Consider the following 115,343-nt stretch of genomic DNA (forward strand, 5'->3'; position numbering starts at 1 on the left):
AAATAGTTAATAAGCTGCTCAGTGCCCCTCGCGAGAGTCGCCGCAGCCAAAGAAATACGTTAGTATTAATATTAGAAAATTCTATTCAAGGCGCTCCCTTCTGGGAAGAACGGAGCGTAAAACTTTTAAGAGCCTCTTTTCGGTTTCGGCCGAGAAGGGGCTTTTAGTTGCCTATTAGAACCATAGGACGGTTAGCCTCAGCACCGCCACATGGTTAGCCTCGGCACCTTCCGTCGGTATCGAACGTAGGCCTACGTTCGGAGGTGACGTAGTACTATGTGGTGACCCAACGTAGCGTTACGTCTGCATCGAACGTAGTACTACGTCTGGTATCGACGCAAATGTTAAGGTTTGTTTGGATGGCTTCTGAGGCAAAGTAAAAAAATAAGGAACCGGGAGCAGCGTCCCGATTCCTTATGCTTCCTGTTGGAGGCTTCATTTCATTTACCTCGTCTTCTCTGCCCAGATATTACCCGGATACAATTCTAATGCCTTGGCGAAATCAGCTTGTGCAGCCTTTTCATCTTGTTGCAAGAGATGAATCAATCCGGCATAGAAAGCGATGTTGCTCTCGCGGACGTTTTGGTTCGCTTCGCCAAATTTAGCATACGAATCGAGTGCCGTCCGTGTGCGTTCCAAGAAGGTTTCCATATCCTGCAATGCAGCATTGGCCTCTGCGGTCTTGCCCAACTTCTGCAAGGCTTTTACGCGATAGTAAGCCAAATCGGAGAGGCCGCGCGGGTATTTGGCGTCGGCCGCCTTTTGGAAGAACGCTTTCGCTTGTTCCGGTTGGTTCAAACCTTCATAGGCGATGCCTGTCAGGTAATAAGCCTTCACCTCGCTACCGCCCCGGTAGGAAGGAGCCACTTCGAGGTTGGCAGGATATTGGTTCGCCAAGTCGAATTCCTGGATAGCCTCTTTGTACTGTTTCTTGTCCAACAAAGCCAAACCCTTGAGCATGTGCGAATCGACATAAATATCATGAATTTGTCCGCCGCCTTCCCAAAGGTGGAAGTGACGATCTTTCATGATGTCGATGGCCTTATCGTACTTGCCGGTCGCATTGTAGAGCGAGAGGAGACGCATCACCGCATCATCGTGCTTCATGACCGTCTTCAGGTGCGATTCCAACCGTTTCAAGCGGACATCCAATGCCGCGTTGGCCGATTCGTAAATCTTATCCGACTCAGTAAAGAGCAGCGCATCGTCGGGGTTTGCTTGAATGGCCAAGTCGTAATACTTCATTGCCAAGTCCCAGTTGGCTTGTTGCCCATACGCGAAACCTACGTTGCGGAGCGAGATGGAGAAGTCCGGTTTTAGTTCCGTAGACTTCAGCCATTCTGCCAGTGCCTGTTCCTTCTGTCCGATGTAATACAGCAGGTTGCCATAATAATAATGGCCATATGCGCTGTTGGGTTGTTCCTTCAGCACGGTGTCGAAGAGGTTCACATCCTCCAAGCGCAACGGATAGACATGCAGCGGGGAAAGCTTATCGGCCTGAGCCAAACAAGCATCCGCCGTACGCTTGTCGCCCTGTTTCAGTAAAGCATACGCTTTATAATAATAGGTAAGCGGTGCGGAGGCGAAGGGCTCGCCCAATTGGATAGCTTCGTCCAGCAGGGTGAGGGCATCGCCGTAGGCTCCGATGTTCAAGTAGTTGTTGGCCACTTCGAGCATCTCTTGCACAGCTACTAATCCCTCGGTTTGCCCTTTCAAGCGGGTTTGCAAAGCCGAAGCATTGCCTTTCTTCAAGAAGCTCTCTTCAATGCTACTCCAGTAATCCAGCGGGTCAATCTCGCGGATATAGGCAATCACCTCTTGTGCCTCTTCTGTCTTACCCATTTTCCGGAGAATATAGGCTTTGAGGCTCTGTGCCTGGATATCGCGTTGCCCTACATAGAGCGATTGGGTAATCATATCCAAGGCTTTTGCATAATCGTTTTGCAAGAGCGCCAACACGGCCAGGCCATAGAAGGCGGGATGTTTGTAATCAGGCGTCCAAGTAGCTGCCCAATAGTTGTTTTCCGCCTGATGGTAATCACCCGTCAGTTGGTATAAGTATCCTAAATAATAGAGCGCTTCGGCATCCTTCACACGGGTATAATCGTGCGAGAGGCGGGCTTGTGCTTTGAGCAGATGTTCTTCCGCCTTTTCCCATTTGCCTTGGCGCAAGTAATGTTTGCCCACTTCGATATTCACCCGTGCGTCCATCGAATCGCGGCGCAAGGCTTCGTTATAGAAATCCATGTAATCCAAGCGGGCGTTGTTGAACTGGTCTACACGCAGGCCTGCCAGATAGAGCTCTTCGTTGGTCTTGTATTCGTCTACCGGCTTCGTTCCGTCGATGACCTTCGGTAACGGTTTGTTCTCATCCAGTTCTATCGGGCGATAATCTACCAATACATTCCCTTCGGCATCGCTCAAGGATACATATAGGTCTGAGGGCTTTACGCCAGAAGGTACAGAGACCTCTTCCAGGAAGTAACGGTCGGGATCAATCGTGATGTTCTTTTCCATCAATACTTGGTCTCCATGCTTTACCAATACTTTGGCACCTTCGTAGCGGGTTGTGGCGCAGAAACCTACGCGATACTTTCCTCCTTCGGTCGGCTCGAAGTTTACCGCTGCATCCATTGTGGCGTTTTTGCATCCTTTGATACCTTTAATCGGATACCATATCTGGCTGAACTCGCGGATTTCACCCGGATTAATCCAGCTATAGTCCGGCTGGTTATCCGAATAGGCACCTACCATCAGTTCGAGGTAATGTCCGTCCTTGTCGGAGAGAATCTTGTTCCACATGTGTCCGCTCGGGTTGTTCCCCCAGAGGAAGAACTTCTTGCCCGGCACCACATGGCGGTTGGCCACATGCACCGTCCCGGCATCCTTCGCGTAATCGTATCCGGCCAGGAACTCCATCTCGCTTCCCCAAGCGAAGATCGAGCGCGAATCGCCTGTGTAGTTCGCCCAGCGGGAAAGGTCTGCCTCTTGTCCGCTTCCCAGCACTGCTTCGCCCATTGGCCAGCGCGTGAAGTACACCTTGCTATGGTCTGCACCAAACTGTACATCGGGTGGGAATATCACCTGGTAATGCTCATCGCAATGAACCGACACGTTCGCCCAATAGAGCATGGATTGAATCATCGGCGTCGGGTTCGATACCATAATCTTCGCCTCTACCCACGAACGGTTGGGATAGACCGATACGCCGACCGACCATTTCAGGCGATGGCGCAACTCTGTCTCGCCCACCCAAATCGTCTTGCTACCATCGGTGTTCTCTTGCATTTTCCAATTGGTTGGCAAGTAGGTCGTGGCGCGATGATGGTCCGGGATATTCCATTCCACACCGCCCGAAAGCCAGGCACCCAGCATACCAATCAATGCCGGCTTCACACCTGTTTGGGTGTAAAAGAAATGATATCCATTGGTCTTATCGGTAGCGGCGAAGATGCGCCCTCCAATTTCCGGCAAAACCGAGATATCCACATATTCATTCTTTAGATTTAATACATTATAGTCCTTCTCCACCTGCTTTTCCGTTAAAACATCATACAATGGATAGGGATAAATATACCCTTCGGCGCCTTGATAGACGCGCCCGGTGAAGAAAATCGGGTCGATTTCGGGATTCCCGATTTCATAGGTATGAATCTTTTCGGTGGCGGACTTCATTTCTACCTGCTGCCCCCACGCAGGCATGGCCATCGCCACTAAAAGGGGCCAAATGATTTTAGCTTTCATGGTCTATTTTTGTTTAATTGACTAAGTACTTTCATTCTTTTAGGGAAGGTTTCCCTACGAGCTTAGGGAAGGTTTCCCTCAACCCTTAGGGAACATGTCCCTTCGAGTTGAGGGAATCTCTCCCTTGGTAATGCTTCCAAGACACCCTTGGTAATGCTTCCAAGGGTGGAGTAGGAGATTTATCTCGTCAGGTTCGTATTTATTTCTGCATCTGTTGCCGGATATGGCAAGTAAACAGAAGACTCGCCATTCCAAGTCTGGCTTGCATCAATCAATATCGTTTCCTGACGCGTTACGCCCGGAGCCACTTCTACCGGCGTATTGGCTTTACGTTCATTAAATGCCTGTTCCAATAAGTTCAAACGCATTTGGTCGTCGCGGCGTGTGACCATAGCTACCCAGTAACCAGCAACTTCCCAACCGTGTTCCTGTACGGCCAAGTTGATAAAGGCGTCGGCGCTCAGACCGGAAACAGGTTCTTCACCGGCACGTTCACGCACTTGGTTCAAGCATTCGTAGGCTTGTGCATTCGGGGTACCGTCGGCACGGGCTTGCGATTCGGCATACCACAAGAGCACTTCCGAGTAACGAATCATGCGGTGACGGTGCCCGTTGGTCATCAAGGTGATATTCGATGGTTTCGTATAATCGTAGTCCGTATCGCCTTCACCTACGGTAAAGATGCAGAACATCGGGTGTTGTTCTGTGAAACTTTCGTCCCACCAGTCGAGCAAATTCGTCTCGCCGTTACGTCCGTTGTTTTCCAAAATCTGCGGATTGTAAGTCGCGTCTTTACGAGGTCCTTCGGGGAATTCTTTCCAGAACTTGATTTCTCCCCAACCGTCGCCCCAGCCACCGAGCGATTCATACAAGTGGCTCAGTGTCATCTGTGAGTCTTCCACCCAAGCGAAAGAACCAGAGTAATTGATGCCGACTACGGTTTCGTTCGAATAATTATGGCTCGGCGCATAGACATGTTTATATTCCGGTTCCAACATGTATTCATACTGGCCATTGTTTACTCCGTCGATGACCGCTTTCAACTGAGTAGCCGCGTCTGCGTAAAGTTGTGTTTGGTTCAATGGCCAACCCGCCATCGCCATATACACAGCTCCCAAGGTAGCTTGAGCTGCCTGTTTCGTGATATATACATTCACGCCATTTAAGAAACGAGGTTCCGTGGAATAGCTCGTAGGCAATGTATTCACGCAATCTTGCAAATCTTGTACAATCTGCGCGTATACTTCTTCAACTGTTGCCGGAGTACGTTCATAGTCAACTTCATTATCCAATACCAATGGCACCGGACCGAAGCAACGTACCAGACGGAAGTAATTGAATGCACGCCAATATTTTGCCTGTCCAACAGCGATATTGATTTCCTCTTCGGTGGTTGGCGTTCTATTCGCATTCAATACGATATAATTCGAAGCCTTGATAGCTGCATAAGCTACTTGCCAAACCGCTTCCACACCTTTGTTGTTATTAGCAGGGCGGAAACCGTCTACTTCGGCATACGCTTGTTTGTTACTACCCGGGTTGGCTGTAATATCATCTCCCTGCCAAGCGGGAATCGTCGGGTTGGTGTTGGTCTGCGTTTCGCATACTTTGCGGTACAACGCATAGGTCGCCATATCCAATTCATCTTGGGTAGAGAAGAAGGTACCCGGAGTCAGCTGCCCTTTCGGGTCTTCCTGCAAAAAGTCATTGCATGAAGTCGAAAGCAAGGCGGCAGCTAATGCACATATAATATATTTTACTTTCATAATAATGTTCTTTTTTAATGATTAGAAATTCATACGCACACCAATTGTATAAGTACGAGTTAACGGATAAGCACCCAAATCGATACCGTCGTTCACATCGACACTGCCACTGCCTACGAATGAAATACCTGCCGGATCCATGCCTTTATATCCAGAGATCGTAAAGAGGTTCTGGCAACTGAACGTCAAACGCAAGTCTGCAAACTTGGTAATTCGTTTTGGTAGATTATAAGACAAACTGAGGTTGTCCAAACGGAAATAGTTCGCCTTTTCCAAATACTTCGTAGAACCAGGCTGGTAGTTGTTTCCTGTTTGTGTTACCGGGACGTAGGTACCACTTTGTCCTACCGTCGAGAAGTTCTCGTCCAATCCTTCTTTCAACGTAATGAAAGCGAAGTCGCCCGTCATGGCTGTACCAGTGAAACGTACCATATTTAAGCGGTCAGCACCGAAGGAAGCCGTAAAGAAGGCATTCAGTTCCCAATTCTTCCAATGTAACGAGTTGTTCCATCCGAAAGTAAAGTCCGGTGTTGATTTGCCAATGAAATCTCTATCGTTACTGTCTATCAAACCATCTTGATTCTTATCCCAATAGATATCATTACCATTGGCATCCAAGCCTTGCCATACATAACCATAGAAGGCACCGATTGGCTGCCCTACTTCGATGCGGTTCATACCGTCTGTCGTAGTGCCTAATCCGGAAGCAAAGTTCGTACCTGGGATGAATTCCAATCCGCTCAAGTCTTTTACTTCATTTTTCAAGTAAGTACCTGTAAAGGTTGTAGTCCATCCGAAGTCTTTGTTATCAAAGATGGTGGCATCAATCGAGAAGTCGATACCACGGTTGCTTACTTCAGCAGCGTTCACCCAATAAGAACCACCGCCATCATAATTCGGTATCGTGCGTTGCAACAAACCATCTTTCGTACGTTTATCGAAGTAATCCAACGATACGCGCAGGCGATGATCCAACATCGCGAAGTCTACACCGATATCCAACTGGTGCGTCGTTTCCCAACTTAAATCGGGCGTAGCTGCGCTTTGTCCAATCCAATAACCTGTATATTGCGACGTGCCACCAAATGCATACATGGCTTGTGCCATCAGACCTAACGTCCCGTATGGGTCAATGGCTTCACTACCAATCAAACCATAGCTAGCACGAATCTTCAAATCCTGGAATATCTTTTGGTCTTGCATAAATGGTTCATTTCCTAATGACCAAGCTGCTGCGATAGATGGGAAGTATCCCCACTTGTTTTGGTCGAACTTCGAAGAACCATCGGCACGGAACGTACCCGTCAGCATATAACGGTCGGCATAGTTATACATCACGCGGGCTACACCTGATACCAACGCCCATTTCGAATAGGAGTTGCTGGAAGTACGGGTAGAAGCCATGTTTACATTCCACCAACCTACACCCTCGGTCAGTAAGTCTGTACCATTGATGGACATATAACGATATTCGGACTGGGTTGCCTCGTATACTGCCGTAGCCGTCAACGAATGTTCGTTCCATTTACCCATGTAAGTCAAATTGTTGGTAGTCTGGAGCGTCATGCGGTAAGCATCATTGTTTCCCATGCTGCTATGTGCCGTTACCTTTGTTGAAGCAAATGAATAACCTTTGGCATCGTTATAATCCACACCATTGCTGGTTGTAAAGGTCAAGCCGGGTAGGATATCGAATTTCAAATCCACGTGCGCATTAACGATATCTGTGATTGTTTCACCCGTTTGTTCCTTCAAGATACCGACAGGATTATCTTGCGTGATAGCGCTATATGGGTCTTTTACATACGAACCGTCTGCATTCATGATGTCCAAAACAGGCGAATAGTTCACCGCAATGTTCACGATATTTTCCTTGCCAGCTGCGAAATTACCACTCCTCCGCACATTATGAGAAGCACTTACATCAGCGGTTAAATGCAACCATTTGGTCAATTGGGAAGTCAAGTTCAAGCGTCCTTGATAGCGTTTGTTGCTATTTTCAATAACCACACCCTCTTGCCCTGCATAATTGGCTGAGAACAAGTACTGTGTCTTTTCATTACCGCTCGATAAAGAGAGTTTGTAGTCTTGCGTAACGCCTGTCTGGTAGATTTCATCTTGCCAATCTGTACCGGCCGTACCATTTTGGAAGGCTGTCAATTGATCTGAAGAGAATGTATTCGGGCGGTACGTATTATATAGGTTGGCAAATTCGTATGCATTCAATGTCTCATAACGTTTTGCTACCGTACCGATTCCGATTTGCGCGTCAAATGTGATTTGGCGGGTATTGGCTTTACCGGTCTTGGTCGTAATCAATACGACACCATTCGCACCACGTGAACCGTAGATAGCCGTCGAAGAAGCATCCTTCAAGACTTGCATGGATTGGATATCTTCAGGGTTCAATCCCGTCAGTCCGCTCTGGCGTACAATACCATCTACTACATACAACGGGTCGTTACTACGATTGATAGAACCCGAACCACGCACACGAATCTTTACCGTACCACCCGGCACACCACTATTTTGTACTTGCACACCGGATACACGCCCTTGCAAAGCATCCGATACTTGTATAATCGGTTGGTCTTTAAAAGATTTGCTGCTTAACACGGATACAGACCCGGCCAAGTCCGCCTTACGAACCGTACCATAACCTACCACTACCAATTCATCCAAATTCTGGGAATCTTCTTGCAAGGTGATGTTTATCGTTCGTTGTCCGTTCACTTGAACATCTTGCGAAGCATATCCAATATAAGAAAATTGTAAGGTAGCATTCGAAGGAACGGAAAGGGTGAACCGGCCGTCCATGTCGGTCATCGTTCCATTGGTGGTCCCTACCTCTACTACGTTTACACCCATCAACGGTTCTCCATGTGGGTCAACTACTGTACCGCTAATTTCTACCGCCTGTTGTTGTGCCATTGCAATCACACCAGGTACTTCATCGGCCGCCCATGCGGCATTTGCCAAACTTATTCCTGCTATCAGGGGGACTGCATGCAGGAAGCGTTTGAACCAAGGATATCTGTGGCAATATCCTACAGGTAATGCTCTTTTTCTCATACCTCTATATAATTAAAATGTTAGCCATGAAGATTGCTTTGATTAACCAAAGTTTTCTTCTTTTGTTTATCTGTTATCTATTACTGTTACTTATTATCATCTTAAAATGGTTAGCTCGCCTTGCTTTTTCCATTTATATTATTCAATCAATCATTCTGTACCGCAAAGATAGCATTTATAATTTAATAATAGAATGGGGTATTTATGTGTTTTATAACATAAAAATGTAGATAATAAATATTTTAATTAATAGGCTTCCGAATCAATGCTTCGTGTATTTAACTTAATTCCCTATTTAAAGAAGGCTTGTTTGTATCAATTTATCAAAAATAAACCTATGTAATGGGGCAAAATGAAAGTAGCAAAAATCGTGCTAAACCTTTTTAAAGGGTGGATGGTAGGATGGGGTGTTATATGCTAAATTATGTTATTTATTTCGATAAAGCGCATAAAAAAAGCCGGAGGGTGTATTCCGGCTATCGTCGAGAGGGTGGGGAGGGCGTTTATCGGTTGCCCTTGATCAGGTTCATAAACTCTTCGCGCGTTTTGGCTTGCTGGAAGAATCCGGTGAAGTCGGAGGTCGTCGTGAGGGAGTTTTGCTTCTCTACGCCACGCATTTGCATGCACATGTGTTGCGCTTCGATGACCACCATCACGCCCAGCGGATTCAACGTCTCTTGGATGCATTCCTTGATTTGCATCGTGAGCCTTTCCTGTATTTGCAAGCGGCGGGCGAAGATATCTACCACGCGGGGTATCTTGCTCAATCCGGTGATGTATTTGCGGGGGATGTACGCCACGTGCGCTTTGCCGAAGAAGGGGAGCATGTGGTGCTCGCAAAGCGAGAAGAAGTCGATGTCCTTCACGATGACCATCTGCTTGTAATCCTCCTCTTCGAACATCGCCGAACGGAGGACGGCCGCGGGGTCCTCCCGGTAGCCTTTCGTGAGGTATTGCATCGCTTTGGCCACGCGCATGGGGGTTTTCAGCAAGCCTTCGCGCGAGGCGTCTTCGCCTAACAAATCAATGATTGCTTGGTAATGGGTAGCAAGCGCATCCCGGTTCTCTATCAATTGCTCTTCGTGTAACGTCTCCATCATTTAGTTTAAAGGTATTTTTACTTCTTCTTTTACGATATACATCTCTTTGGCATAATCGGGGAAAGCCTCCATGAGCTGGCGCATCAATTGGTATGCCTCTTCGTGCGAGCGGAAATCGCCCACGCGCAGCTTCCAGAAGGGTGCGTTGTAGGTCACGTAGGTAGGTACTTCCGGGAAAAGCTCTTTGATTTCCTTTTCTTTGCGGAAGGCTTCATCTTTGGATTTCCGTTGGTTATTGCCCGAAAATACTTGCGCGCGGAAGCCGGGAATCTTCAAGTACGTCTCTTCGCCCTCTTGCTCCACGTTCGCCCCGTATTTGTGTGCTCCCACCATCGTGCGGATGTCTGCCGATTGGCGGATATGCACCGTGCCCTTGCCTACGTCCGGTTTGGCAAGTTGGTCGAAGATGGTGATGACGTGCACCGTCGTGTCGGCGCTGGTTTGAGCTTCCACACCCAGCGAGGTGAGGCAAACGAGCGCTCCGATAGCCAGGAATCTCTTCATAAATGGTAAATTAAAAAGGGACAATGGACAAAAGGGCAACGAGTTATTTGCCCGGACGTCCATTGTCTGTTTATAGTTGATTATGGGTAAATTGATAGTTATAAATGAATCCATTATCCCTTATAAAAGGGGGAATGGTCCCTTCTCAATGGCCCCTTATTATTTATCGAACGCTTCGATAATCGGCATGAACTTTTCTACCGAGAGAGAGGCGCCTCCAATCAAACCTCCGTCTACATCGGGTTTAGCGAAGAGTTCTTTCGCGTTTCCTCCATTGCAACTTCCACCATAAAGGATGGTGCAATTATCGGCAATTTCCTGTCCGTATTTAGCGGCCAGCGTAGCGCGGATATGCGCATGGATTTCTTCGGCTTGGTCGGCCGTAGCGGTCTTACCCGTACCGATAGCCCATACCGGTTCGTAAGCCAAGATAATCTTGCTGAAGTCTTCGGCCGAGAGGTTGAAGAGCGACCCTTCGATTTGGGCATCTACCACTTCGAAGTGCTTGCCTGCTTCGCGTTCAGCCAATACTTCGCCGATGCAGAAGATAGGCGTAAGTCCGTTTGCGAGGGCTAATTCCACCTTTGTTTTGAGGATTTCGGGCGTTTCGTGGTAATACGCGCGGCGTTCAGAGTGGCCTAAGATGACATATTTCGCACCCGTAGAAGCGACCATAGCGGCCGATACTTCGCCCGTGAAGGCACCCTTTTCCTTGTCTGCGCAATTCTCTGCGGCTACCCCGATTTTGTTCGTGTCGATAGCTGCGGCTACGCTGGCCAGGTGCGTGAAGGGCGTACCGATGATGACATCGCAATTCGTCGTTTTGTTCTTCAACGCTTCGTCCAATCCTTTAGCCAATGCCAATCCTTCGGCCAGGGTGGTGTTCATTTTCCAGTTTCCTGCAACAATGTTCTTTCTCATGATTCTTGTTTATTTAAATGATTATGTATTGTTATCTTGTTCGTATGTTGATTTGTTTTTCCGCCTACGGTTCGTCCGATAGTCGTACGCCCAAACCAGGAGCAAAGGTACGGCAAAAGTCAATAGGTTGGTTATATATCGGGCTTCTTTCTTATCATTCTCTTTTCCTTGCCACACCTCCGCGAAGGTTTGTGGCCATGCTTCTTCGGCGGGCAAATCGTTGTAATGCCATTTGGCTAAGATAGTTCCCCCTTTGAGGAGTACCAACCCGGGGTTGGAGCGGATGAAGGTCTTGAGCATCGTCTCATCTCCGAAGAGGAAGGGATATTCCGCCCCGGTATAATCTATCCAGCGGTCGATAGCTTCGCTTTCCGAGCTGGTCACGCCATAGAAGCGCATCCCTTGCTCTTGGGCGTAATCATAGATGTTGTTGATTTCATCGATGCGCTCCTCGTGGGCGGTTTCGAGCTTGGGGGCGATGAGGAGGAAGACGCCCGCCGTATCGCCCAAGATGGATTCCGTCAGGTCTTCGCCTTCGGGCGTGAGGAGGAGGAAGTCGGTAATAGGGGGGACGTACCCCTGCTTGAGGAGCTTCGTCTCGGTGCGGATAAAGGTCCAGGTTGTATCTTCGGCCGGTACATTATCCAGGGTGAACGTCTGCCTCTTTCCCTCTTTCTCATAGATGAAGCGGTATTCGTATTCATCTTGGGGTGCTCCTTCGGGTATCGTCATTTGCTCCGGGATGTTCACCCCTACTTTATAAGGGCGGAAATCGACTATCGGGAGATGCCAATAATTCCGAAGCGAGAAGCCTACGCAAAACATATAGGCGTATAACGCCACAAACCAATATACCTTGTAGCTATATCCGGCCTGCACCCGCTGGTTGAAGCGGAATGCCACGAAGGCGGCCGCCAGCAAGACGATGTTCTTATAGAAGGTCTCCCAGTTGGTCAATACGAGCGCTTCGCCAAAGCATCCGCAATCGGCCACCGGGTTGTAGAGGGCCAGGTAGAGGGTGAGGGGCGTCATGAAGCACATCATCAGGAGCGTCAGGAAGGAGGCATACCGCCGGTAAACGCCCAGCAGCATACAGGTGCCTAAGGTGAACTCGATGGCCGCCAGGTTGATGGCAAAGGGCATGGCCAGCCATTCTAAATGCGCGAAACCGAACGCGTTGAAGTATTCCTCCATCTTGATAGCTCCTCCTACCGGGTCGATGGCTTTTGCCGTACCCGAGAAGAGGAATACCACGCCCAGCAACACGCGGCATACGCACGCGAGCAGGCTACTCCCCATATTCCAGCTTGATGAGTCCGAACAACGCATAATTCACCATGTCCATATAGTTCGCTCCGATGCCCTCCGATACGAGCGTCTGCCCGTGGTGGTCTTCGATTTGCTTGGTGCGGTAGAGCTTCATCAATATCAAGTCGGTATACGAGCTGATGCGCATCGAGCGCCATGCCTCGTCGTAATCATGGTTTTTGGCATACATGAGCTCTTTCGTCTCGGTCATATACTTATCGTAGAGCGTGACGGCCTCTTCGTTCGTGAGGTCGGTCGTATCGGCGTATCCGAGTGCCAACTGGATAAGCCCGATGATGCCGTAATTCACGATGGCGATAAACTCCGGCCGGATGCCTTCGCCCACGCGGCTCACCCCCTTCGTCTCCAAGCTCCGGATGCGGTTGGCTTTTATAAACAACTGGTCGGTAATGGACGAGGGCCGCATGATGCGCCACGATGGCCCGTAATCCGCCAATTTCTGGATGTATAATTCCCGGCATACGGAAATTAATGCTTCAAATTGTTTTTCTGTTTCTGGCATACCATCTTCGTTTTTCCTCGTGCAAAGATACAAAAAAAGGGGCAATTGTCAATTAATTCCTTATCTTTGCACGGGTAAAATGGTTTTATTTCTAATTTTAAACAGGTAAATATCATGAAAAAGTCGGATATCCTTTTTCTCGTTATCGTGGTGGCGCTTTTTGCTCCTTTTTTCTTTTCTTCTTCGCTTTACGAAGGTTACCAATCGCTCAACGCGGCGCATGGCATGTGGATGAGCTTCCTGAAATTTGCCCTTCTCTCGACGTTGGGCGAACTCTTGGGGTTGCGCATCAGCACGGGCCATTATTACCGGAAGGGGTTCGGCGTCTGGCCGCGGGCGGTCGTCTGGGGGCTTTTCGGCATGGGGATTAACTTGGCGATGATTATCTTCTCGCAGGGCGTACCCGTCGCGCTGGAATACGTCGGGATGCAGGGGGCCACTACCCTCATGGCCGGACCGCTTTCGCCCGCGAAGGTGCTCGTGGCCTTCTTTATCTCCGTCGGGATGAATGGCATCTTTGCCCCTGTTTTCATGACGTTTCATAAAATCACCGATACGCACATCCTCGCATGTGGCGGTTCGCTTCGGGCGTTGCTGACGCCCATCCCGATGGCACGTATCCTGACGCAGCTCAACTGGTCGGCGCAATGGCATTTCGTTTTCCAGAAAACCATCCCCCTCTTCTGGGTGCCGGCGCATACCATCACGTTTCTGTTGCCCAGCGAAGCGCGCGTCCTGTTTGCCGCCCTCTTGGGGGTAGCCCTCGGCGTCTTGTTGGCCGTGGCGGCACGGAGGTGATTCCATCGCATTACGTACAGGCCGTAACGCCCAATGCCGTCCCGATAGACGTGAGAATCGTAATCAACGTCTGGATGATAATCTTCCAAATTTCCTTCTTTTTGTCCATGTGGTTCAATTAAGAATTAAAAATTAAAAATGAAGTTGGGTAGCATGGCGCACAGCATTACACAGATGCGACCGATTTTCGCAGATTTCTTATTTCCGGATGAGTCCATGCCGCGTAGCCTTCATAAAATCGGTGGTCATCTGTCGCATCCGTGTCATCTGTGTGCCCCGTAATTTACACCGTGCCAGTCTCTTCCTCCGTTACCCCGATGCGTTCGAACTTCGTTTCCGAGCGGGCCGTCTGGATGCGCTTCCCGGCGTAGAACTTCACGCGGGGTTTGCGGATGAGGGAGGCGTCGAAATCCTCCTTGTTGATGACGCCGCTCGAACCGATGGTCATGCGGAAGTTGCCCAATTCGCCCATCTCGACGATGCGCCCCGCCTGGAGGTTCTTGGCGATGACCCACGTCATGCGGTCGAGCACCGCCTTCACGTCGGCCGAGGAGCAGGTAGACGACTCGGCGATGTCGTCGCACAGTTCGTCGAACGTCATGTGGTCGGCCGCCGCCGCCCGTGCATACCAGAGCTTCGCATCTTCTGCCGCTCCTTCACTCATATCCTTTCCCTGAATCAAATCATACTTTATTGCCATTGTTTTTACTTTTTTAGGTGAAACATTTATAATTGGAATTCCAAGAATTTACGCCTGTATTTGCGCGCGGATACGGGTGTAACTCTATGTTGCAAAGATACAAAACATTTCCCCTACCTGCCAAAAAACAGGGGTGGCTAAGGAGTGAAATTCTGTTAAATTCTTTGTTCTTTTTCCTTGATGAAAAAAGAACCAAAAAATCAAGGCTTACACTCCAGCGGCTACAAATTCGCGGCGCGGAGCGGAAATCTCGGAAAAACTCGCTTCGCTCAAACAGCCGAGATTTCTTTTCGCTCCGCTTGGAATTTGCTTTACGCCGCTTCCGTTAGGCCAATCCAATTAATAATGGACAATGGATAAGGAGCTGTGTCAAAATGCTATCTGAAAAGCTCCCCTGCCCTTAGGGGAGCTGGCTCGCGTAGCGAGACTGAGGGGTTAAATCTCTCATCATAAGAAACTACCCCTCACCCCTGCGGGGAGCTCCCCTAAGGACAGGGGAGCTTTTCAGTTACTTTCAGATCACATTTTCTTATTTATGACACACCTTCTTGTCAATTGGATTGGTCTTACAATTACAATTCTTACAAATGACAATTAATTTTTAGGAGAAATGGCATCGCGAAAAAGAGAGAGTAGAATTTTATAATATATATATAATATATATAATATATATATTATATATATATTATAACTCTTTTTCTTAGGGGTAGCCGGGGGAAAGCATTATCTCAAAAAAGCTAATTGTCATTTGTAAGGATTGTAAGTGTAAGGAAAGGAAGAACGAGGGTATTGCCTTATAAATAACTGATAATGATAAGATAACGCAAGGGAAGGGCCTGTTTTCGAAAAAAGAACGAAAAAATATGCGTTTTTCGCTTGACAAACGGGTTTCGGTTGCGTACCTTTGTAATCTGACACGAAATTTAAAAGAACATAAAAGCCATGGACGCCCATCTGAAACAATCGTACCTTGAAACCATCAGCCACCTCATAGAGCAAAACGCCAGATTAGGGGCGAAGATAGAAGAACTCGAAAAAGAGAACAACGAGCTCAAGATGAAGTTGCAAATGCGGGTATATATCAACGAGATGCACGGTACGTTGGAAGGCGACGCCTATCAGCACGGGACGGCCATGGGCAGGAACATGTAACCTCAGAAACTCAAAAAAGATATGGAAACGGTACACATCGATACGGTCGTCGGCTCGGTATTCGGGAACGTGACGCAGTATATTACGAAAGAAGAAATCAGCATGAAGCAGGAGGAAATCCACGTGCGCGAAGAGGCGAAGGCGGAGGAAGAAACGGCCGTCCCACCCTATCTGGCGACGGAAGAGGCCAGCCGGCTCCGCGAACGGCTCGAAAGGAAAGGGCTGGTAGACGCGCATTGGCAGCCCGTGGGCCTCACGCTGGCCGAGAAGGGCGTGCTGGTGCAATACATAGCCGGGCAACTGGGCCTCGACGCGCAATGGCAGACCTTCGCCCGCCTGTGGGGCATGAAGCCCGAGACGCTCCGCAAGGCATACGGCAAGGGGATGGAACAAAGGAAAACCCTCACCTTTTTGGATAGGGTGAAGGGGTAGGAATAGATGAATACACATATTTGCAAAAAAGAAGGTGTGTCATAAATAAGAAAATGTGATCTGAAAGTAACTGAAAAGCTCCCCTGCTTTGATAGGGGAGCTCCCCGCAGGGGGTGAGGGGTAGTTTCTTATGATGAGAGATTTAACCCCTCAGTCTCGCTACGCGAGCCAGCTCCCCTAAGGGCAGGGGAGCTTTTCAGATAGCATTTTGACACACCCCTACGAACAGGGAAAATTCTCCATTGTCCATTCTTTCAGATTCTTTCCAAGGCGGTGGTGAGGAACGTCCACAGGCGTTCGACGGAAGCGATGCGCACGCGTTCGTCGGGCGAATGCGGATGTTGCAAATCCGGTCCGATAGATACCATATCCATTTCAGGATAAGCCCCTTGGAAGATGCCGCATTCCAGCCCGGCGTGCATCACCTCTACCTTCGCCTCCTGTCCGAAGAGGTCGAGGTAGGTTTGCTTCATCACCTGAAGTAGCGGGGAGTGCGCGTTGGGTTGCCACCCGTTGTATCCGTTTGCCTCTTCCACCTTCGCACCCGCCAGCGAGAAGATGCTTTCGAGGCTGGAGCAGAGCGCGTCTTTGCGGGTTTCAGACGAGCTACGGATGAGGAGCTTTATCTCAATCCGCTCGTTGGAGCTCTTGACGATGGCCAGGTTCGAAGAGGATTCGACCGTACCGGGGAAATCGTTCAACATCGTGATAGGTCCGTTTTGGCATCCCTCGATGGCGTTAATCAGGTCGTCTTGAATCTCTTCGGGAATCAACGTCTGGGGCAATTCGGCCATTTCGGCGGTAAACGAGATGCCGTCTTCCACGCCCGCATACTCCTGGCGGAACATGTCCTGGTAATCCGATACCAACTCCCAGAGCGCTTCGGCGTTATCGCCCGGAATCGTAACCAAGGCCATCGCCTCGCGCGGGATGGCATTGCGAAGGTTTCCCCCTTCGACGGCCGAAAGACGCGCCCCGTAATCGCACACCGCCTCCTTCAAGAAGCGGAACATCAGCTTGTTGGCATTCGCCCGGCCGAGGTGGATATCCAAACCGGAGTGCCCTCCTTTCAACCCCGTCAGGTTGAGTTTGACGGCCACATCACCTTCCGGTACGTAGGTATCCTCTTTGAATTGGAAAGAGATGTTCATGTCGATGCCGCCCGCACACCCGACGCAGAGCACACCTTCCGTTTCCGAATCCAGGTTCACCAGGACTTCCCCCCGCAAGAACCCCGGTTTCAGCCCGACGGCACCATCCATGCCCTCCTCTTCGTTGATGGTAAAGAGGGCTTCCAGCGGGCCATGTTTCAAGCCTTTATCGGCCAATACCGCCATGGCCAAGGCCACTCCCATGCCATCGTCGGCCCCCAAGGTGGTTTGGCGAGCCTTTACCCATTCCCCGTCTACGTAAGCATCGATGGAATCGGTCAGGAAATTGTGGTTTACCGAAGCGTTCTTCTGCGGGACCATATCCAAGTGAGCTTGCAACGTCACGGGGCGATGCGCCTCCATGCCCAGCGAGGCAGGTTTGCGAATAAGGATATTCCCCGCCCCATCCGTGAGCGTTTCCAATCCCAACTCATTTCCAAAGTTTACCATAAAACGGGTTATTCCCTCCATATGCCCCGTAGGGCGAGGAATTTGGGTTAGCTCATAAAAATAACCCCATACTGCTTTCGGTGAAAGCTTTTTGATTTCTTCAGACATAACTTTATCCTTCTTATTGTTTTATTTGATGGAAATGAACGGACATTGCTTAGGTTCACTTCTCATTTCTTCTATTTACTATGGGCAATGCCGCCACGCCAAACAACCCGCATATAGCGGTCCAAGCCGTTTGTATCGTATGTACGACCAAGGCGAAGGCCGCGGCATCATTCTCGTTCACGCCAAAGCAAACCAAGGTGGATATCACCATGAAATGCCACGGACCGATACCTCCCTGTACGGGTACCGCTACGGCGATGCTACTCATCGTAAAGGCTATCAATCCTACCGATATGCCCAAATCTTGGGTGAACCCGAACGCAAAGAAGGTAATGTAGAAATAGAGGAAATACCCCAGCCAAATCAATACGGTTTGGAGCAGGAATAATCCCTTCTTTTGCATCACCCCGATGCTTCGGATGCCTGTCCAGATATTCCGGAGCATCCCTTTCGCCTTTTGCACCAGCGTAAAGTTACTCAAATATGTAAATACGAACCAAATTCCAAAGATAAAAATGACCAAAAAAGCGTAAATCCATATCGAATTGAACATCGAGCGGAAGCCTGTAATCAACTCGGGGTTCTTATGGAAGAAGTCGAGGAAGAAATCCCAATGGAAAATAACGATGGCGAGGGTGATAAGCCCTACCATGAGGGTATCGCTCACCCGGTCGACGAGCAATGTCCCTAAGAGTTTCGAAAAGGAAATCCCGTCGTATTTCGTCACCATCCCGCATCGCCACACTTCCCCTACGCGGGGCAGTACCAGGTTTACCGCATAATTCCCCAATACCGCATAGACGGCATTACGCATCCGAAACTTTTCGCCCAACGATTCGATGAGCAACCCCCAACGCAATCCGCGCATCACGTTCGCCCCCAGCCCGAATACCAGCGATAAGAGTATAATCCGGTAATCCACACCGTTTTTGATAACGCTCCAAATCTCGGTGATGTCCATATTCCGGTATAAAAACCAGAGCAAAAGGCAGCCCAATGCCAGTGGCAAAACTATTTTTATGCTTGTCCGCAAAACGCTTTTTAAATCCATTCAATAGCAATATTCGTTAAATTGTTGTACTTTTGTGACGGGCAAAGATAAGCATATTATTTTAATATAAACCCATTACACCCAAAAGTGAATGAGATTCGTTAAACCAAAAAAAGCATTAGGGCAGCATTTCTTGAAGGATTTGCATATCGCCCAGCGGATTGCAGACACGCTCGCGGATTATAAGGATATTCCGGTACTGGAAGTAGGGCCGGGGATGGGCGTCCTCACCCAATTCCTCCTCGAGGCGGGGCATGAGGTGAAGGTCGTCGAGCTGGATGCCGAGTCGGTTTCCTATCTGGAGCAACACTTCCCCGATTTGAAAGGGCGGATTATCCCGGCGGATTTCCTGAAGTTGGATTTGACTTCGCTCTTCAAAGGGCAGGAGCGTTTTTGCGTGATTGGCAATTATCCGTATAATATCTCCAGCCAGATATTCTTTAAAGTATTGGACTATAAGGAGCACGTACCCTGCTGTTCGGGCATGATTCAGAAGGAGGTGGCCGAACGGCTGGCGGCTTCGCCCGGAGGCAAAACGTATGGCATCATCAGCGTCTTGCTACAGGCGTGGTATGATATCGAGTATCTTTTCACGGTACCCGCCAACGTGTTCGACCCGCCTCCCAAGGTGAAGAGTGCCGTGATTCGGATGACACGCAACCACCGGACGAATCTCCCCTGCGATGAGGCACTTTTCAAGCAGGTAGTCAAGACGACGTTCAACCAACGCCGCAAGACGTTGCGCAACTCCATCAAACCGATTTTAGGCCAGGCGTATCCCGATTACGATTTACCTATTTATAATAAACGCCCGGAGCAGCTCTCGGTAGAAGATTTTATAGGGTTGACCCAACGAGTTGAGGCGTATTTGAAACCAACTACGGTTATAAACGAACACCATTATAACGAAGAATCTCCCGCGAAATAACGATGATTGAACTGACGAAAGAATATATTGAGAACCTGAGGCATATCATCGAAGCGAAGGATGACGTGCAAGCCAAGAAGCTGCTGGAGGAATTATATCCGGCCGATATCGCGGAATTGTACAAGGATTTGTCGCTTCAAGAGGCGATTTACCTTTACCTCCTGATGGATGGAGATAAGGCGGCCGACGTCCTCATGGAGCTCGACGAAGAGGACCGCCACAAACTTCTTAAGGAACTCCCGAACGAACTTATTGCCAAGCGATTTGTGGATAATATGGATACCGACGATGCCGTCGACCTCATGCGCGAATTGGACGAAGACACGCAGGAGGAAATCCTTTCGCATATCGAAGACGTGGAGCAAGCGGGCGATATCGTTGATTTGTTGAAATACGACGAAGATACCGCCGGCGGTTTGATGGGTACCGAGATGATTGTGGTGAACGAGAATTGGAGTATGCCCAAATGTATCGACGAGATGCGCAAGCAAGCGGAAGACATGGACGAGATTTATTACGTCTATGTGGTAGACGATGACGACCGCCTGCGGGGTGTCCTTCCGCTTAAGAAGTTGATTACGAACCCTTCCGTCTCGAAAATCAAACACGTGATGAAGAAAGACCCCATCGCGGTACATGATAGTGATAGCATCGAGGAGGTGGCCGAAACGATCGAGAAGTACGACCTCGTGGCGCTTCCCGTGGTGGATAGCATCGGACGCTTGGTGGGGCGCATCAGTGTGGATGACGTCATGGATGAAGTCCGCGAACAACACGAGCGTGATTACCAGTTGGCATCCGGTATCTCGCAAGATGTCGAAACCTCGGATAATGTATTCACGCAAACCGCCGCCCGCCTTCCCTGGCTTTTGATTGGGATGATAGGCGGATTGAGCAACTCTGTGATTCTCGGAGGATTCGAGACGGGTATCGCCACCAACCCCAAGATGGCGCTCTTTATCCCGTTGATTGGAGGTACGGGGGGAAACGTGGGTATCCAATCTTCGGCTATCGTGGTGCAGGGTTTGGCCAATAATACGTTGAAAGAGGGTAATATATTCACCCAGATATTGAAGGAGAGCATCGTATCGATTATCAATGCCAGCATCATTAGTTTGGTGGTGTTTGTGTATAACTTCTTCATGTTGGGCGACCGGGTGATTACGACGGCCGTCTCGCTCAGCCTCTTTGCCGTGGTGATGTTTGCCAGCATCTTCGGTACGATTGTACCCTTGTTGCTCGACAAGATGAAAATCGACCCGGCATTAGCTACGGGACCCTTTATTACCATATCGAACGACATCATCGGCATGTTGATTTACATGCTGATACTTTCGGCCATGACCTGAGCGGAGTGTTAAATGCACGTTAATTATATTATGTTGTAGAACATACTTTCTAAGCAAGTTGTACCTTTGTGCCGATTTTACAAAAAGAAATAGTTTTTACCTATAAAAAGGCAGAAAGGTATGTTAAGGCAAGTTTTCTACATCTTATTCTTCTATTTCGTAGGGGAATTTATCAGTAGTTGCATGCATGGATTCATTCCGGGAAGCGTCATTGGGATGATGCTTCTTTTCGTGGCATTAGCGTTTAAGGTGGTAAAACCTGCGCAAGTGGATAAATTATCGCAATTGTTGACGAACAATATGGGGTTGTTTTTCCTCCCGGCGGGCGTAGGATTGATGACTTCGCTGGGAGTCATTTCCCATTATTGGATGGTTATATTGACGGTATGTGTGGTCAGTACGATTTTGGTGATTGCCGTAGTATCATTAACACAACAGAAGTTTGAAAAACATCGGAAACTCCATGAATCAGCTCATTCAATCTGAATTGTTCGACCTGGTGCTGGTAGTGGGTACCTACATAGCTGCTACCTATTTATATAAAAAGACGCACCTGAGTTTGCTTCACCCGTTGCTCACCTCTATTTTCTTTATTATTGTACTTTTAGAGTGGTTGGATATACCGTATGAATCCTTTCAGGAAGGGAGTCATTTGGTACATTTCATGTTGGGACCTTCGGTGGTAGCGTTAGGTTATGTATTATATGCCCAGATGCAATACTTGAAAGGAAATGTGGTATCGATTCTGACCTCCGTGTTTGTAGGGGCAATCGTCGGGATTACGAGTGTAATAGCCATTGGCAAGCTGATGGGTGCCGACCCTTCGTTGATTGCTACGCTTCAACCCAAATCGGTTACGACACCCATAGCTATGGGTATTTCCGAGAAAAATGGAGGTATCCCTTCGCTTACGGCCGTGATTGTGGTAGCCGTAGGTATTTTCGGAAGCATAGTCGGACCAGCTGTATTGCGTGTATTGGGTATCGAAAGCCGGATTGCTAAAGGATTAGCCCTCGGAGCATCTTCGCATGGTGTAGGGACGGCAGCTGCTATCCAACTGGGTGCGGTAGAAGGGGCTATTAGTGGATTGGCTATCGGATTGATGGGTATCATGACGGCTATCCTCGTACCTTGTATCCGCGTGGTTTGCCAATGGTTGCATTGGGTTTAAAGTAATAATCATACGTTTGGAGATGCTCGCTTAGCGGTTTGAGGTCACCTTTTGGGGCGACCTCAAACAAGCAAATAGTTTATTCTATTCCTTCTATTTCATCCAGTTGATGCTCTTCTGCTTCTTCCCAATCGGTATTTAAGTCTAAAATGAATTGGGTATTGGCTTCTCCGGCCGTATAGAGCGTACCTGTATAGCGTGTGATTTTATTTCGGTAGATAGGTGCATCTGTGATATTTCTTTCGCGTACAGGTGGATAGGTGATATCATCTTCTGGCATGGCCTTTAAGGTTATGGTATGGATGAAGGCCGATTTAGCTTCGGCTTCTGGTATAGGTACAAAGGTGTAAATCAGATGCCGGATGCGTTTCCCCTCTTCTTTGTCTTCTGGTATAAAGGTGTAGTTATAAGGTATTTCGATACTGGCCGTAGTTGATGTGCCATCCAATAGGTTAATTGTATTATACAATCCGGAGGTCTCTACGTTGAAATGATGAACCTCGGCCGGTACGCCATCCGTTGGAGAGAACTCAATGCCTGCAATGGCACGGGAAAGGGAAATCGGAAAAGAGGCGTTTGTATCTCCCGCATTGATTTCAATTTCGTCGTTTCCCCAGAAGGTGTCTTTGATTTGGGGGAATGTCATGAGGTTATTTTCCTCGGAAAAGGTGGCCTCCTCGATGGAATGCGCTAAGAAACAGACTTTGTAAGTACCAGGCGTAAGCTCATCTTCCAGCGAAAAAGAGGCAGAACCGTCGGGGGTGAGGGTGATTTCCTGGCGAATGTGGCGAATAAGCTCATCGTCGGTGCTATACAAGGCGTATTCCACCCACGAGAGTGTCGTAGTGGGTTGGGTGGTTTCGCCCGTATCTTCCTCGTTATCTTCCGCTTGAGAGGCGATTGGGTCGGATGGCAAGCCTTCAGGCATGTTGCGCGTTTGGCGGAAAGGTGTTATTTCTTCCCTTAAAGCCACTTTAAATGAAATGGAAACGGTTTGTTCGATAGGTTCCACTTTTTCTGAAATGGATTCAGATTGACAACTTGTCCCTATGAAGAGACTAACGATAAAAAAGGCTGCAAATTTTTTCATAGCCAATAGTTTTAAAAGTTTAAAATTTGATTTTAATGGCGTAAAGGTAGGTATAAAAAGGGGAAATAGCAAACAAAGGGCGAAAAAACATTGAAAAATTTTTCAAGTATACTAAAAGTCGTCCGCGATTCGTTAAAGTAAAAAGAAAAAAGCCGGGAAAGAAAACTTCTTGCGAAGGCATGGAAACTTCCGGAGCTAACGGGAGATTCTCTAAATATCGACGATATTTGGAGAAATCTTCGTATGTTTCCGGATTTTTCATCGGCAAGAAAGGGACTTTTGGCCGGCTATATATAATAATGTATAGGGATGAATAGCATTTACGATGCGCGCGAGCGCTTGAAATATCTTTTTATTGTGGTAGCGGTGCTGATAGCCATCGCCTCGGTTTTCGTGTCCGATTTGTTGATAAAGGATTTAGCCCGCGAGGAAAGACGGAAGATTGAGGTGTGGGCGGAAGCGACGCGCGTCCTCACGAGTGAGGACCCCAGTTTGAACATGAACCTGATTCTTCAAATCATCCAAGGCAATACCGCGATTCCGGTTCTGCTATGTAACGAACAGGATAGCGTGATGAATTATAAGAACATCGAATTGCCGGAGAAGAACCCCGACGAGTTTCTGAAGCGAAAGGTGCAGGAGTTGAAACATAAGAATCCGCCTATTGTGATTGATATAGAGGATGGTACGTATCAATACCTCTATTATGACGAATCGACTATCTTGAAGCAATTGCAAGTCTATCCTTATGCTCAACTATCGGTGATGGCGGTTTTCATAGTGATTGCCTTCTTGGCATTGGCCAGTACGAAGAAGGCGGAGCAAAACAAGGTATGGGTAGGGCTTTCGAAAGAGACCGCCCACCAGCTCGGTACGCCTATCTCTTCGCTTATTGCTTGGTTGGAATATTTGAAATTGAAAGAGATAGACGGTTCTATCCTGACGGAAATGGAGAAAGACGTAAAGCGGTTGGAGACGATAGCCGACCGCTTTTCGAAGATAGGTTCGACGCCCGAACCCGTACCGCTCGATATCCGCGAGTCCGTACGTCAGGCATTGGATTATATGGAGACGCGCATTTCGTCGAAGGTAAAGATTACGGTTGAAGCACCCGACGAACCGATTTGGGTGTTGATGAACAATGCCCTCTTCGCATGGGTCGTTGAAAACTTGTGTAAGAATGCCGTGGATGCTATGGAAGGGCAAGGGTTCATCACCTTTAAGATAGAAAGGAAAGGGAAGAAAGTGCGCATAGATGTTTCGGATACGGGCAAAGGCATTTTGAAGTCGAAGTTCAAGACCGTTTTCAATCCGGGTTATACAACGAAAAAGCGAGGTTGGGGTTTGGGACTTTCGCTTGTGAAGCGCATAGTCGAGTCTTATCATGGTGGAAAAATCTTCGTCAAAAGCTCAGAAATCGGGAAAGGGACCACTTTTCGCATAGAGTTAAGTTGTTTTGAAGCCTGATTTAAGGCAAAAAAGAGGCGAATAGTACTTTATAAGGAAAAATAACTATGTACATGTTGCTTTTCTGTTAAGATTTTTCGTACCTTTGCGCAGTTTTTACACAAATAGGCTTTGGGAAAATTTGAATTATATAGTATTGATTTGAAGAACCTGGCTCCTGGCGTGTATGCGTACGATTATACATTAGGGAATAAGTTCTTTGCAGACATCGATGGAGATCAAGTGCAAAAAGGGAAGGTGCAAGTGCATCTGACGTTGAAACGCACCTCGATGATGTTCGAGCTAGATTTCCATACGGAAGGTGTAGTAATCGTCCCATGCGACCGATGCTTGGACGATATGGAGCAGCCTATAGAAACGGACAACCGATTGGTGGTGAAATTCGGAAAAGAATATGCTGAGGAAAGCGATGAAGTACTCATCATTCCGGAAGAGGAAGGAAAGTTGAACTTGGCGTGGTTTTTGTACGAATTTATTGCATTGGCTATCCCGATGAAGCATGTACATGCACCGGGAAAATGCAACAAAGCAATGTCGGCTAAATTGCGAAAGCATCGAGCCCGGAGTACCGACGAAGAAGAGGATGACTTCTTGGATGGGGGAGAGGATTCGCAAGAGATGGAACGGCCTACAGACCCGAGATGGGATGCTTTGAAAGGCTTAATAGAGAATGATAACAATTAAAATAATAAATTAAAATGGCACATCCTAAAAGAAGACAAGGTAAGACAAGAACAGCCAAGAGAAGAACTCATGACAAGGCTGTAGCTCCCACGATGGCTATCTGCCCGAACTGTGGTGCATGGCATATTTATCACACTGTGTGTGGCGAATGTGGCTATTACAGAGGAAAGTTAGCAATTGTAAAAGAAGCTGCTGTGTAAGTTTTTCAAACTGATTAATTTGACAGACGTAAGAAATAGCCCTAAAAATCCAATTTTTTAGGGCTTTTTTACTTGATAGTTTTAGAAACGATGGAAAAGATTAATGCAGTAATCACAGGTATTGGCGGGTATGTCCCGGAAGATGTCTTGACCAATGAAGACATTTGCAAAATGGTGGATACTACCGATGAATGGATTATGACACGTGTAGGCATTAAAGAACGCCGAATCTTGAAAGGAGAAGGTCGGGGTACTTCGTATATGGGTATCCGGGCTGTGAATCAGTTGTTAGAAAAGACAAAGGTCAATCCGGAAGAGATTGAAGTGGTCATTGTGGCTTCTACCACGGCAGACTATCGCTTCCCGATGACAGCTTCTATCATAGCTTACCAGACAGGTTGTAAGAATGCGTTTACCTTTGATATGCAAGGCGCCTGTGCGGGCTTTTTGTATGCATTGGAAACAGGAGCGAATTATATTCGTACAGGGCGGTATAAGAAGGTTATCGTCGTAGCTGGTGATAAGATGACTTCCATTACCAATTATGAAGACCGTACGACCTGCCCGCTCTTCGGAGATGGTTGCGGTGCGGTACTTTTGGAACCTACTACGGAAGAGTTGGGTGTCATGGATGTCATCTTGCGTGTAGACGGGGCAGGTTTCCCGCATTTGATTATGAAGGCGGGTGGTTCGGCTTATCCTTCCTCGCACGAGACGGTAGATCATCGTGAGCATTTTGTATATCAGGATGGACGTACGGTGTTCAAGTATGCCGTTACTTATATGGCGGATGCCGCAGCTGAGATAGCTGAACGGAATCACCTCACGAAGGATGATATCACGTGGATTGTTCCTCACCAAGCGAATTTGCGTATTATCGATGCGACCGCCAAACGGTTGGGTGTGCCGATGGACAAGGTGATGGTCAATATCCAGAAATATGGAAACACCAGTGCAGGTACGATTCCGCTCTGTCTGTGGGAATGGGAAGATAAGTTGAAGAAAGGAGACAACCTCATTCTGGCGGCTTTCGGTGCTGGTTTTACATGGGGTTCGGTTTACCTGAAATGGGGATATGATGGAAAAAAAGCATAAATCCGGGTTTGTCAATATCGTCGGTAATCCCAATGTAGGCAAGTCTACGTTGATGAATCGGCTCGTAGGTGAACGTATTTCGATTATTACGTCGAAAGCGCAGACTACGCGTCACCGCATCATGGGCATTGTTAATACCGAAGATATGCAAATCGTGTATTCGGATACGCCCGGAGTCCTGCAGCCGAATTATAAGTTGCAGGAGTCTATGCTTAATTTTTCGGAGTCGGCATTAGATGATGCGGATGTGCTTTTGTATGTGACCGATGTCGTAGAGACCATCGACAAGAATGAATCGTTTCTGCAAGAGGTAAAGAAAGAAAATTGTCCGGTGCTGTTGTTAATCAATAAGATTGACCTTACCGACCAGGCTAAGCTGGAGGCACTTGTCCAAGAATGGAAAGAGATTCTCCCATCGGCAGAGATTATTCCGGTTTCGGCACTCACCAATTTCAATATCGATTACGTGAAGCATCGGGTGGAAGAGTTGATGCCCGAATCGCCTCCTTACTTTGAGAAAGACGCACTCACCGATAAGCCGGCTCGTTTCTTTGTCACGGAGATTATCCGCGAGAAGATTCTTCTTTATTATCAGAAGGAAATTCCATACGCGGTTGAAGTCGTGGTAGAACTCTTTAAGGAGGATGCCGAGATGATTCATATTAAATCGGTCATTATCTGCGAACGTGATTCGCAGAAGGGTATTCTGATTGGACATCGGGGGCAAGCATTGAAAAAGGTTGGTGCTATGGCTCGTAAAGATATTGAACGCTTTTTCGAGAAGAAAGTTTTTCTCGAAATGTTTGTGAAGGTAGAAAAGGATTGGCGCAATCGGGATAACATGTTGCGCAAGTTCGGCTACCGTTTGGAGTAAGTTTCGTAAGTTTTAAAGTATATATGGGAAATCTTGTTGCAATAGTGGGTAGGCCCAACGTAGGTAAGTCCACGCTTTTCAACCGTTTGACGCAAACACGCCAAGCGATTGTCAATGAAGAAGCGGGGACTACTCGCGACCGCCAGTATGGCAAGGTAGAGTGGCTGACGAAAGAGTTTTCACTGGTGGATACTGGTGGATGGGTAGTTAATTCGGAAGATATTTTCGAAGAGGAAATTAATAAACAGGTCAAGATTGCGCTCGAGGAGGCAGACGTGGTCTTGTTTGTCGTGGATGTGCAAAACGGCCTTACGGATTTGGATGTGGATGTAGCGAATATCCTGCGCCGTACGGAGAAGCCCGTATTGCTTGTGGCAAACAAAGCCGATAATTTCGAATCACATCTCGATTCGGCCGAGTTTTATGCGTTGGGATTGGGTGACCCGATTTGTATCTCTGCCATCAATGGTTCTTGTACGGGCGATTTGCTTGATAAAATCTTGGAGGTCATGCCTGAAGAGAAACCTATGGAAGTGGACGAGGAGTTGCCTCGTATTGCCATCGTGGGGCGTCCGAATGCAGGGAAATCTTCGTTGGTGAATGCGTTTATTGGCGAGGAGCGTAATATTGTGACGGATATTGCCGGCACGACGCGCGACTCTATCTATACGAAATACAACAAGTTCGGCCTTAACTTCTATCTGGTCGATACGGCCGGTATCCGCAAGAAGGGTAAGGTGAACGAGGATTTGGAGTATTACTCCGTGATTCGTTCTATCCGCGCGATTGAAAATGCGGACGTGTGCGTCCTCATGTTGGATGCAGAACGAGGCATCGAGGGGCAGGATTTGAATATCTTCTCGCTTATCCAGAAGAACCGCAAAGGGTTGGTCGTCTGTGTAAACAAATGGGATTTGATTGCAGACAAAGACCAGAAGGTCATCAATTCATATACGAATGCGATTCGGGAACGCTTGGCACCTTTTACAGACTTCCCCATCTTGTTTATTTCGGCCGTGACCAAACAGCGTATCTTCAAGGTACTTGAGACGGTCAAGCGCGTGTACGACAATCGGCACCGCCGCGTCTCTACGGCGAAACTCAACGAGACGATGCTCCCTATTATTGAGAATTACCCGCCACCTGCATGGAAGGGTAAATACATCAAAATCAAATATATCACCCAATTGCCTGCCGGAAGCATACCTTCGTTCGTATTCTTCTGTAATTTGCCGCAATGGGTGAAAGAGCCGTATAAACGTTTCCTCGAAAATAAGATACGCGAGAACTGGGACTTCTCAGGAACGCCTATCCATATTTTTATTCGAGAGAAATAGCGGAGAATACAAGGGTTTTTCTTTGCCATAATAACTGTTCTTTACGGATTGTTTCCCGATAAAGTGGAAACGATATCCGTAAAGAACAGTTTGTTTTAAGGTGGTTTATGAAACGCTTCCTTCAGACTTGCATCTCCTTCTGCCTCGGTATAGGAAGGATGCACGGTGGAGTAGTCAACAACGTTTCTGTGCTGTATGCGACGCGTGAACCTTCCAGTGGGTATGGGCATAAATTCCTAACCAAGAAAGGAGAATTGTTGTTTGAGACGGCAGTTTTTATTATCTTTGCCCTGCAATAGTGACATAATAAAAACAGTAAAAGCATGTTTACATCTACCATGACATACGAAGAAATCCTGCATGAAGCTAAAGTGGATTTCTATGAATTGGCGCCTCATACGCAAATTGCATTCAACCGTTTCCGGCGGAAATACAGTCCTATGCCAGGATACAACTACAACTTGTTTGGTCCGATTTCAGAGAAAAAAACATTCACGACGCGGCGGCACAACACCTGGACGCTGGAGATGCATATCAATAGTTTCCATAAGGAGAACTTTAATGCGGGGAGCGTGATGTTTGTGGGCGTGCCACGAAACAACAATGTGACGGAATATCTGTTTATTTGGAATCATGGCGTATTTATCCCCGAGTTGTTGTCTACCCATTTTGTCCAACGATATAAAGAGCGTTACCTTGAGCCTAACCATATCAACCTGAACGGGATGCATCCCGCCCTCTATTTCCAGCGCAAGAATACCGATTTGAGGCGTACCTATTTTATTCCGGACCAATGGACGGAAGAAGATATGAAGTACAAGCAAATCTGGATTAGCAACCAAGGGCTGTTTGTCACGGTCAATCACGGCCGCTTACGTGTTTATGTCACTTTCCTTGACCAGCAAAACTTGACCCGCTATAAAGCGCTTGTTTATGAGGAAGAGGCCCAACGAAGGATGTTCGAGAATAATTCGAAGAACTACAAGCATAACGTAATCGAAAGTGCCTGGAACTTATTGCCCATGTTTACGGCTCCTAACTCGCGGGAAATTCATGAACGTTTTGTCAAACGGGTATGTGACCAGGAAGGGGAAGAGCGCGAGAAATTCATACGCGAAGCCATGGATAGATGGGATGAGCTGGAGAAGGCGACAAGGGGGATTTGCGATGCCTTGGCCAAGGCGTGCGATGAAGAGCAATTGAAGAGAATCAAATTTGATGTTCCCGGCATAAAGGAATACGTTGACAAACACTTCAAACCTTTGCTAAAAGACCAATATGGTAAGCCGCATGGAACAGAACCGTATAAGAGGTAATGGTTTGTCTCCCGTTGATAGCTTCGCGGGAGACAAACAAGACATTACCACGCCTCTTGATGTATTCGGCTGTCCCCCTTTTATCCGCGTGTTTACCCGGGAAGGGGGCATGTTGGATTATTCCAAGATTTTCCCTACCTTTGCCTGTCTTTTAAACAGAAAAATAGCAAGAAAATGATAAAAGCATTGCATCAAATGGGGGAATACATGATACTGATGCGGAAGTGTCTGACGTTCCCAGACCGCTGGAGCATGTTCTTCAAGCAGTTAATCAAGGAGATATATAAATTAGGCGTAGATTCGCTCTGGATTGTAGTGATTATATCCATTTTTATCGGTACGGTGATTGCAATACAGATTTCGTTGAATATCAGTTCACCACTTATCCCTAAATTTACGATTGGTTATACAACGCGCGAGATTATCTTGTTGGAATTTTCTTCGTCTATCATGGCATTGATTCTGGCCGGGAAGGTAGGTAGTAATATTGCGTCAGAGATTGGAACGATGCGTGTGACAGAACAGATAGACGCGATGGAAATCATGGGTGTCAATTCGGCTAACTTCCTTATTCTTCCGAAGATGGTGGGATTGATGATATTTATCCCCGTGTTGGTTATCTTCAGTATGTTTACGGGTATTGCAGGAGGTGTAGCTGCCAGTTATTCGTCGGCTACCAATATGACACCGGCGGCGTTCGAGTTTGGTTTGCAATTCTATTTTAACCAGTTTTATGTCTGGTATTCCATTATAAAGTCTGTCGTTTATGCCTTTATTATCTCTTCGATAGCGTCGTATTTCGGATATAATGTAAAGGGAGGCGCATTGGAGGTTGGAAAGGCGAGCACGAATGCGGTCGTGATGAGTAGCATCATGATTTTGATGGCGGATTTGGTATTAACGCAAATCATGTTAACTTGATGTCGTATGATAGAGGTTAAGAATATTACGAAGTCGTTTGAGGGGCGCGCGGTATTAAAGAATATTAGTGCCGTGTTTGAAGATGGGAAGACGAACTTGATTATCGGACGAAGCGGTTCGGGCAAGACGGTCTTGATTAAAGATATTATTGGATTGTTACGCCCAGATAGCGGGCAGATTTTGTATGATGGTCGCGATTTGACGCAGATGAATAAGGCTGAACTGAAGGCGTTGCGCAAGGAGATGGGTATGTTGTTCCAAGGATCGGCTTTGTTTGATAGCATGACGGTGCTCGAAAATGTGATGTTTCCATTGGATATGTTCTCTAATATGTCGTCGAAAGAACGGCAGAAGCGGGCAGAGTTCTGCCTTGACCGTGTGAACTTAGCTGACGCAGGAGATTTATATCCTTCTGAAATAAGCGGTGGTATGATGAAACGCGCCGCGATAGCTCGGGCGATTGCATTAAATCCGAAGTATCTTTTTTGTGATGAACCTAATTCAGGTTTGGACCCGAAAACATCTTTGGTGATAGATGATTTGATTCATGATATTACGGTAGAATTTAAAATGACGACCGTTATCAATACCCATGATATGAACTCCGTGATGAACATTGGCGATAGCATCATCTTCATCAAAGAGGGGGTTAAAGAATGGGAAGGCAATAAAGAGGAGGTCATTACCTCGAAGAACCAAGCTCTCAACGACTTCATCTTCGCTTCGGATCTTTTCCGAAAAGTAAAGGAAGTGGAAGAAGAAGAATTGAAAGAGGGCATTAAGAAGGGATAAAGGAAAAAACATAGTGGGTGGATATGCTAATTGGTATTTCGTATGAGAAGATATAGCGTAATATATTGGGTATTGTTCCTCTTTTCTTTTGGGGTAGCGCAAGCAAGCGAAGCTGTATTTCAATTGCAGAGTCTGTCTTCTAAATTGGAAGCGGAAGTTCGGTTGGAGGGGCAAGTCATAACGATGGATTTATATGCCAAGCGGGAGAAAATGGTGACTGTAAAAAGTTTACAGTTCGAATTGGAAAAGACGAAAATCTTGGGTGATTGGCGCATAGTGCGAATCCAACAAGATAAGGTAAATCAAACTTGGCAACCGGTTTATGGTGAACGTTCATGTGTGGTAGATCGTTATCAGACTTTATCCCTTGCTTTGAAGGCGGAAGGAAATGGTAAACGAATGACCTTTGATGTGCGCCTCTATGACGAAGGACTTGCCTTTCGCTATGGTTTTGACGAGCTGGATTTCTGGAACGATACGTTAACAGGCGAACAAACGCAGTTTTTATTCGAAGATGATAAGGAAACATGGGTGACAAGTTGGGCACAAGGTGGGTACGTCCCGACTACTTTGCAAGCAATGGAAGGAGAGGGTGAGCGTCCTCAAGTGGTTCGTGTGGATGCAGACCATTATGTAGCTATTGGTGAAGCGGCATTGGTGGATTATGCTCGCATGAAGTTAGTAAAGTGTAGTGAAGGAGTCGGAATTCAGTCTGTCTTGTCGGGTAGTGTGTCGTTGGATTTAGCAGATTACCGTTCTCCTTGGCGTTATGTCATGGTGGCGGGGAATCCTGGTGAGTTGGTGCAAAACAATGATTTTATCTTAAACCTGAACGAGCCCAATCAGATTCCAGATACCCATTGGATTAAACCAGGGCAAGTTTTGCGTGAGGTGACGTTGACAACGGCTGGCGCGTTGGCGGCTATCGATTTTGCTGCAGAAAATCATATCGCTTACGTGGAATTTGATGCGGGCTGGTATGGACCGGAAGAAGATATGGCGTCTGATGCGACGCGAGTTTCCGTCGATCCTGCGCGTTCGCAGGGACCGCTCGATTTGCCGCAGGTCATTGCTTACGCGGATGCTAAGCAGGTGGGGATTCTTCTTTATGTTAATAAGAAAGCTTTATATCAACAATTAGACGAGATTCTCCCGCTTTATCAGCGGTGGGGCGTGAAAGGAGTGAAATTCGGTTTTGTGGATGTGGGGGACCAGCATGCTACGGCTTGGTTGCATCAGGCTATTCGGAAAGCGGCGCGTTATCAGCTGATGGTGGATGTACATGATGAATATCGTCCGACGGGTTATTCCCGTACCTATCCGAACTTGATGACGCAAGAGGGTATCCGGGGGGATGAAGAGAGTCCCGATTTGACGCAGACGATATTTACGTTTTATAGCCGCATGATAGCGGGTGCAGGAGATTATACGAATTGCTTTTTTGCTGAACGGGTGACCGAAAAGATGGGTGGACGTGCGGCCCAGCTGGCGAAGCGTGTGGTTATTTACAGTCCATGGCAGTTCGTTTTCTGGTACGATCGTCCGTATAAGGCGCCTACCCGTGCGGGTGGTGCGGGTGCTGCCGAGTCGGTTATCCGGACGGATGCCGTTACGGATTTCTATTGTTCGATACCTACCACTTGGGATGATTCCCGTTTCCTGGCTGGCGAAATGGGGGAATATGCGGTGGTGGCGCGTCGTTCGAAATCGGATTGGTATGTGGGCGTTTTGAATGCATCCGGCGATAAGCGACAGGTTGTTGTCCCATTGGAGGCTTTGGGGATTTCCCCGCATGGCAAAGTGGTGTTGTATTATCAGCCTTCCGCTAAATCGAAGGATAAGGTCGCCATCAAGGAATGGTCGTTGAAAGGGGAAAAGGAATTAAAAATAGAGGTGGAAGCAGACAGTGGTTGCGTGCTGTTGTTTTCTGCCGATAAATGAATGATTCTATAAAAAGAAAGCCGGATGGAAGTCCGGCTTTTTTTTGGTTATTTTTTCACCTGGTATGTCTGATGGATGGCTTTGTCGAATTCAGCCCAATGTTCGTCTGTCATGTTCGAGGGAACGAAAAGGGCAACTCCGGCAGCTCCGGCTTCCATCGAGCCGCGTACGGCTTCTGCAATCTCCGAGGGGATTAAGCCGTGTCCTTCGGGGTCTTTGATGTTCGCCTTGTTCTTCCAGTCGTGGCAAATGAAGAGTCCGCTATAGACAGGCTTCTGTCCGTTGACAGAGTTGACCTCTTCTTTCGTGATTTCGCCTACCCATGAAGCTGGCTCCAGATAGAAGTCGTTGTAGTTCATCGGGAAGAAGGCGTCGATATTCCACTTGTTCCATTCCTGGCGCACCAGTTTCTTGGCATACGAATCCGGTCCGGGGAAGACGGCCGCGCTTACTTTCTTGCCTTTTGCATGTACGGCATCGGCGATTTTACCCACGAGGCTCGTAATCACGTTGTAGCGGAATTGTTTCCATTCTTCGCATGTCGAGGGGTCTTCGATGGATTTGATGTCGATGCCTGTCGCCTCCTTGAAGTCTGCCACGCACTTGTCGCAATAGCAATAGTCGGCTGTCGGGTATTCTTCGTTCATCACCAACCCATATTTATCCCACAGGCCACGCGCCAGGATAACGTCCACGTAGCGGATATAATCCAGATGCACGTAATCCACTTCGGGGATGTCTGCAATCTTGCCATACTCCGTCACCAGGTAGTTGATGACGTCCGGATTGTTCGGGCACATGCACTTGTAGTAAGGCACATACGCCTGTACGTTGTAGGCCGATTCGCCTTTGCGGTTTACGGCATACCACGTCGAGTCGGCGTCGCCCTTCAGCATGGTCGGAATCCAAGCGTGATATTCCAGTCCGTTCTCGTGTGCGATTTTAGCTGCCCGCGCATGTTTCTCTACGTTAAATCCGCCGGCGTTGTAGCACATGCCGTCCAGCCCATGCTCTTTCCACTTCTTGAAATCGGCCTGGATGGATTCCGCCGTCGTATTCGCACCTTCCCCTTGCCAACCGTACACGGGGATTTTCGTCTTCGTCTCGCTTGTACATGCCGACAAGCCTACGATGCAAGCAGCCGCAGCTGCGAATAAAGTTTTTACTTTCATGATGATATAGTTTTTAGTAAATAATGTTCCATTGAATTGTTCCCAGGGGTGGGAATGTTAAAAGAAGCGCATCTTTGGCGATTCCCAGGGGTGGGAACGTTAAAATATGTGCGTCTTTGGTGATTCCCAGGGGTGGGAACGTTAAAAGATGTGTGTCTTTGGCGATTCCCAGGGGTGGGAACGTTAAAAGAAGCGCGTCTTTGACGATTCCCAGGGGTGGGAATGTGGAAAGATGCGTTCCTTCGGCCATTCCCACCCCTCCGGATCCATTCCTTAATACCCGAAGATCTCCTCCTGGCTGAGTTTCTGAATCGGACCATACTGGCCGAGGCCCTTCATGTCCAAATCCTTTTCATCGCCCAGGACGACGTAGACGTACTTGCGGTCTTTCACCCATTTTTCTTGGAACGCCTTCACGTCGGCCAGCGTCAGGCCCGGAATCTGCTCGAAGAGTGCTTTGCGCATGTCTACCTCCAGCCCTAAATCCTGCATTGCAAGGTAAGTCCAGAGGACGTTCTCCTTGATGGTGCGGTCGGTACGCATCCGGGTGAGGAGCGCGTCTTTGGCCAGGTTGAATGCCTGTTCGGATTCGGGCATTTGGTTGATAATCCCGTCGAACGCCCGCATCGCGTCGAGCATCTTGTCGTTTTGCGTGGCGATGAAGGTGCGGTATACATAGGGATATTTCAGTTTCGAAGGCGAGATGAGGTACGCCCCGGCCGTATAGGCCAACGCCCGTGCCTCGCGCATTTCCTGGAAGACGATGGAGTTCATGCCGCCGCTGAAGTACTCGTTGTAGAGGCTGAGAATCGGGTCGATGGTAGCATCAAACTGCTCGCCCCGGTTCGAGACGGCCGAGAAATAAATCTGCTTGGCATCGTATTGGGCGAAGTAGACCTTGTTCTCCTTCGTTTCTTGCATCTGGAAGTCGGGCGCATCGGGGACGGGTTTCAACGTTTCGGGTACCTTGTGGCGTTCGCGGATGATGTTCACGAGCGCATCGGGTTTCTCCGGCCCGTAATACAGAATCTTATGCTCATACGTGTTGATTTGGTGGATACGGTCTACCAACTCCTGCGGGTTCATGGCCTGAAGTTCGGCATTCGTGAGGATATGGGTAGTCGGCGAGTTCGCTCCCCAGATGGCATATTGCACCAATTGGCTGAAGTTGGCGCCCTGGTTGAGTTTCGCGTCTGCCCGAGCTTTGAGGATATCGTTCGCCAGGTTCGCGTAAGCATCGGGATTGACCTGCGCATCCGCCAACAGCTCCTCGAAGAGTGCCATCACCTGCGGCATGTTCTCGCTAAGGCCAGACAGGGTCACATACGTGCGGTCCGAACCCGGATGCACGCCGAAGTTGCACGCCAATTGGTAGAATTCCATGTTGATTTCCTGCAGGCTCTTCTTCGAAGTTCCGAGGTAAGAGAGGTAATCGAACGCGGTACCCATCGCCTTGTCGTTGTTCGTTCCCATCTCGAAGACGTAAATCAGCGTAAAGAGGTCGTTCGTTGTGTTCTCTTTATATAATATAGGTATGCCGGATTGAGCCGTGAGCTTTTGCATGTCCTTGCTGAAGTCGAGGAAGACGGGTTCGATTGGAGCGACTTGCTCGGCCTGTATCTCGCGGAGGAACGCGCTCGAGCTGTCGCGATTCATCACGATAGGCGTGATGGCGGGCTTGTCTATCTTCTTCTCGTTCGGGTCGACGCCTTGGCGTTTGTAGACTACGGCATAGTTATCACCGAAGTATTGGTTGGCAAAGTCCACGATGTCCTGCTTGGTGATTTTGCTCATGTTGTCGATTTGGTTCACGACGTCTTTCCAGTCATCGCCGTCGATGAAAGCGGAGACGAATCGGTCGGCACGGCTGCTGTTCTCCTCCAGCGACTGCATGTAGTAGAGCTTGTAGTTATTGATAGAGGCTTGCAGGAGCTTCTCGTCGAAATCGCCCTTCTTGAGTTTTTCTATCTCCGCCAGGAAGAGGTCCTTCACTTCGTCGAGAGTTTGCCCTTGCTTAGGCGCACCCATCATCAAATAGGTCGAATAATCCGCCAAAGGCATGACGCCGGCGTTGAAGTTCAATACTTTTTGCTGTTGAGCCAAGTCGATGTCCAGCAATCCCGCTTTCCCGTTACTCATGACTTGGCTGAGGAGCGTCAGGAGATTATCCGATTGAATATCGGTCGGGATACGCCATGCCAACGCTACGTTCTCGGCATCCAAACCTAATACCTCCTTTACGACCGGTTCCTTGAGGGGATTCGCTTTCGGCTCGGGGCGTGCGGGCAGGTTTTCGTTCGGCTTCATGGTGCCGAAGTATTTTTGAATGGTGGCGATGGTCTTGTCTGGATCCAAATCGCCAGACATGCAGATGGCGATATTGTTCGGGACGTACCACGTCTTGTAATAATTCTTGATGTTGGTGATGGAAGGATTCTTCAAATCCTCTTGCGTACCGAGGACGGTTTGCGTCCCATACGGATAATCTGGATAAAGCGCGCTCAATACGGCTTCGAGCAGCTTTTCGGAATCTTGCGTCAGATACATGTTCTTCTCTTCATATACCGTCTCCAATTCGGTATGGAATCCACGGATAACAGCGTTTTGGAAGCGGTCTGCTTGAATTTGTGCCCAGCGGTCAATCTCGTTCGATGGAATATCTTCCACATATACCGTCTGGTCGAACCACGTGTAAGCATTCGTGCCGGTAGCCCCGATGGAAGCCATTAGCTTGTCGTATTCGTTTGGAATAGCGAGTTTCGAAGCTTCGTAGGAGACACTATCGATTTGATGGTAAATCGCTTTTCGTTGGGCTTCGTCCGTCGTGGTACGATAGACCTCAAACAAACGTTCAATTTCGTCGAGCATCGGTTTTTCCGTTTCATAATTCGTGGTGCCGAAATGGGTGGTACCCTTAAACATCAAGTGCTCGAAGTAGTGCGCCAAGCCGGTTGTTTCGGCGGGGTCATTCTTTCCCCCCACGCGCACCGCGATATACGTCTGGATGCGGGGCGTCTCTTTGTTTACGGTTAAATACACTTTCAACCCGTTGTCTAAGGTGTAGATGCGGGCTTTCATCGGGTCGTTCGGAACCGATTCATAAGGGATGGAAGAGCCTGTTTGCGAACACGAGGCGAACAGTCCCATGAATAAAGCACATCCCAAGATGCAAATAGTTTTACGCATAACTTTCTTTATTTGATAATTCGTTTGCAAATATCTAAAATAATGCGAACAAATTTAAGCTTTTTGCGGAAAATAATTGGCATCTTGCCGAACGATAAGATGAAAAAAGAGCTTTTTTACCGTTTTCCAATGGTCGGGACGCGGAAAGTCTCCTGGTAGTCCTCGCCTTTTCTGTCTGTTTTTAAGGTAATGGTATATTCCGCCTCGCCCGATTTCAAGGAGGAATTGGCCCACATGTTAATCCGATAGCGAATCTGCTCGCCTGGCTTGACGCGCCGGATGGGTATCGGTTCGGAATGGCGGATGCGTCGAGCGTTCCGGTCTCCTTTTAATTCAGGTTCAATTTGCGGGATAGTGGCATCGCCTTCATTGCAAATGATAAACGTCAGGTGGCATCGTTCGCCCGCGTCTATCGCCCGGTTTCCGTTTTCATCCTCGAGGATAATGTCGCGGATAAACAAAGCCGGTTCGCGTCGTTCGTACACATGGGTTGTCTCTTTGCGGGTATTCCGCGCTGTATTATAGGGGCTTGTAGCAGCAGCTCCGATAGCGCTTCCCGCTACTCCGCCTACGACTGAGCCAATCATCGAGCCACCCCAACCGCCCACGCGGTCGCCTATCAACGAACCCGAAATGCTTCCAATCATTCCTCCTGTTTGCATCCCGAAGAGTTGCTTGTTTTGGGGTGTCATCGTGGCGCATCCCGTGGCCAATACCAAGCAGCTTGTCCATAAAATTGTTTGAAAAAAAGCCTTCATCATCAATATTCATTTTCTATATATAACATATAGAGGGCGAAGAGGGTTCAGGGTTTAATGCTTTTTTAGCCGAAGGCGGTTTGGGGTTATCGTTATAATCGTTTCCGATATTCGTTTCCGATATTCGTTATAATCGTTTGGGATTATCGTTATAATTAGGGAGAATGATAGGCATCCATTGTTTCTTTTATTACACACAAAAGCCTCACTTCCCAGCGAGGCCTTTTGCGTATATCGGAAATAACCAATAAAAACTTTCCAATATGTATCATCTTATATGCTTACATAAATTAGCGATTCGGTTTTGGTCCTGAGATTATACTAATAGTGTTACGTTCATTTTGACGATGCAAAGATATTTCCATCTACGGCTTCCGGCAATACCTATTTATATGTATTCCGAGCCGTTTTACTACCTATATTTGAGTAATAAACCAAGAAAAATGCATATTTAGGGAAGATTCTTCCCTTTTTTCGGCGGGATATTGGGTAGAAATACATATTTTTGTGAATGCAAAACAGGGTATTTACGATAAAATGGCATATAAAGAAAAATTAGCGCATTTGCTTTCCGACATTCAAAGCCTCGAGATGCTGGTCCGGGGAATGCAAGAGGAGGACGATTTGTCTGCTCTTTCGTTCGCAAGGGCGGGTAATTGGGCGTATGCGGTGTTGGAGAAGTTGAAGGCGTTGGAAAACGAACAGATGCAGCAATTGCATATCCGCCTCGTGGAACAACAAGAGGAGTTGAACCATTTGCAGGCATTGACGGAACAGTATCAAAAGAAGGCTGAAGAGCGTCAACAAGTACTTTTGCAAGCTCAAAAGGCATACGAGGAACCCGTCCAAGTGGAAACTCCCGCGCCTCTCCCGGAGGAGGAAGCGCCTCAAATGGAGGAAAAGGCGGAAGAACCCGTACCGCCTGTAGCCGAAAAGCCGAATGTCGTTTTGCAGGATGTATTGGCAAAGCAGACGATGACAGATTTCCGGAAGGCTTTCAGTTTGAACGATCGTTTCCGTTTCCGCCGGGAGTTGTTCGGAGGAGATGAAGCACGGATGAATCAAACGATAGCGGATTTGAATGCGATGACTTCGCTCGATGAGGCTAAACGTTACCTCCAGGAACGGATGGCATGGGATTGGCAAGACGAAGCAACTTCAGACTTTATTAAACTATTGGAGAAAAGATTTATCTAAGGATAAGCAGATAGATGGAAAAGCGTATGGCAAAACTGACGGTGGTACCGACTCCGGTCGGAAACTTAGAGGATATGACCTTTCGGGCTATCCAAGTGTTGAAAGAAGCGGATCTGGTCTTGGCGGAAGATACGCGGACGACCAGCATTCTTTTCAAACATTTTGATATCCAGAATAAGATGCAATCGCACCATAAGTTTAACGAGCATCAGACGGTTGAGCAATTGGCGGCTCGCATTCGGGCAGGCGAACACATCGCGTTGGTATCGGATGCCGGGACGCCGGCTATTTCAGACCCCGGTTTTCTCTTGGTGCGTGAATGCGTTCGTCAGGGGGTTGAGGTCGAATGTTTGCCGGGTGCGACGGCGTTTGTGCCGGCTTTGGTCGTATCCGGTTTGCCCAACGAGAAGTTTTGCTTCGAAGGTTTTCTTCCGCAAAAGAAGGGAAGGCAAACGCGCTTGCAAGAGTTGGCGACCGAGACGCGGACGATGGTCTTTTATGAGTCTCCGTTTCGGTTGGTCAAGACGTTGACGCAATTGGCGGAAATCATGGGAGCGGATCGGCAAGTATCCGTCTCGCGCGAGATATCCAAATTGCATGAAGAGACGGTTCGCGGGACATTGGAAGAGGTAATACAACATTTTACCCAACAAGAACCGAAGGGCGAAATCGTCATCGTATTAGCCGGTATTAAAGAACAAAAGAAAAGTAAGAAAGCAACAGAAGAAGATGTATAACAAACTAAAAGAAAGAAGCATGAAAAAAGTATTAGTTGCATGTATGTGCACGGCCTTGTTGGTTTCATGTGGCCAACAATCTGCAGAACAAAAAAGGTTGCAAGCCGAAAACGATTCGTTGAAGGTGGAAAATGCGAAGGCAACCAGCGAGTTGAATGATATGTTGGCTACGTTGGATGATATAGAAGCTGGTTTTAATTCGATTCGGGAAGCCGAGAATTATTTGAAGGTGCAGCAGCAGGCGGGCGATGAGATGACGCCGGGCCGGCGTGAGCAAATCAAAGAGAATATGAAGCTCGTTTCTGAAACGTTGAAGAAGAATCGCGAGCAGATTGCCGACCTTCAGAAGAAGTTGAACCAGAGCGGGTCAAAAAATGCTACTTTGCAAAAGATGGTGAACCGCCTTTCGAAGGAATTGGATGAAAAGACTGCTCAAATCGTCGCTTTGCAAGAGGATTTAGCCAAGAAGAATGTCCGTATTCAGGAATTGGATGAAGCTGTAGCCGACTTGAACGAGAACGTGGAAAACCTTTCGACAACTAATGCGGCTCAAGCCGAGAAGCTGGATGCGCAGGATAAAGAATTACATACGGCTTATTATTGTTTTGGTACTTCGAAAGAGTTGAAAGCGCAGAATATCTTGAGCAAGAAGGGACTTTTCTCGAAGACTAAAGTATTGCAAGATGGTTTCAACAAGGATTATTTTATCACCATTGATATCCGTGAAGTAACCGAAATCCCGCTCTTTGCATCGAAGGCGAAGTTGCAATCCAACCATCCGCAGGGTTCGTATGAGTTTGTTGAGGATGAGGAAGGCAACCAAACATTGAAAATTACCAATCCGGAATCGTTCTGGAGCTTGAGCAAATATTTGGTAATCGAGGTGGGCTGATGCATTACAAGAGTTTATTCATCGATTTGGATGATACCCTCTGGGATACGTTCCATAATAATAAAGAATGCCTCAAAGAGCTGTATGCCGAACTCCGTTTGGACCGGTATTACGCCTCTTTTGAGGCTTTCTTTTCGCTTTATATGCCTAATAATATTGAGCTTTGGGCTCAGTATCGGCGGGGAGAAATCGATCGGTTGACGCTCATCATCGAGCGTTTCCGTCCTTTCCTTCGTCCGTTGGGGATCGTAGAGCAAAAGGATATTTTAAAGATTAATAATCATTTCTTGGAGCAAACCACGAAGCAGACACGCTTGATTCCGGGTGCTATCGAGTTGCTCGAATACCTGCGGCCCCATTATAAGATGTATATCCTTTCCAATGGGTTTCGCGAAGTCCAATCGCTCAAGATGGAGAACTCCGGGCTGGCGCCTTATTTCGAGCGACTGATTCTTTCGGAAGATGCGAAAATCCAGAAGCCTCATCCCGGTATTTTTGATTATGCCTTGCAGGAAACGGGTGCTGTCCGCGAGGAATCATTGATGATTGGCGATAGCTGGGAGGCTGACATCATCGGTGCGCACGATTCCGGTATCGACCAGATTTGGTATAATCCTAAACAGGAGCCTATACGGGGATTTCGTCCTACTTTCACCGTCGTTACATTAGCAGAAATAACACATATCTTATGAAAACAAAAAATCTATTGGCTTTAGCCATCGGTCTGTTCGGCCTCCTCTCCAGTTGCCAGGAGCAACCGAAGGAATGGAAATTGGTTTGGGAAGAGAATTTCGAAGAGACGGACTCTTTTGACCCGGGTATCTGGAGTAAAATCCCACGCGGGACTGCGGATTGGAACCGTCATATGTCGGATTTTGATTCCTGTTATGCCATGCAAAATGGGCATCTGGTTTTGCGGGGCATTGTCAACTATAGTTTACCGAATGATACCTCTCCGGTCCTCACGGGCGGTGTCTATACAAAGGGTAAGATGCTGTTTTCGAATGGTCGTCTGGAGATTTGTGCCCGTCTGCACGGTGCGCAAGGTGCTTGGCCCGCTTTTTGGCTCTTGCCGGAAGATGCGCCATGGCCTCAGGGCGGCGAGATAGATATTATGGAGCGTCTGAACAATGATTCCATTGCGTATCAAACGGTGCATTCGCATTATACTTACGTGCAGGGATTTAAAGATAATCCGCCGCAGGGAAGTACGGGACCTATCAACCGCGAGGATTACAATATTTATGCGGTGGAACTTTATCCCGACAGTCTCTCGTTCTATATCAACGATGTGCATACCTTCACCTATCCGCGCATCGAGACTGATAAAGAGGGGCAATTCCCTTTCAATCGTCCCTTCTATCTTTTGTTGGATATGCAACTGGGCGGCTCTTGGGTAGGTCGTTATGATACGAAAGATTTGCCTGTCCAGATGGAAATTGATTGGGTGCGCTTCTATCAGAAATGAGCATGGGATGAAAAGGAGAATCCTCTATTTGAGGTGAAGAATCAATCGAATTTTTCGTTCGTTTTTATATTTAACATGTATTAGCCTCAGGTCTTCGGACTTGGGGCTTTTCTTTTGTAGGGAGGTTATTTTTATATATGGAATGATTTGCACCGCCGGTGCAAATACCGCTATGTTAATAAACCTATTTGCACCGTCGGTGCAAACGTCACTATGTTAATGAATCTATTTGCACCGTCGGTGCAAACGTCACTATGTTAATGAATCTATTTGCACCGTCGGTGCAAACGTCGCTATGTTAATAAATCTATTTGCACCGTCGGTGCAAACGTCTCAATGTTAATAGACCTATTTGCACCGTCAGTGCAAGCAGCAAAATTAACATAGTCCTATTTGCACCGCCGGTGCAAGCACTAAAATGTACGTGGTCTTATTTGCACCGCCGGTGCAAGCTTTGTTTTATAAATGGAATGAGTTGCATCGCCGGTGCAAATAAAGCATATATATTAAAAATAGTTATATCTTATATGAAATGCAAGCTGATATTTTGATTATTCCATCCAATACTATATATTTGCAACCGGGACATAAACATATCTGATTATGATTAAGATTGATAATTTAAAGTTAGAAAACCTACGAAATGGAGCCCATTTCGAGTTTCACAGCAGTACGATTCAACGTGCCAAATCGAATAGTACGGTGAATACGCAATTTGAAAAATTTTTGACGCCTTATAATGCGGATTTTCAATTAGAGGATAAGGCATTAAAAGTTTCTCAAAAGAGTTTCTTGACAGACGATATTGTCAAAGTAGATGATTTACGTAAGAATTTATATTTGACTTATCGGAAAATGGTAAAAGCGATGTTGGATTATCCAATAGAAAATATGGCATCGGCTGCTAAGGTATTAGCTCAAAATATAAAAGATTATAATATTGACCCTAATGGGCAAATGGACTTAGAAACAGGTCTGTTACATAATATGTTGACCGACTTGAAAGGTGATTTGGCAGAGCAAGTGGAATTATTGAACCTAACTCCTGTAATAGAACAGTTAGAGACAGCCAATACGAAGATGCGCGAATTGCTGGAGGAACGCAATACAGCTTATGCAGAACGTAAAGTAGGTGCGATGCGGGAATCCAGAGCCAAAGTAGATGAGGATTATCGTAAATTCATCCAAGTAGTGAATGCTTATATCCTAATGGAAGAGGATGAAGAGGTAATTTCGTTTGCTAAAAAACAAAATGCAGCCATATTACGTTATCGACAAATTATAGGACAGACCTCAGGCAATAAGAAACCCGATGAAGGCGGCGATGAACCGATACCCGAACCTGAAACTCCTGCCATCACAGCTGTTTATCAGAAGGAGGGAGGTGACCCGGAGAATCCACACCGAATCGGACGGGATGAACAAACCATGGTAGAATATCAAGGATTTACATTGAAAGGACAAAATGGTACGCTGGAGCATGTCATCGGGCTTGTCAATGATCAAGATTACATCGAATGGATTAAACCGGAGACGATTACTAACGTCACAGACACTAGCTTTGAATTTACAATGGTGCCAGATTTGACAGAAGGTCAATATAAAGTTCGCATTGAAACTTACGATGGTGGTAGTCCGCTGGTAGTGGAATATCCGGAGATGATTACGTTATGGTAATTGACAATGGACAATTGAGAATTGACAATTGATAATGAAATATTTATAGAAGGGTATATCATAAATAAGAAAATGTTATCTGAAAGTAACTGAAAAGCTCCCCTGCTCGTAGGGGAGCTCCCCGCAGGGGTGAGGGGTTGTTTCTTATTATGAGAGATTTAACCCCTCAGTCTCGCTACGCGAGCCAGCTCCCCTAAGGACAGGGGAGCTTTTCAGATAGCATTTTGACACAGCTCCTTTCAGATAGTATTTTGATACATTCCTATTTTATACCTATCTTTATCTCTATTTTTATACCCTTTTGAAAGGATTTCTGATTTTATAATCCCAGTTCGACTTGGAAGCGGAACTCCCAGCGATTGTAGGTAGGGTCTACAGACTCGGCGCGATGGTTGAACGAAGCGTCGGCTTGTACTTTGAGGCTATGGCCAATAAGGTATCGCGTGACGGCGATAGTAGTCTGGTTGTTGTGCTTGTACCCGACGATGGATTGCACCTCTTTATTCGGGAAGAGTGTGGAATTTCGCAAGGCAATCTCCCAATTCTTCGGGAAGAGATAGCTGGTTTGGATGTTGAGACCGTTTCCCGTATAGATGCTCGTTTCGGTATCACCCGTGAAAAGCGGTTCGTCGCACTGGCGCCCCATGAAGTCAGTATAAAAGGCAAAACCCTGGTATTTTAGAATGAAGTCTACGAAGTAGGAGTGGAGGTTTCGCATCTCGTTATTCGGAATATACGCGCCGTTTTGGCCTTGAAGACGCGTGGTATTGTTGTTAAACGAATAAGCACCCGCTATAAGGATTTTGGGACGTTCCTCCCGTTCGAAATCACCTTCCGCCACATCGCCCAGCGATTTGAATCGGCCTATAGGATAGAGTTCCACACGTCCGGTATAGGCAAATCCACCTTTATCGCTTTCGCTCCAGTTGCGTCCTTCGCCCAAGGTGATGGAACCTTTCAGTCCGATGTTGAAATCATTGACCAAGGGTTTATAATATTCAGCAAAGAAACCGAAGTCACGGTCGAGATTAAATTGGGAATTCACAATGCTTCGGTCGACAAACTGCAATGCACTGGAGGAATTAACACGCGCTCGGTTGGCCTTAATCTTTGTTTGTCCGAATCCAATGCTCAGGTTATCGTTGGGCATATAATACACCATAGCATCGCGTACAATGTTTGTATTTCCATTCGGCAAATCACCCGAATCATAAGGCGTAAAACCCAGCTGGATAGAATACAAAAGTTTCGGGGAGAAAATATAACCGTCGAAACGGAGGCGAAGGCGTTTCACACGAGCTTCGGTATCCGTATGAGAGAAATTACGATCGAAATCGAAAGCCAGCATATTTTGCATACGGAATCGCATCGTCATGCGATACTTTTTATCTTTCGGTTCAAAAGAGATACCTTTGCCGACTTCGATATTCGGCATGTTTCGTAAACGTTCAACCAGTTCTTCCGAAGGCTCCGAAGGCGAAGCGAGCGAGTCGAGCGTTGCTAACCAAGATTTTTCTTCTTTAGGCTGCTCTTGAGCGGCCAAGTTCATGCTGCCCGTCAGGGCAAGAAGGAATAATACATTTCTGAATCTCATACGATTGAATTTTCCGCAAAGGTAATTCAATATTCAGAGCTACAGGAAAGAAAGGAATTACAATTTTGTTACATTTACTCTTTAGCCTGATGAATGTCGCTCAGTTCAACCAGTTTGTTGACGATGGCGTAGATAGTCAGACCGCTTACACTATGGATTTGGAGCTTGCGGGCGATATTGCGGCGATGAGTAATAACGGTATGCGTGGAGAGATAAAGCCGGTCGGCAATCTCACGGTTGGTCATTCCCTTGACGACACAGACAACGATTTCTTTTTCGCGTGCGCTCAGGCTTTGCTGCTCGTCGTCGGTGTTTTCATCCTCTTTGTTTTCCACCAGCTTGAGGAGCGTTTGCTTAATAGCTTCCATATCGTCGTAGAGCGAGATTTGGCCGTCGTAGTTATGCAGGGATGCTTCCGGCCAGAGCATCGAGACGAGGGCAATCACTTTCAATTCCGGGCAACCGCTCTCTTCCCGCCAATGATGCAAAGCGTGTGATTGCAAGAGAAGCGGATTGGCTATCAATACATCCGGCCTGTGAATCCGCAAGGACTCGCAGAGAGAATCACCTTCGGAAATGTCGGAGAGAATGACCGGCATCCCTATCTTTTTTAATAAGTTGCTGAGTCCGTTGCGAATGATGAGGGAAGATTCGTAAATGGCTATTCTTAAATTCGCATTCATTTACTTCTTATTTTTTTAGCATTCTCTTTTCAAAATGAAGCACGGCAGGAATAAACAGTTTGTCTTCTATCCGCGTATGGGAACTAAGGTCTTCTTCGGTCGTGAAAAGGTCGAATAGCACACTGTTTAACAGATAACTGCCCGTCCCAGGATAATACTTTATCAGGATATTCTTCAAGTCGGATAGTTTTTGTTCTATCTGTTCGTGGCGGCGGCTGAAGACCGTAATGTTGTATTTAGTATCCGGCTTACCCTGCTGCAAATTGTGTACATAGGGGAAGACGGTCCGTTCTTCGTATGTCATATGTTTATCTACTTCCGTAGCATATTCGTCGAAAAAGTTACGGATGACAAATGCTACATCTGTCGGACAGGAACTGATAGCATCCAGTAATTTACGACGGATATGAGGCAAACGGAAATCCAAAAAATAGTCATGCGCGTTGTGCAAATACAAAACCAACGTATCAAGCGATAAATGTTCGCACAATTCCGGTGTAACGGTCTGAATCTCTTCGGTGAGGAAGTTGACCACCGTCAGAAATGTATATGCATCAACCTGGTTCTTTCTGCATACCTCGCCAATACTCTCTTCACCGAAGCCCAATGCGATACCGAAGCGACTCATCACAAGAACCATGGGATAGTTCTCGCATATCAAGTCGCTCATTTTATCTGTTTCTTTATATAGACCTTTTTTATACATACCAATATCTATTCGTATGGGTGATTGAAGCTCCAAAGATACACCTTTTTGTTCCATGTTGATAGTTAATTTATATGTATGATACGTTTTCTTTCGATTAACGCGTTCCAATACGATTCTATTCTTTCTGAAATAGAGTTATACTTTATCGAGAGTACAGCTGTACTTTGTGGAAAGTACGGCTATACTCTATGGGGAATAGGCTGTATGAATAAACATTTATTATAATGGCTGATAAGCTCCTTCTGCATTGGGAACGACGGCAATACACTCTGTCTCAATCAACCATCCGGGACGGCACACCGGTGCATGTACGATAATATGCGGGAAATCCGGATAATTCTCTTGGAAAAAGCGGTCGACTACGTGGTAATCGGCCGTATCACGCAAATAAACCACGGCTTGCATCACGTCGTTTACCGTAGCATCCGCTTCAGCCAGTAGGGCAGCGATGTTTTCCATCATGCGGCTGGTCTGCCGAAGAATATCGCCTGTGTGTACAATATTTCCCTTATTGTCAATGCTGGCGGTACCGGAGATGAAGATTTGTTTCCGGTCTCCATAATGTACAGCTGTACCACGTTCGAAGGTGACGCCATATTCATACGTCGGGTTCAGATGGGTTCGGGCATAAAGGAATTGAATCTGTTCCGGTTTCAAGCCTTTGACAGCATACGTGTCCATCGTAACCAATACGGAAGGGTCGGCATGACGTCCCTCAATACCGGTACTGGAGATGTAATGCGTCTTCTCCGTCAGATTCTGCGTCACAAATACTTCTTTACGGGCTTTGACTACACCGGCATAGTTCACATCTACATTTTGAACGAAGAACCATGTGCGAATACAATCGTTTGCCAACTTGCAACCTTGTTCTAAAAGTTGCATGACATAATCATTCAAGAGTAAACGTGTCTGATATTCTGAATTCGATGCCTTATTGCAAGCGCCGCCTGTCCAATGGTGCGTATAGCCATTGTGCGAACTGGTGAGCATGCCATTCTCTTTTGTCTCGGCCACCATACCCGTATAGAACCAAGTCCAGAGGGCAATCTTGGTGCCATTCATCGGCGCTTGTTGGATAATCGATAATGGGCAGAAGGTGTTATCGCATTCCCATGACATGACGAGGTCCGCTTGATTTGCGGCATCACTCAGGAAATAGCGGCGGAACACAGCTACGGCATTATCCGCCAATTCTTCTTTCACCACATCCACATAAGCCCTTTGTATGTGTTGCAATTGTTCGATAAAAGGAAGCTCCGAGTTTGTCACCGATAGCATTACGTGATACTCTGTTGTGCCTCCAGCCCCTGTAAACGAGGCAATTTGTGCTTCTACTGCTTTGTCTGCGTATGTTTTCTTTCTACATTCCATACTGTTTTTTAAAGTTTATCAGTTTATGTTAGCTCCATTGTCAATCCAATCGTCTATCAGCTGTAACAGGTCATGAGACGTAACCATATCGATATGGTTCATGCTCCAATTCGCCGTGATATCCGTATTTAGCACCAAATGTAGGAAACTTTCTTCAGACTTGCAAGGATTAACAAACATTAAGCTGTCTTCGCTCTTATCGGCTACGACATTTACCAGGGCATTATAGCTCCGGTCGGCGGTCAGGTATAGCCCGGCAGCTGCCGAGGTACTCCCTCCGTGGCAACTGGTACAACTGCGGTCGAACACGTTGGTTTGTATTGCGTGATACATGCTGGCATCAATCTCGCCAGTCTCTATCCGGATGGTGTCTGCCTCCTCCGTATATTCGTAGGTATAGAAGGTGGCGATACGTTTGCGGAGGCGATTGATGGCACAGATTTCTATCGTGTTCACCTCGCTCGGTATGCCGGTCAGGGTCATATCTACCGAACCATTGCTATTCGTCGTGATTCCTTTGGCTGTCTTGGCATATTCACTGTCGTCAGCAAATCCGGCCAGGACGATACTATATCCACTGGCCCAGTGGTTGTTTCCGCTTAGTGTGCCCGTCAGCCGTACGGAACCTCCTTCGCGTTCTACCTGTACGACCTCTTCATAGATGCGTCCGTCGTCGCACGAGGTAAGGATGCCAGTTATCGTGCATAGCGTTATTATATAGGTAATAATACTTTTCTTCATGATCTTTCTTAGAATGTATATTGAAGCATCACGGTACCGGAGTGCATGGCCAGTCCGAGGTCGTCGTTATCGCGGTCGAGCTGCGTATCATGTCCGGTACGGCCAATAAATTGATACATCGCTTGCAATTTCAGGTTGCATCCCTTGAAGAAGTAGTTGAAACCTACGGCTGGCATGTTGAGGAACCCGGCATCGTCCAGTCCGTTGCGGTTGAAGAAGTCGTAGCGGGCCGTTACTTGCCATCTGTCTGCTACGAAATAGCCGCCCTGCACATAGCCTCCCAGGTAGTTATAGCTCTGGTCTATCTTCTGACGTTTCGTGAACCCTACATTCATATAATAGATTTCGGCTCCTACATACAAGCGGTTCTTCAGCCAGGCGAACTCCGCCCCAACACGGGTATCGTTCGTACTTTCTGATTCGCTCTCTACATTCAAGGAGGCTGAGAGCCCAAACAGCATCTTGTCTTCATGCAGACGGTTGGGGTTCCCTTGTGTAGCGGGCATTACGCCTTTCGGCATATAGGTGAAGCGTCCGGCATAGAGCAGTGAAGGGATATGCCAATCATCGCTCAGGGTCTTGCCGGCTGTGTTGACCGACGCACCGGTACCATTGAAGATACCCACCTCGTATCCCCATTTCTTCCGAATCAAACCATGTATCTCTACGCCTAAGTCGAAGCCGGTACCGATGTTGGGCGTCACGGCATTCAGCGAGTAGGGCAGGATAACCGAGGAGGTAAGCGACACGGGCAGGGTTGGCATCAGCGTTTCGCCCAATGTCGTTAAGTACGCATGGGTAAAGGGTGTCTTGAACTTACCTACCCGAATGGCGAACGGCTCCTTCACCTCGTAGTCGAACCAGGCCTGTTGGAGGATGGCCCCGCCACTCCCCGCAGCATTGATAGAGAGGTTGAAGGTCACGCGGTCGAACGCCTTACCTGTGAATCCCAATACCGCATAGGGAATCGAGAATCCCGTGTTGTGTACATTGTCTTGGTTGTACGCCGGGTCCAGCCCTTCGTCGTCATAATAGTTCACCTCCGCCTTGGTCTGCACCAAGAGGTAAGGTTTGAATACGAAATCACCTTTTTTGGTGGCGATGGAAAATCCCTCTTTCCCTGCCAACGATACGACACCGTTCTCGGTATCTTCTTCATACTGTGCCTTTGCCCCTAAGGGAAAAAGGAGTAAAATGGCTATGATTGATAATATATGCCTCATTTTTCTTTATCTATTTGAAATTAAACTATTTATCGATGATGCTGAGATTCGTCCTATATAAGTGTCAAAATGGGTGTTGACACTTAGCACAAGTGTCCCTGACACTTCCCATAAGTGTCGCCGACACTTCCTATAAGTGTCAAGGCCACTTCCCATAGGTGTCGGTGACACTCCTATAGGGCGTCTGTACCCACCTAGGAAGGTGTCTGCAAAAAGGTCCTGTCTTTAGGTTCGAAAGTCTTCGTTTCATCTGGATATGCTCCTTTGATCATAATGAATTAATAAAAGCAATCATCGCGTCGCGGTCGGCTTTGCTCATTTGCTTGAATAGGTTTTTAGACGCCTCGGCCTCGCCCCCGTGCCACATGATAGCCTCGACGAGATTGCGCGCCCTGCCGTCGTGTAGGAAATAGGTATGGCCGTTCACGCGCTCCTGCAAGCCGATGCCCCAGAGCGGGGTAGTACGCCATTCGTTGCCCATCGCCATGCCGCTCACGTAATTGTCGTTCAGCCCCACGCCCATGATTTCAGAACCCATGTCGTGTAGCAGGAAGTCGGAATAGGGATGGATGGTCTGTCCGCCTAACCAAGGCAATTGCGTGCCGTTCAGTAGCGTAGAGCCGCCCGGGCGCGTATGCAGGGTCGTGACGTGGCACAAATGGCACTTCGCCTCATAAAACTTCTGCTCGCCCAGGATGACCTGCTCGTCGTTCACATTACGCCGTGCCGGGACGCCGAGGCTCTGCATGTAGAGGTCCACATCCTCCATATCTTCCGTCGATATGTCCAGTTGGTCATACGAGAGGCCCATCAGGCTACCTTGGTTCACCTGCGCCTGGCCTTCGCAAATCTCCTCCGGATAGCGGCTGTTGGTCACGCCCATATCGCTGGAGAAACCCAACTCGACCGTCAGGTCCAGATGCTGCGCCTTGTTGCCAGAGAGGCCGACACCCGTGACGCCCTTCTCGGTAATGTAATTGACGCGCCCACTGATGCCATATTCCGGATAATTGCTCTTCGCCGCCAATGCCTCAATCTCCGTGCGGTCGATGGCCATCATCTGCCCCATGCCGACGTGGCGGAGCGGGATGCGCACGGTACAGAAGAGGTCCTCCGGCGCAATGCTGTCGGCATACCACTCGGTGATGGTGTAATTCGGTTTCGCTAATTCATACGTCTCGCCATCCGGGAAAGAGAAGGTCTGGTATTCATACTCCACATGCAACTTGCCCTCCGGCTCGACGCCATAGATGGCCTGGTCGTGCAATACGCGGCCATAATCGCGGAACTGCGCCCCGTTGCGGCGGGAAACATAAATCAGCATCGAGGAGAAGCCATAACTGCCGGAACCCCCCTCGCTCCAAAGCGTAGGGCGCGTACGGCCTGCGTTGCGATGGCAACTCCCGCAGGAATACCCGGCATAGACAGGTCCCAATCCGCCGACATCCTGGCTATTGCTACTGGTCCGCACATCATCGTAAAGGCCATCGCCATTCGTAAAACGGCTGGCGTAGGAGCCTGAGACCCAACTTGCTTCTGTATCATACGCAATGGATGAAGCGAGGAATACCGTCGAAGTACCAGCCGAAAGCGCATAGCCATCGGGAACCTCTATTGTATCCATATCCATCTTGTCGTCATCCTCGCAAGATGAAAACGCAAAGGATATAGCCAATGCACATGTCAAGAGACAAACTTGTTTCATCATTCTTTTATTGGTTATTTATTGAATCTTATGCTAAAAGGGGTGTGCCAATATGCAATTCTTATTTCCGATTGACACGCCCCCCTGCTTTAAATATAATTATGTATAGGGCTTATGCCAGACCCTTTTGTTGCGTGATTAGTTGTTTACCTTACGTGGTTCGCCGTTCTTGAAGCTCAAGAACTCAAGCGTGTGGTAACCACGTACATTCTGTGCGGCACCGATAGTCTCGCTATCCTCATTGTAATCGCCGCTCCATTGCATCTCGTTCCAGTTCTGGGATTCCAACAACTGCACAATGGCATTCACGTCCAGAGGCCAGCTATCCATGTTCGGGTCTAATCCCCAGTTGGCAACCGGGCCAATCAAGAAGGCTTCGCTCTTTTCCCACGGTTCGCGGGCTTCCAGCCAGGCGTTGCATACATTCTCGAAGTTCGCATCACTTGGGTTCTCGCGAAATTGATTGACAACGTCCAGTAACGTACGGTTCTTTTCTTGCAAATCTTGATAGGTCGGAAGAACGACTACATCCACAAACTGCTCCGCAATCGCATCCAGACGGTCGGTATATTCCGCTCCGCTTAACGTATTTACAAAGGGAAGCAATTCATTCAGCAATGTAGATGCTAACGTATTGCAAGCATCCATAGCCGCTACAGACTCTTCGCTATCTATATTGTTGCGGAAAGGTTGCGGAATAGCTTGGATGGCCTTTGCTGCCGCAAAGATTTGTTGCTTGATAGTTTCATCCAGTTCCGAATTGATGGAAGCGATGAAAGTTGAAAGAGAATTTTCGCTGATATCGCCTGCATCGTCAAAATCCGAATAGGAGTTATACGCGCTCAAGTCGCCATCGATTTTGCTGACATCATTATCATCAATCCGTCCATAATAGGTATTGCGGATAGAGAAAATATTGTTCGTATAATCATCGCGCGAATGCCAACTAAACCAAGATTCAACCGCATAAAGCCCGCCTTCGTGGTCGCCACTTACATATGTATTATACGGGTCTTGGATTTTAGCCGTACCTACTTCGTTCGCTATATTCCACATTCCGCTTTCTACCATCTCCTGGATACAAGCCAACGGGCTACTGTAAGCACCACTTGTTTGGTCTTTGAAAATAGTAGCATACGGGCCATTTCCTTCATAATCGCTTGTCCATGCATTATACAAGCTGGTAGCATCTTGGTCTAACAAAAGAGCCGTCTGGTACATGTAGTTACCCCATGCTGCCGCATTGTCGGCGGTATAATCCAAATCGTACGCACTGGTGGTGGTAGGTTCATCCGGACTGGGATTAGGATTGGGTTCATCCTCTTCCGAACATGCCGTAAAGGTACATGCCATACCTAACGCAAAAATCGCTGTGTAAAATAAGTTTTTCTTCATTTTTATTTGATATTTAATAGTTGTTGTTTTGCTAAAGTCATTTTATTTGCTCCAGAACCAGCCGACGTAGGCCACGGCAAGGCTGAATTCGTTTTCACTGTTATATTGTCCGCCGCCTATCTTACGAGTTGTATAATCGGCCTTTACCACCAAGTTGGGCAATGCATACCAGTTCAAACCAGCTGTCCACATGCTTACTTTGTTGCGTAAGTCCATCACATCCCGTCCGGCTCCTTCCTGCTGCGGATTGTAATATTCATAGCGGGCGAACGGATAGATAACCGGTACCTTCGGATTGTCTTTGCAAATGGAACGCAGGTTAAAACCAACCTCGCCTCCGTAGCTGACGGCATGTTTCGCAATCGGCGTGGTGCGTGTATACGGTGAAAGTCCGGATATGGTTGCATTGATTTGCGTTAACATATCTGAATGGCTCAGATTACCATAAATCATATTTGCCCGTGCCGTGACGTATTTGTTCTTATATTGCGCATCTGCCGAATAAATCCACAAAGAGACATTGTCGCCAATGCGGGAATACTCATTCAGTTTATCCGAATTGGCCGCTACATTATTACAATAGTAAACTGAACCACCCACTTTCAAGCCCGGCACACCGTTGTAGTTCAACCGTGCTACGTAGGCAGGCGAAGTGAAGTTATCCGTCTCAAAGATGCCTTGCTTCCCTCCTTGTACCCAATTATTGCGGTCGAAACCATTGGCATTCAACCCGGCTACGACCATGGCTTGATAATTAAAGCTCGTATATTCTTTACCGAACGTACCGAAGAACTCGATACCCGTTTCATGCCAGGTAGAAGGAATGATGCTTGTTTCACCTTCCGGACGGGATGTCCCGAAGAAATTAATAGGCTCGTGATGTTCATTTGTCAGTCCGACGGGCACAATCAAATGTCCTGCACGTACGTTGAACGCCGGATGAATCAAGCGTGTGATATGGAACTGCTCCAGGGCTACTTCGCCACCTTTTTCTACTTCCGTTTCATATTCGCCATTCTCGGTATTCTCGATTTCGTATGCCGTCCCTGTTCCTCCAGCCTCAAATTCGATTTCCGCACCCAATATCCATTTGGAGTTGAACTTATAATCGAAGGCCAACACAAAGCGTGGAATCGAGATTTCATTCCGATGGTCTTTTGCATTTCCGTTAGACGTTCCCCGGAAACGATTAATACCATAGTCCATGAATTTGGCAAGTACCTCGCCATAACCACCCACGCGGAACTTATCGTATCCGCTTGCATAAATCGCTTCGGATTGTTCAGCAGGCGAAAGTTCGCTATGGCTCTCTTGCGCTACCAAAGGTCCTGCCGCACATAAAGATAAAACCAGTAAATTTGCTAATCTTTTCATCTTGTTTTAAAATTTTGGGCAAAGGTAGGCGAGTTGCAAGCGGCAAGCAATCCCCCTAAATGGGTAAAAATGGGGTTCCGTTACCTACATGTAGGTAGTTTGGGGCGAAAAAGGTGGAATTTTATCGTACTAAATCGGGTGATTTATGCCTATAATCGACGATGTTTACCATTATATTATTAATAAAGTATCCCTAAAGATTTTCACATCGTTTATTTTCCTATTTTTGCAGGGCAAACCTGTTTTTGTTTCAGGTGAAGCAGCTTTTTGGTAACCCTTATTCATCTTTATTTGTAGTAGTGGAAAGAAAAGGAAGGGTGGCCTTTCTCGTGCGGTGGAATATATTTAATAATAAAAATAGATAAGTAAGAATGAAGAAGCTAACGACAACACGCGTGCTTTCCGGTCTGCTTGCCTTGCTGGGTTTCTCTGCATGTGATGAAAATGGGGGAGGAATGACGGAAGAATATGGTTCTCCTACCGTAGATTTTCAAATAAAAGGGCAAGTGACGGATGCGGAGGGCAATCCGATTGAAGGTATTCAGGTTATTACAAAGCCTGCGTATGGTGTTTATACCGATGTAACGAATGTAACGAACGGTAGCTGGAAAAAGGCAGATACGACTTATACCGATGCAGAAGGAAACTTTGAGTCGTCTTTATTGCAAAACGTTGCAATGGAAGGCAAACTTCTATTTGAAGATGTAGATGGAGAAGCCAATGGCGGTACTTTCCAAACGGATTCGGCCAGCTTGCAAGAGGCAGAGGCTGTTCAATTGGAAGAAGGGCACGGTTGGTATGACGGACGTTATGAACTGACCCTCAATAAACAACTCACGAAAGAAGAACCTAAACAGGATTGAAGATGGAAAAGATAACGCCCCTTACGTTGCGCCATCGCTTCGGCTTGGAGATTGCTCGCAAGCTGAGGCAAGAGCAGATAAAGGAGCATCCGCTCCGGCAACTTTTCTGGGAATGTACGCTTCGGTGTAACTTGCATTGCCGGCATTGCGGGAGTGATTGCAAGAAAGAGGCGGGGTTTGCGGATATGCCTTTGCAGGATTTCCTCCGTGTGCTCGACCAAGTGGGCGAACGGACCGACCCGCACAAAGTATTTGTCATCTTGACGGGCGGCGAACCGTTGGTGCGCGAGGACTTGGAGGTGTGCGGACGGGCGATTTACGAACGAGGCTTCCCCTGGGGCATGGTGACGAACGGATTGTATCTGACGCGCGACCGGCTGAATCGACTCCGGGCGGCTGGATTGCATACGGCGACGGTCAGTCTCGACGGGTTGGAGGCAGAGCATAATTGGATGCGTGGACGTCCGGAGAGTTTTGAGCGGGCACTTGACGCTATCCGTTTCTTGGTAGAAGCTACGGATGTGATTTTTGATGTGGTCACTTGTGTGAACCGTCGCAATATCGCCCAATTGGAAGCAATCAAGCAGTTACTAATCGATACCGGAGTGAAGCGTTGGCGTGTCTTTACTATCTTCCCGACTGGGCGTGCGGCGAAAGACCCGGCATTACAACTGACGGGCGAGGAGTTTCGCCGTGTGATGGAATTTATCCGCACGACCCGTAAGGAGGGGCATATCCAGCTGTCGTATGGTTGCGAAGGTTTCTTAGGGAATTATGAAGGCGAGGTGCGTGACCATCTGTTCTTTTGCCAGGCAGGCGTCGTGGTGGGTTCGGTGTTGATAGACGGTTCGATATCGGCCTGTCCCAGTATCCGTGCCGATTACCACCAAGGCAATATCTACCAAGATAACTTTATGGATGTTTGGGAGCAACGTTTCCAGCCTTATCGAGACCGGGAATGGATGCGTACCGGCGATTGTGCCACCTGCAAATATTTCCGTTATTGCCTTGGCAACGGTATGCACTTGCGCGACGGAGAAGGAAAACTGATGTTTTGTCATTTAAAACGATTGGAGGAATAACGTATGAAGAGAATCAATCAAGCCATTCATGGCATTCTTTCGGCCCTTTTGGCCCTTTTAGGGTTTGGCTCTTGTGGAATTGTTGAGGATGAATATGGTTCGCCTTACGCAGAATATCAGGTAAAAGGGCAAGTGACGGATGAAGAAGGGAATCCGATTGAAGGCATTCGTGTGACGTTTGAAACGTCTCCGGATACGCTGTATACGGATGCAAATGGTCATTTCGAGTCAAAAGAAATAAGAAACGTAGCAGTCTATGGGAAGATAAAGTTTAAAGACATCGACGGTTCGGCTCATGGCTCTTTCCTTCCCGACTCAGCCGACTTAGCAAACTTAGAGCAGAAGCAAATCGAAAAAGGGGATGGCAATTGGTATGAAGGAAAGTTTGAAATAAATGTACAGCAACAACTGAAATCCTCCCCGGAAGGTAAATAAAAGAAACGCAGTCCGCCTATAAGCCGGGTTCTGTGCCCGGCACCGTAAGGTGCCGGGTGTCTGCCATTTATCTGGTCTTGCCGTCACCGGCAAGCTCGAGCGATCTACCCCTCAGCATCGGACGGGCCGCCCTACATACGCTGATATACATGACCTTGCAACCCATAAGGCGTACGGCTCCCCTTGTTGCCAAGCGGGACGGTGAGCTCTTACCTCGCCTTTTCACCCTTACCGGAGGTTCCCCTCTCCGGCGGTTCTTTTCTGTTACGCTACTCAAACCTTGCGGCCTGCTTCCCGTTAGGAAATATGGTGCCCTGTGTTGCCCGGACTTTCCTCACGCTTCCCGAAGGAAACGAGCGACAGACCGGCGGACTGCGCGGGTGCAAAGATACGCATTTGTTTGGAATCGGCGTTTCATTCCCGCCAAAGAAACGTTGATTTTTGCAATTCTGTGGTGGCACGGCGGCTTTCGTACCTGGTTAGAAACGTGGCTTAGGGGCGGAATGGGTAGCCCAATGCGTTTTCTTCGGTATATTTCGAAGGGCAGAGGATGCGAGTTGACTTTTTATTTACTAATTTTGCGCCGAGAAATTCAGATTGTAATAAATAGAAAACAAAATATGGAATTAGCGAGTAAGTATAATCCTGCCGATGTGGAAGGGAAATGGTACCAGTATTGGCTGGACAACAAACTATTCAGTTCGAAACCCGACGGACGAGAGCCGTACACCATTGTCATCCCGCCGCCCAACGTGACCGGTGTGCTCCACATGGGACACATGCTGAACAATACCATCCAAGATATCCTTGTCCGCCGTGCCCGTATGCAGGGAAAGAATGCTTGCTGGGTGCCGGGCACAGACCACGCCTCGATTGCCACCGAAGCCAAAGTGGTGAACAAGTTGGCGCAAGAGGGCATCAAGAAAACAGACCTGAGCCGCGAAGAGTTCCTGAAGCACGCCTGGGCATGGACGGAGGAACACGGCGGCATCATCTTGAAGCAGCTCCGCAAGTTAGGGGCTTCGTGCGATTGGGACCGCACTGCCTTCACGATGGACGAAACGCGCAGCAAGAGCGTCATCCGCGTCTTTGTGGATTTATATAACAAGGGACTCATCTACCGTGGCGTCCGGATGGTGAATTGGGACCCGAAAGCCCTGACCGCCCTGAGCGACGAGGAGGTTATTTATAAGGAAGAGCATAGCAAACTCTACTATTTGAGATATTATATTGCCGGGGACCCGGAAGGACGTTACGCGGTGGTAGCTACCACTCGCCCGGAAACCATCATGGGTGATACGGCGATGTGTATCAACCCGAACGACCCGAAGAACCAGTGGCTAAGAGGCAAGCAGGTGATTGTCCCGCTGGTGAACCGCGTCATTCCGGTAATCGAAGATGATTACGTGGATATCGAATTTGGTACGGGATGTTTGAAAGTGACTCCGGCACACGACGTGAACGACTACATGCTGGGCGATAAACATAACCTGCAAAGCATCGATATCTTCAACGACAACGGTACGCTGAGCGAAGCTGCCGGACTTTATGTCGGCATGGACCGCTTCGACGTCCGCAAGCAAATCGAGAAGGATTTGGAGGAGGCCGGACTGTTGGAAAAGGTAGAGGCTTACACCAACAAGGTGGGATTCTCGGAACGTACCAACGTGCCCATCGAACCGAAGCTCTCGATGCAGTGGTTCCTCAAGATGCAGCACTTTGCCGACATGGCATTGCCGCCGGTCATGAACGACGAACTGAAGTTCTTCCCGCCGAAGTACAAGAATACGTACCGCAACTGGTTGGAGAACATCAAGGACTGGTGCATCAGCCGCCAGCTCTGGTGGGGACACCGCATCCCGGCTTACTATCTTCCCCAAGGCGGATATGTAGTAGCCGAAACACCGGAAGAGGCACTGAAATTAGCGCAAGAGAAGACCGGAAATGCCGCTTTGACACTTGCTGATTTGCGTCAGGACGAAGACTGCCTTGATACGTGGTTCTCATCATGGCTCTGGCCTATCTCGCTGTTCAATGGCATCCTCGACCCAGACAATGAGGAAATCAAATACTACTACCCGACGAGCGACTTGGTAACGGGTCCGGACATCATCTTCTTCTGGGTGGCACGTATGATTATGGCAGGTTACGAATACAAACACGATATGCCGTTCCGCAACGTGTACTTCACCGGCATCGTGCGCGATAAAATCGGACGCAAGATGTCGAAGTCGTTAGGCAACTCGCCCGACCCGCTGGAACTGATAGAGAAATACGGTGCCGACGGTGTGCGCATGGGTATGATGCTCTCGGCTCCTGCCGGAAACGATATCCTGTTCGACGATGCGCTGTGCGAACAGGGACGTAACTTCAACAACAAAATATGGAACGCCTTCCGTCTGGTGAAGGGATGGAACGTGGCTGACATCGAACAACCGGAATATGCCAAACTCGCCACGGCTTGGTTTGAAGCCATGCTAGCCAAGACTGCAGCCGAGGTGGACGACCTGTTCTCGAAATACCGCCTGAGCGAAGCCCTGATGGTCGTGTACAAACTCTTCTGGGACGAGTTCTCGAGTTGGTATCTGGAGATTATCAAACCGGCATACGGTCAGCCTATCGACCATACTACCTACGAAAAGACCTTGTCGTTCTTCGACACCTTGCTGAAGCTCCTGCATCCGTTCATGCCCTTCATTACCGAAGAGTTGTGGCAGCACATTTACGACCGTCAGCCGGGCGAAAGCATCATGGTACAGACGCTGTCCACGCCGAATACATTCGACGAAGCCATCATCGCGCAGTTTGAAGCGGCTAAAGAGGTCATCAGTGGCGTTCGTACGATTCGCTTGCAGAAGAACATCGCGCAGAAGGAGGCATTGACGTTGGAAGTAGTGGGTACACATCCGCTGGCAGCCTTCGATTCGGTGATTGCCAAACTCTGCAATCTTTCAGCAATCTCGGCGGTGGAGAACAAGGCTGATGGTGCAGCCTCTTTCTTGGTGGGTACGACCGAATATGCCGTTCCGCTGGGTAATCTGATTAATGTAGAGGAAGAGTTGAAGAAGCTCGAAGCCGACTTGAAATACCAAGAGGGATTCCTGCAAAGCGTCCTGAAGAAGCTCGGCAACGAGAAGTTTGTCAGCAAAGCACCGGCCAATGTCATCGAAATGGAACGCAAGAAGCAATCCGATGCCGAGACGAAAATCGCCGCGCTGAAGGAAAGCATCGCCGCATTGCGGAAGTAACCAGCCGCATCATAAAATAAACACAGAGACACCAAATCACGGAGTTATTCTTTGCTCCGTGTCTTGGTGTCTCTGTGTTTTTATTGGCTTAATTCAATATCTTCAGCAGTTCGTCCAGCTTCGGGGCGATGATGATTTCGGTGCGCCGGTTCTTGCTGCGTCCTTCGGCCGTTTCATTGTCGGCTACCGGGAGGAACTCGCCGCGTCCGGAAGGTACGATTTGGAGCGGATTCACGTCGTATTCCTTCGTCAGGATACGGACGACAGAGGTGGCGCGGATGACGCTCAGGTCCCAATTATCCGCGAACCGGGCCGTGTGGATGGGGTTCGTGTCGGTATGTCCCTCGATGTTCACATCTACGTCTCGCTGGGCGTTCAACACTTCAGCCAGTTTTGCCAAAGCCTCTTTGCCACGTGCGTCGACCGTTGCGCTACCCGATTTGAACAGCAATTTGTCCGACATCGCCACGTAAATCTTCCCATTCTCTTCGCGCACGCTCAGCTCGTCGCTGCTGAATCCCATCAGCGCGTTTTTTACGCTCTGCAGGATGCTTTGCACCCGCTCGTTCTGTGCATTTATCATGTCTTGCAGTTGGTTGATCGTCCGCTCGCGCTCGTCCAGTTCCTGCATTTTCTTGGTCAATAGCTCGTTCAGTTTGTCCTGTTCGCCCATGTTCAGGCTCAGCATCTCCTGGTAGTTGCGGATGTTCCGCCGCATGTCGGCTGTGTCGCGTTCCAACTGAGCAAGCCGTGCCGAAAGCGCGTCGTTCGCGTCGCGGCAGTCTACAAGCTGCTGTTTCAACGCCTCTTCACGCTTCAGAGCGTCGAGCCGCCCGTTTTCAGCCAAGAGATATTTCTTCTTCGTTACGCATGACGTCGTGGCGCACATCAACACCGCCAACGCCCAATAACTCATCTTTCTCATATTGTTCTCGTTTGTTATCTTATGAATGAATTTGTCTTATCTTTCCAGCGTCGTGGAGGACGAGGAAAAATTTTTTCCAGCTTGCTGGCACCGTGGCGAACGAGGAAAAATTTTTTCCGGCTTGCTGGCACCGTGGTGAACGTGAAAAAAATTTTTCCAGCTTGCTGACACCGTGGTGAACGCAGAAAAATTTTTTCCACGTTCCCAGTGCCTATTTCTTTGTGTAATGGAAGCCTTAGAAGTTGATATTCACGCCTCCCATGACGCTGATTCCCTGCGCCGGATAACCATAATAGAGTTCGTAATTCTGGTTCAATAGGTTGGTCGCTTTCACGAAGAGGCCAAACGTGTCGTTGAACGTATAAGAGCCGGTGAGGTTCAACTCGTTGATGTTGTCGAGCTTCACAACTTGCGCACCGTTCAATTCCGTATAGCGGTCGGTAGCCAAATGGTAGTTCAGCGAAATGGCCAGCTTGTTGATCGGCTTGACGGTTAGGTCCGCATCCAGTTCCACCTTTGGTTTGCCCCAAGCGTGTTCGATATCTGGTTTGGAAGGCGTCCAATCTGTTTCGTCGTTGAATTCGGCCGTCCAATGGTTGTACACGCCTTTCACGCTGATTTCCAAGAAATCTTGGTAGCTATACTTCAGGTTGGCACCGGCGAAGAACCGCTTGGTGTTCACGAATCTTTCCGCATCCAAGAAGCCGGCAAAACCATTAAAAGAACGCGCGGGGAGGAAGAGGCAATCGTCAGAAGCGATGCGATACCCTGCAAAGACATCAAACCAGAAGCTCTTTGCCACGCCGCTCTTGATGCCGAGCTGGCCGTTGAGCCATTCGCGCGTCGGGGCAATCTCTTCGGTTGGATTTGCGTAGCGGTTTACGAGCGAAGTCTCGTAAGCGCTGTTCGAGTAGAGGCGCCCTTTGGCAGTGAGATAGAGAACGGTACGGTCGGCCACTTCCACATCCGCCTCCACATTCGGGGATGCTGTAAAGGAATCGTCCTCTCCGGTGACGAACATGATGTTTGCCCCCAATTTGACGTTCCAGTTGTCTCCCTTTACCTTATAATAGGGCGATACGATAATCTCCGCATGGTTTTGGAACAGGCACGCGCCGGTGCCCGCGGGATAGACCGGCAGGTTGTAGTTGAAATATTCCACTTGGCCGCTTACGCCCAAACGCTGTTCGCCGTTGAAGCGGGCGTTGAGGTCGAACTTTGCATCGATTGTATGCTCGGTTGGACCATCCAGCTGTTCGTTGAGTCCATATTTATGCGAGAAGTTGATGTAATCTAAATCCACCAGATAGAAAACATCCGCGTCCTCGTGAGCCTCTATACCCGCTTTGACTTGGATGGTTTGATTCACTTGGTTTGTTTCGCGATCAGATTGTGAGATGTACTCATCAGGGTCGTTCGGGCTGTAACCGGATGGAACACCCCAATAATTGAAGCCGGTGTATCGATATTGTGCACCCAGGTTCAGGATGGCTTTTTCGAAAACATGGGCATAGTTTAATCCGCCCCAATTGTCATTTAATTTTGCTTTCGTATCCTTGTCTATTTGATAGTAATAATAGTCATCGACATAATTGGCTTTCCCATTCGTTGAACGGTGCGAGAAGAAGAGATTCAGTTTGTCCTTCTCCGTGCTGAGGATGTGGTAGCCAAAGTCTCCGTCGATATTCAGATGCATGCCGGCACCGAGGTGCAGATAGCCGCGCCGTTTGTTGGCGTCCAATTGCGTCATGATATTGCCCGACGGCAACACCGTGATTTGTTTTTCCGGGTCGGTCGGTAACGTGAAAGGTGAATAATCGATGGTCCGTTTCGTGACTTCCGGTTCCTTGATTTCCGGAAGCGTGTTCACTTTATTGGCATCCTGCACGGTCGGGTCGTATTCCCGTTCGAGCGTCATCTCGCGGTTCAAATCTTTTTTCTTTTCTTGTGCCGAAACCGTAACGGCAGAACCAAGCAAGACCGCTACACAAAGTACTTTTTGATAATTTGTTTTCATCTTTGTCTCCTCCTTACTTTAGTTTAGCCAAACGGCTTTCAATCATTTCATTGATATTATCGTCACCCGTATAGTTCTTCTGCAAGCTATTTAAATAAACCCGCGCTTGACCAGGATCGCCTTTACGGATGTAGATATCCGCCCAGAGGATAAAACCGCGTGCCAGCCAATATTGGTGTGGTGTACCGTTTTGGGCGAAATCCTCCAATACGGCTTCCGCATTCGCGTCGTCGTTCGCGTCGTAGTAGAGCTGTGCCAAAAGATATTTAGCTTCGGCTCCTTCGGCGGTACGGGTATCTTTGCTGAGCAACTTCAGGTCTTCCAGTGCTTTTGATTCCTGCCCAGCTTCCATATAGGCTTTAGCTCGGACGTAGCGCGCTTCGTTGGCGATTTCAGGTGAAATCTTCGGGTTCTTCAAGAGTGAATTAGCTCCCGCGAGTGCCTCTTTCTGGTTACCGACCTTTAAAGCGCAACGCATCGTACCGAGTGCGGCTGCTTCTTGGTTGTCTGGACTTTCTGCTATCTGGCTGAGGCGTTGGAAAGTCTCTAACGCCGCCGCGAAGTCTTCCGTCAAGTATTGAATTTCCGCCTTGCGTGCTGTCGATTCTTCGAGGAACTTGCGGTCGCCGCTATCGATTACCTTTTGGAACATTGGCAGGGCTTCGTCGTACTCCTTCAGGTTGAACGCGATGCTTGCCAAGTAGAAGTTGGCATTGGTACTGAATGCGCCATTCGGGTAGTTTTGCAAATAATTCTGCATACTGCTTCGTGCTTTTTCGTTGTCGCCTCGCATGAAGAGTTTCTCAGCTGCGATGTAGGTCAGCGAGTCTTGCTCATTTATATTAATGTGGATAACTCCGCCTAAAGAGTTAACGTAAGCCACATACGCATCCACGTCGTTCATGTCGATGTAAACCGACTTCAAATCCTGCAATGCTACACGTGCCTCTTCACTTCCCGGATAACGGCTGATAACATCTTTGTATGCCTCGGCCGCCTTTTCTTGCCTGTTCGTATTGTAGTAAATCAACCCCAACTGGATACCTGCTTTACGTGAAAGGCTGCTTTCGGGATATTGGCTAATCAATTGGCGGAAGGTCTTTTCTGCAGCATCATGGTCTTCCAAGAGGACATAACTACGTCCTTTCTCGAACAGCGCGTCATCCACGTAGGGCGACTCCGGATATTCGTGGATAAGCTGATCCATCACGCGGATTTTTCCGCCATAATCTTTTTGCAATCCTAAAACGAATCCCTTTTGGTAGACGGAATAATCGCCTGCCGAAGGAAGAATTTCCGATGCCCGGTTGTAGTTCTCTTCGGCGGCCGCGAACTGGCGGTTTTGGAAGAGGCAATCACCAATACGGTTGAATGCATCCGCATAAGAAGCCGCCGCATGGTTCTTTTCTGTTTCCGTATATTGGCGGAAACGGTTCAGTGCCATATCATATTCTTGCTGCTTGAAGTAACAATAGCCTAAATTATAATAGGAGAGGGCATACATATCCGTCCCACGCTGCTTCGTGTTATTCTGATAGGTGCGGTAATCGGAAATCGCATTCGCATAATCACCCTTGCGATATTGGCATTCACCACGCCAGAAGTAAGCGTCGTTTCGTGCCTCTTCATTATAGGTACCCATTTGAATGGCACGGGTGAAGTATTGGGTGGCCTCGTCGAACTGCTGGTTTGTAAAGGCTTCCGTTCCTAATTGGAACAGGATGTTTTGCTTTGCATCTAATATCTTGAGGCTTGGATGCTGTATTTTTTCGATAGATGCAAGCGCAGCGTGGTAGTTCTTCGTCGTCAGATAGGTTTCCACCAAATAGTCGTTTACTTTGTCGGCATATTTGGAGTTTGGAAAGTCGTTCAGGAAGTCTTCGAAGATTGTTACCGATTCACCAAAGCCTGTAAAGGCGGTTTCATGTATCAACAAAGCGTAGTTGTACATCGCAGCTTCCTTGATTTGTAAATCGTAGGAGGAGGTAGCGGCTGATTCGAATGCCATGCGGGCGTCGTTCTTGTCTCCTTCCTTCAGATAACATTGCCCAAGATACATATAAGCGTTTTGGGTCAGTGCATCGTCTTCGCTCACGACTTGCGAGAAGTTGCTGATGGCTCGGTCGTATTGCTGTTGGTTGAATTGACAAACACCCAATAGGTATAAGTCCCCTCGGAGCGGATGCGCTGCTTCGTCCACATATCGACTGAGCATTTTCAACGCTTTCGTCTGGTTTCCGGTATGATAATAGGCATTTCCTACGAGCCGGTACAACTCGGTATTGTTCGTACTGTTCGGATAGGCGGCAAGGAGCGCTTCGCCCGTTTCGATAGCCTGTTTGTATTTATTTTGAATGAATAGGATTTGGGTAGTGTAATAGGCCGATTGTTCGCGGTATTCCGGTTTGTCTTTCAGCGCGTCGAACTCAACCAATGCCCGGTTGTATTTGCCATTGGCATAATCAATATAGGCGACGTAGTAAGCCGAAGCGTCACGGTACTTGTCTCCTATTTCTTGGATGCGCGCAAAGTAAGCGTATGCTTTGTCCCGTTCGCCTGTTTGCAACAAGGCATAGGCAAGGCGGAACGTGTATGCCTCTTGCTCGTCTGCGCTTAAGAGGTCGACATCGGCCTTGCGCAGCCAGTCGAGCGCTTCTTCATACTCGCCTTTCCCAAAGAGGAAAGAGCCCATCAGGTAGTTCACCACGTCCGTGTGGCGCGAATCCGGGTAGGTGTGCAAGTAGGCTTCCAATTGTTCGCCGGCCGTAGGCAGACCTTGGTTGAAAGCGGCATACGCCAGCATATAATCGGCTTCTTGTATCCAATCCGCGTCGGTCGCATGGTGCTTGTAGGCTTCCAGCTTGTCCATACACCCAGTGTAATTCTTCAGGGCGAACAGCTCTTTGCCTTCTACAAACAAACGCTCCGGGCTGTCGAACTGGTACGAACGTTGCGCGTTCGCCCAATGTGTCCCCAGCACGAGGCATAAAGGAATCAGTATTCTTTTCATTACAGTCCTTGCTTTTAGTAAGTTTATGTTTTCTAAATCGTTCGCAAAGATAGCATCTTTATGCCTTTCCTGAAATAGTAAAGCGAAAAAATCTCTGTCTGATTGTTTCTCATTGTTCTTTTTCCTTGATGAAAAAGAACCAAAAAATCAAGGCTGCGTCTGCTGGGCTACTCGTTCGCTGCACTCCGCTGTTCGCGCCGCAAACTCGCGCTCCGCGCTCAAACAGCGACGCTCTCGGCCGCTTCGTTCCGCTCGCTCGCTTTACGCCCACCAGACAGAGGCCGGTTTAATGGACAATTGACAATGGACAATTGACAATTCATAACGCCTTATGGCTGACCTTTGTTCGCCTTTTGTGTGTCTAAACCTCAATGGACAATTGTCAATTGTCCATTATCCATTGTCAATTATTAATTGGATTGGCCTAACGGAAGCGGCGTAAAGCAAATTCCAAGCGGAGCGAAAAGAAATCTCGGCTGTTTGAGCGAAGCGAGTTTCCGAGATTTCCGCACCGCGCCGCGAATTTGTAGCCGCTGGAGTGTAAGCCTTGACTTTTTGGTTCTTTTGGGTCAAGCCAAAAGAACGGAAACGAACATTATCCAAAAAAGGCTTTTTGCAGCGGTTTTCCCCCTACGCAAAACGCACCCTCCACCGTTTCGTAGCAGTACGAAAGTTTCCCGACGTCGTCGCGGCCGTTTCGTAGCCCTACGCAAAAGGGCAGAGGTCATTTTGCGTAGCTATTTTCCTTCTTTTAGGCTAAATGGAATTGCGCGGGAATGGCGTCCATGATGGTAAAAAGCTCGTCGACCGTATCGGCCCGTAGCATGGCCACGCGCGTTTGGCGGAAATCGGGAATACCTTTAAAGAGGGGCGTGGCGGCCAGGTGCCGGCGGATGTGCAAGATGCCGCGCCGTTCGTCCAACCGCGCTACGCTGTCGCGCACCTGTTGTTTCAATACCTCCAGATACCAATGGAAGGGTTCGGGCGGGAGTGGTTCGCCGGTCTGGAGATAATGCTTCACTTCGCGGAATATCCACGGTCGGCCGAAGCTGGCACGGCCAATCATGATGCCATCCACGCCATATTGCTCGAACCGCTGGGCGCACCCCTCGGCCGAGGTGACGTCGCCATTGCCGATAATCGGGATGCGCATCCGCGGGTTGTCTTTTACGGCGCCAATGAGCGTCCAGTCCGCTTCGCCGGCATACATTTGGGCGCGCGTGCGACCATGGATGGTGAGGGCTGCGATGCCGCAATCCTGCAACTGCTCGGCCAAGTCGACGATGATACGATGGTCTGCATCCCAACCGAGGCGCGTCTTGACCGTCACCGGAATGCGCACGGCGCGCACTACTTCACGAGTAATGTCGAGCAACAAGGGAATGTTGCGCAACATGCCCGCCCCGGCGCCTTTACCCGCTACGCGCTTCACCGGGCAGCCGAAGTTGATATCCAGCACGTCCGGTCCGGCCGCTTCGCAGATACGCGCCGCCTCGACCATCGACGGCACGTCTCGCCCATAGATTTGGATGGCCACGGGGCGTTCCTCGTCTGCCACGACCAGCTTCTGCTGCGTACGGTCCACGCTCCGGATGAGCGCGTCGGCCGATACAAATTCCGTATACACCATGTCCGCTCCGAAGCGTTTACACATCAAGCGGAAAGCCATGTCAGTGACATCTTCCATCGGTGCGAGGAAGACGGGGCGCGTGCCCAAGTCGATATTCCCGATTTTCATATTCCTTCTTTTCTGTCCGATTCATTTTCGGATGCAAAGGTACGGAAATATTTGCATCAACGGAAGAGGACGGCAAAACGGGTGTTTTGCGGATACAGGCGCGTCTCGGTCCATATTTCTTCCGCAATCCGTTCGCATTCTTCTACGCTCATGCCACCTTCCGGTTGGTTCCAATGCCAGGCCATTACCTTCTTTTTCTGTTCTTTTTGTGTCTTCATATATACATTCTTATTTTTGTTCCTGCCCCTAAGACACAAAAAACGGAAAAACCCTTACTCCGGTAGTTATAAATTTTGTTATCTTTGTCCCCGCGAAGAAGCAAATATCGATTGGGTAAGCTGATTAATACATATATACGTTGGATATTGCCCGCCCTTTTCCTGTTTTATTACGGTGGGATTATCTCGTTTACGCACGTTCATGTGGTGAATGGCGTAACGATTGTCCATGCTCATCCCTATAAACAACGCGATGCAGGCGGGCTTCATCATCATTCGTTGCACGAGTTGCAATTATACCATCAGTTATCGGTCGTTTCGCAGGAAGACGACGCCATCCAATCCCTTCGGATTCCCCCTTATTGGCCTCTGTTATTATGTTTGCTGGATGTTGAAAAGCAAGCAGATGCGAAGCAGGCGGATGTTGTCCATTTTTATTTGCGCGCCCCTCCTTGTTGTTCTTTTGCGTGAAAAGCTGAAAAAAGAGTGCTATGTTTCCCTGAAAACATAGGCATCAATCATTTTATTTATAGGCGTATTTCTCCGAAAGTACAGGCGTGCTTCCAAGGAAGTATTTAATATTATTTATCCCAAAAGAAAACAAATATGAACAAGATATTATTGTTATTGGTGAGCCTGAGCTGTATCCTATGGGAAGCAAAGGCTGAAGAGTTGAAGTTGAATCCATCGGATGCGAACGTGTTCGGGCATGTGGTGGATAAGCAATCGGGTGAGCATTTGCCCTACATAAATATATTCCTGCGTGGGACGACGATTGGCACGGTAACAGATGCTACCGGTCATTATGCGATGACGAACTTACCGGAAGGGACCTTTACGATTGTCATGAAATCCATCGGTTATCAAACCATTGAGAAACAAATTGAATTGAAGAAAGGCAAGACGCTTGAGGTGAATTTCGAAGCCGAAGAGGATGCCGTCTCGCTGGATGGCGTGGTGGTATCAGCTAATCGGAATGAAACGACCCGCCGCATGGCTCCCTCGCTGGTAAATGTGTTGGACGCGAAGGTATTCGAGACATCCAATGCTACCTCGCTGGCGGATGGTTTGAATTTCCAACCCGGCGTGCGGGTAGAGAATAATTGCCAGAACTGCGGATTCCAGCAGGTGCGAATCAACGGATTGGAAGGTCCTTATACGCAGATTTTAGTAGATAGCCGTCCGATATTTAGTGCGTTGACGGGCGTATATGGCTTGGAGCAAATTCCGGCCAATATGATAGAGCGCGTGGAGGTAATGCGGGGTGGAGGCTCTGCGCTGTTCGGCGCATCGGCCATTGCCGGTACCATTAATATTATTACCAAGGAACCACTACGTAACTCGGCTCAATTGGCGCACTCGCTGACGATGATTGGAGGGAGTAGTTCGGATAACAACACGACGCTGAACGCCTCATTGGTTACGGACGACCATAAGGCGGGGATTTACCTCTTCGGGCAATCGCGTCATCGTTCCTCGTATGATCATGACGGGGATGGCTTCTCGGAATTGGGACAGATAGATGCGCGTACGGTAGGATTCCGCTCGTATCTGAAGACCAGTAATTATTCGAAGCTGACGTTCGAGTTCCATAATATCAGCGAATATCGTAGGGGAGGAGACCAAATCAATCGTCCGCCGCACGAAGCGTTGGTGGCTGAACAGACCGACCATATTATCAATGGCGGAGGAGTAAAATATGACCTATTCTCTAAGAATATGAAACACCGGCTGAATGTCTATGCCTCTGCCCAGCATACCAAGCGACAGAGTTATTATGGGACGAACCAGAATCCGGATGCTTATGGACATACGACGGATATGACCTTTGTAGGGGGCGCGCAATATTCCTATGAGTGGGATAAATGTCTTTTCCTGCCGGCCACTTTCACTGGAGGTATGGAATATAACTATGATGGGCTGAAGGATGAGATGCTGGGTTATCATCGTATTGTGGACCAGAAGGTACATATCGAGAGCCTTTTCTTACAGAATGAATGGAAGAATGCGCAGTGGAGCTTCCTGATTGGCGGACGTTTTGATAAGCATAACTTGATAGACCATGTCATATTCAGTCCGCGTGCTAACGTGCGTTTCAATCCGACGGAAGACATCAATCTGCGCCTCTCTTATTCCAGTGGTTTCCGGGCTCCGCAGGCATTCGACGAGGACTTGCACGTAGCGGCTGTCGGAGGCGAGGTGTCGATTATTCGTTTGGCTGAGGATTTGAGTGAGGAAAAATCGCAGAGCCTGAGTGCTTCGATTGATTTTTATCGCCGATTAGGTCCTGTCCAGCTTAACCTCTTGGCCGAGGGGTTCTATACCGATTTGCGCGATGTCTTTTATTTGCAAGAGAGCGGGACGGACGAGCAGGGCAATCAGATTATGGAGCGTCGTAACGGTTCGGGAGCACGAGTAATGGGTGTCAATTTAGAAGGTAAAATGGCGTATGCGTGGATGCAACTTCAGGCAGGCGTTACAATCCAGCGGAGCCGTTATAAGGAGGAGATGACGTGGAGCGAAGACCCCAGCATCGCGCCCCAAAAGAAAATGTTCCGTACACCAGACTTTTACGGTTATTTCACCTCTACTTTTACGCCGCTGAAACCTTTAAGCATTTCGCTGACGGGTACCTATACGGGCAGTATGTTGGTGCAACACATGGCTGGATATATTCCGCAAGACCGCGAAGAAACAACGCCCGACTTCTTCGATATGAACCTGAAGGTGGCGTATGATATTCCGATCTTCCGTACGGTAACGTTGCAGGTAAATGCCGGCGTGCAGAATCTGTTTAATGCCTACCAAGATGATTTTGACCAAGGCAAGGACCGCGACTCGAAGTATATCTACGGGCCGGGCTTGCCGCGCAGTTATTTCGTTGGCTGCAAGATCTCTTATTAAGCAGGGAAATTCGCGTTTGCTACCCATGCATGGGGCATGATAGCCCCTTATGCATGGGATATTTTTATATCCTGCGGACAGCAGAATCGGGATTTATCGTTAATTTTGCGGCATGATAGGTACTATAGTAAATACGCTTTGCATCGTGGCGGGCAGTTGCATCGGAAGCGTGGCCAAACGTGCCATCAAGCCCCGCTATCAGTCTGCTCTGTATAACGCATTAGGATTGGCTACCCTTGTGTTGGGGGCGAATGCGGTGGTGACGCACTTGCCGGATAGCTCCTATCCGGTCCTGTTTATTGCCAGCCTGGCATTAGGTTCGTTGGTGGGGACAATATGCGACCTGGACGGACGTTTCAAGCGGTTGGTGAAACGGTTCTCGCGGACGAACTTGGCGGAAGGTCTTTCGACGGGCATCCTGCTCTTTTGTGTAGGCTCTCTTTCGATGGTGGGACCCATCCTGAGCGCACTCTATGGAGATAACACTTATCTTTTTACGAATGCGATGCTCGATTTGGTCTCGTCGGCTATCTTGGCCAGTACCTATGGCATAGGCATGGCACTTGCAGCGCCGGTATTATTTTGTTCGCAGGGGACGATTTATCTGATTACGTCGTTGGCTGGGAATGTCATATCGGAAGCGTTGATGAACGAAATCACCATTGTCGGGGGCGTATTGATTGTCAGTTCCGGCCTTGCCATCCTGCGCATACAGGACTGCAAGACCGTGAACATGCTACCCGCGCTGCTTTTCCCGATTCTCTTTTTCGGAGTGAAACAGCTTTTATCCTTATAAGCTAAGCGGCGTCCCGTTGTAGAAATCCAATATCTTGGTACGGAGGATGAACTCATACTTGGCTTGTGCCTCTTCGGAGAGGCTTTTGGCGTAGTTGGTTTTTGCCTCATTGTATTCGAATACCGAGGATTTTCCTGCCTCGTACCGTTCGCGGGCGTATTGGAAGGCGGTGCGGGTTGCTTCGACCGAACGTCCCGTGGCGCGGTATTTACTCTGGGCAGCCGTCGCATTGTAGTAAGCCTGTTGTATTTCCTTGTAGAGCGCCTTCTTGGTGTTCTCCATCAAGAGTTCCTGGTTATGGATGTTCAGTTTGGCTGTCCGGACGTTATTACGCGTCTGGAACCGGTTGAACAACGGAATCGTGAGTGAGAAGCCTATCGTCTTACGCCCATTTTGGTTCAATTGGTCGGCAAACGAAGGGGATTCAATATCACCCGTATAATAATGGTAGTAACCATTCGAGTAACTGGCCCCGAACGAGAGTTGCGGGAAATAATAGGAGCGTGCTACCTTCAGTTGCTTCTTCTGGCTTTCCAATAGGTATTCTTGTTCCTTGATTTGCGGCTTGAAGGCGACGGCATGCGCATAGATGTCGTCGGGCGGAAGGATGCTGCCGAGGTATTTCTGCACGGCATCGAGCGTATCGGGCGTTTGGACGTCGAACGTTTCACCGGCATGCTCCATCTCCAAGCTCTGGGCCAGATCGAGCAAGGCGAGGCGGACGTTGTTTTCGGCTTCCGTGCGGGATACTTCATCATTGGCCGCTTGCGCTTGGATATCGTAGAGTTGGGAGAGCGGTACTTTTCCGGCCTTTACCATCGCTTGGGTCTTCGTCACCTGTTCTTCGCTATAGGCCAATTGGAGTTCGGCGATGCGTAATAGTTCTTTATTGTAGAGTGCTTGCAAATAATAACCGGCAATCTGGATAGAGAGGTCCTCTTTCGCGCGGTTGAGGTTCTCGATGGCAGCTTGGAGGTTCAATCGCTTGGCGGCAATGTCGCTTGGCGTGCGGAGCCCGTCGAAGATGGGCATCGTGAGCGAGACCGATGCCGAGGTGTTCGATGAGTTCTGGTCTGCAATCACGCCCGTACGGGATGGCGAGCGACCGAAGTCGAAGTTTTGTCCTATCGAGGCATTCAAGTCTGGCAACCAGCTGAATTTACTGGTATGCAGTTCTACTTTGCGCGCTTGATGTTCCACTTCGCGTTGTTTCAGGTCGATGTTATGCGTTAAAGCATAGCGGATACACTCTTCCAAGGTCCATTGCTTGGTTGGCTCTGTCGCGGCGAATCCTGCGAGGCTCGCCCAAAGAAGGCACGTCGTTATAATCGTTGTTTTCATATACTTTGAGGTGGTTTATTGATTGGTTATGGCCGCTCCGCGCAGGGAGTCGTCGGTAGTAAGTCCTCCTTTTACCTCGATGTTAATGCCATCCGAGAGTCCGATTTCAATCGGGTGTTTCTCGAATATTTGTTCCGGCTTCTCCTGTTTCAAGAGATAAACGAAGGTCGAATCGCCTTGAAACTCGACAGTACTTTCGGGAATTGTCAGCACGCTGTCGGCGCGTTCCAAGATAATCTCGGCATTTGCGCTATAGCCTGCCCGGATAAAGGCATCTTCCGGCACTTGGAGCGCGGCTTTGATTTCGAATTGGATGGCACCGTTTTCTTCCACACCCTTCGGCGCGACGTATTCCAAGTGTGCGTCGAGTTTGCGGCTTTCCATCGCGCCGATGGTGAGGATGATGGGCATCCCCTCGTGGATGCGCCCGATTTCGGTTTCATCTACGTTGCCTTTGAATATCATATCATTCATGTCGGCCACGGTCGCGATGGTCGTGCCATCGTTGAAGTTGTTCGCTTGGATGACGGAGTTACCCACCTTCACGGGCACATCCAGAATCATGCCATCGATGGTGCTGCGAATCTGTGTGGTACTTGTCACGTTCGAGTTCTTCGCAATACCGTCTCGCACGATTTCCAACTCGCTTTGCGCCGTGTTGCGCTCCTCTACGGCCTTATCGTAATTGGCTTGGCTCGTCTCGAACTCTTCCCGCGCGATGACGCCCTGTTCATACAGCTCCTTGTCGCGTTTATACACCTCTTCTACTTGTCGGAGCGAGATTTCGGCCACATTCACCCGTGATTCGGCGCTGTTGAGCTGCACCATTTCCGGGATGACTTTGATGGTAGCGATAATTTCGCCTGCCTTCACCATCTGCCCCGCCTCTTTTTTTATCTCGGCGATAATGCCGGAGATTTGCGGCTTAATTTCTACCTCATAACGCGGTTCGACGTTGCCCGTCGCCACGGCTTTCGTTTCGATGGTACCCTTCTGCGGTTTCACCACTTCGTAAACCGTCACTACGGGTTGCGCCTTCTTCCAGAGGAAATAAAATGTCCCGACGACTGCCGCTGCAATGATAGTCAACAGCGTCGTCCGCATGATTTTTTTGATAACTCTGTTTTTCATATCCTTATTCTATTTAATTATTATTCCTTTTATGCCGGATTCTATCCTGAATCCTTATATATTTACCATTTCAATACGGAGATGGTAAAGAAATCGAATATCCTTACCATCTTCATACGGTAATGGTAAGGAGACGGGATATATTTACCGTTCCCGTGCTAAAATAGTAAGGAAATGGGATATATTTACCATTTCCGTACGGAATTGATAAATAATTCCACCTATTCCGATCGATTCCATTCCTATTCATCCCGCAACGCATCAATCGCCTTTATTTGCATCGCCCGCCAAGCCGGAATCAACCCCGCCAACAGTCCGCTGAAGAGGAGGACAAGGGTGGCAGCCACGGCGATTTGTATGTTCACGCTGGGGTCTTTCATGATGATGTTGTCACTCGGAATCGCCAAGAGCAGGCGATTGGCGAGGTCGAGCAGGAAGACGCCGCAGCTCAGTCCGAGGAGCCCCGCCATCGCCGTAAGCATCAGGCTCTCGCTCATGACTTGCGAAATGATATCGAACGGCTTCGCCCCCAACGCGCGCCGCACGCCAATTTCTTTTGTCCGCTCCTTGACCGTCACCATCATGATATTGCTCACGCCGATGATGCCCGCCAGCAACGTCCCCATCCCGACAATCCAAACAAGAATATCGATACCGAGGAAGAGGTTGAGGAACGTCCCGAACATCTCCGCGAAGTTGAGGACCATAAGGGCCTGCGGGTCGTCGGGCGCAATCTGGTTCTGCTGGAAAACGATTTGCTTGGATTGCGCGATGATAGCGTTCACGTCGTATCCCGGATACACGCTGGCCGCGAGGATATCAATCTTGTCGCCTCGGTGCATACTCTGTTGCAACGTGCTGAAGGGGATGAACACGCTTTCATCGGCGCGACCGTTGATGCTGATGTTCGACGACTTCGCCCGCGTGACGCCTACCACCTGGTAGTAAAGCCCGTTCACCCGGATATATTTCCCACACGGATTGCCGTTCTGGAAGAGCGCCTTGTTTACATCCTCGCCAATCGTGCAGACCTTCCGCCTTTCGCGCTCGTCTATCTGATTCAGTAAGCGGCCGAAGAGGAGGTCTTGCGTTTCAATCTCGAAATAGGCCGGCGCGACGCCCTTCACATGATAGGTGCCGCTCTTTCGGCCATAGACCACGTTTTTATCTCCGCTTGCGCCGAAAATCAGGGGCGTAATCTGGTCGATACCCTCCACTTCGCGTTGGATGCTCGCCACGTCTCGGTTCCGCAAATCCCAGCTGCGTCCTTTATTGAAACCTTTGTAAGGAAGGCTCGTACGGTCGGTGAAAAAGAAAAAGGAGTTGGTAGCGAACCCTTCCGTTTCGCCCAATACCGCGTTCTTCAGGCCCGTCCCCGAACCTAAGAGGATAATCAACATCAAGATGCCCCAGAAGACCCCGAAGCAGGTCAGGAGGCTGCGCACCTTATTGCGGGTAATCGTGACCCATATCTCAATCCATCTGTCTCTGTCGAATAGTAACATGTGCTTATATTTTAGGACTTATTCTGTTCTCATGGCTTCAATCGCACTGATGCTAACGGCTTTTCGGGCCGGGAAATACCCCGCGAGGACACCTGCCGCCACAATCAGCACCGTAGACGCTAAGGCAATGCTGAGGTTCACGGTCGGATTGAGGAAGACTGTGCCGCCTTGACCTGCATTTTGCCCGACGCCAGCTGCCTCCATGCCGCTATTGATTAATTCCGTCAGCCCAATGCCTGACAACATGCCCACATAGCCAAAGGCAGCCGTGACCAGGATAGACTCGGTAATGACCAACCGCAAAATAGACGCGGGTTTGGCGCCAATGGCCTTGCGGATGCCAAATTCTTTCGTCCGCTCGCAAACCGTAATCAGCATGATGTTGCTGACACCCACGATACCTGCGACGAGCGTCCCGATACCCACGACCCAGATAAAGAGCGTGATGCCGTTCATGACGTTGTTCATCATGCGGAAACTCTCGGCCGTGTTCCAAAAGCCGATGGCATTCGTATCGGTCGGGTCGAATCGGTGGAGACGTGCCATGACGGCTCGGAAATGGGTCTCGAATTGTTTGTTTGCCTCTTCGCTTACTACCCCTTTCAATGTGAACGAAAAACTACTGAACCCATATCCTTTATTATATAAGGAACGAGCCGTAGTGAAGGGAATGTATGCCGGAGCATTGTTGTCCTTGTTGTCGTCGTTGTAAATGCCGATGACTTGCCACATCAATCCGCCTGCTTTCACATATTGGCCTAACGCATGGCCATTCGGAAACAATACTTCCGCCATGCGAGGACTGAGTACAATGACTTTCCGCTCGCCATGCATATCCAATTCGTTGAGGAAACGCCCGTTTCGCGACTCTACATTGACGTAATTGATTTTCGCATGGTCTGGAAAGACGCCCTGCATTTGTCCGCTCAGGTATTCGGTACCGACGTAGAGCGTGTCGTTGTGCCAGACGTTGGCCGACATAAGGTCTATTTCTGGAAACAGCTCCTGCAAGATAGGCAAGTCCGTCTCTTTAAAGCGGATTTCACGTCCGGATTGCATTCCTTTCCAAGGTTTGTTCGTATAGCCATTCCAGACTTGGACTTTGTTCATCGACATATTTCGGAAGTTGTACATCACGCCGTTACGTAATCCGTTGCCCGCCGCCAATAGTACAATCAACATAAAAATACCCCACGCGACGGAAAAACCCGTCAAGAATGTCCGTAATTTATTCTGACGGATAGTACTCCATATTTCCCGGAAATTATCAAAGTCGAACATACTGTATTCTTTTTGTATGCATATAATTTATTTTTTCTCGATACTGGCAATCAATCCGTCTTTTAAGCGGATAATACGGTCGGTCGCATCCGCTACGGATTGTTCGTGGGTGACGATGACCATGGTCATTCCTTCGCGATTGACTCTTCGGAGCAACTCCATCACTTCTACTGTAGTTTTACTATCCAATGCCCCGGTCGGTTCATCGGCTAGGATAATCTGCGGATGTGCAATCAAAGCACGAGCAATGGCGACGCGTTGCTTCTGTCCTCCAGACATTTCATTCGGCATGTGCTCTGCCCAATCTTTCAAGCCAACCATATCCAAATACTCTAAAGCCATTGCGTTTCGTTTCTTTCGGTTAATACCTTGGTAATAGAGGGGTAGCGCGACATTCTCTACGGCATTTTTGAATGATATCAGATTGAACGACTGGAATACAAAACCAATCATACGGTTTCGGAGTTCGGCGGCAGCACTTTCGCTTAGGTCTTTAACCAATTGACCGTTCAAATGATAAGAGCCTGTATCATACGTATCCAATACACCTAAGATATTTAATAATGTAGATTTGCCCGAACCGGAAGCACCCATAATCGAAACCATTTCTCCTTTTTCGATGTCCAAATCGATACCTTTTAGTACGTGGAGCGGTGCTCCGTTATAATACGTTTTGTTGAGATTCCGAAGTTCAATCATCTGCTTATTGTTTTTTAAAATTAAAACGGTGCAAATATATGTACAATTCTATATACCTTGTATCGCATAGTATTTGTAATTATGAAAGATTAACAGAAGAAGGAAAAGGGACCTTGCCAAAACTTTCCCTCAAGGCGAGGAAAACTTTCATATCCGCCTATTATTTTTTAGAATATCGACGATATTTGTACAAATATCGTCGATATTTATGTATCTTTAGCCTAAAGATACATATCTTCAACCTAAAGATATAGATTTTCTCGGGTGTTTTATGTTTTTTCATCCGGGGCGTTCTTTGAAGTGTCGAAGAGAAAAAGAAAGGGTAAAAAGGACTATTTCGAAAAAGGTACGAAAAAAAGCAGAAGAAGCGCAATGGCTTTGCGTCATTATCGCTATATTTGTGCATTATTTATCAAAAACAGAGAGAAAAGATGAAACGTATTATTTTTATGCTGGCCGTACTGATGCTCTCGATTGGCTTTGCGGCAGCGCAACAAAAACAGGCAGTTATTTCGGCAAAAGAAACATCGTATGACTTTGGAACCATTCAAGAGGCGGATGGGAAAGTATCTCATACCTTCCTGATTGATAATACAGGGAATGGTCCTTTAGTGATTACCCGCGTGATTGCTTCGTGTGGTTGTACGACACCGGAATGGACGAAAGAACCGATTGCCCCTGGGAAAAGCGGCGAGGTAAAGATTACATACAATCCGGCCAATCGCCCGGGTGCGTTTGTTAAGACCATCTCTTTATATAGTAACGGAAAGAAGGGAAGTTTTATCCTGACAATAAAAGGCAAAGTAGTGGGTAAATGATGGATAGAAGAAAGGAAACGGGGTTATGCGTAGGTTCGGTTGGCAAATAGGAATGGTTTGCTTTTGCTGGCTCTTGGCCGTGTATGCGGGAGCACAAGGCAAAGCGCAGATAGGCGTGGATAAGCAAGTGTTTAATTTTGGCACGATTGAAGAGGCGAAAGGATTGGCGAGTCATGTCTTTCAGATAGAGAATACGGGCGATGCGCCGCTGGTCATTTCGCGCGTGACGGCTTCGTGTGGTTGCACAAGACCGGAATGGACGAAAGAACCGATTGCTCCTGGAAAAGCGGGAAACCTGAAAGTGACTTATAATCCCAAAGGACGCCCGGGTCCTTTCTATAAAACGATAACTATTTATAGTAACGCTGGAAAGCCTCGCTATAATGTGGCAATCAAAGGAAACGTGACGCCCAAGCCGGCGGCTCCGGTCTTTACCTATCCGTATGCCATAGGCAATCTGAAGTTGCATACCAAAACGGTATTATACAATAATTTGAGGCAAAGCGAGACATTGGGTGAGAAGATAAGCATCAAGAATGATGGGAAGACTTCAATAGCGGTAGAGATAGGCAAGATGCCTCATTTCCTGACCGCCGACGTGCGTCCTGCCTCTTTGAAGCCGGGCGAAGTGGGGGAGATTACGTTTTTGATGGACGGACATGCGCTGAAGCATAAAGGTCGCTATCGGATGAAAGTGCCGCTCGTGGTAAAGGCCGTGGGCGAGGAGAGCGTGGAGGAGGAAATCTTTGTAGCCGCCAATGTGATAGACGATTTCAGCAAGTGGAGCGCAAAAGACAAGGCTAAGGGTCCGGTTATCCATATTTCCGGTACCTTGCTCGACTTTGGCGAAGTACCTTCAAAGAGGAGCGTCATCCCGTTTATTGGAAATAAGTTGACGGGTACGGTCGATATTACCAACCAGGGAAAGGATGATTTGGTTATCTATAGCTTTACGTCCGATGATGAACGCATCTCCATCAACCGAGGAAAGAAGACCATAAAGCCAGGCGAGACCACGACGTATAAAGTCTCCATCCGTCCCAAGGATGTGAAAGTCCGCTTGGAAGCGTTAGTGAATATCATTAGTAATGACCCCAATGGGCCGGTTCGCCTCCTGAAGGTCACGGCTCATAAATAAAACAAGACATGTATGGAACATCCTGAGAATAGTGAAGAATACAAAGGATTGAAAGTCAATAAAGGCATCACCGAAGCCCCTACCGTCAATCCGTACAGGACGAAGCGAATCCGCCGGCGAGAATATAGCGTGGCGGAATTTGTCGAAGGCATTCTGAAGGGTAACATTACCATCCTGAGCCAAGCGGTGACGCTCGTCGAAAGCGCGCGCCATGAGCATCAGGCCATCGCGCAAGAGATTATCGAGAAGTGCCTTCCTTTCGCAGGGCGTTCGATGCGCATTGGCATCACGGGCGTTCCGGGCGCGGGGAAAAGTACCTCGATTGATGTCTTTGGTGTGCATCTCATCAAGCAGGGGCATAAGCTCGCCGTGCTGGCCATCGACCCGAGCAGCGAGCGTTCGAAGGGCAGTATCTTGGGCGACAAGACCCGCATGGAAACGCTTTCGCACGAGAAGGATGCCTTTATCCGTCCTTCGCCCTCGGCCGGTTCGCTGGGGGGGGTGGCCCGGAAGACGCGCGAGACGATTATCCTCTGCGAGGCGGCCGGGTTTGATACGGTGTTTGTGGAGACCGTCGGTGTGGGGCAGAGCGAGACGGCTGTTCATTCGATGGTCGATTTCTTCCTCCTTATCCAATTGGCGGGCACAGGCGATGAGCTCCAGGGCATTAAGCGGGGTATCATGGAAATGGCAGACGGTATCGTTATCAACAAGGCAGACGGCGACAATGTGGAGAAAGCGAAGCTTGCCGCTGCGCAGTTCCGCAATGCCCTGCACCTCTTCCCGCCTGCCGAGTCGGGTTGGTTCCCGAAAGTCCTTACTTATTCGGGCTATTATAATATAGGTATAAAGGAAATTTGGGATATGATAGACGAGTATATGGCCTTCACGCGCAAGAACGGTTACTTCGAATACAAGCGGCGCAAGCAGGCGAAGTATTGGATGTATGAGAGTATCCACGACACGCTCCGTGATACGTTCTATACGAATCCGGCCGTCCAGTCCCAGTTAGGGGCGACCGAGCAGCAGGTGCTGAACAACGAGATTACGCCCTTTATGGCCGCCAAGCGCATGATGGATCTTTTCTTGACGCATATCCACTAACTTTCTTTCTTACTTATGCCTGACCGGTCAGGCACGCTTCCGGAGCAGTCGCGGCACAAGAACGACCGGTCAGGCACGCCTCCGGAGCAGTCGCGGCGCGAGAACGACCGGTCAGGCACGCTTCCGGAGCAGTCGCGGCACAAGAACGACCGGTCAGGCACGCTTCCGGAGCGGTCGCGGCGCGAGAACGACCGGTCAGGCATGCCTCCGGAGCAGTCGCGGCACAAGAACGACCGGTCAGGCACGCTTCTGGAGCAGTCGTGGCACAAGAATGACCGGTCAGGCACGCTTCCGGAGCGCTCTTTTCAGGCGAACGACTGAATGAGCTCGTCGAGCGTCACCATCTTTTGTTCGCCTGTCAGCATATTCTTGAGGTTGATTTTGCCTTCCGCCATTTCCGTTTCGCCCACGATGGCCACGAACGGGATTTTCTTGGTGTCGGCATAGCCCATTTGCTTCTTCATCTTGGCCGCTTCAGGGTAAAGCTCGGTACGGATGCCGGCCGCGCGGACTTGCGCCACCAAGGGCAGGAGATACGCCTCTTCCGTCGCACCGAAATTGACGAACAGAAGCTGCGTGGTCTGCAACGCGTCTTTCGGATAAAGCTCCAATTGGTTCAATACGTCGAAGATACGGTCTGCGCCGAAAGAGATGCCGACGCCCGAAACGCCCTCCATGCCGAACACGCCCGTCAGGTTGTCGTATCGCCCGCCGCCCGTGATGCTACCGATTTGCACGTCGAGCGCCTTCACTTCGAAGATGGCACCGGTATAGTAGTTCAGTCCGCGCGCCAAGGTTAAATCAATCTCCAACTCCGCGTGTAGCGTCAGCTTTTCTACGCGGTCGAGGATAAATTCCAACTCCTCGATGCCCTTCCGGCCGACCTCCGATTGTGCCAGAATTTCCCGCAACGAAGCCAACTTCTCGCGGTTCGTGCCGCTCAGGAGGATGACGGGTTGGAGCCGGGCGATAGCCTCTTCCGAAAGCCCCTTGTCGCGCAGTTCGGCGTTTACATTCTCCAAGCCAATCTTGTCCAGCTTGTCGATGGCTACTGTAATATCCACGATTTTATCCGACGCGCCCAGTATCTCGGCAATGCCCGACAGAATCTTGCGGTTGTTCATCTTGATGCAGACACGGATGCCGAAGCGGCGGAACACCTCATCCATGATTTGAATCAGTTCCACTTCGTTAATCAGCGAATTGGAACCCACCACGTCGCCATCGCACTGGTAAAACTCGCGGTAACGTCCCTTCTGCGGACGGTCGGCGCGCCAAACGGGCTGAATCTGATAGCGTTTGAAAGGAAATGAAATTTCGTTCCGATGCTGCACCACGAAACGGGCGAACGGGACGGTCAAGTCGTAACGCAAGCCCTTCTCGCACGCTTTATTGGCGAACTTCACCGGGTTCATCTCCTTCAGTTCCTCTTCAGAGATACCCGCAAAGCAATCACCGGAGTTCAGAATCTTAAACAGGAGCTTGTCGCCCTCCTCGCCATACTTGCCCATGAGCGTGGACAGGTTCTCCATCGCTGGCGTCTCTATCTGTTGGAAACCATACAGATGGTACACCTCGCGGATGGTATTGAATATGTAATTACGCTTCGCCATCTCTTCCGGCGAAAAGTCTCTGGTACCTTTGGGTATTGACGGTTTTTGCATTGTATGCTTCTAATTTATGTTGTTATTATTTATGTAGTTATACTCATTATCGACGACTTTTGCCCGACGTAACATAATGTTCAAGCAGCCGTCTCATTTTTTCTACTTGTTTTGGATAATTCGCTGCCACGTTGTTTTGTTCGGTTGGGTCTTCCTTCAGATTATACAATTGTTCTGCCGGACGGTTTGCCGCATCCTTTTCCGAGAGTGACCATCCGCCCGAACCGTGCGCTTTGAGGTAAACCCAATCTCCTTGACGAAGTGCAAAATAGCCGTCGATGGAATGGTGGATTGTTGCTTCACGTAAAGGGGAGGAATAGGGTTCACCTGTCAACACTTTCCAAAAACTATAGCTATCTTCTCCCGCATCGTCAGGTAAAGGTTGGCCTACCATTTCGGCACAGGTAGCCATCAGGTCGGTTGTACAGATAACTTCATCACAGATTTTCCCTTCCTTTATCTGCTTTGGCCAATATACAATGAACGGGACGCGATGCCCACCTTCCCATAAATCGGATTTCTGTCCGGAAAAAAGCCCGTTAGCACGATGTCCAGTATCTTCTATGTCTTTTTGGCTCCAACTGGAACCATTATCACTGGTAAAGATAAGAATTGTATTCTCCAGTTGCCCGCTCTTTTCGAGCGCCTGTCGGATTTGTCGCACGACATCGTCTACCATGCAAACGAAATCTCCGTAAACACCTGCTTCCGATTTGCCTTCAAAGCTGCTCGATGGTAACCAGGGTGTATGCGGCGCTGTGATTGGGAAGTAAAGAAAGAAGGGTTTATTGCCTTGGGCTGCTGAAGTAATATAGTCGACAGCCTTTTGGGTGAAATGTGGCAAACACGCAGCGTGTTCAAAATTATCTGCTTTATCGCCATGACGATACCACATTCCGTGTGCACGGTCGTCATGCCAATCGGGGACATGGGTATTTACCGGACTGTTTACCCGTCCGTTTTCTATATATACGTAAGGTGCAATATCCAAAGAGGCCGGAAGAATATAGCTGTAATCAAAGCCATGCTCAGATGGTCCTCCATGTACCACTTCGGCATAATTAATGTTTCGGGTATCTTGAATATCCCATTCGTTTCCGGTAAAAAGCGGTTTGGTGGTATCGATACGTGCCCAATCAAGACCCAAATGCCATTTCCCGATGCAGGCAGTCGTGTAACCATTTTTTCGAAGTAGGGAGGCGACTGTTTCGCGTCCGGATTCGATTAAAGAGGGTGAATGCCCTACCAATACGCCGCTCTTCAAACGTGAACGGAAAGCATATCGACCCGTTAAAATACCATAGCGAGTCGGTGTACTAACGGCAGCGTTTGAATGCGCATCCGTAAATTGTATGCCAGATGCAGCCAAACTATCAAGGGCCGGTGTCGGTATCTTACTGGAAGAATTGTAGGCATGGATATCTCCATATCCTAAATCATCAGCTAAAATATAAACGATGTTGGGATACCTATTTTCTTGCTCCTCGGAAGAGCTCTTTTGCCCGCTACAAGAAAGTAGGAATAGGAAAACCGAACCGGCGGTCCATGTCAATGTCGTTTTCATCTGTGTCCCTTCTTATTTTTATTGTTATTCTTCATTACCTGTTTGCTTTATCTTTTTCAGCGGAATCTGTACATTGAAGGAACTCCCGTCGCTTTTAGCATTCAAATCTTTGATTGAACAAGCGGCATACAAAACTAACGGGTCGCCATTATCGTTTAAAAGCAATTGCGGGCGTTCCAGTCTGTCTACTTTTATCGTATCGCCAGTGCGGAGTATAAGCTCTTTTTTCATGAAGAGGGAATGCTTAGGCAATTCCCAATGAATACCATCTTTCGAGTACATAATAGCCAAGCAAGGTTCCGCATGGGTAAAATGTCCGGTAAAGTCTTTGAAGATGGCATAAAACAATTTCTCTTTCTGATTATACCAGACATAAGGATCTTCTGCTGAAAGCTTTTGCCCGTCGGACGAGGGCAAGTCGAAGACCGGAATATCTAATGGGACGAATGGCCCCTCGGGTGAATCGCTCAGGGCTACACCGTGGATTCCCCGCCAATAGGGGTCATATATATTTCCTTTGAAATAGAGCAGGTATTTGCCGTCCGATGGACGATACACTACCGACGGATTGACCACAATGATATTATCCGGCTTGGGCTGTGTCCCCAGAGGCGAAGGATTTACGATATCATCCGGTTTCACGCGCGTTCGAGGGGACAACAAAGGTGTTTGACTCCTTTTGAATATACCTTTCCGCAAATCATCGAATGTATCAAACGAGATGACGCCGATGCAAAGCATTTGCTGGATGCGGCTTCGTTTATCCAACCGCCCGCCATCTTTGGCTTGGATGGGCAGGTGGGTGGCCTCTCTTCCTCCTACATAATAGAGATAATATTTCCCATTGAAACGTCGAAGATGTGGATTCATTACGGTTTGCGCATCCCAGGCGGAAGTATCCGGAGCAAAACCATCTTCGTTTAAGAAGAAACCCAATTGGCGGAAACCTCCATCCGGACGGTCAGAAACGGCCAATCCCAACTTCGAACCATAGACCCATGCTTGGTTGAACGGATATTCCCCTTTTCCTTCGGGCGCTGAATATACCATATAATATTTCCCGTCTTCTTCTGATTGTAAAACAGACGCTCCCCATACGAAATGACCTTCGACTTGGAAAGCCGAAAAACCTTTTCCTATCGGGCTATCTTCCGCTTGGCAGATTTCCATGTCGACCGGCAATGCCTCGTATTGGCTGTTCGGAATCTCTTCCGCTTGGCAATTCATCCAGAAAAACGCCAGGCCAACCATTGTACCGATTATGTAAAGTACAGACTTACGCTTCATCGTGTATTTAGTTTCCTTCGTCTCCTATAATCATTCCGCTTCCCAGGCAAAGATGGTGGTCTTTATCGTATACCACGCCGTATTGTCCTGGCGCGATACCCTGTATTTTCTCATCTGATTCGATACGGTAGACGTCCCCGATGCGGCGGATGTAACCATGCGTGAACTCGGGGGTGTGGCGGATTTTAAAGGTAATCTCCTTCGCATCGTCAAACTCGCCCCACGGATCTTCGGTAATGAAGTCGAATCCGTGCATGTTAATGACTTTGCCGTATTGCGTTTCCGGGTCGTATCCGTTTGATACATAGATAATGTTGCGACGGATGTCTTTTTGGATGACAAACCACGGACCTCCACTTAATCCCAAGCCTTTCCGTTGGCCGATGGTGTGAAACCAATAGCCATTGTGTTTGCCCAGTACTTTGCCTGTCTCCAGCTCGATAATCTTTCCCGGACGTTTTCCCAAGTAACGTTCGATAAAATCATTATAATTGATTTTGCCCAAGAAGCAGATGCCTTGGCTGTCCTTTCGTTTCGCGCTCGGGAGTTTCTGCGCTTCGGCGATGGCACGCACCTCGCTCTTCATCAGGTGCCCGATGGGGAACATCAGTTTCTGGATTTGCAAGCGGGTAATCTGCCCCAGGAAGTCGGTCTGGTCTTTTACCGGGTCTTTGGCGGTCGAGAGCCACACTTTCCCATCGATTTCAGTCGTGGTGGCATAATGGCCCGTGGCAATCTTGTCAAAATCCTTGCCCCATTTATCTTCGAAGCAACCGAACTTGATATATTTATTGCACATCATATCCGGGTTCGGTGTCAAACCACGCTTAACGGAATCAATCGTATAGCTGACCACTTTCTCCCAATACTCGTCGTGCAGCGATACTTGCTCGAAGCGGCACCCATATTTCTTGGCGATATACGATGTGATTTCAATATCCTCTTCCGCCGGGCAGTCGATATAGCCATCCTTGTCTTCCATTCCGATGCGGATGTAGAAAATAGTAGGGTCGTAGCCCGCTTCTTTTAACAGGTGGACCACGACAGAGCTATCTACGCCTCCCGATACTAATGCTGCGATTTCCATATGCGTTCAATCCTATATTTTTAAATGCCTGCAAAGATACGGATTTATACGCAATCTTCCGCGCAAAATGAGAAACAAGTTGGAAAGAGGGCACGGCTCTTTCCTTTAAATTGGCTACCGCAGGTCGAAGCGAGGCCTGCAGCCACAAACGTTTCGAAATACGATTTGAAAAGAGGAGCTATAAAAACTATCTGAAAAGCTCCCCTGCTTTGATAGGGGAGTTCCCCGAAGGGGTGAGGGGTTGGTTTTCTTTTTGTGTGTATGAACCCCTCAGTCTCAGCTGCCGCTTCGCCAGCTCCCCTATCAAAGCAGGGGAGCTTTTCTAATAGTTTTTTCGAAATGTCCTTCCTTCGACAGCGTCGAAAGTTCCAATTTCCCGCCGGAAGCGTTTTCGACGGCGTCGAAAGTTCTAATTTTTCTCCGGAAGCATTTTCGACGGCGTCGAAAGTCTCGATTTTCTTCCGGAAGCATTTTCGACGGCGTCGAAAGTCTCGATTTTCTTCCGGAAGCATTTTCGACGGCGTCGAAAGTCTCGATTTTCTTCCGGAAGCATTTTCGACGGTGTCGAAAGTTCCAATTTTCCGCCGGAAGCATTTTCGACGGCGTCGAAATGGAATTTCGTCCGACAAAAGGTTTCCAGTGGCATTGGAGGGTCAATTGTCGTCCGAAAATCCATTTCCCACGCTTGGGGAATGTGGCATTATTCTTCCGCCGGACGGTTTACATCCAATTGGATGCGTGCGCGTTCCAAGCCGTCAGATTCTGCTACCAGTTCGATAGGCTTTCCGGAGCCATCGCTGGAAACAATAACCTGCGCATAACCGTTGAAAGCGTGGCGATAGACTGGTTCGCCTGTCGGGAATACGTCCGGTTCTTGGCTGGAAGGGTGTCCATTCCCTACGCCCAGGATGCGGCCATGGCGAATGGAGAAATTCACGCGGTTATGAGCCGTGGGGACTACGCGCCCCTTTTTGTCCAGCACCTTTACCGTAATGACAGATACGTCGTTACCATCTCCACAGAGCGCAGGACCTGTCTCGCTGACCAATGCTAACGAGGTCGGTTCGCCGGTAGTTTCAACGCGGACTTTGTAATGCTTTCCTGCTTTCCAGCCACGCGCTTCGACCTTTCCGGGTACGTACTTCACGCGCCAGGCAGGGATGTCGTATTTACCCACCGTTTTTTTACCCAAGCTGCGGCCGTTTACCAACAGCTCTACTTCGTCCATATTGGTATACAGATGGACATCGACGGAATCCGTACCGATACCGTTCCAATGAGGAAGCACATGAAGTACAGGCTCATTCGTCCACCAGGCCTTATAATACCAATATGCATCTTTGGGGAAGCCGCAATAGTCGTAGATACCGAAATTGGAGACCGTGCCCGGCCAGAAGTTCAGGAGCGCTTCGCCTCCGTAATCGAAGCCAGTCCAGACAAAAGCGCCGGCGATATAGGGACGCGCGTCTACGTAGCGCATCCATCGTTGAGCCGTGGAACCCCAACCCGGATGGTCGCGGTCGTAGGCTTGATGGAAATCTTTTTCCGGAATAGTTTGATAAATGCCGCGTGTTGTGACGGTGCTCGCCTCTTCCGTTAGCAGGCAAGGCAGTTTCGGAAAATGTTGGTGTACTTCGTCCAGGTTCCCAATCGAGAAATAATTGGAACCTTGCACATCAACCGCTTTGGTAAAACCTTCACCCCAGCTTCCGTTCATGGCAGCGGTGCAGAGGCGGTCAGGGTCGTATTGACGCAATACTTGCTTCATGCGTTCCACAATCATGCGACCTCTCTCAGTTCCTTGCAACGCCGGCTCTTCGTTTCCGAGACACCAAAGAATTACGGAAGGATGGTTGCGGTCACGGCGGACGATAGTCTTCAGCTGGGCAAGCCCTTCGTCACTGGAACTGAGGACACGAAGTTCGTCTAATACCAACATGCCCAAGGTATCGCACGCATTCAGCACGGATTCCGTCGGCGGATTGTGAGAAGCGCGATAAGCATTTGCCCCGAATTCCTTCAGCTTAGCTACGCGCCAAGCGTTCAAGCGGTCTGGAACCGCGATGCCTACACCCGCATGGTCTTGATGACAACAAACACCTTGGATTTGGACATGCTCTCCGTTTAAGAAGAAACCTTTGTCGGGGTCGAAATGAATGGTACGGATACCGAAGTCTGTGCTATACGTATCCACGAGCTTACCATCAACCAGCAAATCGGTTTGCATCTTGTACATGTGTGGATGCGATAAAGACCAAAGGCGCGGTTGCTTGATTTGCATCTGTGTGATGGACTCTTCTGTTTGCAAAGCATCTACATGCAGGGTTGTTTCCGACGAAGCGACCTCCTTTTGGGTCGGGTCCAGGATACGGTTTCGGACCACTATTTCTTTCAAGGCATTGTGTTCGTTGGTTACTTCGACAGATGCGTTGATAGATGCTGTTTGAAAATCTTGGCTTACCTCAGTAGTGATGCATGTACCCCATTGGGTTACATGTACCGGGTCAGTCTGTATGAACCAGACATTTCGATAAATACCTGCACCTTCGTAAGACCAAAGTTCGGAATGCGTGGCATCTACGCGGACAGAAATCACGTTATCAGCTCCGGGTTCGTAGTTTAAGCATTCTGTCACGTCGAATACCAACGGGACGTATCCGCTTTCACCTTTTCCTAAATAAATGCCGTTCATCCAGACTTGTGCGTCACGGAAAATACCTTCGAATTCTAATGTATAACGGCATCCTTTCTTCAGTTCCGGATAGAAAGTTTTCCGATACCAGCCGACGCTATTTTCTGGAGAACGCCCTCCCAGTTTGCGATAGCCCTTTATTTTAAATTGTGCGGGGTCGTAACCCAGCGCCATTCCCCAATCGTGCGGCAAGGATATAGAATCCCATGCGCTATCATCAAACTTTTGCGTATGTGGAATCTGTATATCGGATTCTTGATCGGCTTCCAACATGGTAGATTCTTGCAAGAACGCAATTTTAGAGAAAGACAAAGCTCTCCCGTAATTAAAATCTTTCGCAGGGTCAGCAGCATGCCCTTTTGCAAACCGCCAATCCTGGTTCAGTCTTATTTTCTCGCGGAGCGATTGTGCCGTAAGGAATCCTGACGACACCAACGCTAATAACATACAAATAATAAATCTCATCTTTTCGTTTTTTATAGGTTATACTTTATTTCTATTCCCGTTTTAATTTGTGGATTACATTTCCTTTTGTTACGCCTTGTTCGTTGTACGTATCTATCGAGAAATAGTAGGAGACATCGGCATTCAATCCGGTAAGTTCTATTTGTGTACTATCTGTTATCTGGTAGGTATGGTACAACTTATCAGGGGCTATACCCGCATGGACGACATAACCTTTGGCTCCTTCGACGGGTTGCCAACTCAAGGTAGCCCGACAGGCATCTTTGGCATTTGGTTCCACGTTGAACTCTGTAAGTGATGCTGGTTTTTTGCCGGAACCTAAACCGAAAACACGTAATTCGCGTAAAGATACATTCCCCGATATGGTATAAGCTTTGTTTTCCCATTTAATATAACGGGCTTTAAAGGGTGATTCAAACTCAATATAATCGTGTGGCGTATCAGTGCGCTTTTGGCTTTTGTCTGCAATGACATACCATTTTTCCCCGTCGTGTGAGGCGTACAAGCAATAACTTTGATATAATCCAGACTGACGGCCTAGCCACGTAGCTCCGTATTCGTCGTAGTTCACTTGTATAGCAGCGATATTGGCTTCGTTTTCTAAGTCTATGACGACCCATTCTTCTTTGTTGCTATCAGCAACCCATGCCGTGCGCATATTTTCGTCGACTAATTGGGTTGCTGGATAATCAGCGAGCGATGAAGAAGTACTGACAGGTTTGTCTTCTGACAAAAGCATCCACTTGGGACGTTTCCTGCTCCCTTTTCCAGGAAGGAACAATGGATAATCGCCCCATTCGGTGTCAGTATGTAGATAACCGTCTGTGTCAAATCCTGCAGGATAGAGTGATACGCGCCGTTCGAACATATGTCGAACTGAAATGGAGTTGGTTGCGGCTTTCCAATAAGTGTCTCCTACAAGGAAAAGGCAACCATGTCCAGCTCCTCCTAAGAAACCAGTTGGCTTGTAGGATACGGGACTATTCGGTAGATATTTAAAAGGACCTAACGGATTATCTGATACGTAGGCTCCGTCGGCATACGTGTCCCATTCTGTTCCGGGTGCCGCATATTCCAGATAATATTTTCCGTCATGTGCAGTTAGCCAAGCGCCTTCCAAATAAGGACGGCGTGGAAGTTCGTTTCGAGCTCCAGGACGTTCCCAACCGTGAGTTTCTGTATATGTGTTAATACATGCTACTGTTTTGCCTTCAGCCTCTAATGTCTTCAAATTAAAACGTTGTCCGTAGATTGGATCGGTGGGCGAACTACCATAATACAGATAGAGTGAATCGCCTTCTACATAAAAGGCAGGATCCCAATTCGCACTTATACTCTTTACGGCTTCCCATTGCCCCGTTTCGGGATGCGCAGAACGATAGAGCATCGCTTTACCTCGGGTGGAACCAATATAATAGATATAATCATCGTGAACAAAAAGTCCCGGCGCATAGTCCTCGATTGGGAGAACAGAATCTGGAATGAATACATATTCCCATGTGTTGAAATCATCTGTATGCCAATAACCGGACGACTTGGATGCAAAGAGCCAATAATGTCCTTTGAAAGGAATCACTACAGGATCGGCTGCTTCGCGTATACCCGCTCCTTCCGCTATTTTCATAAAACGGTAATCCAAATTCAATGGGTTGCAGAAGGTCTGTGGTTCCGAGGCTACGCGTGCCTCGATTGGTCCGGTTTGCCGACAAGACGTTATGCCCAAAAGGAATGCAATCCCAACTCCGTATATATTTGTTCTCCTGTTTTTCTCTTTAATCTTCATCTTGCATCATGTTTAATTCATGCTATTTGAAGTATGGTTTTCTTAGCTTAATAAGAGATGCGATAATCATCACCCGAAATCGTGAGCGGATAGAAAACACCCTCCGCTTGATAGGGTTGGCCGCCTCCTATGAAAACATCCGCTTTACCGGCACGTTCGACTAAATTCCCGTCGGTGTCGACTAATGCCAATTCTTCCGGTGAGAGGGTGAAAGTGACTTCACGACTTTCTCCCTTCTTTAATGATATGCGACGGAATCCCTTCAAAGCTCGAAGCGGGCGAGGGGAAGCGGAGTCTCCCGTATGTGAGATATACAATTGCACAACCTCTTCTCCATCTCGTTCACCTGTATTCGTAACACGTGTGGTAAATTGGATGGAATGACTTGTTTGTACGATAGAGTCTGTTGTAACGGGTGTGTATTGGAATGTGGTATAACTCAATCCATAGCCAAAAGGATAACGCACTTGCCCACGGAAATAGCGATAGGTGCGGTTCTGCATGGCGTAATCTTCGAATGGAGGCAAGTCTGCATCATTCATGTAGGTTGTCAAAGGCATACGTCCTGCAGGATTGTAATCGCCGAAAAGGATATCTGTGATAGCATCACCTGCAGCTTGTCCGCCATACCAAGCTTGGAGAATTGCGTCGACATGCTGGCTTTCCCATTCAAAATTCATAACCGAACCAGACATGTTCACAAGAATGAGTGGACGACCTGTCTTTTCCAATTCTTTCAACAAATCCAGTTGAACGGCCGGAAGTTGCATGGAAGAACGGTCTCCACTGGCAAAACCTGCATATCCATCAGCTCCAGCGTCTCCTGCTTCACCTTCATAGTTGGCATTAATACCGGAAACAAAGATAATCACATCAGCTTTTTTTGCCTGTTTGGCCACTTCTCGGAGCGAAGGGGCATCAGGTAGAAGGCGCAAATAATCTACTCCCTTCATGTAGTCGATTTCTATGTCATTACCCAAACGTTTCTGTAAACTTTCTAGCGGAGTAATGATTTCACTTGGGGTTCCGAAATAGTTGGCGAGAAGTGTTTGCTCATCATTCGCGTTCGGACCAATGACTGCAATCCGCTTTAGTTTTTCCTTCTTTAGAGGGAGAATTTTCCGTTCGTTCTTCAGGAGTACCATCGATTTACGCGCCATCTCGTATGCTTGCTGTTTGTGAGCATCGCACTCAATGACTTCCTGTCCGATTTGTCCGTATGGATTTGCCTCAACAGGGTCGAAGAGCCCAATTTTAAATAAGATAGTAAGTAAACGCTTCAAGGAGACATCTATGTCACGTTCTGAGATAAGTCCTTGTTGCACGCCTTGCTCCAATAGTTGGTAAAGGTTTCCGCACTCCAAATCTGTACCTTTCAAGACAGCGTCACTTACAGCTTCTATGTCATTGGCATGTGTTTTATGGTTGTGAGCAAAATCGTTGATTGCCCAGCAATCCGACGTTACATATCCATCGAACTTCCATTGATTGCGGAGAATATCATGCAGCAGTTCATTGTTCCCACAGCAAGGTTGGTTCTCGAATCGGTTATAGGCGCACATCACGCCATGTACCTTGGCTTTCACTACCAATTCGCGAAAGGCAGGTAAATAGGTATCCCATAAATCATATGCACTGACCGATACATTGAAAGAGTGGCGACTTCCCTCCGGTCCACTATGTACTGCATAATGTTTGGCGCAAGCAACAGCCTTCAGGTGATTAGGATCTGTACCTTCTAGACCTCGTACCATGGCTGCCCCCATTTTAGCCGTAAGATAGGGATCTTCACCATAGGTTTCCTGTCCACGTCCCCAGCGCGGGTCACGAAAGATATTCACATTGGGTGTCCAATAGGTTAATCCTCGATAGGGACCACCGGTTTTGCCAGCGCGCAAATCTTCGTTGAACAATGCGCGTCCTTCCGATGATATCATCTCGGCTGATTGGGCTAAAGCATCGGCATCGAACGTGGCCGCTAATGCAATCGCTTGTGGAAAAACCGTTACCTTTTCTTTCGTGCGAGCGACGCCGTGAAGTGCTTCGTTCCACCAGTTGTAAGCTGGTACACCCAGACGTTCAATAGCCGGAGACTGATGTTTCATCATTTGTACTTTTTCGGATAATGTAAGCCGAGAGACCAGGTCTTCTACTCGTTCCTCTATAGGAAGGTTTATATCACGAAATGGATACGTTTCCTGTGCAGGTGCATTTTGCCATGAAACCCATAACGAGAGGGCTAAAAAGATGTATTTATTCATGCTTTCTAATTTTATTGGTTATTCTTTTTCTTTGTTTACTTTATACTGGATACGCTTGCCAGCTTTGATGGATACTTTTTGATGCCACGTAAGGAAGGCATTATCGCCTAATGGTTTTACTGATTCCGCCTGATTCTCGCTTAAGATTGTCACTTGTGCATCGTAGCGCGTCGGATTGGTAATTTCCAGCCAGATAGCCTTGTCAGTTTCCCGGATGATGTGGGCCTTTACATGGTCGAATACATATAATCGGGAGGAATCGGTGCGGAGGTAAATCCCCGGAATCTCCAGTGCCATCAAAGCACCGTTTGTTTCATTCCAGCCGGTTTTTCCCCCATCGCCGCGAGAACCCCGACTATCGGCATCGCAATAGGTTAACCGTTCCGTTATCTTTCCATTGGGTTGTACACCTTCCGCATGAGCATGAATCACATCCCGCAGCAACTCAGCATAAAGCGTGTCACCCGTCGCCCGGTAAAGTTTGAACAAAGCATCGCCAGACTGTGTGCAGAATCCCGGTGCCCCATGCTTGTTTTGCGTACTTGCCCAAACAGCTCCCGTCAAGTTAGCACCTAACTTGGCTAACGGCGTCTCCTCAGGCAAACGATAGAAAAAGGAGACCGTCCATGTCGCACACAAATTTGCCAAATCTTGCGCCTGCTCCAGATAGGGTTGTTCGCCCGTCACCTCATACAACGTCATCAACGAAGTGGTCAACGCAATCGCCGTTTCCGAATCCGAATTCTGCAAAATATCGCCGCAAGCACCGGATGTAAAACCGACAAGAGCAAAATCCTTATAATAAAAATCCGCTGCTTCACGTGCTACCCGCAGATAGTCCGGTTGGTCGAAATAACGAGAAGCCAACGCCAACCCAGCGACAGCCATTGCCCCGCCGGTCGTATTGTAGGCGGCAATCTTTCCAGACTCAACATCGATGTAGTTGCCCCAAGTCCCGTTTTCCTGCCACGTCTTGACAAACGCATCGGCCAATCGCCGCACATCCGATACCCATTCGTCCCGAATTTGACCGCCATCGCCCATCGTTTCCATCAACATGAATTGCTTCACCATCCAATAGAGAATATCCGCATTCTTCCGGGTCAACCCAATGCCGTTGTAAAGGGCTGCCGCATCCCGCAAACGTACTTGTCCATCCGCCCCCAAGACATCATAATAATAACCGCTTTTCCCTTTCGCACGCGGCAGCGAAAAATCGAACGTGTTATACACCCTCCGGGCATGTTCCTCGTCGCCCAAAGTCAGCATCGGATAGGTATTGATCAATCCACCGATCCAGCCATACGACATCCAATCGGCATTCTCCGGGCAATAATACTCCCACTGCTTACCGACATAATAACGCTCGTCGATATTCCGAACCATACGATCGAACACCTCGCTCATCGGCATCAAGTTTCTGGGTTCAATCCGTTGCGTGTGCGATTTACGTTCCTTCATAAAACGAGCCAATAGCTCCGGAACCTCCGCGCAAGGAAAAGCAATCGCCGTCACCCGAATCACAATCTGTTCGCCTTCCCGAACCGAAATTCCCCGGTCCGGACTCTTGCTGAAACCGATAAACTCCGGTTTCTTCTCTCTCACGCCAGGAGCACTAACAACCAACGAAGCGACACTTCGGTCAGGCGTCTCTTCCACAATCAAGGCATGATCCAATACCTGCCCATTCCGTTCAATGCCTTGATCAGTCAACAAAATCAACCCTTGCTTTCCGGCACGTTCCAACACGGTGATAGCAGGAGTGGCAGTATTATTCACCAACACCTCCAAACGGGACTGCGCACCGAACTCCGGCGAAAGCTGCGGAATCGGGTTCGATGTCAATGCCAAATCTTTCCGATAATAGTCCGTTTTGTCCAACCCGGTCGCATATTCACGGTTCACGATACGCTGACGGTTACCATTATAGACCGAAGCCGGAATCATCACATAATTATCGCTTGTCCAGCCATACCGGTCGAACGCGACTGCCACACCGGCATTCTTCAGATCCCGGCGGGCCGTAAAGGTAAACGTATATGTCTTTCGTTCACCGCTTCCTTCCGTCCCTGTCGAGACAGTCCAGTCCGTATCGTCTCCCACTTCACGGCACTGTGCCAACCGCGCCTCCTCATACACACATTCCAACAAGCGGAGCGGTTTATCCGCCTGCTTCGTTTCGGGCAACCAATTTTGGGCATTCAACCAATTCGACAACAAGGCTGCCCCACTTATCATTACATATTTAAACTTCATGTCCTTCTATATTTTGTTATTCTTAATTTATACATTCAAATCTACTCCATTTTTCCAATAGAATCGTTGGTAAAGGTAAAATTGTTTTCATTCCCCGTTCAATTATAACTTAACCCGTATCTCATTTCCTTTATAAACAATTTGCTTATTTACCTTCGAAGTCAACTGATCGCCACATCCACGCGATTTTCCCACCAACACAATATCAAACTGACGATTTTTCAACATGCCGGGAAATTCGCCTTTCCGTTCTCCAATCACAAGCGTCCGATTTTGCTCATCCCATCGGAAACGAATTGTTGAATATATACCTTTCTCGTAATTATAATTATCATTCTCATCTTCGTACAACACAAATTCGCCGTCCCTCCCCGGATACACGCGAATTTCAAGTTTATCCCATCGTTTCTCAGTTGCATATTGCATCACCGGACTGAGCGGAAGAATGCTACCGGCCCTCACATAAATAGGCATCACATCTATAGGCACCTCCTTTTCCAAAGATTGTCGGCCTGCATATTTTTCTCCCGTCCAGAAATCAAACCATTCCGTTCCGTCAGGGAGATAAACAGTTCGCGTTTTCACATCGTCCAAATGAACTTTGCCGGCATCGTCCACATACATCGGTTCTGTTACTGGAGCAACCAGCAGAGAACGTCCGAACATATATTGATCGTTCAAATCAAGTATCCGTTTATCATGCGGAAAATCCATGAACAAAGCCCGCATAAAAGTATCGCCATACCGACTTACATTCCACGCCGTCGAATAAATATAAGGCAACAACCGGTATCGCAACCGAATGTACTTTTCCAATGCATCAAATTCCCAAGAACCTTTCTCTCCGAACAGATAAATCTCGCGAGGCGTACACGTTCCATGCGACCGCATCATCGGCGTAAATGTACCAAACTGCATCCAACGAACATACAATTCCCGATATGCCGGATCTTGAATGCCTTTCGGATAATAATTGCACGACGCAAAACCACCGATATCCGTATTCCAATAAGGAATGCCACAAACAGAAAAATTAAGTCCTGCAGCTATTTGCTTATGTAATACCTCCCATGAGGATTGAACATCACCCGACCAAGAACAAGCACCATAACGCTGTTGCCCGGTAAAAGCAGAACGGGTAAGAATAAAAACACGCTTATCAGAAGTCTTCGCCCGTTGCCGTTCGTACACGCCGCCGACTGAAACAATCGGATAGGCATTCGCAACCGTCCGATAAGGTCCGACGTAAGTGTTTTGTTTCCATTTCCGCAGGTCTCTCATGGCTAATTCAGGTTCTGTCGCATCCAGCCACCAAGCGTCAATCCCCAAAGCGAACAGATTCTTATCCATACGTTCCCAATACAGAGCACGGGCTTCCGGATGAAAAGCATCATACGGCAAAGCCTCTTCGGGCCATCCGGGCAAATCCAACAACCAATCCCGCAGCCGGAATGTCTTATAAATATCCGTATTCGGCCCAAACGAAGGCCAAACCGAAATAGCAATATGTGCATTCATTCGATGAACCTCATCAATCATCGCTTTCGGATTGGGATAATTCGGATTATTGAACGCCAGCGCGTTCCAATCTTTCGGGTCTACACCCCAGTATTGCCAATCCTGTATGATTCCATCCAATGGCACTCCCAACTCACGATACTTCTTGACGACACCCACCAGTTCATCCTGACTTTGGTATCGTTCTTTCGACTGCCAATATCCGTATGTCCATAACGGATTCATTTGGACTTGCCCCGTCAAATCTCGCATATTCCGAATCACGTCATCCGCATTCCCACCATACAAAAAATAATAATCGGCACAGCTTCCCGCCTTCGAGCAGAAAGCCGTTTCCATCGGATTATCCGTAAAGTCTGTATAGGAAGCGTTATCCCATAACAAGCCATACCCTTTGACCGACTGTATATAAGGAATCGCAATCTGTGTATTTTCCTGATGCAAATCCAGCCATTGGTTACGTTGGTTCATCTTCCCTTCTTGTTGTTGCCCCAATCCATAAATCGCCTCCTCCTCTTCGAGCCGGAATGCTTGTCGCACAAGATAAGTTTGATGATTATCGGCATATTTCACCGGTGTAAACTGGATGCCATACGCTTTTTCCTTCAGCAAATAGCGTCCCCGACTATCGGCATAGGTTATTTTTCCGGTTTCCACATCCAATGCGACAACCAAGCTATCCGTCGTCAAACTCACCCGGCCACCTTCCTTTTGCACTTTAAAAGGCGTTTTCTCCGGAGTTTTGACAACAGAAAAACTGGGAGGGATCACTCGTTTGCCCTCCGGATACTTCAAGACCCGAATAATGGTAGGCGAGTACACTTGGATTTCCACTCCTATTCCATTCGAGCATACCGCAAAACCACCATCCGTCTGTTTCAACTCCTGACCATGCGCTATTCCAACCATAATCGTTAAGAATAGTCCCATCATTATCTTGTTCAATTTCATTTTTAAACTTCCTCCTTTTTTTACTGTTTAGGCCAGACTTTCCATTCCTGATAACCGGAGGTTTGTATCTCCAGCGCTCCGGGAGAGGGATGCCTGTTCCGTTTATTTCCCATGTAATCGGTGTCTACTTTCAAACGGCTGCCGTCCGGATTCGTGAAAGCCTGTTGGGGAACGATGGCTTTGTCTAATACAGAAGTCGTCACCATACGCCGCTTTACTCCTCCTTTCCAATCGGGACTGACCTTCATGGATAAATACCAGCCATCGGCCTTTTGAGTCAGTCTGACATCGGGATCCGCTCCCTTGTCGACCCACGCATTCCGGTCGTCAGCCGACGGACGCGCACCCCCCGAAAACACATTTCCTTCATAACGAATCGGCAGTCCGGGCGCATCCCAATTGCCTAACGAGGCCTGTTTCACCAACAGATTATTCAACCACTGCCAATCGCCCCCCGGATTCGGCGCTTTCCCGAGTGAAACAGTCCCATGCGGTTTGTAATAGTAGGTCAGACGTCCGCCGCCGCAACGGTCGACGCCTCCATTCATTTCTCCCGTGACCAAATTATGGACGCAGGCAATCCCCTGTGACAAAGAGATGCCTTTTTTCGACAGCAAAATATTATTGGCCACCAGAATCGGGCCGTGGCAAACTTCAATAAACAAATCTTCATTCACCCCGTTGTCGTGAAACAGATTCCCGACAACTTGTACACCTTGTGAGCCCCAATCCAGCCAGATACCGCGAATCGTACGATAGATATGATTATCCTTGATCACCGCATCGTTGGCAAAATGCAATTTGATACCCGCCATTTCATCGCCTTCGAAAGTCTCTCCGATGCAGATATCATGGATTTCATTCCCCTCTATCCGACTAAAAGCTCCTCCGCTGCAACCGACGATTCCCACTTGTCCGCAGGCATAAATATGGTTATTCCGCACCGTATGGAATCCCACCGCCTCTTTCTCCCACGAGGCATTTTCGAAATAATCCAACAACTGCTGTTCCGTCTGTTCGCCCTCCGGCTCCGGATAGACGCGGGGAGGCAACTTCTGATAATGGTGTGAATGGCCGAACGTCGGACGTCCCAGAGAGATTCCGGCACATCGTGAATTCCGAATCGTATTGTTTTCGATAATCCAACCTTTCGACCAACGGGTACCAATCAACCCGGGTTGCTCAGCCGAAGGAGGCGCCCAGTTCGTGGCCGCGTTTTCCAGAATAAACCCACGGACGGTCAGATAATGAATGCCGGTCCGTTCCGGATAAAAGACACAGCTTCGGGCGGTGATTTCGACAGACTCCTGATTCGGATCCATTCCTTGGGGGAATTGCGCCCAAAGGGTCGTCCGGCCGTCCAGCTGTTGTGCCGGAGCCTTCAACACGAAACAGAGATTGTGCTTCCCCGTCAACCGGCGATTCAACGTCAGCGGGAAGACGACAAAACGCTCCCAGTCGCCCGTACAGGTAATCATGCCGGTCCCCAGCAATTCGCCTTCCGGACGCTCCGCATGGATTTCAATCAGCCCTCCCTTTGCCAATGTAGCCGCCTGTACAAAGAGCGTATCCGTCCCCGCGCCAAAGTCCACACCGTCAAAATAAAGCATGGAGCCATCCTTCAAATATCCGAAAGGCCAACGTTCCACTACTTGCATACACACCGCCTGGTCGCCACCCTTCACGGAAGCCTGCATCGACGTCGTACGTTTGCCACCTGCGGGGCAAATCCATTCCACATTCATCAAAACCGGACCGCCGTTCCCGTCAGCCTCCACATACCAATAAGGTTGGTCACCCACCGGTTTCAGCACCTCGCAACGAGAAAAGGTTTCCCGCATCCGCTGTCCGTTCAGTATCACAAAGCCGGTATGATTCGGCAGTCCTTTCCCCCGATACCAACTTCCATAGATTTGTTCGTCAAAAGGATTCGTATCCCCAAAGAAGCTGTTTGGCAACGTCACTTTCCAGGTATTGTTCTGTACCTTCACCCAGCCCTTTACCGGTTCCGAACCGGTGATGACGACCCGTTCGCCCGGCGCAGCCTGGTAGGTGATGCGCATTTCGTCCGACAAACCGCCTCTGGGAGGCACGACCCATTCCCGATAGGTCCCCGCATGGACGGTCACCGTGTCGCCCGGCAAAGCCATCTGTGCGGCGTGGTTGATCGTCCGGAAAGGAGCGTTCTCCGTTCCCGGCCCCGCATCGTTACCCACAGGCGAAACATGATATTCCCTTGCCGACAAATAGGCCGGCAAGAGAATAAAGAATAGGAACCCAAATATTTTCATACACATGCAATTAAATAAATCTATTTCTTAAACAGGGATATCACCAACTCATTTGAATAATGTGACTTCCGCCAAAGCAGAATGTCCTTCAGACACTTTCTCAAAGACTATTCGGAAATACCTTAAGTGTTTTTGAAAACGCACCGGTTTAAAATCCCAACCCGTACATTCCTTTTCATACAAAGTTTCCCACGTTTGTCCATCTTCTGATATCTCTACCCGATGTTGATACGATGAACTGTCCTTTTGAAAACGAATACGACTTCCATATACCTTGGTTATATGGGGTAAAACAAACGTAACTGTTTGAGGAAAAGAATCTGCCTCCGAAATCCACCAACTAAAATCATCCCCATCGACCGTATGACGTAATGGATATTCCTTCGAACCCACATCTCCCCATATCGAATCAATAACGATAGTTTCATGAGAAAGAATCTCCTTGTCCCATTTCGTATCTTTCACCACAACACCTTGTTCTTCGTCTCCAGTAAAAGGAGCATGGTTACCATCGGGCAAAATATGCATTTCACAGTGAATCGTGTGGCACGATAATTCTGCCGGTTTCAACCCCTCTGAAACCGCCTTGATGTTAATCTGTCCAGCCTTTTGGGTCGTATGAATTAACGCATAGCCAATACCGGCTTCCACCTTCTGCGGATTCACACCAATCCGCCTGATGCCGTCGCCTATTAAATGTCCTTCACCCGAAACCTCCAAGGTAATCTCAGCCGCTGAAGTCGGTACAACTGTTCCCTGCTTATCACAAACTTTTACATAAATCGGAATCATGTCACTTCCGTCGGCAACAGGTTGTACTTGCGGATCTAAAATCTCAATCGAAAGATGATCCGGTTCTCCGGGAGTACAGACTTCGTGTGTCTTTACAAGTTGGCCATCCAACCAGGCCTCGGCCCGCAATGCTCCCGGTTCATAGGAACCGGCATCGAACACAAAGCTCGGACTTCCTCCTTTCTGCACAATCCATGGATACACCGAAGCACGCTCTTTACGGGTTTGTTTGCCAAGCAATTTACCATTTCGATACAAATGTACTTCATCACAATTGGAAAAGACCATAATTTCCGATGTTGCCGAAGGATACTGCCCCGAATTAAATGAAGCGATAAAAACCATTGGCCCTTCATACAACCCTGCCTGTGAAACAGAAGCCGGACGCATACTTTGCATCATATAATAACCAAATTTTGGATAACGGTTCACATCAACCACCCCTGAATACATGGTTACTTCCTCTGCTCCTCTGGCATAATCATTATAACTCCACATAAAATGGCCACCCATACGAGGATTCGCATCCAACATACACCAATCAAAATATCCATCACCATTCAACTGACGGAGACGACTTCGACATTGACGCATCTGTTCATATTCATTTTCCTGAAGGCTTACACGTGGCTTCTCGCCTACACCATCCCCCCATTCTCTTGTAAACAAAGGCTTGACTGAAATCAAATTATCCCGTTCATTCGTCATCACACTTCCATCCTTCGGGAAATGTCCAACCTGCTTATAAAATACATCGTAAAACGGCTCGGTTTCTTCATGGCTAAAATAATCAGCCGACGTATACATCTGATCGCCCGGATACTCTTCATGTGCAGCCCGGTAGATACGTTCCACCACCTGCAAGGGATAAGTCGTTTCATTCAAAGCCGTTTCCCACAAAACAATGGAAGGATGGTTTCTATCTCGTCGAATCATCGTTCGGCAAACCTCTTCCAATCGATTTGCAAACACCGGCTCCTCATTAAAGTACTGCCAACCGGGGATACATTCAATAACCAACAAACCATACTTGTCACAAGCCGAAAGAAAAGCAGGATCATGTGGGTAATGAGCCGCCCGGACAGCGTTATACCCACCTCGTTTCATATCGATTACATCTCGTTCTTGCATCGAGTTGGAGGCTGCATCTCCCACATGCGGAAAAGATTGATGACGATTCGCACCTACCAAATAAAGATGTTCTCCATTAATGAAAAAGCCTTTCTCAGTAGAATATGAGATAGTTCGAATCCCTATCTGTTCGACCCGTCGATCCAATACCAGTCCTTCCTCGTCGCATAATTCACATTCCAATTGATATAAGTTCGGATGATAAGGATGCCATAACTGCGGAGATTTTATTTCGATATCCTGCAACACAAGCCTTGCTTCCCCGTCTTTCAATGTTAATTTCATCTCTTTTTGGGCGACAACCTGGCCGGAAGTGTCCCGCACTGAAGAGAGCAAACAGACGGTTCGAGCCTCTTGAAAAGTATTTCGGACATGTGTTTTCAAACGAACTGTTGCCTGTTTGGCATTTACTTCCGGATAAGTAACAAACAAACCACCACCGGCCACATTATTTTCTTCCAGCTCATCCGTGATGTACAACTTATCTGTGACGACCATCTTTACATCCCGATAAATCCCACTGTAATAATAGAAATCCAAACGATCCTGCGGTTTGCCCGGTGGGGTCAATGAATCATATTCGGCGGAAACACGAATAGCCAACACATTATTTGCACTATGCCGTTCGATATAGGGAGAGACATCTACGCTAAAACCAACATACCCTCCCTTATGCTCAACAATCTTTTTCCCGTTCAAATACACTTCACACGAATTCATTACCCCTTCAAATTGCAATAAAATCCGCTTATCTTCACATCCGTATGGCATCTTAAAATAACGCCGATACCAACCTATGCCATCGTAGATTATATCTCCGCCACAATGTTTCTTCTCCAATTGCATAATGTGCGGAATTGATATCGGTATCCATTGAGAATCATCAATCCCCACCTGCTCTCCATTCAGGTAGTCTCCACGATAAAAAGCCCAGTCAGTATTCAAACTATAAGTGATACGATCCGCCTTTGCACACCATGCAATGCAGCATAGACAACATATCATCCATTTTATCCTGTTCATCCAGCTAGCCATATTACTTCAAATTAAAATGAAACCAATTAAAATCAGCAAAACCTCCAACACCTTCCGGTTTCGTCGCATAATTGAAAAGAGCAAAACGATTTCCTGTCCAAGCCAGCCCTAACCCCATAGAAAAGGTCGAATCAACGGGACGGAATGTTTCTCCATCCAAACTATAATAAAAACGGGCAGTAAAATCCTTATCTCTCGCACGAGCTCGAATCCATACCCGATTTGTCGGTATGTTCGCCTCTAATTCCGTTATCTTCCCATCTTGGCATAAGACCAAACGAGGCTTTCCTGCGTACATTTCAACGCCAACGTAAGCATACGGGAATTGGAATATTCCCATACCAGCAATATTTCCCTCTTTCAACCCCGAAATATCAACCTCCACGGTTCCCTCTGAATTAGGGCCTTGTACACGCTGGGTTAATGTATTCCGCGCATTCTTTAAATCAGAAGCCAACAACGCATGCAACCGCAAATATCCCTTCCGTTCACTCAACGACCAGTTCTCCATATCCGGGTTATGATTCCATTGCCATTGCAAACCCAACGCTTTGGAATTGAATTCATCCGAAGTGGCGGGAGCAGACAGAGGATAGTTTTTACCCACCTCCGGTTTCTCATAAGAGATTGCATCTTTTCCTTCCACACCCAACATCGGCCATCCATCAACCCATTTCACCGGCTGTAAATGAGGGACACGCCCTATCGGCCCTCTATCCTGCATGATAATGAACCACCAATCTCCGTTCTTTAACTGGACCATACCTCCTTGATGTAAACCATTTGGTGGATACGAGCTATCATCATCTATTATCACCTTATGTTCGTAAGGCCCATAAATGTTTTTGGAACGTAAACAAACTTGCCACCCCTTCGTACCTCCGGCTGGACAAGTGATATAATAATAGCCATTGATCTTATACATGTGCGACCCTTCCATGCCAAACTTTGTTCCGAATGTCCGGCTGTTATCAAATCCCTTATTCCAGATTTGAACCGGTTTGCCTTTTACAGAGCGGACATCCTCGTTTAATTCCGTTATATATAAGGTATGTTGCCCATGTACGACGTACACTCTCCCGTCATCATCGAAAAACAATCCCGGGTCATACAAATATTCCGGGAAAATAGTCCGCTTCCAAGGACCTTCCGGTTTTTCCGCCTCGCAAACCGAGAAATGTCCATTCTCTGTACCCCAGCCGTAAGGCGTACAAAAGGCGACATAAAACTTCCCCTTGTAATAACGGATGGAACTGGCCCAAGCACCGTTCAGATAGAGGGTACCTCCTTGCATGTCATACCGCGGATCTTCATCATACCGCTCGACAGCATAACCAGCCATCTCCCAATTTACCAAATCATGCGACTGCGCAATCGGGCATCCCGGCACATAATGCATGCTTGTCGAAACCATATAAAAAGTATCATCCACCCGTATCACATCAGGGTCGGGCCAATCCCCCCACATAATCGGATTCGTAAACGTCCCATCTCCGTTGTCTGCCGTCCAACCCTTTTCTTGAGCGGAAACGGCTATTGACCATCCAAGAAAGACGCCCCATAATAATATCCTATGCTTTTTCATATCTCCTTGTCGTTTTATGTATATCTTTATTTAATCTCTTCTTTCAGCCATATCCGGATAAGGAGCAATCTCGACTGCTTTCACACTCGCACCATTGGCTGTCTGCCTAAAACCGAATACCAATACATTCTTTTTACCGAAATTCAACCAGCATTCCGGTAAATAATATTCGCGTTGCGGGCCGGCTTCCCAATGCCGCCCGATATTATGTCCGTTCAGCCACATATATCCATTTCCAGATGCATTTATCCGCATCAACCACGGAATCCAAACTGCCGGATTGCTTTTCGGCAAATCAAATTCAAGCCGATACCATGTAAACAATCCATCCGGCATAGCTTTAGGTTGCACGCCATTCCCTTTCCGAGGAATCTCGCATTTCGTATCAAGCGGTACAACCGTCCAACCTTTCGATGTACAATCGGGCGAAATCCATTTTTCCGTCACCCCGGCTACGTCCACAGACAACTCCCATTCCAACGGATGAGTCAGCACTGTCTCGGAAACAGATAAACCGGCTTTCCGAATCCCGGCCAACTCTTCCATCGGAACATAGCCATGTGCATGGCCTAAATTCTCATAAACGACAAGAATCTCATTCTCTCCCTCCTGTAACATGCCGGAAACATCAAAACGATTATCATATTCGTCCGGCCGGATACGGTCAAAGCAATTTCGCGTAGTCCATGTCTGTGCATCGGCCTTGTCGGGGAACAATCGACGCGCCATCTTCCCATTCACACACGCAGACACTATATCGCGCGTAAACATATTAAACAATAAATACTTTTCGTCTTCGGTTTGCTGCTTTGTCAGATAGACTTTGGCCCGATATAAACTATAACGGAAATCATTCACATTTACATCCGATAACGAAGGCAATTCCGGCACAACCATCCAACGGGCTTTAGCATAATCGTCTTCTTTTCTCCAAACCGACGCGATACGGATAGACTCCGGTAACGATGCCGGACGTTTGATTGCAGGTTGATGCTTTGGCCACCAACTGCCCTCACGGGCCGATTTTCCTGCCGGAATAACCAACACTTTCGAACCTAATGCATCCAATTCATATTCTACCCGAATCGGCGCAATACTTAATGAATCTTCCTGCTGGTCGCTATCCACCCGCATCAGTACCTTCTTCCCATTCTGGTCAATATTATACATTGCCTCCCGGGGACGCGCCATTTTCCCCGGAACTAATGTCACATACCCTTTTAAAGCCTGTTCCTGATTGGTGTTGTGCAAAAATACAAACAGAGTGCCATCCTCTGCCACACGAACACCTCCAAATAATCCTTCGGGAGCACCTTGTAACGAACAAGGGCCACCAGTCGTCCGGGTCAGTTGCGGTTCGAAACGCCGGATAAATTCACCCAATCCCTTCGCAGCCAAATACTTTTCGCCTACGCCGCCACATTCCCGAATCGCTGCATTATAATCATAAGAGGTTGTCATGCCTCGAGCGCCCCAACCGGCGAAATGAGTTCCTCCGAAAAACATATAATAATTAATACCCGTTCCTCCTCCCAGTATCGTCATCAGACCGATTGTTTGAAAATGCCGCGCATCTGAATAATGTTTTTCGCTCAATGTCCCCGTGACCAATGAAAACCATCCCCCTTGCAACTCTGTCACAAATCCCGGAGCATCCGGCTGTTGCCTACACAATGAAGCCATCCGATAAGCACAACTCGGAGCGTCAGACAAGCCTACATAATAATTATCGCAATCGAATATCTGCGACAATTCTTTATCGCTGCTCCCGCGACATTCACCCGTCAAACAGGAAAAAACAGGGATATCCATCCCGCTTTTACGTGCCGACCGGTATAATGCCTTTAAGAATTCGGATTTATTGGCACAGCCATGCGCATTATATTCATTTTCGATTTGAATCAAGATAATGCCCTTTTCCCCTTTTGGTTTTCGTGTAATTTGCTCATCTACCAACTCTTTGCAAACAGCATCAAACCAATGGACACACCAACGGACATGCTGCGGATCCGCACTTCTCAGCCACAACCCTTTTACATCATCCGGACGAAATTTCGCCAACCAACGCGGATATGCACCTCCCGAAAATTCCGCACAAATAAACGGACCCGGTCGTACGATTGTATACAGGTCAAACTCATTTTGTGCCATCGAAAGCCATCGTCTTAAATCTGAAAAATCAAAATGTGCCGTATCATTTACATCCGCCGGCATCGTCCGCTCGTGCCAATTCCAAGGGACATACGTTTCCACTGTATTGAATCCGGCTTCTTTAATCTTCCGAAACCGATCTCTCCACAATTCTTCCGGACAGCGGAAATAATGAAATGCCGCACTATAGATAAACCGATCTTCACCTTCTATCGTCAAACAAGAACCGTCGTAACGGATACGTTCCGGATGGGAAAATTCTTTCACCGGCTTTTCCTCCGCGTTTATTACCCACGAACACAAACAAAACAGATTGCAAAAAACAATCAATCCTTTTCTTAACCAATCTCGCAAATTCACCATAACTTGCTTTTTTTAATTTCTTATCATTCCACAAAAGCCTCCTATTTTCATTCTATCAAAAACCATGTCGTTCCCTGCGCTTTCACAGAAACCGGCAATGACAGATGGGCTTCATCATCTAACTTATATTCTTTACGCTTCCCGTCTTCAGCCATAACAATAGCCTTTCCTTTCAAGCCTGTATAATACAAAGGCAAACGCATTTCTTTTGTAATATCACGATCCGTCGGATTAAACACAACCACCATCCCCTTATGCTGAATGAATGGGTTCACATGCATGATACAATCCAAATCACGACCGTTCGGACGGCTCACATGGATAATATCCGAAGTCAATATATCCCGATACTTTTTAAACCAATGAATCCATTTCGATACCATCTGCTTGGTTTCCGGCGTATCATATAGGCGGTTTCCCCGGATTGTCAGATGGCAACCACTCGCGAGGTATTGGATCAATTGTTGTTCATAACGTTCCAGATTTTCACATAAGGGCTCCAACCCGACACGCGGGTCATTGGTATAAAAACCGACCAATTGCAAGGTCATCCATCCCATTGGCGGTAACTTATGCCACGTCCCGTCATAAATATACTGTCGCCCTAACAGAAGTTGCTGCTGAGGTGTCAAATTCGCACTTGCCTCACGATATCCCATACCGGTCGAATTCTGTCCATTCAAGAAATACCAATCGGGAATCGGTACATACATTCCTCGACGATTCAATTCATGAATGACGCCAACTTGCGTTTTCCATTGTTCCCACTGCGAATCTTCTAACCCACGGTGATGAGGATGTCGCGTCGAAGCACATACATCTCCATGGTAAGGCCCGTCCATATTATACGTCATGAAACCGGTCTTATCAAAAAATTCCCACATCTTCGGATAATAAATATCTTTCCAATCACTCGCAATGCAAACACTTTGCCCGAACAGGCTACCCGGTTTGCCTGTTTCCGGATCCACGCAATCGACCGCTTCTCCACGTCCGCGCGAGGCCACCTGCAATTCATATCCCCCCATCACGATACCACGTTCCCGCGCATAAGCCGCTATTTTCCTCCAATGCTGAATGTAGGTCGAATCCAAATTATCATGACTGATGCCGGGCCATGCCATAATGTCCAACTGCTCCAACCCCAATTCCGCCAACTGGTCGATAAACCCTTTTAGCTGCTGCTCGTCATGCGAAGTTATTCCACCACATATCAACGATTCCGTAACCTGAGGAGCTAATTTCTTATACATCCGCCGATGTCCCAGCGATTGCCGCTCCCGGTCGTCGCTATCCTGCAACAATTCAAACGTAATATAGGATTTAAACGGATTTTGATTGTCCACCACAACGTTCGGCCCCATCGGCAACGTACTTACTAACAGATTCCGGTGTTGAAATCCCAAAAACTTATCTTCTGCCTGATTATGGCTGGCCCATGTATGATATTCCGGATCAACGCGCCACGTAGTCGTGGAACTTCCGACATGATATTTTTTAGGCGTACCATTGTAATGCATCAGCGCGCTACCCCGCAAATCGGCATTCACCAAGGCAAACGAATAATCGCTCTCTACATGAATCCGGTTAATCTGATCTTGATTCATGGCAACAATTTCCGTTTCAATCTCATCCAATACCACTGATTCGTTCCCGTGGTTCAACACCTCGACCCATTTGGCCATAACCGGGATTCCCTTATATATTTCATACGACACCTTTACTTCCAGTTCTTTTACGTCTGGCATCTGCTCCGTCGGCTCGTATGTCATGACTATACGTAACCCCTCTGCCGGCCAATCCGTTTCCAACGCATTGAATTTCGGTTTCCACGAATACCGCATCAAAGGTTTGCCCGTTTCGATTTTACTCAAGGTAAATGCTTGGTGGGAAGCCTCCATTTCAGGAATCCAAGATTCCAATAAATAAGAATATTCCGGTTGCCCTTTCAAACCTCCGACTTCGTACCACACACTATCCACCCGAATCCGTGCCTCCGGTTTCACCGCCCGTACATATTCAGCCTCATTCGACAAATTTTTATATCCGATGCACGCCAAATTCGCTCCTACATAAAATGTACGGGAAATCAACCCGTTGCTAATTTGGAACACCGTGCTCAAAGCATCATCTGTTTGCTGAATCTGCATACAGCAAGGGTCTTCTACCGGCTGAATCAACCAATCGTTCGGTTGTCGCTCCGATGAAAAAGAAGAGACAAAGACCTTGCCCAATCCGGGCTTTTGGATTGCGGCAATCAACGCTTTTCGCTTTTCGGTCTGCACCTCGTTCTCTTTCTTGATTCTTTTATAATCCAACAAAAAATCCGTATCCGGGTCAAAAGCTCCTTCTTTAAATGTGCTATATCGGACTTCATATACTTCTCCCTCAAAAGCCTCATCTCCCTTTTCCGAAACCGCAACAGAAAAATTAGGTGCAAATGCAGAGGTCGGATGAAACATATTGATAGATTTTCCATTCAACCAAACAGAACCTTTGCCGGCATTCACGACCATCGCCAAATGCGTCCAAACCTCTTTGGCGACCTCACCTATTTCGACAATATCCGCGCCACCGGAAACCAATAGCCAGCGGTCATCCTTTTGCGCGATTACATATCCCTGTTTCCCGTTTCCATTCGCCACTACAACCTGTGTTTGTCCTTGCGTTTGATTCCGACTGGGTTTCACCCAAATTTCCAATACCTGATTCTCCTTGGGTGTTCCCACCGCCTGTTCGAAACGATACCCGTCCTCTTCCCCTTTAAACAGAATACCTCCTTCCCCACGTAATTTCTTATCGCCCGGGGCATCGGCATAAAAAACAGGTTTTCCAACGGCTTGCAAAACATTTTCACCCACCACAGGCCGGATTTGGCCGGGAGCGACGGCATACGTAACATTCCCGGCCTTTCCAAAGTTATAATGCAAAACAGGCTTTATCTTTCCACTGGCATACAGACTAAACAATGCAAAAATAATGACAAGATTTTTTTTCATACTGTTCTCGTTTTAACTGGCAATCTACACAACAATATCCGCTATGTCAAATTTATCAAGCCACAGGAGCCTTTCCTGGTTTAGGAACTTCACCTTCCTTATAAAAAGGCATCGCACCCATCTCATATTTTTCCGGTCCATATCGCAACGTAGAAGCCATGATTTCATCCCATGTAATCGATTTCCCCGTATAGGCAGATTCACGGCCTAAAATCGCGACCTGCGTCGAATAAGCCAAATCCTCAGCCTGATTGATTTTCTTCTCTAACCGAATCGACCCTACCAAATGAACATGCTCCTGTTCATACGGATTTTTTACCGGATGATTCTGATAATCATATTTCCACAAAACATTACCGACATAATCTGCAATTTTAATATCATCTCCATTATTCAAAAAGGCGACCCCTTTCGTGCCATAAACCTGCTCAGAGATATTCCCCTCGCAACCATCTATTTGACGAGCAGTCGCCAACATCCGTTTGGAATGTTCATAATAATAATCCACGCTGAAGAAATCATAAATATCGCCGGTAAGACGCTGTGCCCTGCCTCCAAAACCGACAGCACGCATCGGGCGCTCTCCCATAAACCAAGTTACCACATCTATATTATGGACAGCCTGATCCAGTATATGGTCGCCGCTAAGCCATTTGATATTGAACCAGTTCCGTATGCAATATTCCATGTCGCTCCATTCCGGCCTTTTTGCCTTATTCCACCAAGCCCCTTGATCCCAATGGGCCGACGATGAAACGATATCGCCTATCAAACCGTTCTTAACCTGTACATAAGCTTCCCAATAATCCTTGCGATGGCGACGCTGCGTCCCGGCAATAACGGTCAAACCTTTGGCCGTTGCCACCTTCGAAGCGGCGATGACCGTCCGAATGCCAACCGGATCCACGGCGCAAGGTTTTTCCATGAAGATATGTTTGCCCGCTTCCACTGCCGCTTTGAAATGTTCCGGCCGGAAATGGGTCGGCGTGCACAACAAAACGACATCCACCTCGTCCATTGCCATCACCTTCTGATAGGCATCAAACCCCAAAAAGCAATTCGCATCCTGCACCTCGTTTCCACAATCCTTTAATACATTCCGGCAACCCGCCATCCGGTCAGGAAAGAGATCAGCCAACGCAATGATGGAAACATTCGGTTCGGCTTTCAAAAATTGTGTCGCTGCACCGGTTCCCCGGTCTCCACATCCGATTAAAGCGGCTTTCAAAGGTTTTCCGTCTGGAGCCACCTCCACAAAAGAAAACATGCCCAATTCTTCCGGCGTATAACTTTTTGCCACTTCCCCTGCACTTTGAGAGGAAGAAGAGGTACACGAAGTAACGGCTACCGATGAGACACCCAATGGAATACCTGCACCAATAAGCGTCATATTGGTCAAAAAATTTCTTCTTTTCATACGAATTATTATCTGTTTTTTCTTTATTACTGTCTTTATCAAAACTACTTGCCTCTTGCTTGCAAATCATACGCCCGTCCCTTCTTTCCGTTTTCCATTTGGAATAACGTCCAACCCGTTCCATCGGCTTTCTTCTCCAGACGCCAGCTGAGTTTCGGGTCTTGCAACAACTTCTTGATATGTGTCGGGAACGCATCGGCACGACGAGCTTCCTCCCATGTACGAATTACATTAAAGATTGCATATTTCTGCGGACAACTTTCCACATCTTTCTGTCCAATTTTCAGGCTATACGTTGCGCCATAGCCGACAGCCGTCGCCTCGATATGCTCATACTGCTCGACGGTCGATGTGGCCGTAATCGGGAAATTCCCTCCAAAGGAAGAGGGGAAGAAGTTGGCATACGTTACGTCTCTGAGATCTTTTCCCTGGCTCGTCGTACTACCCCATACGCGCTTATCCGCGTCATACATATTCAAGCCGCCGCCCACATTCCATATGCTCTGATAATGCCAGGAGCCTTCAGAGAGTGTGGCGCCGGTAAAGCGAATGTCGGGCAAGTCATATTTCTTTGCCTGTTCAAACATATTCCGGAAGAATCGTTTCACGGAATAGGTTCCAAAGCCGCTATGGAACAAGAACTCCTGACCATCGAGGTCGTAGTACCCGATTCCGCTGTGCTTAGCCATGTCGGCATACAGTTTCCCCAGTTCGTCCTGAAGTTCCAAATTCGGTACCAATCCTTGGTAGCCCCATCCTACCGTTACCTGCAGCTTGTCGACGGCGTCCCCTTTCCGGTGCGCTACGGGTTGGGTATTCCAATAGCCGCGCGTGACGTTCAGAAGTCGGTAGGGTGCCTCTTTCGATACCCCTAAGTAATGAATCAATTCTTTTCCGATTTTGACCATGTTCAATTCCTTGCAGTGCCCTTCCCAGCAGGCAATCTCTTGCAGGTAAGTAGGGTCGTCTATGTAGATGAGGGTGTCTTTTTCCGACAGGTCTGCCGTCAGGTATCGGCGATGTTGGATGCAGGCACTATCTGAAGGGATAGGGCTACAGTCTTTTGTCCCGGGCGCCATCGAATTGGTAATAGTAGTTCGTCCGAAGATAAGTCCGTCTTTTGCCAGCAGCGCCGCAAACTCTCGGTGGGAGAGGTCTCCGCTGGTCAGGTGGAAGGGTTTCCGCTCTTCCTCTTTTCCATCAACGAAGCCGCCATTGGCACAGTCTGGGTTCAAGAAGCCCTGGTCGTAGGCCGATATCACTTTCAATCCCATTTGTTTCGTGTAAGAGGGGATACTGTCGTAGAGGTTTCCGTATGTTAGCACGTCCGGCATAAACGAGGTGGGGTCTTTCACCCATTTCCCTTGGAAAGTGGGGTAGGGCAAACCCTCTTCGCGGACAATGGTTTGAATCACGTCCATGAGCGCAAGGCTATCCGGACTTCCCCACAAGGCGATAGAGGAGCCAATATAATCGACTCCCGCCACATCTTGCCGCTGCAAATGGTTGGGTTCATTGTTTACGAACACGGGCGTTCCTTCCGGCGAATAAATCAAATCGCCTTTCCGCCTATCGCGGGATTGATAACGTATGTTGATACGTCCATTCTCGTCGACACCGGCCGTCGCGCCATAGAGCATTCGGAAGTATGGCTCTTTCCGGTTGTAGAAGGCTACGTCACTGATACCGTCGCCTCCGAGTGTCATCTGTTGCCCTTCGTGTAGTTCGACGGGCAGGGGATACTGCACATGGTTAGGTGAATGTACGATGTATCCTCCCCAACCGGTGTCGGAAGTGTAACGGGCTTCCCCGCCTATCGTATTGTCGTTTAAAGCCAATGCACCAATGGCATAGTTCACGGTGAAAGAGGTGTCGCGCGCTACGCCGATGATTTCGCCCAGCAAATTGTCGATATTGGTATAATAGTTTCCCCATTGGACCGCATCAATGCCGTCTCGGTTTTCCAGA

Annotated in this window: 84 protein-coding genes, 1 other RNA gene and 1 pseudogene (1 of these 86 running past the window's edge); 34 read left to right on the forward strand and 52 right to left on the reverse strand. The window is 48.1% G+C overall.

Going from position 1 to position 115,343, the window contains the following annotated elements:
* Positions 1–444 precede the first annotated feature (444 nt).
* The 8 genes from B5F77_RS01760 to B5F77_RS01800 all read right to left on the reverse strand — a co-directional run bounded on the left by B5F77_RS01760 (position 445) and on the right by B5F77_RS01800 (position 12,938).
* Positions 445–3,744 carry a DUF5107 domain-containing protein gene (locus tag B5F77_RS01760; RefSeq protein ID WP_087326767.1) on the reverse strand — a complete coding sequence of 1,100 codons (3,300 nt, stop codon included), beginning with the start codon at positions 3,742–3,744 and terminating at the stop codon, positions 445–447.
* A 179-nt stretch (positions 3,745–3,923) separates the two neighbouring features.
* Positions 3,924–5,510, reverse strand: a complete 1,587-nt coding sequence (locus B5F77_RS01765) for a RagB/SusD family nutrient uptake outer membrane protein (RefSeq protein WP_087326770.1) — start codon at positions 5,508–5,510, stop codon at positions 3,924–3,926.
* 21 nt (positions 5,511–5,531) lie between these two features.
* Positions 5,532–8,582, reverse strand: coding sequence for a TonB-dependent receptor (locus tag B5F77_RS01770; RefSeq protein WP_087326772.1), 3,051 nt, complete (start codon positions 8,580–8,582; stop codon positions 5,532–5,534).
* 503 nt (positions 8,583–9,085) lie between these two features.
* Positions 9,086–9,682, reverse strand: coding sequence for a GTP cyclohydrolase I FolE (gene folE / locus B5F77_RS01780; protein ID WP_087326779.1), 597 nt, complete (start codon positions 9,680–9,682; stop codon positions 9,086–9,088).
* The gene (locus tag B5F77_RS01785) at positions 9,683–10,186 is read right to left on the reverse strand and encodes an SPOR domain-containing protein (protein WP_140392792.1); all 504 of its coding nucleotides are present in this window, start codon (positions 10,184–10,186) and stop codon (positions 9,683–9,685) included.
* Between the two features lie 159 nt (positions 10,187–10,345).
* On the reverse strand, positions 10,346–11,107 hold the full coding sequence (gene tpiA / locus B5F77_RS01790) for a triose-phosphate isomerase (RefSeq protein WP_087326784.1): 762 nt from the start codon (positions 11,105–11,107) through the stop codon (positions 10,346–10,348).
* Positions 11,108–11,128: 21 nt separating this feature from the next.
* Entirely contained in the window at positions 11,129–12,406 is a 1,278-nt protein-coding gene (locus B5F77_RS01795) for a BT_3928 family protein (protein ID WP_087326786.1), read from the reverse strand.
* On the reverse strand, positions 12,396–12,938 hold the full coding sequence (locus B5F77_RS01800) for a DUF1599 domain-containing protein (protein WP_087326788.1): 543 nt from the start codon (positions 12,936–12,938) through the stop codon (positions 12,396–12,398). The genes B5F77_RS01795 and B5F77_RS01800 overlap by 11 nt, the downstream gene beginning before the upstream one ends.
* 114 nt (positions 12,939–13,052) lie before the next feature.
* Between B5F77_RS01800 and B5F77_RS01805 the strand changes: the two genes are divergently transcribed.
* Positions 13,053–13,736, forward strand: coding sequence for a hypothetical protein (locus B5F77_RS01805; protein ID WP_087326790.1), 684 nt, complete (start codon positions 13,053–13,055; stop codon positions 13,734–13,736).
* Positions 13,737–13,746: 10 nt separating this feature from the next.
* On the opposite strand, the gene B5F77_RS15660 is transcribed toward B5F77_RS01805, so the two are convergent.
* Positions 13,747–13,845: a smalltalk protein gene (locus B5F77_RS15660; protein ID WP_162607938.1), complete on the reverse strand. Its 99-nt coding sequence runs from the start codon at positions 13,843–13,845 to the stop codon at positions 13,747–13,749.
* 174 nt (positions 13,846–14,019) lie between these two features.
* A complete protein-coding gene (locus B5F77_RS01810) occupies positions 14,020–14,436 on the reverse strand; it encodes an HU family DNA-binding protein (RefSeq protein ID WP_087326793.1) in 417 nt (138 codons plus the stop codon).
* 942 nt (positions 14,437–15,378) lie between these two features.
* Here B5F77_RS01810 and B5F77_RS01820 point away from each other — a divergent pair.
* Together B5F77_RS01820 and B5F77_RS01825 are read left to right on the forward strand one after the other, a co-directional pair.
* Positions 15,379–15,588, forward strand: coding sequence for a hypothetical protein (locus tag B5F77_RS01820; protein ID WP_087326799.1), 210 nt, complete (start codon positions 15,379–15,381; stop codon positions 15,586–15,588).
* Between the two features lie 21 nt (positions 15,589–15,609).
* The gene (locus tag B5F77_RS01825; RefSeq protein ID WP_087326801.1) at positions 15,610–16,020 is read left to right on the forward strand and encodes a hypothetical protein; all 411 of its coding nucleotides are present in this window, start codon (positions 15,610–15,612) and stop codon (positions 16,018–16,020) included.
* A gap of 254 nt (positions 16,021–16,274) precedes the next feature.
* Here the strand turns inward: B5F77_RS01825 and B5F77_RS01830 are convergent, their stop codons facing one another.
* Positions 16,275–17,729, reverse strand: coding sequence for an aminoacyl-histidine dipeptidase (locus B5F77_RS01830; protein ID WP_087326804.1), 1,455 nt, complete (start codon positions 17,727–17,729; stop codon positions 16,275–16,277).
* A 55-nt stretch (positions 17,730–17,784) separates the two neighbouring features.
* Positions 17,785–18,780 carry a lysylphosphatidylglycerol synthase transmembrane domain-containing protein gene (locus B5F77_RS01835; RefSeq protein WP_087326806.1) on the reverse strand — a complete coding sequence of 332 codons (996 nt, stop codon included), beginning with the start codon at positions 18,778–18,780 and terminating at the stop codon, positions 17,785–17,787.
* Positions 18,781–18,871: 91 nt separating this feature from the next.
* Between B5F77_RS01835 and rsmA the strand changes: the two genes are divergently transcribed.
* The 4 genes from rsmA (at position 18,872) to B5F77_RS01855 (ending at position 22,228) form a co-directional block, all read left to right on the forward strand.
* Positions 18,872–19,708 carry a 16S rRNA (adenine(1518)-N(6)/adenine(1519)-N(6))-dimethyltransferase RsmA gene (gene rsmA, locus B5F77_RS01840; protein WP_087326809.1) on the forward strand — a complete coding sequence of 279 codons (837 nt, stop codon included), beginning with the start codon at positions 18,872–18,874 and terminating at the stop codon, positions 19,706–19,708.
* Between the two features lie 2 nt (positions 19,709–19,710).
* Entirely contained in the window at positions 19,711–21,057 is a 1,347-nt protein-coding gene (mgtE, locus tag B5F77_RS01845) for a magnesium transporter (RefSeq protein ID WP_087326812.1), read from the forward strand.
* A 120-nt stretch (positions 21,058–21,177) separates the two neighbouring features.
* Positions 21,178–21,543: a CidA/LrgA family protein gene (locus B5F77_RS01850; RefSeq protein ID WP_087326815.1), complete on the forward strand. Its 366-nt coding sequence runs from the start codon at positions 21,178–21,180 to the stop codon at positions 21,541–21,543.
* Positions 21,521–22,228, forward strand: coding sequence for an LrgB family protein (locus B5F77_RS01855; protein WP_087326818.1), 708 nt, complete (start codon positions 21,521–21,523; stop codon positions 22,226–22,228). Before B5F77_RS01850 ends, B5F77_RS01855 begins: the two co-directional genes overlap by 23 nt.
* 79 nt (positions 22,229–22,307) lie before the next feature.
* Here the strand turns inward: B5F77_RS01855 and B5F77_RS01860 are convergent, their stop codons facing one another.
* On the reverse strand, positions 22,308–23,318 hold the full coding sequence (locus B5F77_RS01860) for a hypothetical protein (RefSeq protein WP_087326820.1): 1,011 nt from the start codon (positions 23,316–23,318) through the stop codon (positions 22,308–22,310).
* Between the two features lie 309 nt (positions 23,319–23,627).
* On the opposite strand from B5F77_RS01860, the gene B5F77_RS01870 reads away from it, so the two are divergent.
* The 11 genes and pseudogenes from B5F77_RS01870 to B5F77_RS01925 all read left to right on the forward strand — a co-directional run bounded on the left by B5F77_RS01870 (position 23,628) and on the right by B5F77_RS01925 (position 33,945).
* Positions 23,628–24,785 carry a HAMP domain-containing sensor histidine kinase gene (locus tag B5F77_RS01870; protein ID WP_087326826.1) on the forward strand — a complete coding sequence of 386 codons (1,158 nt, stop codon included), beginning with the start codon at positions 23,628–23,630 and terminating at the stop codon, positions 24,783–24,785.
* A gap of 111 nt (positions 24,786–24,896) precedes the next feature.
* Positions 24,897–25,469, forward strand: a complete 573-nt coding sequence (locus B5F77_RS01875) for a DUF177 domain-containing protein (protein ID WP_087326829.1) — start codon at positions 24,897–24,899, stop codon at positions 25,467–25,469.
* A gap of 14 nt (positions 25,470–25,483) precedes the next feature.
* Entirely contained in the window at positions 25,484–25,669 is a 186-nt protein-coding gene (gene rpmF, locus B5F77_RS01880) for a 50S ribosomal protein L32 (RefSeq protein ID WP_009859681.1), read from the forward strand.
* A 90-nt stretch (positions 25,670–25,759) separates the two neighbouring features.
* Positions 25,760–26,764: a beta-ketoacyl-ACP synthase III gene (locus B5F77_RS01885; RefSeq protein ID WP_087326832.1), complete on the forward strand. Its 1,005-nt coding sequence runs from the start codon at positions 25,760–25,762 to the stop codon at positions 26,762–26,764.
* A complete protein-coding gene (era, locus tag B5F77_RS01890) occupies positions 26,748–27,638 on the forward strand; it encodes a GTPase Era (RefSeq protein ID WP_087327058.1) in 891 nt (296 codons plus the stop codon). Before B5F77_RS01885 ends, era begins: the two co-directional genes overlap by 17 nt.
* A gap of 14 nt (positions 27,639–27,652) precedes the next feature.
* A pseudogene (gene der / locus B5F77_RS01895) lies at positions 27,653–28,975 on the forward strand (ribosome biogenesis GTPase Der); the annotation flags it as partial.
* 107 nt (positions 28,976–29,082) lie between these two features.
* On the forward strand, positions 29,083–29,274 hold the full coding sequence (locus B5F77_RS01900) for a hypothetical protein (protein WP_087326838.1): 192 nt from the start codon (positions 29,083–29,085) through the stop codon (positions 29,272–29,274).
* Positions 29,275–29,298: 24 nt separating this feature from the next.
* Positions 29,299–30,291, forward strand: coding sequence for a hypothetical protein (locus tag B5F77_RS01905; protein ID WP_087326841.1), 993 nt, complete (start codon positions 29,299–29,301; stop codon positions 30,289–30,291).
* Positions 30,292–30,465: 174 nt separating this feature from the next.
* The gene (locus B5F77_RS01915; RefSeq protein ID WP_087326845.1) at positions 30,466–31,212 is read left to right on the forward strand and encodes an ABC transporter permease; all 747 of its coding nucleotides are present in this window, start codon (positions 30,466–30,468) and stop codon (positions 31,210–31,212) included.
* A 6-nt stretch (positions 31,213–31,218) separates the two neighbouring features.
* Positions 31,219–32,004: an ATP-binding cassette domain-containing protein gene (locus B5F77_RS01920; RefSeq protein ID WP_087326848.1), complete on the forward strand. Its 786-nt coding sequence runs from the start codon at positions 31,219–31,221 to the stop codon at positions 32,002–32,004.
* Positions 32,005–32,046: 42 nt separating this feature from the next.
* On the forward strand, positions 32,047–33,945 hold the full coding sequence (locus B5F77_RS01925) for a glycoside hydrolase family 97 protein (RefSeq protein WP_087326850.1): 1,899 nt from the start codon (positions 32,047–32,049) through the stop codon (positions 33,943–33,945).
* A 47-nt stretch (positions 33,946–33,992) separates the two neighbouring features.
* Here the strand turns inward: B5F77_RS01925 and B5F77_RS01930 are convergent, their stop codons facing one another.
* From B5F77_RS01930 to B5F77_RS01945, 3 genes are all read right to left on the reverse strand, one after another.
* Positions 33,993–35,117, reverse strand: a complete 1,125-nt coding sequence (locus B5F77_RS01930; RefSeq protein WP_087326853.1) for a hypothetical protein — start codon at positions 35,115–35,117, stop codon at positions 33,993–33,995.
* Between the two features lie 273 nt (positions 35,118–35,390).
* Complete coding sequence (locus B5F77_RS01940; RefSeq protein ID WP_087326860.1) at positions 35,391–38,303, reverse strand: M16 family metallopeptidase; 2,913 nt, start codon at positions 38,301–38,303, stop codon at positions 35,391–35,393.
* 116 nt (positions 38,304–38,419) lie between these two features.
* Positions 38,420–39,064 carry a hypothetical protein gene (locus B5F77_RS01945; RefSeq protein ID WP_087326863.1) on the reverse strand — a complete coding sequence of 215 codons (645 nt, stop codon included), beginning with the start codon at positions 39,062–39,064 and terminating at the stop codon, positions 38,420–38,422.
* A 534-nt stretch (positions 39,065–39,598) separates the two neighbouring features.
* Between B5F77_RS01945 and B5F77_RS01950 the strand changes: the two genes are divergently transcribed.
* The 6 genes from B5F77_RS01950 (at position 39,599) to B5F77_RS01975 (ending at position 45,032) form a co-directional block, all read left to right on the forward strand.
* Positions 39,599–40,258, forward strand: coding sequence for a hypothetical protein (locus B5F77_RS01950; protein WP_087326866.1), 660 nt, complete (start codon positions 39,599–39,601; stop codon positions 40,256–40,258).
* Between the two features lie 26 nt (positions 40,259–40,284).
* Positions 40,285–40,995: a 16S rRNA (cytidine(1402)-2'-O)-methyltransferase gene (gene rsmI, locus B5F77_RS01955; protein WP_087327061.1), complete on the forward strand. Its 711-nt coding sequence runs from the start codon at positions 40,285–40,287 to the stop codon at positions 40,993–40,995.
* Positions 40,996–41,014: 19 nt separating this feature from the next.
* Complete coding sequence (locus B5F77_RS01960) at positions 41,015–41,887, forward strand: hypothetical protein (RefSeq protein ID WP_087327064.1); 873 nt, start codon at positions 41,015–41,017, stop codon at positions 41,885–41,887.
* Positions 41,887–42,579 carry a YjjG family noncanonical pyrimidine nucleotidase gene (locus B5F77_RS01965; protein ID WP_087326869.1) on the forward strand — a complete coding sequence of 231 codons (693 nt, stop codon included), beginning with the start codon at positions 41,887–41,889 and terminating at the stop codon, positions 42,577–42,579. Before B5F77_RS01960 ends, B5F77_RS01965 begins: the two co-directional genes overlap by 1 nt.
* The gene (locus B5F77_RS01970) at positions 42,576–43,355 is read left to right on the forward strand and encodes a glycoside hydrolase family 16 protein (RefSeq protein ID WP_087326872.1); all 780 of its coding nucleotides are present in this window, start codon (positions 42,576–42,578) and stop codon (positions 43,353–43,355) included. Before B5F77_RS01965 ends, B5F77_RS01970 begins: the two co-directional genes overlap by 4 nt.
* A gap of 603 nt (positions 43,356–43,958) precedes the next feature.
* Positions 43,959–45,032, forward strand: coding sequence for a DUF6261 family protein (locus B5F77_RS01975; protein WP_087326875.1), 1,074 nt, complete (start codon positions 43,959–43,961; stop codon positions 45,030–45,032).
* A 319-nt stretch (positions 45,033–45,351) separates the two neighbouring features.
* Here B5F77_RS01975 and B5F77_RS01980 read toward each other — a convergent pair whose 3' ends face one another.
* From B5F77_RS01980 to B5F77_RS02020, 9 genes are all read right to left on the reverse strand, one after another.
* The gene (locus tag B5F77_RS01980) at positions 45,352–46,626 is read right to left on the reverse strand and encodes a porin (RefSeq protein WP_087326878.1); all 1,275 of its coding nucleotides are present in this window, start codon (positions 46,624–46,626) and stop codon (positions 45,352–45,354) included.
* 74 nt (positions 46,627–46,700) lie between these two features.
* Positions 46,701–47,309 (reverse strand): LuxR C-terminal-related transcriptional regulator, encoded by a 609-nt coding sequence (locus B5F77_RS01985; RefSeq protein ID WP_087326881.1) that lies wholly within the window; start codon positions 47,307–47,309, stop codon positions 46,701–46,703.
* Between the two features lie 7 nt (positions 47,310–47,316).
* Entirely contained in the window at positions 47,317–48,015 is a 699-nt protein-coding gene (locus B5F77_RS01990) for a hemerythrin domain-containing protein (RefSeq protein ID WP_204244939.1), read from the reverse strand.
* A gap of 222 nt (positions 48,016–48,237) precedes the next feature.
* On the reverse strand, positions 48,238–49,392 hold the full coding sequence (locus tag B5F77_RS01995) for a Rid family hydrolase (RefSeq protein WP_087326886.1): 1,155 nt from the start codon (positions 49,390–49,392) through the stop codon (positions 48,238–48,240).
* Between the two features lie 18 nt (positions 49,393–49,410).
* Positions 49,411–50,133: a hypothetical protein gene (locus B5F77_RS02000; protein WP_087326888.1), complete on the reverse strand. Its 723-nt coding sequence runs from the start codon at positions 50,131–50,133 to the stop codon at positions 49,411–49,413.
* An 8-nt stretch (positions 50,134–50,141) separates the two neighbouring features.
* Positions 50,142–51,356: a porin gene (locus tag B5F77_RS02005; RefSeq protein WP_087326891.1), complete on the reverse strand. Its 1,215-nt coding sequence runs from the start codon at positions 51,354–51,356 to the stop codon at positions 50,142–50,144.
* Between the two features lie 268 nt (positions 51,357–51,624).
* Complete coding sequence (locus tag B5F77_RS02010; protein ID WP_087327067.1) at positions 51,625–53,061, reverse strand: di-heme oxidoredictase family protein; 1,437 nt, start codon at positions 53,059–53,061, stop codon at positions 51,625–51,627.
* Positions 53,062–53,199: 138 nt separating this feature from the next.
* Positions 53,200–54,456 (reverse strand): imelysin family protein, encoded by a 1,257-nt coding sequence (locus tag B5F77_RS02015; protein ID WP_087326893.1) that lies wholly within the window; start codon positions 54,454–54,456, stop codon positions 53,200–53,202.
* Positions 54,457–54,498: 42 nt separating this feature from the next.
* Positions 54,499–55,830 carry a hypothetical protein gene (locus tag B5F77_RS02020; RefSeq protein ID WP_087326896.1) on the reverse strand — a complete coding sequence of 444 codons (1,332 nt, stop codon included), beginning with the start codon at positions 55,828–55,830 and terminating at the stop codon, positions 54,499–54,501.
* A gap of 371 nt (positions 55,831–56,201) precedes the next feature.
* On the opposite strand from B5F77_RS02020, the gene B5F77_RS02025 reads away from it, so the two are divergent.
* Genes B5F77_RS02025 through B5F77_RS02035 form a run of 3 tightly spaced genes read left to right on the forward strand, consistent with a single transcriptional unit; the run spans position 56,202 to position 58,210 of the window.
* Entirely contained in the window at positions 56,202–56,693 is a 492-nt protein-coding gene (locus B5F77_RS02025) for a radical SAM-associated putative lipoprotein (RefSeq protein ID WP_087326899.1), read from the forward strand.
* A gap of 2 nt (positions 56,694–56,695) precedes the next feature.
* A complete protein-coding gene (locus B5F77_RS02030) occupies positions 56,696–57,775 on the forward strand; it encodes a TIGR04133 family radical SAM/SPASM protein (protein ID WP_087326902.1) in 1,080 nt (359 codons plus the stop codon).
* Between the two features lie 3 nt (positions 57,776–57,778).
* Positions 57,779–58,210, forward strand: a complete 432-nt coding sequence (locus B5F77_RS02035; RefSeq protein WP_087326905.1) for a radical SAM-associated putative lipoprotein — start codon at positions 57,779–57,781, stop codon at positions 58,208–58,210.
* A 3-nt stretch (positions 58,211–58,213) separates the two neighbouring features.
* Here B5F77_RS02035 and rnpB read toward each other — a convergent pair.
* Positions 58,214–58,586, reverse strand: an RNA gene (gene rnpB, locus B5F77_RS02040) — RNase P RNA component class A.
* Positions 58,587–58,830: 244 nt separating this feature from the next.
* Here rnpB and B5F77_RS02045 point away from each other — a divergent pair.
* Positions 58,831–61,458 carry a valine--tRNA ligase gene (locus B5F77_RS02045; RefSeq protein WP_087326907.1) on the forward strand — a complete coding sequence of 876 codons (2,628 nt, stop codon included), beginning with the start codon at positions 58,831–58,833 and terminating at the stop codon, positions 61,456–61,458.
* 88 nt (positions 61,459–61,546) lie between these two features.
* Here B5F77_RS02045 and B5F77_RS02050 read toward each other — a convergent pair whose 3' ends face one another.
* The 5 genes from B5F77_RS02050 to B5F77_RS15835 all read right to left on the reverse strand — a co-directional run bounded on the left by B5F77_RS02050 (position 61,547) and on the right by B5F77_RS15835 (position 69,366).
* Positions 61,547–62,383 carry an OmpA family protein gene (locus tag B5F77_RS02050; protein ID WP_087326912.1) on the reverse strand — a complete coding sequence of 279 codons (837 nt, stop codon included), beginning with the start codon at positions 62,381–62,383 and terminating at the stop codon, positions 61,547–61,549.
* Positions 62,384–62,618: 235 nt separating this feature from the next.
* A complete protein-coding gene (locus B5F77_RS02055) occupies positions 62,619–64,400 on the reverse strand; it encodes a TonB-dependent receptor (protein WP_087326915.1) in 1,782 nt (593 codons plus the stop codon).
* 13 nt (positions 64,401–64,413) lie between these two features.
* Complete coding sequence (locus B5F77_RS02060; protein WP_087326918.1) at positions 64,414–67,410, reverse strand: tetratricopeptide repeat protein; 2,997 nt, start codon at positions 67,408–67,410, stop codon at positions 64,414–64,416.
* Between the two features lie 751 nt (positions 67,411–68,161).
* Positions 68,162–69,148 (reverse strand): tRNA dihydrouridine synthase DusB, encoded by a 987-nt coding sequence (gene dusB, locus B5F77_RS02070; RefSeq protein ID WP_087326924.1) that lies wholly within the window; start codon positions 69,146–69,148, stop codon positions 68,162–68,164.
* 56 nt (positions 69,149–69,204) lie between these two features.
* Positions 69,205–69,366 carry a hypothetical protein gene (locus B5F77_RS15835; RefSeq protein ID WP_204244940.1) on the reverse strand — a complete coding sequence of 54 codons (162 nt, stop codon included), beginning with the start codon at positions 69,364–69,366 and terminating at the stop codon, positions 69,205–69,207.
* Positions 69,367–69,477: 111 nt separating this feature from the next.
* Here B5F77_RS15835 and B5F77_RS02075 point away from each other — a divergent pair, with 111 nt between their 5' ends.
* From B5F77_RS02075 to B5F77_RS02085, 3 genes are all read left to right on the forward strand, one after another.
* Positions 69,478–69,837 (forward strand): hypothetical protein, encoded by a 360-nt coding sequence (locus B5F77_RS02075; RefSeq protein WP_087326927.1) that lies wholly within the window; start codon positions 69,478–69,480, stop codon positions 69,835–69,837.
* 135 nt (positions 69,838–69,972) lie between these two features.
* A complete protein-coding gene (locus tag B5F77_RS02080; RefSeq protein ID WP_087326930.1) occupies positions 69,973–72,270 on the forward strand; it encodes a TonB-dependent receptor in 2,298 nt (765 codons plus the stop codon).
* A gap of 112 nt (positions 72,271–72,382) precedes the next feature.
* On the forward strand, positions 72,383–73,066 hold the full coding sequence (locus B5F77_RS02085) for a DUF554 domain-containing protein (RefSeq protein WP_087326933.1): 684 nt from the start codon (positions 72,383–72,385) through the stop codon (positions 73,064–73,066).
* On the opposite strand, the gene B5F77_RS02090 is transcribed toward B5F77_RS02085, so the two are convergent.
* The 5 genes from B5F77_RS02090 to B5F77_RS02110 all read right to left on the reverse strand — a co-directional run bounded on the left by B5F77_RS02090 (position 73,061) and on the right by B5F77_RS02110 (position 79,023).
* The gene (locus tag B5F77_RS02090; protein ID WP_087326937.1) at positions 73,061–74,407 is read right to left on the reverse strand and encodes a TolC family protein; all 1,347 of its coding nucleotides are present in this window, start codon (positions 74,405–74,407) and stop codon (positions 73,061–73,063) included. The two genes, B5F77_RS02085 and B5F77_RS02090, sit on opposite strands and share 6 nt — an antisense overlap.
* A gap of 15 nt (positions 74,408–74,422) precedes the next feature.
* The gene (locus B5F77_RS02095; RefSeq protein ID WP_087326940.1) at positions 74,423–75,538 is read right to left on the reverse strand and encodes an efflux RND transporter periplasmic adaptor subunit; all 1,116 of its coding nucleotides are present in this window, start codon (positions 75,536–75,538) and stop codon (positions 74,423–74,425) included.
* Positions 75,539–75,780: 242 nt separating this feature from the next.
* Positions 75,781–77,043, reverse strand: a complete 1,263-nt coding sequence (locus B5F77_RS02100) for an ABC transporter permease (protein WP_087326943.1) — start codon at positions 77,041–77,043, stop codon at positions 75,781–75,783.
* 18 nt (positions 77,044–77,061) lie between these two features.
* Complete coding sequence (locus B5F77_RS02105; protein ID WP_087326946.1) at positions 77,062–78,324, reverse strand: ABC transporter permease; 1,263 nt, start codon at positions 78,322–78,324, stop codon at positions 77,062–77,064.
* Between the two features lie 27 nt (positions 78,325–78,351).
* Entirely contained in the window at positions 78,352–79,023 is a 672-nt protein-coding gene (locus B5F77_RS02110; protein WP_087326949.1) for an ABC transporter ATP-binding protein, read from the reverse strand.
* A 431-nt stretch (positions 79,024–79,454) separates the two neighbouring features.
* Between B5F77_RS02110 and B5F77_RS02115 the strand changes: the two genes are divergently transcribed.
* Genes B5F77_RS02115 through meaB form a run of 3 tightly spaced genes read left to right on the forward strand, consistent with a single transcriptional unit; the run spans position 79,455 to position 82,083 of the window.
* The gene (locus B5F77_RS02115; protein ID WP_087326952.1) at positions 79,455–79,841 is read left to right on the forward strand and encodes a DUF1573 domain-containing protein; all 387 of its coding nucleotides are present in this window, start codon (positions 79,455–79,457) and stop codon (positions 79,839–79,841) included.
* 25 nt (positions 79,842–79,866) lie between these two features.
* Positions 79,867–80,979, forward strand: a complete 1,113-nt coding sequence (locus tag B5F77_RS02120) for a DUF1573 domain-containing protein (RefSeq protein ID WP_087326954.1) — start codon at positions 79,867–79,869, stop codon at positions 80,977–80,979.
* Between the two features lie 12 nt (positions 80,980–80,991).
* Complete coding sequence (gene meaB, locus B5F77_RS02125; RefSeq protein WP_087326957.1) at positions 80,992–82,083, forward strand: methylmalonyl Co-A mutase-associated GTPase MeaB; 1,092 nt, start codon at positions 80,992–80,994, stop codon at positions 82,081–82,083.
* 305 nt (positions 82,084–82,388) lie between these two features.
* Here meaB and hisS read toward each other — a convergent pair whose 3' ends face one another.
* The 16 genes from hisS to B5F77_RS02215 form a co-directional block, all read right to left on the reverse strand.
* A complete protein-coding gene (hisS, locus tag B5F77_RS02135) occupies positions 82,389–83,747 on the reverse strand; it encodes a histidine--tRNA ligase (protein ID WP_087326963.1) in 1,359 nt (452 codons plus the stop codon).
* Positions 83,748–83,793: 46 nt separating this feature from the next.
* On the reverse strand, positions 83,794–85,311 hold the full coding sequence (locus tag B5F77_RS02140) for an arylsulfatase (RefSeq protein WP_087326966.1): 1,518 nt from the start codon (positions 85,309–85,311) through the stop codon (positions 83,794–83,796).
* Positions 85,312–85,335: 24 nt separating this feature from the next.
* Positions 85,336–86,598, reverse strand: coding sequence for a glycoside hydrolase family protein (locus B5F77_RS02145; protein ID WP_140392794.1), 1,263 nt, complete (start codon positions 86,596–86,598; stop codon positions 85,336–85,338).
* Positions 86,599–86,605: 7 nt separating this feature from the next.
* A complete protein-coding gene (mnmA, locus tag B5F77_RS02150) occupies positions 86,606–87,685 on the reverse strand; it encodes a tRNA 2-thiouridine(34) synthase MnmA (protein ID WP_087326971.1) in 1,080 nt (359 codons plus the stop codon).
* 700 nt (positions 87,686–88,385) lie between these two features.
* Entirely contained in the window at positions 88,386–90,842 is a 2,457-nt protein-coding gene (gene galA, locus B5F77_RS02160) for a beta-galactosidase GalA (protein WP_087326977.1), read from the reverse strand.
* Positions 90,843–90,873: 31 nt separating this feature from the next.
* Positions 90,874–92,625: a discoidin domain-containing protein gene (locus B5F77_RS02165; protein ID WP_087326980.1), complete on the reverse strand. Its 1,752-nt coding sequence runs from the start codon at positions 92,623–92,625 to the stop codon at positions 90,874–90,876.
* 47 nt (positions 92,626–92,672) lie between these two features.
* Positions 92,673–94,733 (reverse strand): glycoside hydrolase family 3 C-terminal domain-containing protein, encoded by a 2,061-nt coding sequence (locus B5F77_RS02170; RefSeq protein WP_239445704.1) that lies wholly within the window; start codon positions 94,731–94,733, stop codon positions 92,673–92,675.
* A 171-nt stretch (positions 94,734–94,904) separates the two neighbouring features.
* The gene (locus B5F77_RS02175) at positions 94,905–97,142 is read right to left on the reverse strand and encodes a hypothetical protein (protein WP_239445705.1); all 2,238 of its coding nucleotides are present in this window, start codon (positions 97,140–97,142) and stop codon (positions 94,905–94,907) included.
* 102 nt (positions 97,143–97,244) lie between these two features.
* A complete protein-coding gene (locus B5F77_RS02180) occupies positions 97,245–99,611 on the reverse strand; it encodes a glycoside hydrolase family 31 protein (RefSeq protein ID WP_087326988.1) in 2,367 nt (788 codons plus the stop codon).
* 20 nt (positions 99,612–99,631) lie between these two features.
* A complete protein-coding gene (locus B5F77_RS02185; protein WP_162607939.1) occupies positions 99,632–101,902 on the reverse strand; it encodes a right-handed parallel beta-helix repeat-containing protein in 2,271 nt (756 codons plus the stop codon).
* Positions 101,903–101,950: 48 nt separating this feature from the next.
* Entirely contained in the window at positions 101,951–104,830 is a 2,880-nt protein-coding gene (locus B5F77_RS02190; RefSeq protein ID WP_239445709.1) for a glycoside hydrolase family 2 TIM barrel-domain containing protein, read from the reverse strand.
* A 31-nt stretch (positions 104,831–104,861) separates the two neighbouring features.
* The gene (locus B5F77_RS02195) at positions 104,862–106,445 is read right to left on the reverse strand and encodes a glycoside hydrolase 43 family protein (protein ID WP_087326997.1); all 1,584 of its coding nucleotides are present in this window, start codon (positions 106,443–106,445) and stop codon (positions 104,862–104,864) included.
* A gap of 30 nt (positions 106,446–106,475) precedes the next feature.
* The gene (locus B5F77_RS02200; RefSeq protein ID WP_087327000.1) at positions 106,476–108,959 is read right to left on the reverse strand and encodes a beta-galactosidase; all 2,484 of its coding nucleotides are present in this window, start codon (positions 108,957–108,959) and stop codon (positions 106,476–106,478) included.
* Between the two features lie 47 nt (positions 108,960–109,006).
* Complete coding sequence (locus tag B5F77_RS02205) at positions 109,007–111,958, reverse strand: LamG-like jellyroll fold domain-containing protein (RefSeq protein ID WP_087327003.1); 2,952 nt, start codon at positions 111,956–111,958, stop codon at positions 109,007–109,009.
* A gap of 55 nt (positions 111,959–112,013) precedes the next feature.
* The gene (locus tag B5F77_RS02210) at positions 112,014–113,375 is read right to left on the reverse strand and encodes a Gfo/Idh/MocA family oxidoreductase (protein WP_087327070.1); all 1,362 of its coding nucleotides are present in this window, start codon (positions 113,373–113,375) and stop codon (positions 112,014–112,016) included.
* A 44-nt stretch (positions 113,376–113,419) separates the two neighbouring features.
* Positions 113,420–115,343 carry the 3' portion of a hypothetical protein gene (locus B5F77_RS02215; protein WP_087327006.1) on the reverse strand. Its footprint extends 341 nt past the window's final position, so 1,924 of the gene's 2,265 nt are visible here — the last part of the coding sequence; the start codon falls outside the window, past its right edge; it ends in the stop codon at positions 113,420–113,422.

This window comes from Parabacteroides sp. An277, assembly GCF_002159645.1.
Classification (GTDB): domain Bacteria; phylum Bacteroidota; class Bacteroidia; order Bacteroidales; family Tannerellaceae; genus Parabacteroides.

Bases quoted from the DNA above. Each gene is read 5' to 3' on its own strand.
- B5F77_RS01760 (WP_087326767.1), bottom strand. From the start codon at position 3,744: ATGAAAGCTAAAATCATTTGGCCCCTTTTAGTGGCGATGGCCATGCCT.
- B5F77_RS01765 (WP_087326770.1), bottom strand. From the start codon at position 5,510: ATGAAAGTAAAATATATTATATGTGCATTAGCTGCCGCCTTGCTTTCG.
- B5F77_RS01770 (WP_087326772.1), bottom strand. From the start codon at position 8,582: ATGAGAAAAAGAGCATTACCTGTAGGATATTGCCACAGATATCCTTGG.
- folE (WP_087326779.1), bottom strand. From the start codon at position 9,682: ATGATGGAGACGTTACACGAAGAGCAATTGATAGAGAACCGGGATGCG.
- B5F77_RS01785 (WP_140392792.1), bottom strand. From the start codon at position 10,186: ATGAAGAGATTCCTGGCTATCGGAGCGCTCGTTTGCCTCACCTCGCTG.
- tpiA (WP_087326784.1), bottom strand. From the start codon at position 11,107: ATGAGAAAGAACATTGTTGCAGGAAACTGGAAAATGAACACCACCCTG.
- B5F77_RS01795 (WP_087326786.1), bottom strand. From the start codon at position 12,406: ATGGGGAGTAGCCTGCTCGCGTGCGTATGCCGCGTGTTGCTGGGCGTG.
- B5F77_RS01800 (WP_087326788.1), bottom strand. From the start codon at position 12,938: ATGCCAGAAACAGAAAAACAATTTGAAGCATTAATTTCCGTATGCCGG.
- B5F77_RS01805 (WP_087326790.1), top strand. From the start codon at position 13,053: ATGAAAAAGTCGGATATCCTTTTTCTCGTTATCGTGGTGGCGCTTTTT.
- B5F77_RS15660 (WP_162607938.1), bottom strand. From the start codon at position 13,845: ATGGACAAAAAGAAGGAAATTTGGAAGATTATCATCCAGACGTTGATT.
- B5F77_RS01810 (WP_087326793.1), bottom strand. From the start codon at position 14,436: ATGGCAATAAAGTATGATTTGATTCAGGGAAAGGATATGAGTGAAGGA.
- B5F77_RS01820 (WP_087326799.1), top strand. From the start codon at position 15,379: ATGGACGCCCATCTGAAACAATCGTACCTTGAAACCATCAGCCACCTC.
- B5F77_RS01825 (WP_087326801.1), top strand. From the start codon at position 15,610: ATGGAAACGGTACACATCGATACGGTCGTCGGCTCGGTATTCGGGAAC.
- B5F77_RS01830 (WP_087326804.1), bottom strand. From the start codon at position 17,729: ATGTCTGAAGAAATCAAAAAGCTTTCACCGAAAGCAGTATGGGGTTAT.
- B5F77_RS01835 (WP_087326806.1), bottom strand. From the start codon at position 18,780: ATGGATTTAAAAAGCGTTTTGCGGACAAGCATAAAAATAGTTTTGCCA.
- rsmA (WP_087326809.1), top strand. From the start codon at position 18,872: ATGAGATTCGTTAAACCAAAAAAAGCATTAGGGCAGCATTTCTTGAAG.
- mgtE (WP_087326812.1), top strand. From the start codon at position 19,711: ATGATTGAACTGACGAAAGAATATATTGAGAACCTGAGGCATATCATC.
- B5F77_RS01850 (WP_087326815.1), top strand. From the start codon at position 21,178: ATGTTAAGGCAAGTTTTCTACATCTTATTCTTCTATTTCGTAGGGGAA.
- B5F77_RS01855 (WP_087326818.1), top strand. From the start codon at position 21,521: ATGAATCAGCTCATTCAATCTGAATTGTTCGACCTGGTGCTGGTAGTG.
- B5F77_RS01860 (WP_087326820.1), bottom strand. From the start codon at position 23,318: ATGAAAAAATTTGCAGCCTTTTTTATCGTTAGTCTCTTCATAGGGACA.
- B5F77_RS01870 (WP_087326826.1), top strand. From the start codon at position 23,628: ATGAATAGCATTTACGATGCGCGCGAGCGCTTGAAATATCTTTTTATT.
- rpmF (WP_009859681.1), top strand. From the start codon at position 25,484: ATGGCACATCCTAAAAGAAGACAAGGTAAGACAAGAACAGCCAAGAGA.
- B5F77_RS01885 (WP_087326832.1), top strand. From the start codon at position 25,760: ATGGAAAAGATTAATGCAGTAATCACAGGTATTGGCGGGTATGTCCCG.
- era (WP_087327058.1), top strand. From the start codon at position 26,748: ATGGAAAAAAAGCATAAATCCGGGTTTGTCAATATCGTCGGTAATCCC.
- B5F77_RS01900 (WP_087326838.1), top strand. From the start codon at position 29,083: ATGAAACGCTTCCTTCAGACTTGCATCTCCTTCTGCCTCGGTATAGGA.
- B5F77_RS01905 (WP_087326841.1), top strand. From the start codon at position 29,299: ATGTTTACATCTACCATGACATACGAAGAAATCCTGCATGAAGCTAAA.
- B5F77_RS01915 (WP_087326845.1), top strand. From the start codon at position 30,466: ATGATAAAAGCATTGCATCAAATGGGGGAATACATGATACTGATGCGG.
- B5F77_RS01920 (WP_087326848.1), top strand. From the start codon at position 31,219: ATGATAGAGGTTAAGAATATTACGAAGTCGTTTGAGGGGCGCGCGGTA.
- B5F77_RS01925 (WP_087326850.1), top strand. From the start codon at position 32,047: ATGAGAAGATATAGCGTAATATATTGGGTATTGTTCCTCTTTTCTTTT.
- B5F77_RS01930 (WP_087326853.1), bottom strand. From the start codon at position 35,117: ATGAAAGTAAAAACTTTATTCGCAGCTGCGGCTGCTTGCATCGTAGGC.
- B5F77_RS01940 (WP_087326860.1), bottom strand. From the start codon at position 38,303: ATGCGTAAAACTATTTGCATCTTGGGATGTGCTTTATTCATGGGACTG.
- B5F77_RS01945 (WP_087326863.1), bottom strand. From the start codon at position 39,064: ATGATGAAGGCTTTTTTTCAAACAATTTTATGGACAAGCTGCTTGGTA.
- B5F77_RS01950 (WP_087326866.1), top strand. From the start codon at position 39,599: ATGGCATATAAAGAAAAATTAGCGCATTTGCTTTCCGACATTCAAAGC.
- rsmI (WP_087327061.1), top strand. From the start codon at position 40,285: ATGGCAAAACTGACGGTGGTACCGACTCCGGTCGGAAACTTAGAGGAT.
- B5F77_RS01960 (WP_087327064.1), top strand. From the start codon at position 41,015: ATGAAAAAAGTATTAGTTGCATGTATGTGCACGGCCTTGTTGGTTTCA.
- B5F77_RS01965 (WP_087326869.1), top strand. From the start codon at position 41,887: ATGCATTACAAGAGTTTATTCATCGATTTGGATGATACCCTCTGGGAT.
- B5F77_RS01970 (WP_087326872.1), top strand. From the start codon at position 42,576: ATGAAAACAAAAAATCTATTGGCTTTAGCCATCGGTCTGTTCGGCCTC.
- B5F77_RS01975 (WP_087326875.1), top strand. From the start codon at position 43,959: ATGATTAAGATTGATAATTTAAAGTTAGAAAACCTACGAAATGGAGCC.
- B5F77_RS01980 (WP_087326878.1), bottom strand. From the start codon at position 46,626: ATGAGATTCAGAAATGTATTATTCCTTCTTGCCCTGACGGGCAGCATG.
- B5F77_RS01985 (WP_087326881.1), bottom strand. From the start codon at position 47,309: ATGAATGCGAATTTAAGAATAGCCATTTACGAATCTTCCCTCATCATT.
- B5F77_RS01990 (WP_204244939.1), bottom strand. From the start codon at position 48,015: ATGTATAAAAAAGGTCTATATAAAGAAACAGATAAAATGAGCGACTTG.
- B5F77_RS01995 (WP_087326886.1), bottom strand. From the start codon at position 49,392: ATGGAATGTAGAAAGAAAACATACGCAGACAAAGCAGTAGAAGCACAA.
- B5F77_RS02000 (WP_087326888.1), bottom strand. From the start codon at position 50,133: ATGAAGAAAAGTATTATTACCTATATAATAACGCTATGCACGATAACT.
- B5F77_RS02005 (WP_087326891.1), bottom strand. From the start codon at position 51,356: ATGAGGCATATATTATCAATCATAGCCATTTTACTCCTTTTTCCCTTA.
- B5F77_RS02010 (WP_087327067.1), bottom strand. From the start codon at position 53,061: ATGAAACAAGTTTGTCTCTTGACATGTGCATTGGCTATATCCTTTGCG.
- B5F77_RS02015 (WP_087326893.1), bottom strand. From the start codon at position 54,456: ATGAAGAAAAACTTATTTTACACAGCGATTTTTGCGTTAGGTATGGCA.
- B5F77_RS02020 (WP_087326896.1), bottom strand. From the start codon at position 55,830: ATGAAAAGATTAGCAAATTTACTGGTTTTATCTTTATGTGCGGCAGGA.
- B5F77_RS02025 (WP_087326899.1), top strand. From the start codon at position 56,202: ATGAAGAAGCTAACGACAACACGCGTGCTTTCCGGTCTGCTTGCCTTG.
- B5F77_RS02030 (WP_087326902.1), top strand. From the start codon at position 56,696: ATGGAAAAGATAACGCCCCTTACGTTGCGCCATCGCTTCGGCTTGGAG.
- B5F77_RS02035 (WP_087326905.1), top strand. From the start codon at position 57,779: ATGAAGAGAATCAATCAAGCCATTCATGGCATTCTTTCGGCCCTTTTG.
- B5F77_RS02045 (WP_087326907.1), top strand. From the start codon at position 58,831: ATGGAATTAGCGAGTAAGTATAATCCTGCCGATGTGGAAGGGAAATGG.
- B5F77_RS02050 (WP_087326912.1), bottom strand. From the start codon at position 62,383: ATGAGAAAGATGAGTTATTGGGCGTTGGCGGTGTTGATGTGCGCCACG.
- B5F77_RS02055 (WP_087326915.1), bottom strand. From the start codon at position 64,400: ATGAAAACAAATTATCAAAAAGTACTTTGTGTAGCGGTCTTGCTTGGT.
- B5F77_RS02060 (WP_087326918.1), bottom strand. From the start codon at position 67,410: ATGAAAAGAATACTGATTCCTTTATGCCTCGTGCTGGGGACACATTGG.
- dusB (WP_087326924.1), bottom strand. From the start codon at position 69,148: ATGAAAATCGGGAATATCGACTTGGGCACGCGCCCCGTCTTCCTCGCA.
- B5F77_RS15835 (WP_204244940.1), bottom strand. From the start codon at position 69,366: ATGAAGACACAAAAAGAACAGAAAAAGAAGGTAATGGCCTGGCATTGG.
- B5F77_RS02080 (WP_087326930.1), top strand. From the start codon at position 69,973: ATGAACAAGATATTATTGTTATTGGTGAGCCTGAGCTGTATCCTATGG.
- B5F77_RS02085 (WP_087326933.1), top strand. From the start codon at position 72,383: ATGATAGGTACTATAGTAAATACGCTTTGCATCGTGGCGGGCAGTTGC.
- B5F77_RS02090 (WP_087326937.1), bottom strand. From the start codon at position 74,407: ATGAAAACAACGATTATAACGACGTGCCTTCTTTGGGCGAGCCTCGCA.
- B5F77_RS02095 (WP_087326940.1), bottom strand. From the start codon at position 75,538: ATGAAAAACAGAGTTATCAAAAAAATCATGCGGACGACGCTGTTGACT.
- B5F77_RS02100 (WP_087326943.1), bottom strand. From the start codon at position 77,043: ATGTTACTATTCGACAGAGACAGATGGATTGAGATATGGGTCACGATT.
- B5F77_RS02105 (WP_087326946.1), bottom strand. From the start codon at position 78,324: ATGTTCGACTTTGATAATTTCCGGGAAATATGGAGTACTATCCGTCAG.
- B5F77_RS02110 (WP_087326949.1), bottom strand. From the start codon at position 79,023: ATGATTGAACTTCGGAATCTCAACAAAACGTATTATAACGGAGCACCG.
- B5F77_RS02115 (WP_087326952.1), top strand. From the start codon at position 79,455: ATGAAACGTATTATTTTTATGCTGGCCGTACTGATGCTCTCGATTGGC.
- B5F77_RS02120 (WP_087326954.1), top strand. From the start codon at position 79,867: ATGCGTAGGTTCGGTTGGCAAATAGGAATGGTTTGCTTTTGCTGGCTC.
- meaB (WP_087326957.1), top strand. From the start codon at position 80,992: ATGGAACATCCTGAGAATAGTGAAGAATACAAAGGATTGAAAGTCAAT.
- hisS (WP_087326963.1), bottom strand. From the start codon at position 83,747: ATGCAAAAACCGTCAATACCCAAAGGTACCAGAGACTTTTCGCCGGAA.
- B5F77_RS02140 (WP_087326966.1), bottom strand. From the start codon at position 85,311: ATGAAAACGACATTGACATGGACCGCCGGTTCGGTTTTCCTATTCCTA.
- B5F77_RS02145 (WP_140392794.1), bottom strand. From the start codon at position 86,598: ATGAAGCGTAAGTCTGTACTTTACATAATCGGTACAATGGTTGGCCTG.
- mnmA (WP_087326971.1), bottom strand. From the start codon at position 87,685: ATGGAAATCGCAGCATTAGTATCGGGAGGCGTAGATAGCTCTGTCGTG.
- galA (WP_087326977.1), bottom strand. From the start codon at position 90,842: ATGAGATTTATTATTTGTATGTTATTAGCGTTGGTGTCGTCAGGATTC.
- B5F77_RS02165 (WP_087326980.1), bottom strand. From the start codon at position 92,625: ATGAAGATTAAAGAGAAAAACAGGAGAACAAATATATACGGAGTTGGG.
- B5F77_RS02170 (WP_239445704.1), bottom strand. From the start codon at position 94,733: ATGATGAAACATCAGTCTCCGGCTATTGAACGTCTGGGTGTACCAGCT.
- B5F77_RS02175 (WP_239445705.1), bottom strand. From the start codon at position 97,142: ATGAAGTTTAAATATGTAATGATAAGTGGGGCAGCCTTGTTGTCGAAT.
- B5F77_RS02180 (WP_087326988.1), bottom strand. From the start codon at position 99,611: ATGAAATTGAACAAGATAATGATGGGACTATTCTTAACGATTATGGTT.
- B5F77_RS02185 (WP_162607939.1), bottom strand. From the start codon at position 101,902: ATGAAAATATTTGGGTTCCTATTCTTTATTCTCTTGCCGGCCTATTTG.
- B5F77_RS02190 (WP_239445709.1), bottom strand. From the start codon at position 104,830: ATGATATGTTGTCTATGCTGCATTGCATGGTGTGCAAAGGCGGATCGT.
- B5F77_RS02195 (WP_087326997.1), bottom strand. From the start codon at position 106,445: ATGAAAAAGCATAGGATATTATTATGGGGCGTCTTTCTTGGATGGTCA.
- B5F77_RS02200 (WP_087327000.1), bottom strand. From the start codon at position 108,959: ATGGTGAATTTGCGAGATTGGTTAAGAAAAGGATTGATTGTTTTTTGC.
- B5F77_RS02205 (WP_087327003.1), bottom strand. From the start codon at position 111,958: ATGAAAAAAAATCTTGTCATTATTTTTGCATTGTTTAGTCTGTATGCC.
- B5F77_RS02210 (WP_087327070.1), bottom strand. From the start codon at position 113,375: ATGAAAAGAAGAAATTTTTTGACCAATATGACGCTTATTGGTGCAGGT.